This window comes from Anaerobacillus sp. 63XJN7_4_ISO-PGPR-S23-413 (genome assembly GCF_056173725.1).
Window position 1 is genome coordinate 3,797,326 of the sequence record NZ_CM149688.1, and the last position, 115,343, is coordinate 3,912,668.

Genomic DNA, 115,343 nt, shown 5'->3' on the forward strand with positions numbered 1-115,343 from the left:
AAAGATTTATCTTCTGGATGATAAGATGAAGGGATCTTTCGAGAAGTTAAATCGTTCGTGTGAACCATTACTGGTGAAGAAGGAAAGTACTGATCGATATGTAGAATGAGGCGGTTGTCTTCTTCTTCCATGGAGATGACCTGACTTTGGAAGTCAACAACTTCATAACTAACTTTTTCTAGCTCACTTATACTCCCTATATGCAAGGAAAGTTCATTCCGATCCGTAAGATAAGGAATCCAAGAGTGCTGCTCCATTTCAACAATCGGTTTCAAATACCTGTGTGGTCTAGAAGCTATGGGAGCTTGATAGACACCAATTCTCTTTCTATCCATGCTTTTACTTCGACCATTTATTACAAAGAAATCCCATTTACCTGAGTTTAATCCACTTAAATCCTCTTTAAATAACCTGAAATTGATAAAAGAACCTACTCTTTCTTGTTTAAAGTCCGGCCATATATATTCTTCATTTTTACGATTTATTAGACATAGATTGAGAGATTCTAGATCAAGAATTTCTTCATTTTTTATCTGGAAGCTTAACATCTCTCCATCCCATCGCACATCGTTCACTGCAATATTTCTTCTCTCAACTTGATGACGTTTAACAAGCATTTATCTCTTCCTTTGTACCATTAATTTTCCTTTTAATTAGGCAAAACAGCTATTTATTTTCAAAAAAAAAAACGTTTGATTGAAATAACGGTAAAAAACTCTACTCCCCTTAAAAGAGATGTAAAGTCGAATGATTGGATAGTCGTTTTCGGATTCCATTTATACCCATTTAAAACCAATGATAACCAACACATAACGTTAATATTACCACTTATAGATTCGTTTTCAAGCATATCTGACTAAAAACTAGTCAATTAGTCATGCATGTGTCTATTCTCATAGATTGAGATCCGCTTCTTATCACACTAATTTTAACGGAGATATTGATACAAAAAAAACCCATCACCTCAATATGATGGGTTCTTTACGTTCATTGGAATGGATTAATCAAACGTTTAATTAATTCCAAGTTCCTGTTGATTCAGCATCTTTGTTTTAACAACAGGGCCTTTTATCCCCTCGATGTTGATGACAATTAACCTTACTAGCTTACTAATGAAAACCGACGTTCCAAGCACTAGGGTGAAGATAAGTACAATATATTCTTTTTGCCATACCGCATCTGGCAAAATACTTGAATACGCGATAATCATGAATGGAAAGATAAAATAGAGGCCTATTGTGTTTTCCCCAATGGAGTGCAAGAAAATATCCAACAGCACCACTTTTCTAACTGATCGATAAATCCCCACCAAGGTTATCGTTATCACAGGCACCGTTATCATAAGAAACCATTCTGCCTGATAGATAGAGCCATTCATCAAATAGTAGGTAACCTCGAAAAGAATTAATCCAATCAATGGTACAAGTCCGAATCGATTGAATTTCTCTAGAAAGTTCTGTACAGAATCCCAGTGCCGAGCTAAGTAACCTCCAAGAACAAAGAAGAAAAGCCATTTCAAAAGCAAACCGTCTTGGGCCAGAAATGCATTACCTTCCGTTAAGACTGGAGATACGAAATAGTAATGAACCAGTCCAGTAATAACTAATAGAATCGACCAACCAGCTTTAGTTTGAACAAGCTTCAGTAAAGGGAGAAATAGAAGAAATTGTAGAACGACTGAAATAAAAGACAAGTGATAGAATGAATCCCCCATGGCAAAAGTAAGAATAGAATCTTTCCAACCGGTAAACATCTCTACGTTCATGGCTACTTTTGCAAGAACAAGATAGAAAAGGCTCCAGAGAACGAATAGAAGAATAACCTTAGAAACTTCAAAAGCACCTAATCGCTTCTCCTTCTTCGGCGATGGTTTAAATAGATATAAGCTAACGATCACTGCAAACATCGCAATCCCAAATTGACTGAGTTGATAAGTAATAGAGCTAATCTCATTCAATGACTGTCCTTCTCCAAAGAAAAGCATTTCCAAAACATGAACGAGTATTAGAAATAAACAAGTAATCGCACTTAGAAAAATGATTTCGCTTTGACCTTGATTCGTTCTCTGCATGAGCTCACATCCCGTTGTGGTTTGACTTGATACCTCTATTATAAGGATGTGACTCTCGCTGTGGAGGGATAATGGCTATTCTTTACAAAACATTAATAGAGCTGACATGATCCTTACAATGCCTTCATCCGCACTAAATAATATTCTCGAAAGAGCAAGAATAGCCTTCGACAAATAACGGGGAGTGACAGGCACCGCGAGCCGCAACCGCACCACCGACAGCAAAAATAAGACTGCTAAGCTACGCTTAGCAGTCTTACCCCATTCCATCAACTCGCTTCATTCGCAACAAGATACACTTTCTTGTTCCTTTTAACAAGAAAGACATATGCTCCTACAGCAATCAGTTCACATGCTGCAATCACAAGAGCCATTGATAAACCACCTTCCCCTAATCCTACTATTGGGGCAACAATAGCACCGAGAAGAAATGGTAGTAAACCAAGTAACGCAGAAGCACTTCCGGCATGCTCAGCTTGATTTTCAAGTGCTAGTGAAAAGACGGATGTATTCACCACACCTACACTTGAGACGGTGAAAAACAAAAGAATGCAAACATAGATAACAGGTGCATCCATTGCGATCACCATTAGCAATAAAATACTGCTGATCACAGCTTGCGATAAACCGTAAACAAGTAGGCGACTCTCCCCTATTTTTCCGGCAAGCCTTCCTGTAATTTGGGTCGCGATGATTAGTCCAACGCCGTTCAACGCAAAAACAAGACTAAACATTTGAGCAGAAAGTCCATACACTTCTTGAAGCACGAATGTGGAACCTGAAATGTACGCAAACATCGCACTCATCACAAATCCTTGTACGAGCACATAACCAAAAAAGATTTTATCTTTAAAAAGAAGTCCGTACGTCTGAAGAACCTCTTTGAATCCTCCTGTTTTTCGCTTATTAACAGGCAGTGTTTCTTTTAATCCAAATAGAACCGCAAAAAACATAATGGCGCCGATCACAGTTAATACGCCAAAAACACCACGCCATGATAAAAATTGGAGAAGCTGTCCGCCTGCAACTGGCGCAGCTATTGGTGCAATTCCATTCACAAGCATAAGTAGGGCAAAGTACTTCGTCATCTCTGTTCCTGAGAACTTATCACGTAGACTCGCTCTTGAAATCACCATTCCGGCTGCACCTGAAAGTCCCTGAAGTAAACGAAGGGCAATGAATGGCCAGATCGAAGTCACAAAGAGACAAAGTAACGAAGCGATCGTATAAATAGTTAGTGAAATGATGAGAGGCTTACGTCTTCCCTGTATATCACTAAATGGTCCAACCACGATTTGCCCCAGCGCTAAACCAATTAAACAAGCTGTTAAACTTAGTTGTGCCATAGACGCATTGGTTTGCAAATCATCAGCCAACGTAGGAAGTGCCGGTAAATACATATCAATTGTTAAAGGACCAAACGCACTAAGAGCACCAAGTATAAAAATAAAGAAATAGATGGATTTCTTTGAGCCGCTTGAGGTCGCTGTTAATTCTTCTTGTTTCATAATTGCTCTCCCCTCAATATCTTATAACAGAACAATCATAAACCCTCCAGTAACTGGAGGGTCAAGTTTTTTATTATCTTGAAGAAGAATTTAGTGGGAAGAGTAACTGAAAAGAGATAATGAATTTGTGAATTCAGCGTATCCTTAACCTCCATTTATGTAGAACCGACTCACTCCTTTTACCCCTTAGCACTCATATATGAACTAACCTTCTTCATTCTCGCCGATCTTTTATCATACGTTTTAGTTCTTCTGTTTCACTTAGCTGTTGCTCCTGGTAAGTCATGATCTGAGACAGTCCAAGCAGAATAACCCCAAAGAATAAGCTACTCCCAATAACGTTCAAACCACCAAACCAGGATTGAGATACATTCCACACAATGATGCCAGTGATTACTCCAAAAATAAGAATCATCCAACCCACTAAGAAGGCGGCCACTTTAATCCCACTGTCTCTCTTTGTATTCATGATAGCACCTCTTTTATGTTATTATTTTAACACGCACTGGTAAATAACTGGATATTAACAGCAAGCTTCTAACACGAAAGAAGGTACTAAGAACTCGTTTCTATCAAACTAAAAAGCACCCCTGGAAGTGACCCAGAGATGCTTTAATGTACCTTTTCGAATTGTCATTATTTCTTCAACAACCGATTAATAACATCTTTATCAAACGACTTATACCCCTGGGATATAGCCCAGTCCATCATATCCTTACGATCAGAATGATTCACATCATTAACAATTTGGAGGAATTCTTCAAATCCTCCTTCTCCACCTACATCTTCAGGAGGAGCATTCCCTTCCCCATCAAGGCAGACAGAATAATTTAAATCTGAATTTTGAATGATTCGTTCTACCTCAATTTCATGCACCCAGTAATCTCCATAATCGTAGGTATACACCATGCGAGCAGGCAGATAATCCGAAAGTTTCTTTCCTCCCTCTAATGCCATTGGCGTTTCTCCTTGAAAGTCAAATGCATGCTTACTACTGACTAAGTTCATAAGTGGACGATTATTATTTTTATCTGCTTCCAAAGGATAAATCATGAAATCATGAAGATGAGCATTCATCCACCCAAAAGTGGTTTGTAAAATTCTATGGAAACTCGAAAAGGTTGTATTCGTCGGTACTCTTAACCTTCGCCATACATTATAATCCCTGAGTTGCAGCGTTACCTTCAGAACTACCGCCTCTATACTAAAAATCTCCCCACCTGAAAGCTCTTCTAAGTCTTTGTACAATTCCTCATTTGGTACAATGTAGCTATTCTTTCCGTTTCCATACAACGTATTGCTAACCCATTGACTCAATTCTTCTTGGATAATTGTATCAGGGTCAATCATATCTTCACCGAATTCCACGTTTTCACAAGCTTTGTTTAATCTCGCAACCGTTGTGCGATTTTTAGTTTTGGCATAAGTCGTCTGTCCCGCGTTCTGAACGACTTGATCAATAATCTCTTTCTTAATCCCTTCTGCCGCATACACTCGTTCAATTCCTTTAAGTAATAGCTGATCCAATTGCTTAAAGTCTTTCGCTTTTACACCATATAGTACAATTGCATAGCGATTTTGATCATTAACGAAAACTACTACCTTTTTCCGTCCAAGCTTAATGACGTTAGCATGCCAGGAATGTAAAGGTTCCTCATCTACATCTATCGCTACGTCGCCTTTCACTTCATCTAATAGTTTTTTGGTACATTGAATTAGCATGTAAGAGCTCCTTTTTAAAGTTGATTTAGAAAAAGACCCACTCAGTCAGTAAATTTCGCTTCATGTATTCATTCTCTAACTCCAGAAGTGTTTCGTCAAATGGCGAATGACTTATATCGTTATGAATGAAACTAGTATTCCACTCTAACTCCCCCTGCAACTCAAACCAGTCCACTGCTTTACATAAAATAAAACGGCGGGAGTTAAACAAACGTTTGTTTAACTCCCGCACCATTCATTTAATCGTCTTTTGAAACCCTCTTAACCTCTTGAAGCAACGGCTCATACAGGTCTGAACCTTTTTTTACATAATGAAGTTCCTTCACCCCAGGTACCTTCAGGTGTATTGCTCCGCTTTCCTTGTTGTACCACAACCTTAATCCATCAAGAAAAACGGACTTTTCTGTTTCGGAAACTTCTAGTTTCATCATTTATCTCTCAATCCTTTCTTTAGTTTAGTAGTGCTCATCAACAAATACCTGCTCTTCATCAGCAGACAATAACCGACTCGCCTTTCCGACTGACCCGTTATTCAAGCTCCAGAGCTCGTTATGAACGTAGACCGCATTTTCAAAATTTCCGTTTTTCCATTTCATTAACGCTTGCTTATATAAATCGTAATGTTCATATTCTCCCTTACCCTCGACTTGATCCAGAATGGTAAGCATGTCGTCAATACGCTCATCTGTCATTTCAACAAGCGTCCACTTTTCATCAGCATAAACTTTCTGATGTGTCATACCGTGAAGAGTGTTCATAAAATGCTGTTCACTCGGTATATCATCATTCGCTGTTGAATCCGATCCATCATCAATATAGCGTTCCTGATCAATCTCATCTGCCGCATCTGCTGAGCCCTCATCAGATGCTTCAGTTACGCCTTTGTCTTCTAGTAAAGTTGTATTCATATCTGAGATAAACCAATAGCCAAGTCCAAGAGCCAAAAGGACGATTGATACGATTGAAATCAGTATTGTTTTAGTGGATGGCATGTTTTAGACAACTCCTTAGTATGATTGTTCGTTCAATTTATCTTTTCGTGCTAGATCTATGATTCCAGCCAGGTTAACGATGCTTCGCTTAAGGACGACATGTTGTTGCTCTAGTTCTTTCGCTTTTTCAACGCTATCGTCTTCAGGAGATGCGGAGTCGTTTGCTAGAGTGTCAGCTTTTGTATAGATTTTATCTATCTCACTTTTTAATGCCGGAAGTTCATCTGAATAGTTCATCGCTAGTTCCATCCGATCTCTCACTAATGCACTCCGATCATGGATTTCTTTAATACCATCAACGTTCACAACCCATCTAAAATCAACTTCATTATTATAGACTCCCACGACAGGAGGCGATAAAAGTTCGACTTCCATGTCAGCTGCCTTTTCATTGATATATCCCATAACGACGCCCATATATTGATCTTCTGTCGGAAGAGGTTGATCGTCAACTTCAGGGTCTCTTTGCCCCCAATTAATACTCGAAATATATCCAGTATCTTTCGAAAAACTATAACCATTCTCGTATTCAATATTGGACGGAATTTCTGAATCCTCCAATGAAATGCGATTTTCTTCTGGCAACTCCCATTTCAATAAATAGTCATAAATTTTTTGGTAATGCTCATCAGGAAATTTCCTTTCATCAAATTCAGCTTGTTCATTCTCCATTTTTTTCTCTACTTCATCATCACCAACAGATAAATCTGGTTGTTCTTGTTCTTCTTTTTCCAGCCCTTGTTCTGTTCCAAAATAATTAGCAACTCCATTTGACCCAAGAATAAATACCAAAAGTAAACAAGTAACGAAAGATAGGGCTGGGACCAATCGTCTTGGTTTCCGCTTGGAAGAACGACTATGAATTACGGTGTAATAAATCCGCTCCTTCTCCCTCTCACTCACCTCGCCCTTCTTCAATACCGTTCCATCCATATCCTTACGAAGATTTTTCAGCTTGTCTTCCATCTACTCAACCTCCTTATAAAGCTCACGAAGTTGCAATTTAGCACGCCTTAATCTTGTTTTTACCGTCTCTGTTTTAATACCTGTTAATTCTTCTATTTCCTGAAGACTTAAATCCTCATAATAGAACAATATAATCACTTCTCGATATTTCACCGAAAGCGAGAGAACCTTCTGAGAAATCTCTTCTCCTTCACTTTTTTGAACGAGTATTTCATCAAGACCAGCCGCCACCTCCACCTTTTCATCCCCGCGAAAAGGAACCATCGACCTGAACCACTTACTCTTCAAATAATCTTTGCATCGATTGACGGTAATTTTAAACAACCAGGTTTTATAGCTGCTTTCTCCCCTGAAATGTTCTATGTTTTTAAAACAAGAAATAAATACTTCTTGCGTAATATCATCCGCTACCGCCCAATTTTTCACATATGTATAAGCCAGCCGCTTAATCTGCTCGGCAAAGTCATCAATCAACTCCCTAACGATTTCATTTCTCTCAAACTCATTGTCTGTTTTTTTCTCCCCCAACTAGCTCCCCCCTGGATTCACCTGTATGATAGACGACTTACTTTTCGTTATCGGTTCAAAAATATACCATCTTTAGCAGTTTACGACTAGAATTAATATCAAATTTTATCTAGTTAAAGATATGCACCACAAAAAGAACCGCAGGAAGTTAAGAGGTTCCTGCGGTTCTTGAGTTGATATTTCGTTTTCAAGTACTGACATTCTTTCAACCAAATGATCAGCTCTTCAAAGAACGAATGATACAATTTTGAATAGCTCTTTTATTTTCGCACAAGCATATTCTTCTTCACATACGCCAAGTTCTGCGGAAACGAAAAGCGAAGCCTCCAGTAAGTCGTACCCAGCAAACCATAAGCTTGCATTTGTTTGTATTTGGCTGTGACGCTTTGGATATCTTCATACCAAACTGAGTGCGACGTATTTGCAAAGGTGTAGCGGTAGTTTGGCGCCTGTGCGGTTTGGTTGTATTGAATGGGAATCCACGCATTGACTGCTCGATTCTGGGCTATTTGCGCAGAAATCATTTGAGCTGGTTTAGACTGAATCGGCACCGTCCAATCATATCCATACAGGCTCATCGCCATCATCACTTTACGAGCATCGATCTCCCCAGTGGCGTAAGTTAATACCTGTTCGATCCACCACACAGGTGAGATCGGGTCAGCTGGACCAATAGCGTATCCGTAGTCAATCGTCATAATGGAAACTATGTCCACAACCTCACCAACCGCCCTGTAGTCAAGAAAACCGACTAAACGGTTTGTAGGTATGTCGCTGCTTTTGGCATGTGCATTGAGCTGGAGTGTTAGATTACCCAGCCCTTTCTTTAACTCTTTTAAAAAGGAGGTAAAATCATTCCTTCTCTCAGGTGGAACGAATTCGAAATCAATACTAATCCCTGCATAGCCTTTTTCTTTTACTTTCGTAACGAGATTTCGAACGAGCGTTGCTCTTCTTTCCTTATTTTGAAGAACCGTAGCAGCTAACTCCGCACTAAACATTTGCACGTCATAATTACTGATAACAAGTAACGGCTTAATGTTCAACTGTTTCGTTTGCTGTAAGATTAGATCATCATCGATTGTAATCAGCTCGCCTTCAGCCGTGAATGAGTAAGTGAAGATAGCTAAATAGGTTATAGAATCGGCTAATTCATTCAACGTTTCTAAGTAAGGTGAGCCTTCTATTGCATCAAAGAAGACGAGGGATTCCATAGGATATTTCTGCATAGTAGGAATGCGAATTCTTGCTCCGATTGGAATCGTTGTCGGATTAATCGTAGGATTAGCCGCAACGATCGCTTGCACGGATGTTTTATATTTTTGAGAAAGGTTCCAAAACGTATCTCCCTCTTTAATTTGGTAATACCGCTCAGGTAACTCCTGATCTGGGATATACAAATTTAATCCAGGGACAAGCCGATCAGAAACAAGGCCGTTCACCGTCTTTAAAGTGGAGATCGGGACACCGTAGGTCATTGAAATACGCCATAGATTATCCCCCATTATTACTGTGTGAATCGCCATTGAATCTCCTCCCAATTATGCAGCAGACTATACTGTTAGTGTATTTTGAGAAGGAGAAGTTCATGAATCATCCTATATTTCGACATAACTTTTCATACTTCGGGCGGTGACAGGCACCATTCAACCATCAATCCAACGAAAGAATATCATCCTCTACACCAGGTCCAACAGCACTTGTTCCACCTAAAATAATATAATCAGTCGTTTGCTCTTCTTTAAAGAATTTATAAGTAGACTCTGGAAGCTGATTTTTCTTTGTTAGAATTGTTGGTGCACCAAACTTAGCTGCTAAGACAGACCCAGTCAAAGCATCAGCAAATCCTTCACCCGTCGCTACAAAGATGCCGTATGTTGGTAGCTTCATCTTCTTCGTAACAGCTATTGATGTTTCATAACGATCATTTCCTTGTATCCTTGTTGGCGATGGAAGTTGTTTTTTCACTTTCTCACTAATCGCATTCGGGCCGCCAATCACGTACGTTTTCGTATAACTTACCATCGCATCCTTTGTTGCTTTTGATAATTCATTTGTATCCGTTAGAAAGATTGGGTGACCGTACATAGCTGCATATGGAGCCATGGAAAGAGCATCAGGAAAGTTCCCACCATCAACTACGACTGCCGTTCGATTTGGTAGAAGCGTCTCCGCGATCGCAGCTGCTGTTTCGTATCGATTCTCTCCTTGAATTCGATTAACGGTTAACTTCATATCTTTTTTTAATTCATTTTCTACTGCTGACGATATAGCATTCGGTCCACCAAGAATCGTAACCTTCTTCACGCCAAAATCTTTCATTAAATTCCTTACGCGCTTATCAAGCTTGGCTTTTGGAGTTAGAAGGATCGGTGCATCCATTTGGAATGCTAGAGGTGCACCTGCTAGTGCATCTGGAAAAGTAGAACCGGTCGCAAGAACCACATTATCTGCTCCATTTGGCCACCCTGCTCTAGCAATCTCGATCGCCGTTTCATAGCGATCGTCACCTGAGATGCGATCAATATACTCCATATTCATGGCAGATAAAGCATACATGCTATCTGAACCACCGCCATTTAAATCAAGAGCTCCTATATAATAAGTTCCTTCTGGAATCACATATAGTTGAATTTGAACTCCGTCGTAAACCTCATTAACATCTGGAGTTAACCAGTCCCCATGTCCATCAGCAAGAAGGAAACCGAGGTCAATCCCACGCTGTGAAGCGCCTGAAACAACCAATTCTATCGGATTTTTCACTTCAATTTGATAGACGTCAACATCATCCCATTCAAACGTGCCATACACCGTATCATCGAGATTTAATAGATTCGCTCGATCGAAAGTATCATTCGGTTCATTCTCCCAATAATCCGTTAGTGTTTTCACCTTATTAGGATCACTCGTTAGCTTGTCTTTTACCTGTGATTCAATTTTCTCTAAATCTTCTTTCGAAAAAGTAGTTCCTTTGTCCTGTTCCAGCTTCTTAATTTCATTCTTCCACTCATTATGACTATCACTAGCTGCATAACCTTTTCCCGGCAACGTTAATCCGCTTAATACTAGAAGACTAGCAACTAGATAAAATACCACTTTCCTCATTCAACCATCCCCCGTTTTTCCCAAATAGTGTCATAAACACCACTCTATTATATAGGCACTAGGAACCAGAAACCATGAGAGGTTCTGTCGAAGCTTAGGAAATATTAAGGATAAATATAAGTGATTTATGTCTACCTTTGTCAGTAAGATGAGCTACTAAAATATGAAAAAAAGAGCCCGAATCATCAATAACAATGATTCGAACTCTCTTATCATTCATTCCTTACGTTTTTCATTCCATCAATTATTCTGCGCCGCAAACTTCTTCGTTAACTTTGAAAGCAGCTCAGGCGTATCGTCACGATGCATGACAACTTCGATAAAGCAAAGCTTCTCATCTTCTGCATTAGCACTAGCGAGCACCTGATCAAGCTCTTCCTCCGTCTCTGCTTTAAACGTCGTGAAGTGCTCCTCCGCTCCAAACGCATGCGGAAGTTTTTGATAATCCCAAGTCGCAATATCGTTATAAACTTGCTCAGGTCCATGAATCGCGCGTTCAACCGTATAACCATCATTATTAATGAGGAAAATGATTGGCTTTAAACGATGACGCATGATCGTCGATAGTTCCTGTGCTGTTAGCTGGAATGAGCCATCCCCGATAAACAAAAGATTTCGTCGATCAGTATCTGCGAGCTGAGAGCCAAGTAAAGCGGGCAATGTGTAACCAATTGAACCCCAGAGCGGTTGACCGATAAAACGCGCTCCTTCAGGTAAAGGCATCGTCGCTGCACCGAAGAAAGACGTTCCTTGCTCAGCTAGAAGGACATCGTTTTTCTTCAAGAATTGAGCCATTCGCTCATAAAACCACTTCTGCGTGATTTCATTTGAACTTGAAGAAACATCATCCTCTGCAAATCGCGTTGCCTCCGCTTCCCCCTCATATCGATCCAGACGAGCAGCTAATTGATCCATCGCCTGAATCATTGAAATAGGAGCGTATTTTGCTTCCTTCCGCTTCACGCCATACGGATTGATCTCGACAACCTGTTCTTCCGTAAATTGATGAGAGAAACCACCCGTAATCGAGTCACTAAGCTTTACACCAATCTGAAAAATAACATCGGCTTCGTCTATTCGTTTTTGTACCTCCGGAGAGCTCAGTTCACCGTTATAAACCCCGATGAATTGAGGATGAGATTCTGGGAAGACTCCTTTTCCCATGCTTAACGTCGCAACAGGGTAACCTGTTTTTTCTGCAAAACGAAGCAATGCTTCACGTGCTCCGAAACGGTCCACTTCATAATCAGCTAAAATGACTGGCTGAGTCGATTCATTTGCTTCTCTCGTAATCTCACGCACCATTTCATCCAGCACTTCCTCATTTCCTTCAAACGATAAATTCAATGGTGAAGCTGGTCTGTTAACCGGCTTATTGTACACATCAATTGGAAGATTAATATGTACCGGACGCTTTTCCATCCAGCATGTTTGCAGGACGCGGTCGATTTCCTGTGCCGCATTTTCTTCCGTTAACGTCGTTTGCGCCACCGTTACTTCTTCAAACATTCTCGCAAAGCGATCGAACTTCCCATCACCAAGCGTATGGTGAACAAGCGATCCATTTTTCATCACAGCCGTTGTTGGTGTGCCTGTTATTTTTACCACCGGCACGCGTTCAGCGTATGCGCCAGCAATTCCGTTCACTGCACTGAGTTCTCCAACGCCAAACGTTGTGACAAGTGCACCCGCACCATTCATTCTTGCATATCCATCCGCAGCATAAGCTGCATTCAGCTCATTAGCATTTCCAATCCACTCCATTTTTCCATCCTCAAGAATCGTATCAAGAAACGCAAGATTATAATCTCCGGGTACGCCAAACATATGGCGAATCCCTAATTCAGATAAACGATCTAATAAATAATTTCCCACTGTATATGTTTGTTGCATCATTGAACACTCCTTTAATAACGTCAACTATGTTGACTCAATAAAAGGGTATCAAACAGAATGATATAGGTCAAACTTGTTGACTCTTTATTGGTGACGAAATGAGCGCAGTGGTATACTAAGAAATACAACTAATGCGATATGTTCAAAGCTTCAGGGGGTAGTGATGAAGGAAAAAACGAACGAACAAATGAACGAAGTGCTAGCCATGTTTTACTTCGCCTACAAAACGTTCACAGAAGAACCAGATATTATGATTGAAGAGTACGGCATCCAACGCGTGCACCACCGCATTCTTTTTTTCATTGCACGTTTTCCTGGACTTAGTGTGAATGAATTATTATCATTGTTAGAAGTAAGCAAACAGGCGCTTCATCGACCAATGAAAACTTTAATCGAAAAAGAACTTGTCACAACATCAGAAGCGGAACACGACCGCCGTGTTAAACAGCTGTTTCTAACGGATAAAGGCGAACATTTAGAGGAAAAGCTGAGCAACACACAAAAACAGCACCTCACTTCCATTTTCCAAGAACTAAAGCCTGAACAAGTCGATGCCTGGCAAACGATTATGGAGAAATTATCGGTCGAGCGGGATGGGTTTGAAGCGTGGAAGAACAAGTTAAAAAATGAACCAGATAACTCTAAATGATGTTGTTTTGAGTAAATTATTTGAGAGATAAAATAAGCGGCTAGCTTTATGACAAACTCATAAACTAGCCGCTTTTAAGATATTTGTTAAAATATACAATTGATCAATAAAAACACCTTTACCTCTTTATTATATAATTCGGAGCTTTTCTTTCCAGGGTGTTTTCCTTATTATTCTGTCCATTCGTTTTATCAACTGTATTATCATGCAGTAAAAAACTATACTTTCCAATCGGTAGTCCGTCCATATCGGATAAATCACTCACGATTTGATCGAATATTTCCTTGTTTGGTTCAACACCAGGTTCCTCCATATACAGTTGAATAAGAACACTAACCATAGCCGGATTGATTGATTCCCCTTCTAACATATTGACCCATTCATCTTTTGGGAGATCCGAATTTTCAAGATACTCGTTCAAAAGTTTTTCTTGCACAACACCACCGTAAATGACTACTTTATAATAAGGGGTTGTATGATAATTACCCACACCATTTTGGTTAGCTTCTTCAGAGATACCTACTACAGGATACTCTTTCACTTTTCCATCTAAATACTGATCAAGTTTCTGAAATTCATCTTCATAGATCCACGTGTATAATCCACTACTAATAGCAGCTCCAACCTGACCTTCTTGCGACCAAACCCCAGTAGAATCTACTGTCTCTGATTGCTGATCGACAGAGATAATTGCATAGGAGTAGAAATGTGGTTTGCCCACCGATTCGACAAAAACAATTGCACCGTCTACTGCTCCCACGATGCTATGTACCTTTACTTTGGTTTGATAGTTTCTCTTAAAATACTGCTTTACTGCCCGATCAACCTCTTCGCTATGTTCTTCCGCAATCTCACCGTTTCTTTCACCTTTCGCAAGCGTATAACCTTCCCCTGTATATTCTTGAACAGAGAGAAAGTATTTTTCTTCTACTCTATCTTTTATGGTGCTGCTTTCTTTATTGGCACACTCACTTATGAATAACAGACTAAGAATCCTGAAGAGAAAAAGAAAGTTTTTCACTAATTACTCCTCTCGTATAAATAAAATAAAAGTAGGATTAGCACTATTCATTCCAATAAAAGTAAATCTATTGTATCTTTTAATAGAAGAGACATATAACCTTTAACTTGGAGGTATCAATGAAACAACCAATTACTCTAATCATTCTTCTCTCTTTTCTTATAACAGGTTGTCAAATAAGTAATGAGATCAAAACAACTGATCCTGAAAAAGTTGATCCTAAAGAACTACCTAAAGTAAGAGCTTTTAAAGATGAGTTTACGAGAGGTTTCTTACAATCCATTAAAGAGACAAGGGAGGGATACTATCTTTTTCGATCAGATACCAACCACTACACAATGGACTTCCCTTCCGGAGGAGTAATAGGTGAGATGGGATATTCCATACAAAAAGTCTCTGAAAGTTTCCTTGTTGGTGTAGAAGGTAAAAATACTGATTCTGAAATATCTATAAAATACCTTGAATTTATGAAGAAAGAATTGAGAGAATCAAGAATTGAAACGCTAATAAAAAATTCAAAATCCCCACTTAATTTTGAAACAAGGGAATTGGATGATCGTACAATAAGTACAGCTTACTTCGAGACTGATAAGGGTTATTATGGATACGTGGCCCTAGTCCAAAATACTAAAAGATACGGGGCTGTTGAGGTAACTTACACTTCAGAATGTAAAGTGGACCTATCAAATTGTGAAGAAGTGATAAAAAGTAAAAAAAATTCCTTCACTAACTGGATTGAAAGCATTCATTTTATTAATCAAGAAACACACGAAACATCCAATCAACCACAAATCAAAACACCGCGAACGTTAACAGGCATCTCACTATAATAATGGGGAGGTTATCGCCAAACCAACTAACCTCTCTACTCTAAGAGTTCTCTCATTAGTCTAAGCAAATACTCCAGATTGTACAGAAAGCAATAGGAGAAAAAACACTTAACAGAAAAAATCCATTCATCAAAACGACAATAAATCAAACATAGCACAGCTAGTACTAATGTCTCTACTTCGCTGACCAAACAAAAAAATCTCTCAGTTACATTCCAAGAAAAGGATATCTATTGTATCTTTTAATAAGAGCCCTATAACAACCATATGAAGCTGGAGGATCACAATGAGATTAATTATTAGTCTACTCATGGTTTTATCTATATTTTTAGGAGGCTGTCAAATGAGTGAAGAAAATCAAACAACGGATCCAGAGAAAGTAGATACAGAGAAACTGCCGAATGTAAAAGCATTTGAAGATGAATTTACTAAGGGGTTCATTCAATCAATTAACGAAACAGAAGAAGGATTTTATCCTTTTCTTTCTGAAACTGGTGCTTATAGTATGAATTTTCCTCAAGAGGGCGTTATAGATGAAAGAGGATATTATGTACAAGACGGTACTGAAAAATATAGTATTGGTCTAAAAGATAATAATGTCAGTACCAGAATCAATATTAAATACTATCAATTTATGAAAGCTGAATTTATGGAGTCTAGCTTGCAAACGCTTGAAGAAAATTTTGACCTCCCTCTTCAATTTCAAGAAAAAAAACTTGATGGACGCACTATACAAAGAGCTTTTTATGAAGATGAAGATGGTTACTTTGGAGTAGTCGCCATGGTTCAGAACACAGAAAATAATGGAGCTATTGAAGTGACAACACTTTCAGAGTGTAGTAAGGGTAATGCCGACAGTCACTGTAATCAAGTTAAGAAAGATTACAAAACCACTATCTATCATTGGCTAGAATCCATTAAATTCATTACGGAAAGTGAGTAAACTTATGACGATTCAACTATCAAATTCTCGCGAGTTTCGTCTAAGAATAACAGAATTGGAGTATAGCAATCTTTCCGATAAAGAGTTCATTCAAGAAGTACAACAAATTTATCTTGAAGAATTCGGGGAAGTTCTTCCTGCTAACATAGATATCTTCCACTCATCGGAGTCTGTCAGACTTGAAGGAGATACTTCAGGTTATGACGGTACAGCAATTCATTTTAAATCAAAAGAAAATGATATCAATGAAATATATGTTATTTCACAGGGCTCCCAAGGAAATGACGATTGGTCTTATAACATTAAAGCTATGTTTGCTGGTAAAGATTATTCACAAGCGCAGATGACAAATGAATTTGTTAAAGATGTAAAAAATGAATTTCAAATTTCAGAGAAAGACAATACTGTCCCGATAATCGGACTTTCTCATTCACTAGCACATAACAATAATACAACTGCTCTACTTTTATACAACACATTTGATGAAGTCTATAGTGTAAATGGTGCACAAACTAATTACTATCAGTTATTTGAGGCTGATACTAATTTCCAAAGAGAACTTGCAAAAACATTTTCCATTTCGCCTGATAACCGAAATGCTATCTACACTATAGACCCCAAAGCCCTCGAAGCCTTCACCAAAGATTACTACAGCCAAAAAGCAAAAAGGGTTCATCAAACCATCTCCTATGATGATCCGTTATATGGGGCAAGTGGTGTAAGAGGATTTGTTACTCTTGGGGAAGTAGACATGATCGATACAAACCCAACTTATAAAGGCATTCGTGAATTGGTTGATGAAATTCCTGACCATGTTATTGAAGACTTTCAGCAGCTTGCCATTAATTATACGGTTGCCTCTAAAAAAGATGGAAATGATCAAGTGATTAAGGATTTGGTAGGTTTCGATCCTGAACTATTAAACGGCAACCCAATCGCAAATATTTCTGGCACATATCTGCTCGACCAATCAAAATTTAGTGATATGGTCGAAAGCATGAACGAAAAAGTTCCTGACCTTCTCGATAATGTTCAGGTCATTACTCAAAACGCCGACACCATTTTCGGAAAGTTAGTAGAAGCCAACTATATTACAACTGACCAAAAAACCGAGCTTGTGCATGTCTTTGAGAAAGTAAAGAAAGATTTACAAGACATTGAGGATATTATTTGGAAAATGGATCAGATTCGCTTCGATTCAGTGATTCCCCAACCACCGCCTATCGCTGGAGATGCAATTTTGGCTTCCAGACTTTATCATAATTACACGCAGATTCTCTCGCAGCTTGAGACTTTAAATAAAGAAGAATACAAGAAACTTATGGATACGATCGTATCCAGTCATAGCATAGCTGAAATGCTTGAGGCCATTAGGTCTGGTAATAAATCCTATCAGGGTACAGATATGGTTTACTCCACAAGTCAAAATGGTGAGACCATCTTGGTGAATATATCCGCGTCTCTTCGCATGTATCGGGATGGAAAAACTGTTATTCAAAAAAAAGAAGAGGCAATCCGAAGGTTTGAGCTCGCTGTGAATAGAGAGATCGAGGCAGAATACTTAAAACAAAAGCATCAAGTTTTTACGAAAGTAAATGATATTGAGCAAAATCCAGATCATTATAGCATGTATCTTCGAAAGCACATCTATTTCAGTCGACTCAGTAAAACCATTCGTCATATCTCTGTTCACGAATCTATTCCTCCTCTTCAAGGTGTTGATTTCGACTATGAACTGTCTGCTCTTCGTAAGCAAGTAACTAAGGGGTATGACTATATCGAAAAGTATCGAAAAGCTATTGAAGATTTGTTTCACGAAGATGACCGAGTTTCTACGCTTTTTTCACTCATTTAATGAGTTGCCTAAGGAGGTTTTTTCTTGAAAGAACTACATTCATTAACAGTAAGAGAACGAATTCTTGAATCCACAAGTCTATTACATAAGCAAAAACAGCTTCAGGATGCCATTGACGACATTCACTATATCGACGAACAGTTTCTAAATTTGGTACGGACTATTATCATTAGCGAAGATCAGCAAGGCGAAATTGTTAAAGCAATGGTAGAGGAAACCGAGCGTTATACAATGACAAACCGCACTCTGCTAACAGCTTTAGAAAATCAGTCTGAACAGGCTGTCAAATCTTTAGACAGGCAAGCAGATGATCTAAAGGTTCAGAGTCTAACGATTACTTATGAAGATACTCCTTCTGCTTAACTTGTACACAAAAAGCGTCTCACCTCATTCCCCTATGAAGTAAGACGCTTTTCTAATACCGTGTTCACCTTTCGCCTCCCCCACTAATCCTCGCAATGACTTCTTCAATAAAAATAAAAAACACCGTTCTCGTTTTTTCAAAAGGAAGCAGGCTGTTATCCTGATTAAACTTCGATAAATAGAAAATATAGTCCGCCATCGAATTTAACGTGTTCACATACTCTTCTAGAATCAGCATGATATCTGCACCGTTTTGTTTTGTTTCTGTAAATAAATTTTCAAAAGATGAGAATTTCCCTGTAACGGAAAGAACGATCAGAAGCGTATCTTCATCTGCCAGTCGGCTTGCAAAGTCTTCACTTTGCGCTACGGTGATATTTTTATTTGTGACAACTGTCAGTTTATACCCAAAATACTCCGCACTTATAAAGGATGGACCAAGACCGTAGATGATCACCTTCTTATACTTGTGAAAAACAGAAACAAAATCATCAATAAGGGCAGGATCAAAGTTTTCCAAAAACTGCATCAATCGCTCAATTTCGTTTGATTTTTTTTGTTTTTCAAGGTTAATTTGCTGTCCGCTAAAGTATAGCTTGTACTGCTTAAAGTTATCGAAGCCTAATTTCCGAACGAGCTTCGACACTTTTGAGGGAGAGACTTCACATAGCTCAGCGGCATCGATGATTTTCAACTTATCGTTTGTAGCCACGACTTCTGACAGCTTGCCGTGAACTTCTTCTTCTAATTTCGTTAAATTAGCCGTATCTAATTTGATCATTTATTTGCCATTCCCTTCCTTTCTTGCTCCAGTCCCTAGGCCATACCGATAAGACTGGTTGCTAACTACAAATGTTCGTTATATCCTATTAACATTGATGACATAAGTCAGCTAATACGCCTTTCAATCTCTTTCAACTGATAGTTGGAACCTGATTTCATTCCAACTCATTTTTCTTTTCCCTATTAGTCTATCCCCTTGAGCTTTTAATTTCTACCGTCACTAAGTAAACTATATGAATAAAATTACTTTAAAATAAACAATCGTAATTTCCTCATCGAAAATTACGATTGCCTGTCTATTATTGGAATAGATTCCGCTTCCTATACTGTGCTTTGGTGTGACTCTTGCTCAGTATATTTCACGTTTCTATTAACTGTCGTTTTAAAGATTAGCGTAATGATGATACCTAATACACCAGCTACTGCACTAAAGATGAAGTACGCATTGTAACCCCCTGCATCTCCAAAGGTTGAAAGCATCAAGCTCATAACGAGCGGTAATAGAATATCTGGTAAGTAACCAATAAATGAAACTAAACCAATTGATAGACCAAGTACTTCGTCATCAATGTCACAATCGCCTAGTAGCGCCCAATAAAGACCTCGGATCGTATAGACAGATAAACCACTTAAGATAATCAATGCACTAAAGTAAAAATCCGGCAAAGTTGTTGGTAATATTGCAACCGCTGTCAAAAAGAGGGTCGCTAATCCCAAGGCTATTATAAGGATACTGCTTTTCCCAAATTTATCTCCTAAAAACCCTCCGACAACGCCACCAATTGGGCGCATCCAAAGCATTGTCACTGTGATGGTCCCTACAATTGATGCATTCATTCCAACATTCGTTTCTAAAAATCCTCCAAAATAATACACGGTCCACGTCACAATGTAACTCATAAAAATGATGCCACCAAGTAACCAGACAAATTTGTTAGCAAAAACTTTTTTCAAAGTCGCTAAATTTAGGGATGGTCCCTTTTCCACATCTTTTTCTGTTTTCTGAGTAGATTTATCTTCAACATCCACAAAAATCATAATCAGAATCGAAACTGCAATCAGTACGCCTGAATACAGATAGATAACATTCACCAACGCGTCTTGTTTATCCGCTACAGCTGTACTTGTTCCGAGTACTCTTGAAAAGATAAACACTGCGATACTCGCTAGTGTTGCTTCAACAACACCTCGACCGCCATCCAAAATCCCAAAAAAGCGTCCTTCTTCTTCTTTTTTTGAAATGAGCTTCACAAGTTTTAAATGGGCTGCCCAGAAGGTTAAAACAGAGAAGATCCCCCAAATCGCAAAGATGAGAATGACAACTGGATAGCTTGGCACTTGAGCAAACCAAATGCCAGCTAATCCTACAAAAAATAAAGAAACAGAAATGAGTTTCTTAGCGGAAAACCGATCCGAAATCCACCCACTTGGAAAATAACCGATAATAAACGCGACACCTAAAACGGAAAAGATGCTATTTAATTGCGATAAACTCATCCCATACACTTCTAAAATCGTCCCTTGATAATTTGTTCGAAGGTAAATGAGTGGAAAAATAGCACCTGCCGCTAACACAATAAGCATAAATTGAAAATATCGTTTCAGATTACTGGATTTCATAAGAATCATCCATTTCTTATTTAAAAATCGGATAAGAAAGTTTAAAAATTTCATCCGTATGCTTTCTCACATGCTGTACAACCGTTTCGTTTAAGGTCTTATAAAAATCGTGATTCTCCGCATTCGGCTCAAACGTTTTTTCCGTTTTCACCATATGCTCAATCGCTTCAGAGAAATCATCGTAAACACCTAAATACTTCGAAGCGCTAATGGCTGCCCCTAAACAGGCACTACTGCTTCCCTTCCGCCGATGCACGGGTAACCCAAATAAATCAGACAGGATTTGCATGATGACATCACTCTTGGAACCCCCACCGATTACGACTAATTCATTCAGCTCCACATCAATTTCATCTAACATCTCATCAATATTGTTTTTAATATTAAATGCAATCGCTTCCAGGATCGAACGATAAATATGGTACCTAGAATGTCGTTGATCGAAGCCTAGCATTAACCCTTTTCGATACGGCTTATCAGGTGAAGCTAACCAATCTAGGATCGTAACCAACCCTTCACTACCAACAGGAACTTCTTCCGCCTTACGATTCAAGAACTCTTCTTCCGAAACACCTAATTTAGCTGCTTCAGTTACAAGTTCTTCACCGATTAACTTCTTAAACCAGCTAACCGTCCATAACCCACGTCGAATACCGTTAGATTCATAGACGTATTTAAAAGGAATCGATGCAAAGGTTGGAAAAAAGTTTTCCGCGTTCTCATAATAGTTGTCTCTTAATAACATGGAAGAAATAAAGGTTCCCAATGAAATCATGATTGAGCTGTCGTTCTGTATACCTGATCCAAGCACTTCCACTGCTTTATCGTTCGAAGTAGCAACGACTGGAATACCTTCGCTTAAACCAAATTCCTCCGCAAGGGCATTACGAATGGAACCGAGCTTTTCACCTGGTTTCACAAGGTTAAACAGCATATCTCTTCGTAAACCGTTCGCTTCAATTACGGCGTCATCCTTCGACCAATCTAACGTTTCGCGGTCAATCGGCCAAAATACTTCCTGATTACCAGCCGTATCGTTGTATTCTCCCGTCAGCTGTAATCCTAAATAGCCTGAAGTTGTTGTCACATACTGTACGCGATCGTCTTTGTGCTCATACGGTTTTGATAATCTAGCATCCATCCAGCTAATCGCTGGATGGGCTAAATCACCGTCTTCATTAAGTAAAACGCGACAGCATCGGATCGTACATAATCCGATTGCTTCGATTTCTTTCGGATTACCGTCGAAATTCGCTAAACAGTTTTTCACACCGTAATACACACTATCCCATAAGTCATCGTCTGGGTGAATGACGACGCCTGGTTCAGGTGTTAAGGTTTCCCTTAACGCCTGTGATCCATAAGCGACTTCATTTCCTTCTAGGTCAAAGATCACTACTTTTGTGCTTTGTGATCCATTATCAATCCCCATGATGTATCGATTCGCCATGATTTCCCTCCTAGCCTCTAATATACTTTTTCACTTCGCTAGGTTGAGGGAAAATCGTGCCGTGATTCATGATGCCTTTTGGATCAAACGCTTCTTTCAACTTCTCAAGCATATAGTAGGCAGAACCGTGCTCTTCTTTTGTCCATTCAGAACGATACTTCCCAATACCATGGTGGTGACACATAGAGCCGCCAAGCTTCAACGTTTCTTCAATAATGATTTGGTGAATCGGGTGGTGATAAATGCGCATTTCATCTTCTGGTGCACAATTAATTGTGTAGTTGTAAACAAAATACATATTTGTTCCGTTCAAGTAGCTATGAGAAGAGTGACCGCCAAGCATCGTTAGCTCATCTGCACGATCAAACTCATTTTTAATCCGTTCGATAACATTGTTATAAAGTTTCGGGATACTTTCCCAGTCAGCCGACACTTCTGTTGTAAACCCATCATGAGTATTGTGATCAATCATATCTTGGATTTCGCGCTCAATGCGGCTTTCATCCCAGTTCAAGTTATTGAACCAGTTTTCAATTAGCGACGAATCTACTTTTTCAACAATACCCGACTGGAACTTTTCAACCGCTTCTTCAATACCTGTGTTAGTTGCTTCTACGATTCCTTTTGGACCTTCCGCCATGAAAATCAAAACGCACTTATCATTATAAAAATGTTTAAAATGCTGTCTTGCATCTTCTTCAGAATAAACGCGCGCAACAGATGGACGGTAACCATTCACCATGACTTCACGTAGCACTTTGATCCCAGTTTCAACATCTTTAATCAAGTAGCCGTGGAACGCATTATTCTCTGGATTGTGCTTGAAGATTTTCACTGTTACTTCTGTGATATAACAAAGTGCACCTTCGTTCCCAATTGCGATGTGGCGAATATCCGGGCCACCAGAACGTCTAGGAACGTTCTTAATCTTTGAAACTTGTCCTTCTGGGAATACACACTCAAGACCAACAACCATATCCTCAATCGCACCATACAAAGTGGAAAGCTGACCAATACTTCTTGTGGAAACAAGGCCACCATATTGAGCAACTGGCTTGGACTGCGGTGAGTGACCAGTCGTATAGCCCAATTTACGTAGCTCATCTTCAAGCGTTTGAAGCTTCACCCCAGACTGAACCGTAGCCTGCATGTTGTACGTATCCATTTTAATAATTTCATTCATCTTAGAACCGTCAATGACGAGCGTCGTTTCTTTCCAGTTCTCCAGTCCACCCTCAGTGCCTGTTTTCCCACTTCTAGGGATCACGTTAATATTATTTTCATTACAGAACATGAGAAGCGTTTTAACTTCTTCCGTTGAATGAGGGAACACGATCGCCAGTGGTGCCGGAACATCGAGTACATTTTTCGTTTTTGCGTATTTCTTATAGCGATCGGCTGATGCATCGTAGAGCGCCTCTTCATTTGTTACGATTTGATCCTCAGAAAGTAGAGATTTTAATTCTTCTAATAGGTTTTTCATAATTGATTCTCCTTTTTTATTATGATAGTTTAATAGAATTTATCGTACGAGGTAACCACCATCGACATTAAGTAACGTTCCATTTACATAGTTAGAAGCGTCAGATGCCAAGAAAACAACCGCTCCCATGAGATCCTGAATGTTCCCCCAACGATTTGCCGGAATGTGATCCAGTACGCGCTGATTGCTTTCAGGATTTTCTCGCGTGTTCTTTGTCACATCCGTTGCAAAGTACCCAGGCGCAATGCCATTCACTTGAATGTTATATTGAGCGAGTTCATCGCAATACGCTTTTGTAAATCCAGCCAAACCATGCTTTGTGGCTGCATAAGCTGGCGACCATTGTCCACCAAGATAAGAGAACAGTGAGCACGTATTAATAATTTTCCCACTTTGTTGTGGAATCATATGTTTTGCTGCTTCGTGTGACAGTTCAAACGGAGCATTTAAATTGACAGACACCATTTTATCCCACTGAAGTCTGGAGAACTTCGTAACATCTGGTTCATTGATGTTAATCCCGGCATTATTGACGAGAATATCAATCTTTCCAAAAACACTTAAACATTTATCAATAATATGCTTGCAGACGCCTTCTTCAGTTAAGTTTCCAAGCATTAAATGATATTGAACGCCCTCTGCTTCAATTAATTTCTTCGTTCTGTCGTCATCTTCTTCCATACTAACCGCAAAGATATTAGCTCCTGCCTTCGCTAACGCAAGCGCAAATCCTTGCCCTAGTCCTGAATTACCTCCAGTGATAATTGCAACTTTTCCTTTAAGATTAAAAAAATCCATATTAAAATCAGTGATCTTATTCATTTCCGGGTTCATACTCAATCTTGCCACCCTTCAGATTATTTTATCTTTTCTTCAACTAGGTTCATTCTAATCCTCCACAAAATGAAAATCAAGCGTTTTCAGAGAAATTTCTCTTTTTATTATAAATAAATTATAATAAAAGGAAAATTTTCTTTTCGTGCAAGTGGAATTCATTACCCACTCACCCCTTTTTTCATTAAAAACAAGAAAAAAGAGACAAACCTATTAAATCTCTAATAGGTTTATCTCTCACATTTAAACTATCTTTTTCTTATATCGTAGGTTTTTTTACTTACTCCCCATCATAATTACTTTCCGGAAGCGTATCCCAGAAAGTAGTGTCGGCTGAATCAATTGAATCATCTGCCAGGGCATTTAGACTCGCTTTCATTGCCGTAACCGCTTGTTGAATTAAATAACCATTACTCTTCTGCCCGAGAACATAATCATCGCGATAATGATCGGCCATACCACGCATCTCAAAAAGAAGTGTTGCAATGCCATATTCCATCGCTAGTCCGTTTCGACTAATTGTTGGCGCACTTCCTCCCGGATACTTCGACAGTAGGCCATATCCTTTTGCTTCAACCGCGTTATAAACAACGGATCCGAGTTCTTTAGACTGCTCCACCACTTCTGGATCAACGTCTCCGTTTGTAGGATAAAGAATAGAACCAGACACAAGCTCGCCCGTGTCGCCTAACGTTGTTTGTGTCCCCTGATGATGAAGGTCAATCATATAATCCGGCGAATATTTTTGTAGCACATTCTCGTGTAGCGCCTGTGTTTCAGGCTGCTCGCGATCCACATGATCACGGTTAAGATCAACTTCGTTTGCGTTATAGCGTGTATGCGTACCAGAAACATAGTCTTCTAATGAAAAATTCACATCGCCTTCTGCCCCATCGACATTAAGTCGCGGTGCAATCAGCACATTCACGTTCTCAAGGATATTCTGCACGTTGTTTCCATTCGACGATAAATACTTAATCATCTCAAGAGCGCCTTCCGTCGTTAACGTTTCATTGCCGTGCTGCTGTGTTAAGAATAGAATTGTTGGATTATCTGGGTTCATGGTACCAAACTTAGCAAGGTAAAGATCTCTCCCTTTAACCGACTGACCGTACACTTCAAGCTCCAACGCTTCAGAGCGCTTATCGACTTTTTCTAAAAAGCTCACCATTTCTTCATAAGAATGCAGTCGTTCATTTTTTATTGTTTCATTGCCACCATAGTTCGGTCCATTCGGTCCGTTATCTCCCGCTAAAGCCGTATTCCCTGTTAAAAAGGAACCAGACACAAGCATCGTTCCTGCTACTGTTAATGTAAGAATTTGTTTCTTCATATATATCCTCCTATAAATTATAATCGACTCATTTTGTTCCCGTTTACAAAGTTATGTATCAGTTGAAAACAACAAACTCGCTACACAATAAATTCATTTTCTTTCACTCTCATCAGATTCCTCCTCTGGATTAAAAAGTCTATAACTAAGGATTTCTAGTTTTTTCACCTACACTCCTTTGGATTACTTTTAAAACGAAACGTTTGAACTAGTAGATGTTTAGTGTAATAGGTCGTTTTACATAGAGATTAATGAATAATACGGTTTCTGTGAGACTTTACTCATCCATTCTCACCAAATATAAAACAAATTTTAATAATTGAAAGATAACTACTTCTTTTCATTAGGCTCAAAAGTTTACATAGTTCAAACTTCTCACCCACATCCATTGGTTAACTCACTAATATTCGGAATAATAAGAAGGTAATGGCTTGTAAATTTTCCGCTTACTCGAGATTTGATAAAATAAATTTCTTATTATATCGAGGATCTCCTTTTTGAAATGGATTAAAAGTTAGGCAAATTTAAAGCTATGGCATTAGAATCTCAGGTGTTCTTCGAGAAATTAACCAGGCAAACGCTCTTCCATCTTCATAAAGAAAAACTTTTTTTGAAATTCACAATGATTTTCCAGATCTCATTACTAGCATAGAGATCCACTTTGAATTATTGATTCTTATTCAGTCAAACCTTTGATTCAATTGAATAAAATAACCCCTGGACTGTGTTTTCCCACAGCTCAGGGGTTATAGAAGGTTTATAAAACCTCTTAATTCATGTATCCACTAAGTTTATTTATCAAATCTAACCTTCTTTAGGTACATAAAGTTTAATATCATCAATTACCGCAGATCCCTCATAGTAGTTGAGATGAGGAATCCCAAGTATAAAGTAATCAGGATAAGCTGAATCATCCGGCCATTGCTCTACTGAATAACTGCCATATGGACCAGTAAACGTCAATGAAGAATTATACTCACCATCATATTCTTCCGGTGAGTTATTATAGTGCCAAATTGGTCTATCATCTTCAACAAAATCTCTTTCATAGCGCAGTGTTTTGTACCCACTATACTTAAAGTTCCCTGTCATCTCCATTACATATCCAGTTTCATTCCGTTCAATGGCAAATTTATAGGATTCTTCTGGCATTAACTCAGGCTGTATTTCCGCATTCGATACGATCGAATAAGGAGAATCCTTGTCTGAGAAAGAACCACAATCTGTTTCAAACATAAAGGAGTTATAACCAATAGATGGATCACGGAACGTATCTCCAGCAAAGAAAATACTATTGATTGCATTATTGGAGCTCTCTTCACTAGTTTGGCTATATAAATCACCTGTATCTGAATTACAAACGCCATAACTGCTCGCCCATGAGCCACTCACGTTATAGGCATCCATACCGACTTTTCTATGATTATGAATAAACACATTGTTATGTGGAGCCGGGTTTGCATAATCCATGATTGAAAGGAAGTAGTAGCCATTTTCTTTCGTCACTTCTCCAAAATTCTGATTTTGATGAGAAGGTTCACCTGAAAAATCACCGCTACGCTTCCACGGGAAATTCGATTTTCGTTCATCTAATGTATAGCCATTATGCTTACCATCATAATCGAATGATCCGTCTCTTTTCCCTCCAAAATCAATACCTCTAAGGACATACTCAACTCGGTATTCGGATGGAAGCTCTTCAGTCGAACGAATAATTAATCCTGAATCAAAGCTTGTTGATAATTCAGCCGCATGCTTCCCTTTATCTAATTTCACATTTTTAAAGGAAGCTTCTGTATCTGGCGTTCCGTCTTTATTATAATCTCTTGTCGCAACTTCGGCCGTAAGCCAACCATCCTTACCAAAATCCACTCGTTTTCTTAGTAAGTTAAAACTACTAAGTTGCTCCTCGAAATTTTCTCCTCCCTTAATTTGATAAAATTCTCCATCATCGTCCAGATGATCCACGTTCCAAGGGCTTTGGTCACCATAATCATCGATAATCCATGGAGCCTCGTCAATCAACAAACTTCGATTAAAATTCTCGTGGTATTTCAACTTCCAATCTTTATGGAGATTAGCATTATCGCTTTGGGCCAGAGCCAAATCTCCTTGTCCTATAAATACGGCGAAACTTAACATGCATAACATACCAATTTTTATTGTTAAACCCTTCATTATCTTAGAATACCTCCTTGCTTGAATGTAATCACATACTTTCGGTCTTATTAATTGGCTCGACCGCTTTCTTCTTATAAAGTACACTGCAAATAATGAAAGCTAACACAGCCAAACCAAAGCCAACAAGTGGAATGTTTAAGACAAAAAAGAGTTTCATTAGCCCCATTACAATGATCACATCGGGTACTAACAGAGCTAGTCCTTCAACACCATAAACTTGTAATCCAAAGAGTGGATAGAACAAAGCGACTGGAACTGTTAAAATAATGCCATAGACAGCTCCAGAAATCATAGCTCCGCGTCTTCCCCCCAAAGCATTCCCAAATATTCCTGCCATCCCCCCTGTGAAAAAGCCTCCAATAATAGACGGTAATGGCACAATCGTACCGAATAGCGTAGAGAGAAGCATACCAACTACCATTCCAATAATAGAGAAAATAAACCCTAGCATAAGCGCATTAGGCGCGTATGGAAAGAATATCGGAACATCAAGCGCTGGCTTCGCCCCTGGCACAACCTTAAGGGCAATACCACGAAAGGCCGGGACGATTTCGCCTAGAAACATTCGTACCCCTTGAAGAAGAACGAGTACGCCAGCTGCAAATCCAAGAGAGTTCAATGTACTGAACACTAAATAATTTTGACCGTCTGAAAATGGTTCCACCACTTCCGGTCCAGCAAATAGTGCAGTAATAATATAAATTAAAAACATTATTAGTGAAATCGATACCGCTGTATCCTTAAAGAAATTCAACTTCTCGGGCATCTTCATCTCTTCACTATTTTTCTTTTTATCTCCGAATAGTTTACCAATCCAAGCAGAAAGAACTACTCCAGTAGTCGTTAAATGACCATAAGCGACCTTGTCGTTTCCTGTTATTTTTCTAACAACAGGCTGAGCTATTGCAGGTAGCAGTACTAATACCATACCGTGGATGATGGATCCAAAAATGATGCCGTTCGTCTCAGATACTCCTAAGTCGTGAAAAGCCCATGCAAGTGAACCGGCGAGAATCCACATCATATGACCTGTCAAAAAGATGTATTTAAATGGGGAGAGACGAGCTAAAAGAAGGTTGGTTATAAAACCAAACAGTAAGATGAAAGAAGTCATTCTACCAATTGCAGCTACTGAATCTACTAAAGCTGCAATAACGGCCTCATCTACTGGAACAACTCCTGTTAAATTGAAGGCTTCCTCAAACATCGTGGCAAAGGGGACAAGATTCGTGACAATTAAGGAGGAACCAGCACCTAATATTAATATCCCTAATATTGTTTTCGTTGTACCTTTAATAACTTCAGTAAATTCTTTTCTTTGAAGCAAGAGACCTAATAAAGCAACTAAGCCCAACGTAATCGCTGGAACCGTTAGTATCTCAGCAATGGCTTTTAACAATTTGCACACTCCCTTTCGTTGACGGCCTTAAATCATTACAAGTACACCTAGACATACGCCTAGATGCACTTATCATTCACTATTTATTCAAATATTGAAGTAATTTCTCTTTAATTTCGTCCGTATCTGTTAAATTATGAATATATATTTTGGGAACATCGACGCTTTCTAGTGCAGAGTCTAAGTCTGCAGAGGCCATAATTAAGTCTGCTGATCTCCCTTTGGCTGACCCTGCATCCAGCGCACTAACCTCAGCTTTAACCCCTTCTTCTGCTAGAATGTCATCCACCGTCATTTTCAACATTAAACTCGTACCAAATCCCATTCCGCATACAGTTAAAATTTCCATTTGATCTCCTCCATTATAAGCATGTTAGTCTATCACGATATTTTTGGATAAATTCTTTATTAATTTGATCACCTTTATCAAGGTTTGAGCTAACATAAATCGGTGGTTCAACTCCATCTTTTACTAAATCCTCAATCACCTGCACGATAATGGATTGTAAAATCGTAAACCCAATAATCGAAGAAGTTGAACCGAATTTAGATTCTAACCCTTCCGTTTCCATTATGGCGTCTCCGGGTTCACCATGATTGTCTAGAACAACATCTGCTTTATCGAATAATTTTTCTCCGCTATGATGCCTCGATTTCACTTCTTTAGAGAAATCAAGGGAAGTAAGGGCAATAACTTTCATACCTTTCTTTTTTGCTTCGATCGCCATTTCAATTGGAACTGCATTCCTTCCAGAAGTAGAAACAATGAGCATTACGTCCTGAGGATGGACATTTTCTTTGTCCAAAATCACTTTAGCAAGGCCCTCCTGTCGTTCTGAAAATGTACTAATCGGGGCAGATGGTTCAAGTGAGAGAGAAGGAGCTAAGACAGCATTTACTGGTACTAATCCTCCTGCCCGATAAAACAACTCCATCGCATACATTTGGGAATGTCCACATCCAAAGACATGAAGCACGCCATCTTCTTTAATCGATTCCTTAATTATTTGCACCGCTTGAATAATATTCTCTTCTTCTACCTCAGAAACCTGACGTAGCATTTTTTCGATATTGCCAAAAAATTGTTTGTACAACATGGTTATCCCTCCACTTTGGTTTGTATCATTGTTAGAACATGTTCAACATCGTTATCATTCCTAATTGAATCAAGGAGTTCTCCATCTTGCAGAACTTTCATTAATTCAGCCATTAATTGCAAATGAGAGTCATGATCGAGAGCGCCGAATGCAAAGATCAAATCTACAGGATCCTTGTCACCTGCTCCAAATTCAATAGGGTTCTCAAGAGTCATCATACTCAAGCAAATTTCTTTTACGTTTGATTCTGGACGAGCATGAAACAATGCAATCCCTGGTGCAATGACTATGTAGGGACCAAATTCATGAACAGATTGAACCATACTATCAATGTAACCTTTGTTAATAGAATCATTTTCAAGTAATAAATTCCCTGCTTTGTTTGCTGCCTCTTCCCAGTCGGCTACTTGTTCATTTAACCTAATCGTTGAAGTATTTAACATAGTCGTTATCATGATTCTCTTCTCTCCTATCCTTCTCAAATTTACTTAATAAACACCAACTAGTTATGTCGTCATAACCAGTTGATCTTTAAAAAACCCTTAGAAGCAAATATTTCCTCCTTATAGCTAAAAATAGTACCATACAGATTAATGAACCACGTAGTTTTCGTTACGTAATGTCACAGGAATTTTCATCAATTGTCTGATCCTAAGATTGATTGATGCTCACTATCCCGATTCAATTCATTAGATGTATTCTTTACACGAAGCAGCCGTTTCTTTTAAAACATCATTGAGAGCCATTATATTGCGCTTGCCTTCCGTCGCTAACCATTGTTCAGCTGTTTCTTGCCCTGACTGTTTATATTCATACGCAGAACCACTCCATGTTGCTCGTCCACAAAGAACGCCGTGAAACTCTGCACCTGAGTGTTTAGCAAATTTCAACGTTTCTTGAAAAAGTTCTGCACTAACACCTCCGCTTAAGAAAATAAAAGGAAGTGGAGTAGCGTAACTTTGCTCCCTAAAATATTCAGCCGCTTCTTCTTTCGAGTAAACTGCATCTTCTTTTGTATACCCTTCTACATAATTCATATTGACCGGGACCTCGACCTTCAAAACATCTGCACGAAAGCGTTCTTCAGAAAAATGTTTCATCGATGAGATAACTTTCCTAGGTCTTATTTCGGCATATTCTGGGCCCTTCATGTCATCAATTTTTTCGTCATAAGTAAGAATTTCAAGAAAAAATGGAATTTCCTCAGCAACACATTCAGAAGCAATTCTTTCAATAAAAACATCTTTCTTTTCATTAATTTCTGGAGCTCCATCAGCATCGTGGTAGAGCAAAACCTTAATGCCATCCGCACCTTTTTCTACTAGTCTTCTAACAGACCATTCAGGAAGTAAGCTTGGCATACGACCTGGTTCATCAGTATCATAGCCTGTTTTTTCATAAGCAACTAGAAGGCCACATTCTTCATTTTTCTTTTCAACTGCTGGCCATCCATACTCTGGATCTAATAGAATTGCTGATGCGTGTGGAGTCAATTGGTAAGAGACAAGCGATTTGTACGCTTCAATTTCCTCTTTAGCAGTATCTTCTCCCATCATGCGTTTCAAAGCCCCTCTTTGATCAATAGCCAGAGCACTAAAAAACCCATGATCGTTCATTAATCTATTGAGACGATTTTGTTTTACAACACTATTCAATGTCATTCCCCTTTCGATTCTCGAGAGTAAATAACTTTACCATTAACAGCAGTGCACTCTACTTCTAAATTTGAATTAAGTACGACATAGTCAGCTTTTTTTCCTTCCGCAATACTGCCAAACTTACTTTCCAAACCTAAACTTTTCGCCGGAGTTAAAGAAGCTAAATGCCAGATATCTGTTAATTCTTCTTTTGTCCACTCACACAAATTCTTAATGCCATCGATCAGTTCAAGAGTACTACCAGCGAGAGATCCTGTTTCAGTACGCGCGACTCCATCTGTTATTGCAACTGGAAACTCTCCTAATGTATATTCCCCATCAGGCATCCCACCTGCTCGCATGCAATCTGTAATAAGCATGAGACGATCTTGTTTTAATTGATAAGTTAACGCTGCAACTTCTGGGTGGACGTGTAACCCATCACAAATGATTTCAACAAATGAGTTTTTTGATCTTAGCGCAGAACCGACTGTACCTGGTTCTCTATGATGCATCCCTTTCATCCCATTGTATAAATGAACGAAATTATTTGCTCCATTCTCAATGGCCTCTTCACAACAAACGTAACCTGCATCAGTATGAGCAATACTCACTTGAACACCAGAGCGTTTGACGCTTCGGATAAACTCCTGCGTGCCTGTTCTTTCGGGTGCTAACGCAATCTTCCTAATCATTCCATCTGCAAGTTTCTGCCATTCGTTAAATTCTTCTAAAGAAGGGTCTTTGAAGTACTTTTCATTTTGTGCACCTTTATGGGTTTCCGTAAAATACGGTCCTTCTAGAAATATTCCTTCTGATTGAGCACCTGGTAATCCCTGTTGAACCATACTCTTCACTGCCATTATTGCCTTATTCAAATCTTCAGAAGAAGATGTCAGCGTAGTAGGTAGAAAACGGGTGACCCCCCGGGCAGCCAATGATAGAGAAATTTTCTCCAATGCTTCTTCAGTTCCATCCATAATGTCATAACCATCGATTCCATGGATATGGGTATCAAACAAACCTGGAGCAACTGAAAATCCAGACCAATCTACGACATTGTCTTCCGAAGACACCTCATGAACTATGGAAGAAAAGATTCCGTTTTCAATCAGTAAATATCCTTTATCAACTACTTTATTTTCAAGTAAAAAGTGATCTGCTTTAATGAAATAGCGCAATTTCATCACCTCCAATTCCTTACTTACTCATCCTCATACTTGTAAATGGTCACCCCTTGTACCACTCGGTTAATCGCACCTGTTGGACTAGGATTATCCGGAGTAATACCTAACTGAATTGATTTTTTCATCGCAAGCGTTTGAGCAAATAGAATGTACGTGAGAGCAGAAAGAAAATCACTTGCTTCTTTCCCTTCATTTTCTTGAAGGAAGAAAGCTAAATCGGCCAGTTCTTCTATCTCGTTATCAGCTTGAATTGATAAAGCAACAACCATAGAACAGGCTTTCTCCTCTTGAAGCTGGCGGATCATATCAAGATCGTATTTCCTTGTATACTCATCTTGTGAAACAAAAACAATAACTATGGAATTTTTATTCAATACTGATTTCGGCCCATGACGAAAACCTAGAGTAGATTCATGAAGAGCAATCACTCGCCCTCCAGTTAACTCAAGCATTTTTAGGGAGGCCTCCTGAGCCAACTTACCTAGAATACCTGAACCAAGGTATATGACACGTTCAAAGTGATTTCTAAGAATCGTGTTTACGACATTGTCTACTTGTTTAAGGAGCTTATCACCTGCTTCGATCAATCGACCTGTTTCAAGGTCCTTCCCTTGTTCTGGTATAAACAGTTCATAAGCTGCCAGCAGCATAGATGTAAAGCTACTTGTCATCGCTAACGATTTATCATTAGCTTTTTCTGGCATAAGCACAGTGAAACCTTTTTCATCATACTCGACATTTTTCGCAAGCTGACCATCCTGATTGCACGTAATCACTACTTGATAAAAGTCTTTTACTAATTGCTGACCTAATGACACAGCAGCTTTGCTTTCAGGACTATTCCCAGACCGTGCAAAAGAAACCATAACGGTTGTTGTTTCAGGAGATAAGAATTCACTCGGGTTCGAAACTATATCAGTCGTTGGTATGGCATTAAAAACCATATTCTTGTTGCTCCACTTATTGAGTACTGGAGCGACTGTTTCTGCCACATAGGCAGAAGTTCCTGCGCCCGTTAAAATAAAATCAATTCGTTTATGCTCCTTGTTAATTCCTTCCATAAAGTTACTGAAAGCAGGCTGGGTATCTTTCAAAGAAATGATCAGTTCTCTCCATACTTCGGGTTGATGATAAATTTCCGTAGCTGTATGTAAAGCCCCCTTTTCATAAACATCATCTTTAGATAGATTGAACATTTTCCTTACCTCCAAATTTGGTAATGTCGTCATAACCAGTTTGAGTAAAAAGTATAATGAACGTTAGCTCAATTACACCTGTGATGACCAATTACGCAATTTACATTCAATTACTATAATTGGGCATCACACGGGAACCCTTCATTAGCGTAAGGGAAAGAGCTATCAGTGGAGATCGTTTCATGTTAACTCAATCGTATATTCAAATTTGTCTCCTCTAGCAACAGTGACGGTGTACTCTACAATTTCTTCATTGGAATAAGCAAACCTCTTTATCAACATAGCAGTTTGCTGGGTAGTTGTTTGTAGACTTTCTGCCTCATCTTCTCTTATCAAAGTTGGAGAAAAACTTTCAACCGCTTTATTTACTAATACACCATAATCATTGTAGAACACTTCATACATTGGTAAAGTATCCAGGGTTTCTTGAGTTAGCCCAGGGAATTTCGATACCGGCATATACGAAGTTTCATACATCAAGGGTTCTTCATCAGCTAATCGAAGTCGAACAACTTTATAAACTTCTTCATCTTTTTCTAACCCTATCTTATTTCCAATATCGCCTTCTATTTTCATTATCTCAAATGATAGAACCTTGCTTGTTGGGATTTTGCCTATCTTTCTCATTTCTTCTGTAAAACTATATAATTTCACCAAGTTTTGACTATAAGATTTAGGAGCTACAAAAGTACCTTTTCCATGCTGCTTATAAATAAAGCCCTCACTCTCAAGCTCTTGCATCGCTTGTCTCACAGTAATACGACTCATTCCATACATTTCACAAAGTTCCCTTTCAGATGGCAACTTTTCTTGTTCTCGATACTTTTGAAGTTCAATTTTCTTTATAATGTCATCCATTAGCTGTAAATATAAAGGAATTCTCTTTTGCCTATTCACATTTTATCTCCTATTTTGAATTTTAGGTAAGTGGTTATTACCAGTTAAGTTTATTCTAACCTTTTTATACATAAAGGTAAAGGAATAATTTTAAACACCGGTTCGCTATTCTTAAGCAAAACCGTCATATAGCTATGTTGAAAATCAGAATTCAGTAAAATATATGTATGGAAGAAATCATCTTCTATTAGTTTCTATTACCTTAACCCACTGGACTTATTCTAAAGAAAAACATATTCAATGATGATATCGCGCGATTTAACCTTTCCTACTGTTTCATCTCCTCAACCAAACATGTGCAAGCGGTTGCGTAAACGGTGTCATATAGTATATACTATTCAAACGAAACATTATTTGGTATTCTTTCAGATTTTCGAAAGTCTTACATATCTTTTATATAGCACATAAAGGGGCTAGTTTAAGAGTCAACTGTTATTGTTGAACGCTCTAATCGCTTCTTTAATAGAATGCTGATCGCCATGCGGTAACAGCTTTTATTTTCTCATCAATGTGCAAGCGATTGCACATTGATGAGAAAACCTAATCATTAATTTCTGGAGGGAATTATGCTTAAAGAACGAGTTGCCACAACGAATGAAAAACGATATCAAAAAGAATTACCCGCTCTACCTCTCACAACAATCTGGTTAATTAGCTTCGGATTTTTAGGGGTTCAGATGGCCTTTTCATTACAAAGCGCGAATATGGGACGCATTTTCCAAACCTTAGGAGCAGATCCTCATAATCTCGGTTTATTCTTTATCCTACCGCCGCTCGCTGGATTAGTTGTTCAACCTTTAGTTGGATATTTTTCCGATAGGACCTGGATTCCAGGGCTTGGCCGACGAATTCCTTATCTACTCGTTGGAGCTGTAGTTGCTGTCATTGTCATGTGTCTCTTGCCCAATTCGGGTAGTTTCGGGTTTACTGCAGTCACAGCTATGACGTTTGGAGCCATCGCCATTCTATTTATGGATGTTTCATCAAACATGGCGATGCAGCCATTTAAGATGATGGTTGGGGACATGGTGAACAAAGAACAAAAAGGATTTGCGTATTCGATCCAAAGCTTTTTATCAAATAGTGGTGCTGTGTTAGCTAGTATTTTCCCGTTTCTATTAACGATTATCGGCGTTTCAAACAGCGCCCCAAAAGGCGTTGTACCACAATCTGTAGTCCTTTCATTTTATGTTGGTGCAGGAGTTCTCATCATCTGTAGTCTGATAACGGTATGGAAAGTAAAAGAGTATACTCCAGATGAGTACGCAGTTTATCACGGCATTTCGAAAAAATCGACGAAAGAAAAGGTAAACATTTTCAAATTACTTGGAAGCGCTCCAAAAGTGTTTTGGACCGTTACACTCGTTCAATTATTCTGCTGGATGGGTTTTCAATACTTGTGGACGTATGGCACCGGTGCCATTGCGTTAAATGTTTGGAATACGAGCGACCCTTCTAGCGCAGCTTATCAAGATGCCGGGAACTGGTTTGGGATTTTAACAGCCGTTCAGTCGATTGGCGCCGTACTCTGGTCTCTCGCGTTATCCAGAATTCCAAACAACTCACGAAAATCTTATTACTCCATGAGCTTATTGTTAGGTGGAATCGGATTTGGATCTGTCTTCTTCGTGCACAATCAGTGGGCACTCGTTATTTCCTTTACGTTAATCGGAATCGCTTGGGCCGCAATGATGACCTTCCCATTCACGATCTTAACGAACGCGTTGAAAGGGAAGAACATGGGTACATATCTTGGGTTATTTAACGGTAGCATTTGTTTACCGCAAATCATTGCTTCATGCTTAAGCTTTGTGCTGTTCCCGCTGATCGGATCTTCTATGCCGTTTATGATCTTGCTTTCAGGTGTGTTACTTGTGGTTGGGGCGTTGTCTGTACCGGTTATTAAGGAGACTTATGCGGAGTAGATGAATATTGCATAATAAATGAGCCACTTATGCGCAAAATTAAACCACCAATTGCGGAAGATTGAGCCACCGTATGCGTAATATAGAGCCAAAAACATATTTTCACGATAAATACCTCCGGTATACTTAAGTAACATGCTTAAAAAGCATGACACTTGTGTAGAAGGAGGATTTTTTTATGGTTAATTATCGGAAGATTCTGGGGATGGAGTTCGATGGTATAAGCCAGAGGACGATCAGTTCCAGCACCGGCCACTCGCGAAATACTATTGCTGAAGTTATCCAGCGGGCTAAAGAAAGAGGGTTAAGGGAGTTAGAGGATTCCATGAATAATCAGTGGCTTGGGACTTACTTGTTCCCTGAGAAACAAGCTATTGAAAAGGGATACTGCCCCGTTGATTTTGAGTGGGTTCACAAAGAACTTCAAAAGAAAAATGTCACCCTGACGCTTCTGCATAACGAATATGCCAGTACAGCTAGAGAAGATGGAAAAGTCCCTTATGCCTATCGAACATTCGCTAAAAAATATGGGAACTTCGCAAAGAAGCATAAGCTAACCATGCCAATCAGAAGAAAGCCAGGCGAGATCTTAGAGGTGGACTGGGCAGGAACGACGCTTAAGATCATAGATAATTCGACCGGCGAGTTTATACCAGCGTATGTATTCATTGCAACCCTTCCCTATAGTCAGTTGAGTTATGTAGAGGCATTTCTTGATATGAAATCAACTTCCTGGCTGCGTGCACATATTCATGCATTCGAATATTTTGGAGGCGTTACCGAGGCTTTGGTACCTGATAATTTGAAGACGGGCGTGACTAAGCCCCATCGGGGCGATCCAATGATCAATGAAGCTTACCGGGAATTAGCCGATTACTACCGGGCGGTTGTGGTGTCCAGTCGCGTCAGAAAGCCGAAAGACAAAGCGAGTGTAGAAGGAACTGTCGGATACATATCAAGGCAGATCATTGCATCACTACGAAACTATCAGTGTTTTCATCTAGAGGATTTAAATGCACGAATCTTTGAAAAGCTGGAAGAAATCAATACGATGAATTTCCAAAAGCGCGAGGGTTCTAGGTCCAAAGTGTTTGAAGAAGAGGAGAAGAGCCACCTTCATCCTCTACCTCCAACACGGTTCAAGATGACGGAATGGACGACTGCCAAAGTTCAACCGAACTACCACGTTCAAGTGGACTATAAGTTCTATTCCGCCCCCTATGAATACGTCCGCGAGGATGTCTATGTCCGAATCACTGCGGATGTAATTGAATTGTACTTTAAAGATGTGCGGATTGCATCCCATCCACGTAAACAAAAAACAGAAGATTCATATGCCACAAATCCGGATCACATGCCAGACCACCATCGGCTTTATCTCGATCACAATCCAGAAAACAACCGGAAATGGGCAAGGACTGTCGGACCGAATACGGAACGACTAGTTGAAAATATCTTGAAAACAAATGTCGAAAAGAAAGCTTTGAATATATTGAACGGGTTGAGAAGTACAGCCTCTAAAAGAACGGAATCTGAGCTTGAGGAAGCGACCAAGACCTTACTGGAGATATCCTCCCATCCCACTGTTGCCGTTCTTAAAAGTATCTTGGAGAGGCAGAAGAAAAAGCAAGTGAACAAACAGCTAGTTGGAGAACCGCAAACAGAGGACTATGGTTTTACCAGAGGCGCTAACTATTTTGGGAGGGATAAAAAATGATTAACCAAGAAACCTTACGAAAGTTAATGGACATGAAGATGAGTGGAATGGCGGAGTTATATCAACTACAGAATGAAAATAAAGACTTCCAAGGCATGGATTTTGATGATCGTTTTAACTTATTGGTGGATACAGAATATGATCGCAGAAGATCGAATAAGCTGGACCGATTGATTAAACAAGCAACATTTGATGACTCGAGCGCAGCCGTTGAACTGATCGAATATCACGCTGACCGTAAGTTGGATAAGCAGTTAATTTTAGAGCTGGCGTCCGGCACCTATCTTCAGAAGCATCATAATATTATACTTATGGGCGCTTCAGGCAATGGAAAGACATGGATATCAAATGCTTTCGGCATTCAGGCCTGCCGGCAGTTCTACAAGGTGAAATATATCCGATTGCCCGAATTATTGGATGAACTCGCAGTTGCCAAACATGAGGCAGATGGAAGTTTTCGCAAACTGATTAAAAAGTACAGATCGATTGATTTATTGATATTGGATGAATGGCTCCTGAGTGAGCTGTCTCAAGATCAAGTACTCCACGTTTTAGAAATTATCGACGCGAGGCTCAAGCGGACTTCTACCATCTTTTGTTCCCAGTTCTCACCCGAAGGGTGGCATTCCAAACTCGGACAAGCCCAGGTAGCTGATGCGATTCTTGACCGGATTGTCCATGACTCTTATAAAATAATAATCGATGGCCACATACCAATGCGTGAAAGGCATAGTTTAGTCGCTCCTCGTTGACCATATTAAAGAAGAGAGTCACTAGTGAAATTTACCCGGTGGCTCTCTTCTATGCATTCACTGGCTCCATTCTCCGCAATTGATGGCTCAAAACTTCGCACAAGTGGCTTTTTCGTTCCGCAATACTCAGAGTAGGAAAGCTTAAGTTTAAAGTAGTAAGAGTATTATTATCTACCATTTCATAACAAGCAAAAGTCAGGTGAGCTAATTAGTAAAAAGATTAGCTTACCTGGCTTCTTTTTATCAAAAATTTCACTTTGATTTAACTATTTGTTTGGACTACCAACCATCTATGTAGGCTCGGTTTGAAGTGTGTATCTGTATTCGGAATAAAAATATGATTTACTTTCCCATACAAATTACACTTTTAAATAAATACGGTAAAGTAAATATGTAAAAATTGTGTGATTAACCCGTCCGTTCTATAAAAAGAACAAAAAATGGTATATAATTCAATTATAGACATATACAATAAGGAGCTGATATCTCTTTGAAGTTCTTAAAAACAAACAATAAATATTTAGTAGTAATGCTAATTTTATTAATAACCGTTGTCAGTATAATCGCATTTACAAAATTCAATAATACAACAACTACTAACTTCAAAAGCTCGAATTACGTTAAAGTGGAAGAATTTGGAGCAAAGGGAGATGGAAAATCCGATGATACGAAAGCGATTCAAAATGCGATTAATAAAACTGCAAATATGAATGTCTCCGAAGTTATATTACAAGATAACAAATCATACATCATCTCCTCTACGATTTTAATTAAAGAAGGAGTTAAATTTACTCTTGGATATAATACGCGTTTACAGATAAATGGGGATTTTGATGCGATTGAATTAGAAAAGAATGCTTCCATAAGTGGAGGCATTCTTGAGATTATTAGCTCAAATTTTGATTCTAGTGTACTGTCTTTAGATGGAAAACATCAGTTTTATGGAATATGGGAAACGACTGAGATTTACGATCTAAAGATTTTAAACTCTTCTGGTGAAATCAAAGGTACAGCACTCTTTTTGACTGCTAGTGGACCTTCCCATTATATATCATTTGTTAATTTTAAAAATATTACTATATCAGGGTTTACAACAGGGGTAAAGCTCCAAACTAAAGATCCAGGAAATGGCGATTATAGTTGGATTAATGGCAACCGATTTGAAAACTTTACCTTAGAAGAATGTGAAAATTTCATTGTGTTTGAAGGCGGGATAACGGTTCCAAATGAATCAAGTGGGAATATGTTTACGAACCTTCAGATTCAGCTAAGCGGAAAAACGAACGAAGTATTGAATATTGATGGTTCAGAAAACAAATTCGACGGAGTTATATGGGATGTACAAACATTAGCTCACAGCAATCCAATTATAAAACTAACTCCTAAAACAAATCATAATACGATTAACTTTAATATAAATTCACAATTAATTCAGAATGAAGGTAAAGCGAACGAGTTCTCCCTCATAGATTAATAAAAAAGTTAAGAAGGATAATATCCTTCTTAACTTTTTTCATAATTTAGCATGCTTTCGATAAGCATTAATTGAATAATGTGAGAAGTACCACACGGTTTTAATGACGCTGATTTTTTGAGTTCTCCGATAAGTATTCCAAGTTTTCTTAGCTGACTTAAGCTTATTTCCTGAATCAGATTGTTTTGACTTTCTATAATAAGCTAACTCTTCATTAAGACGATGTGCATTATGACCTTTCTTTAAGAGGACGAGCCATAAAGCAAAATCTTCTGTGCAATTAAGATTCCCAACCATTTTTATTGGACCAATCTTTTCTATATTTAACATAACTGTAAGAGTTCCAATTATAGTATTTTTAAGTAGATAATAATAATCTAACGATTTGGGACCGATAACAACTTTATTTGTTCTTTCACCCGTTTCTTTTATAATTCTATAGTTCGTAAAAGAGAACGACAAATCATTTTCTTCCATGAATTTCACTTGCTTATAGAGCTTTTCAGGATGCCATAAATCATCACTATCCAGAAACGCAATATATTTTCCTTTTGCTTTTTCAATCGCCATATTTCTTGCTTCGGCAGCTCCGGAATTTGATTTCATTTTTATTAGTTTTATTCTTGGTTCATGAGCCAGTTCATCTACTATAATATTGGTTGAATTATCTTTAGAGCAATCATCAACAATAATAAGCTCCCAATTTTCATAGGTTTGGGATATCACAGAATCAATCGTTTCTTTTATTGTAAATGCTGAATTATAACATGGTGTGACAATGGAAACTAATGGACTATCATTTTTGTTTTTTTTATCCATATTATTCTTCCTTTCCTCACTTTTTTAACGAGTTTGGGTGATCGCTTCCACGTCTTTCTGATCTAAAACATTTTTAAGTTTATCTTCTAAATCTTTATCTAATTTTTTTATGCCATCAGCCTGATTTCGTTGTAGCATTACAGATAAAGTTTGAATTAAAATTTTCAAATCTAATGGGAGTGAGTAGTTTTTAATATAAAAAACATCATACCTAAGTTTATCTTCTACTGAAGTAGTATAATTTGATAATGTTTGTGCTAGCCCAGTAAGACCAGGCTTTACAGACATCCGATAGGAGTAATTTGGTATATCCCTTCTAAATTGATTAATAAAGAATGCCCTTTCAGGTCTAGGTCCAACTAGACTCATATCACCTTTTATTATATTAAATAGTTGGGGAAGTTCATCCATCCGAGTAGCTCTTATCCACCTACCGACTCTGGTTATTCTCGGGTCATTATCAATAGCTAGCGCTGGCCCTGTTAATCTCTCAGCTTCTTCTACCATGCTCCTGAATTTGTAAATATGATATGGCTTTTCATTTTCACCTAATCGTTCTTGTTTATATAAGGCTGGTCCTTTAGATGATAAAGGAATAATAATAAATAAAACGAGAAATATGGGTGAACAAAGTACTATAATGAAAGAACTGATTAAAAGGTCAAAAGTTCTTTTCAAATGCCTTTGGATGGAAGTGATTTCAACTGGTTTAATCGATAATACAAATGTATCGTCAATTTGCTGAGGACTGGATTCTAATATAAATAAATCTGTTAATTCAGGTATAACCATAACTTCTATTCCTCTACTTGAACATTGAGAAATAATTTCACTTTTTTCAGTATAAGAAAGTGAAGGACATAACAAGACTATATCAGTATCTTGAATGTTCTCTATTAAATTGATCTCATTATACACTGGGATGAAATTTTGTATAATAAACCAACCTTTATTATGGTTAAGAACCTTATAAACTAACTCACCATCATGTTTACTACCAGAGCCTATTATCAACATATTTTTTTGTCCCTTGTAATGCTTTAAGACAGACCAATAAAGAACACGAGAGCTAATGATCAAGATTAGTTGAAAAATCAATGTAAGATAGACTGCTATACTAGGAATGTTTTGTATTGGTAATAAATAAAAAGCAAATAGTGTAAGAGTTGATGAAAGTAATAAAGATAGAATAATATTAATCATAAACTTACTAATACTCCTCCTAATCCAATCAGCATACAAATCTAGAAAATAAAAAAATACAATTGTTACCAACAAAGTAGAAATTGGTACTATGAATGTTATCTCTCCAAGAGATATCCACATAGTTAAAGAATTAAAATAAAGTAAATTAGCTATCATTATGCCTGCTAGTAATAGAAGCACATCAGAAGTTAGAAGAAGTATTTTGTTTAATCTGTCTGAAAGATTGTTCTTCCTCATAGTGCTATTCCTCCTTCTATATGTTTGATCTAAATTAAGTGTTTAACCATTCTTAATTAAGAACAATTAAGGTAAAAAAGATATGTTTATTCAAGTGCTATCCCTTTTCCAGGTTATATTGCTCTAGCGTATTAGCAGACATTATTTCAGATGTAAAGCAATTCTCAACCTTTTTACGGCCATTCATAGAGAGCAAAGTCCTTTTGTTGTCATCCGAACGAATAAGAATTATTTTTTCTGCAAACGCTTTAGCAGAATAATCATTTATGAGATAACCATTTTTGTTATCATCTATTGCTTCACAAATGCCTCCATAATTAATTGATATTACTGGTGTACCTACTGCCATAGCTTCTAATAAAACCATCGGGAAGACTTCTCGAAATGAAGTTAGGATAAGGATATCCATATCTTTAATGAATTGATCCGGCTGATTAACTTGCCCCAGCATAGCGACTGTCTGACTCACTCCATTATCTTTTATCATTTGTGCAATAGCTTGATATCGAGGTCCATCACCTGCAATATGAAATTTTAGTCCATGTTCATTTTTCATTTCCTTAGCTATTTGGATAAATAACTCATGATTTTTCTCTTCTGAAAGTCGACCTAGTATCCCTATATTAAATTCTTCAGAACTCGAACTCTTATTTAAAAATGAAAATTGATTCAAATCAACACCATTATGAATCGTTTCAATTTTTTTCCCCTTCACTCCCAAATCAATTAAGTTCTTTTTTTCAAATTCACTAACTGTAATGACTTTATCGACAAAACCATTAATAATTTTGGGTAGGAGTCTCTTGAACTTCTTCTCTAACAGAGTGACATTATGTTTTGTATAAACTATCTTCATACTTCTGGATACAAATAGCTTTATACATACGGCATAGAACACCATTCTCAAACTATTTGCGTGTAAAATATTAATTTGCTGTTTTTTTACTATGCTCGCTAATATCGATATATTTTTCAAATGGCGATTCTTTGTTAATAGAGTAAAGTTCTTTTTATTCTTTAATTTCTGTATTAGTTCCCCATCACCAGCAGCTGTAAAGAAGTGAATTTTTTCTTCGCTAAGTAAATTTTCTAATTTATAGAAATAAGTTTCTGCACCACCCATTATTAATTTGTCTGTAATGAATAGAATCCTCAAATATATCCACCCCCCGAAGACGTTACTTTCTCATAAGATCTTCTCTCACTACTTTCTAAAGTAGTAAACGATTTTGACTTTATTGAAATTAGCACAGCGACTATAGCCAGGTACAAAAAAAGCATTTCATTAATGATAAGTGTTAAAGACATCATTTGAAAAATAATCGCTAACAAAGATAAAAACAAATACGTATTAGCTTTTATAACCTTTTTCTTCATGATTTCTACACCTAATGTAATGATAAAAACTATAAAAAGGGCAAACCCTATAATGCCAGATTCAGCAAGTATATCTAAAAACATGTTATGAACATGGATGTATTCTCCATAATGAAGTTCATTGTAATCTGGAAAATTAAATGCACCTATTCCGAGCCACACGTTAGATGAGAAATAATCCCAAGCTCTTTCCCACAATACAAAACGTCCACTTCCTCCATCCTGAGAAAAATCATTAATTCTTGATTCAATAATTCTCATCACATCGAACTTCAAATAAAAAATAACAACGTAACCAATTATTGTAAAAGAGGTCAAAAAACCAAAAAATAACTTTATTTGAGTAACAGGATTATTCATAAAGAAGTATAAGACAACAATTAACGTCATTGCTAACAGGCCACCTCTTGAAAAGGTTAAAATGTTTGTTAGGATACATAAAAGCAATCCTGCCTTATTTAATAGACTATTACGTTTACAAAGAAAATAAGTAAAAAACAAAGTATTATAGAAAATATAAAAATTAGGATCAGGTACAGTACCAATTAATCTGGGATAATCACGATCCAGCATCACCCCTAACACTTTTATGCGGTCTCCTTGAAATTGAAAGTTTAAAACACTTAATCCCAATATATATAGGAGAAGACTTACTGAATTGAACAATACTCCAGAAATACCGATAGCTCGTTCAATAACATTGACTGATATACCAGTCATTGCATGCTTCATAATAAAATAACACCCTAGTAGTATCGTAAAGCCAAATAATACTCTTACACTTGATTCAGGGTATTTTGCAAAAACTCCCGTATAACAATAATATAAGTGAAAAACAATGAGCACTATTTCATACCAGTACAACTTTTTAATTTCAAACTTCGATAGGTTCATTAATAAATAAATAAACGAAAAAATCATAAATGGTTTTAGTGAAAATCCAATATCTATGTTGAAATTTGTAAGTGTAACTAGAAAAAACATGCTCACTAACAAGTATTGCTTTTTTACATCTAATTTTTTTTTATAATCCACCCCCGACCTCCTTAGACGTTCTGACATGCTTTTTTTTATATACCTGTTCAACTCTCTTTAACTTTTCTTGCAAGTTTCTATTTAATTCTTTATCAATAAGAAGTAATAACATCAGCAATATGAAATGAATAACTACGGAGATAACTGGATAACTATTCAATAAATAATTAAGTAATAAGATAGATGAACCAAAGTAAAGCATGTAAGGAATCAAAGCTCGCTTTGCTATTTCCCATTTATGTGGATTTAATAGCCAAAATCCTCCTAATGCAATCACTTCAATTAGTACCCCTGAATAACTTGCTCCCATTATGCCAATACGGCTACTAAGGTGAAAATAGAGAATGATGCCACATAATAGAGCCATTGCTTGTACAACTGTTCTATTATTTTGTTTCCCCATAGATGTTAATCCATCTGCAAGGGCTATGCTCATACTTTGAAAAACCAGCATTAAACAAAGTACCTTCAGTAAAGTAGCGGCCATATCCCATTCTTCGCCCAAGATTATTCCTATAATGGTATCTGACATATAATAAAAAGGTATTGCCATCCCCATCCCAATGATACCCATCACTTTTATCTGAAGAATGTTTAAGTCTCTATGCTTGATCACCTGATGGGAATTAAATTGCCGGAATAGCACTGGAATAAAAGCCGCAGCAATAACAAGTGGTAATTGTGTTAAAGCTTGTGGTATACGATAAGCTACTGCAAAGAAACCTACTTCAGATAAAGTTAATGTCTTTTCTAGCACCAGAGGACCAATTTGAGGAAGTGTTACGAAAAGTAAACCACTTAAAAGAAACGACCAGAATTGCGAAAACAATTCTTTATGAAATGGTGATGATAGACTCACTTTAATTTCTTTCAATAAAAGAACGACAGAGAAAAGCCCAGCAAGAAAGTAAGCAAATCCATACATAAAAGCTATCAATAAAGAATTTAAATTTAATAGTATTCCTATTAAAATAATAATGATGAGACAACTAGATGAGCACATTTTTATATATCCTGAATACTGCATTTTTTCAGAAAGTTTAAAATAAGTTGTGCCTATGCTTTGCATAGCCACACCTAAAACCATCGGGATGATTAAATAATAGGCTATGTTGATAAGTTCTGATGATTGAGTCGTAAGATGAATAATAATAAAGCCGATACCAAACGTAGCAACCAATAATATCGTCCTTAACTTGATATAAGAAGAAAGAATAACTTCAATATTAGAATTTCGTTTGGAACCCTCTCGCAAAACAATTTCGCTTAATCCTGAATCTGTAAAATAACTCATGATCATTGCAAATGCCAACGCTACACTTAGGATTCCATAATCTTTTGAATTTAAATAGTTAGCTAAGACAATTAACGCAATTGCATTAAGCACACTTGAGAGCGCAGTGCTATAAAACATGTGTACTACATTAACGCCTATTGAATTTTTTTTGCCCTTCATAAAAAGTCACCTGTCTTTTAACTGACCTGATAAATCATGCCTAAAACCCTTTTCTCTGCTCTAGCTACACTTTTGGATATAAGAGAGATTTCTTCTTTTTTAGTCTTATTTTCAGTTACAACAAGGACTACCCCATCACATATATTCATAAAATCCTGTGAATCCGATACTTCTAATAAAGATGGAGAATCGAATATAACAATATCGTATAGCGTCGCCCAATTCTTTTTTATTATAGAAAGTCTATCGGGTAAGGACATCCTAAAGGTGTTATCCATCGGTAAACCAGCTGGTAGAATTGAAAGGTACGGTATACTCGTTCTTATTGGAACTCTACTATCAATTTTTCCGTTAATAATATTAGAAAACCCTTGTTCATTTGAAATTTGAAATAATTCATTTAGCGTGGGGGATTTGAAATTTGTATCTACAAGAAGAACCTTCTTGCCTTGCTCAGCAAATGAGGCAGCTAACTTAACTGAAATAATTGATTTTCCTTTTGTAGCATTCGCAGAAGTAAGCATTAGAAATATCGTTTTATCTCTAAAGTCAATTGAATATTGAAGGTTGCGTGAAGCAATCCTCATCTGTTCAGTGCTCACATAATGGTCACTTAATAGCTTGTAGATTTTTGTCCTTTTCTTTTTCATGATTTAAATCACCTCGTATTTCTTTTATATTTTTGTCCTTTATCTTCTTCTTTAAAAACCAAGAATGATTCTTTTTCCTTAAGTTCACTTTCGATAAAACTACTAAGCCACTTTGAATTTCTAGTCCTTCTGGATCCTTTATAGTCTCATCAAAGCTTTCTTTTACAATCGCTACTCCAATTGCTAAAAATAGAGCTATCACACACCCAATAGCAATCCCTAGTGTTTGATTGGAACTAGAACTAAGAGTACTTTCAGAACTTAAAACTTTAGCATTCTCGAAATTTAGTATTTCTGACATCTTTTCTACCGATGTAGTAGCGATACTATGATTTAAATCTTTAACTAATTTGGGATCTTCACCAGTAATTGTAATTTTTATTATTTGTGATTCCTTTGTATTTGTAACTACTAACTGGTTTGCAAAGTCATAATTTTTTAAATTATTTTTCCTTAAGACTTCTTTACTGACGATCGGACTATTTATAAAATCGATTGAGGAAGCTACCATTCGGTTTATTTTCTGGTTCTCTTCATAAAAATCTTTAGATTCATTTTGAAGATCACCAATAAAGATATATTCATTTGCTTCATATGTTGTCTTCATTAAATACGTAACTGCGAAAAACGTAGAACCGGAGATAACCACAAATACTGCTATAACAACCAAAAATCTTCGTTGTAAAATCTTTAATAATCGTTTAATTGTAATACCTTCTCCCATAGTGATAACACCCTCCAGACTATTTACAATCGCGATGTTCTTTTTATTAGTGATAAAGCGGTCGTTTAATTCTTTATAAAGAACAAGCCTACATGTTTAACTCTCTTCGATCTTTTTCAATAGAGGTTCCTTAGATTTGATCTTTTTCTTTATCAATGTTTGCTTTAACAATTTCACTTGTAAATATTTAGTCACAGGTTTCTCAATCGTTAAATAAATCATCATGGAAGATACAGTTGATAATACGATTGTTCCAATCATTAATAATAGTAAATTGAACATATCATCTAGGTTCATCCAGAGAAAGATTAACATATATAACTGAATAAGGGGACCATGGCAAATGTATATTGAGTAAGATGCATCTCCTAAAAGTGATACACTAGCGGGAAGTTTATATGTGAAATTTCGTTCCATTCCAATAATCCCAATTAGTATAAACATAGAAAAGACGCTATACATAAACATGATATCAATTTGAGTAAAGTGATAGATGTTGTCACACCAAATAAAAAGGAATCCAGCTAATCCAATTAACAACCATACTTTTTCATATTTAATTAGATTCTGAAATGTCATGTATGCGACAAAACAACCAAATCCAATTTCTATATGATTAAAACTAAGCAAAAACACCTCGTTGTTTTTATAAAAAAATTGAGCTATTAAAATTAACAAAAACCACGGAGGGATGATAAACTTCCAAACACGTGGCACGCATAGGTATAGAAAAAAAATAAAGTAAAAAAATAAAATATAACTCAGAGACCAGGTAACATCCAATAAAGGGGTCTGTGTAGTTAAAAATAAATTAGTAAATAAATCAATGGCAGTAAGTGGCTGCATTTCCCCAACATTGGGGAATATTTGATAAAGGAAAATCGCTGTTAATAACATTAGCCAATATAAAGGAAATATTCTAATTAAGCGTTTTAATAGGAACTCTTTTGATTTTGTAATGTTTCCTGTGTATTTATGATAAACAAAGACAATCATAAAGCCACTCACTACAAAAAAGAAATCAACACCTCCAGTTCTTTCCCATTCGGCTATATGAAACCAATTGTAGTCAAACCTTGCATAAAACAAACTATTTGCATGACCTACTAGGACGAAGAAAATAGCAAAAGCTCTAGACATTTGGACTAATAATAGTTTGCTTGTAGTTCTATTCACGTCCTCCGATCTCCTCGCTATTTATAATGACTGAACTAAGATTGGCAACTTTTATATTTGTTTCTACTATCTTATCATGTTCTTTATAAAGAAGTAAGTGTTTCTTATAAAGTTATAAAACTTCACATCAATGGATGTGAAGTTTTATATATAAATATTAATACAATAAATTTAATACATTTTTTCTACCCTGGTTACTTATTCTATCTTGAGGTATTCCCCTTACATTAAATGAGTTTAGTGAACTTTTGTTCGTTAGTTTAACGAGCGAGGCTGTAGAGTTGATTGTTGAGATATCCCATACTAGCCCATCAAAGAAATTTTGTTGTCCATTAATTTGAAAAAGTTGCTGAGTAGCCGAAGTTGGTTGAACTTGAATATTAATAAAAAAGTTACCACTACACTCAAATGGGATTGTTTCACTACCAATGATTTGTATATTATTTATACAGTCATCTAATGACAAAGCATTGAAGCGATTAGCGTTTACATAACTAAACCCGCTGGAAGCTTTAACAGCCTGTAATTTAACGGCCGTATTCATACCCACAATTTTTATATTCTCAAAATCCATAAAAGAAATGGCGTGGTTCGGACCATTTGAATATAAATGAAGTCCAATACCTTTATGGCTACCACTCCAATTAACAATTGTCAGGTTTTTAACAAGTGATTTCCACCATACGTTATAATACTTGTACTTACCGTCCAAATAAATGACTGATGAATTAAAAGTTGTATCATCTATGGCAATATATGCTTCATCTAATGACGAATTTCTCTCCATCTGGATTACTTTAAAATTCCCATATACTACAAATCTTGATCCATAACTGAATTTTAATTTTATTCCTTCTTTTATCTGAATGCCACTAGTCATAATATAATCACGCTCTGTAAGGTATACTGTTTTTACATTATTTATATGAGCATAATCTATTGCAGCTTGTATTTTCTGAGGATCGTTTGAACCTGCAAAGTCATCTACTACGACTTCCTTATGCATTGATACACCTCTACTCTCCATAATATAATAGTGTAGTATATTAAAACCTTCTTTCACTACTTTATATTTTATGAAGAAGGGAGCAATAAGGACTAGTCATCATCCTATATAAAGTGACTATTTAAATGTATTAACCATAATCAAACAACCTATTTATTCTTGTTTTTCCAGTTAATAAATTCTATTAGTTCTTTATAATAAATTAAGTTCTCTTCCTTAATACCTGCCATTTTTACTTCTTTTATAAAATTGAACCATTCAGAACCTACTTTATCGTGTTCCCTCACAACCTCATACTTATTTTCACTAAATATGTCTTGAACATCTACTTCTAAAACGTTTGCAATCCTTTCAATAATATTAATTGATGGATTTTGTTTAATATCTCTTTCAAGACTGCTCAAATAAGACTTCGAAACATTCGATCGCTTTGCTAATTCAGTTAATGATAGACTTTTCTCACCGCGATATTTTTTTATATTTTCGCTAATCATTCTTAACTTCACCTTCCATGTGACCCCTCCTTTATTAATATCTCTTCTCTTACAAACTTTCTAAAATCGATCTTTTGTTCTTTATAAATATTATAACGTTTCTTATAAAGAACGCAAATGGTTTTTTGTGCGCCATTAAGAAATTAAGTAATCGAAGAAGCAGTTCTTTTTAATCAGTCACATACAGAAACAAGCAAACATATGCTCTAGCTTACCTAATATCTCTATCACATTACATACAAATCCTATTCGGCAATCACCTAGACAAAATCTCAAATTATACTTTTTTACAGAATAAAACCAGATAAGCTACTCACATTAGGTTTCACTCATCTGGATCTTTAGTTTTCACGCCCCTACCCCATCCGCGCCAACCGCTCATAAACCTCACGCAAATTCGTAAATCCCATCTCCTGAATTCTCTTCAAGTAATAACACCAAAGCTCAGCTGTCATTTTGGCATCTCCCAGGGCATGATGGCGATCTTTTACCTCAACTCCGCAATTTGTACAGCACTCTTCTAATTGAAACCCTTTTAGCTCCGGATCAACAATTCGTATTAAAAAAGAAGTATCCACAATACGATGATCGAAACTGGCACGCATCAAACTCCAGGTAGCGTGTTGCATAAAGGCTTGTTCATGCTTCGCATGATGCGCAACTAAAGTGTGCCCTTTCATAAATTCATAAAATCGAGCGAGCACATCTGAGAGGGGCGGTGCGGAATCCAGATCTTCCGCCTTAATGCCCGTTAATTCAGTAACCTCTTCGGATGGGGCGTTACTAGACTGAACTAATGAATAAAAAGTATCTTTTTCGATGGTTTGACCGGTTACTTTCACCGCCCCAATCGACAGGATGGTGTCCCCTTTATTCGGATAAAAACCAGTTGTTTCAAGATCAAACACAACGACTCGTAATTGATTTAAGGGTACTTCTAACGTGTTTTTCATTTTTATTTCTTTTTGCATCTGTCTTAGCATGGAAATATGATGAGGATTTGATTGATCTTGAATTGATGCGTACATGCTCGTATTCACCTTACCGGACAGCTGCTTTAAATATTGAACCATTTGATTCATCTTCATTTAGTAACACCCTTTTCGATGTGCTTTGTGGTGTCATTGTAAAGCTCAATCCCTTTTTTCATAATCTCCTTGAGCTCTTTCTTCTTTTCTTTAGGAAGGGAGCCAATCGTCACATAATGAACGGCTTCATAGTCTTCTTGTTTTCCATAACGAAGCCGAAACTGTAAAAGCTGCCTAAATTTATCTTCATACTGCTTCCATTCTGAACGGCTATTCTCTGATAATGCACCAAGTCTTGCTAAAGTAGACGTCGTCATCACGCCATCCTTCAATGCAAGAAGCCTCACTGCATTAACATAGGGAAATAAAGCCGACTGTTTTAAATTGATTTCTCCAGTATGGGTACCATGCGTTTCGACGAGTATTTGTCCGAATACACCGATCCCTTTTTGAAGCCTCATCGTATTTTTCAGCATTCTTTTTAATAAGTATGGCGATTCCTCTATTTTAGAGTGAATCCCTTGCTTTAAATCTTCAATAAATTCCCCTCTACCAACTAAGACTCTCGCATCAATAAAAATTAATAAGTGACGGATGGCTTCAAAGCTTTCATCATCCATCCAATTTTCAAGCTGGCTTTTCCACTCTTCCACTGATTTACACCAAAGTGGATTAGACGCCATCACATTTCCATCACAGAATTCATATCCAACCGTATTGAGACCAACCGAGATTTCTTTTCCAAGCTTAAGAAAATAGTTGCTCGCCTCTTCGCTCGAAATTTCATAAACGATCCCATGATCCTGATCACTCCATAGCGCTTGCTCAAACCGCCCGCCGCTTCCCATTAAAAAAAATGAAAAAGGAGAGGGAGGTGGCCCCCACTCTTTTTTCACTTTCTCTACTGCTAGATGCACAATTTGACTCATCAGCTGATCATGGAAGTGATTCAGTGCAAAATGATCTGTCGCAACGTTCTTAATTTGTTGTTTTCTCATTTTTCTTAGATCCTCATAATTTTCAACACCATCATCCATACCGACAGCCCCTTTGCATCTCAATTAACCGGATTTTGAGCTTTTTCCACCTTGTTGTACTGGCTGTTCGCTCGTCTGCAAAAATTCTGGATAGCCATAGCTACCGTGCTCACTGAGATCAAGACCAATAATCTCTTCTTCTTCAGTGACTCGTAAACCGTTTAGCACTTTCTTAATGATCACTAAAAGAATAAATGAAACACCAAAGGCATAAGCCCCACTCGCACCAACACCAAGTGCTTGAACCCCTAGCTGCTCGAAGCCGCCCCCGTAGAAAAGTCCTGGTTGACCTACTGTTGCTAGTTCTGGCGTTGCGAACAAACCGTTTGATAACGTACCCCAAACGCCTGCTACCCCGTGAACAGATAAAGCAAAGATCGGGTCATCCACTTTCCGTTTTTCGAAAAATCTCATGCTGTAAAATACGATCATTCCGGCAACTAATCCAATCACAACCGCTGCCCACGTGTCGACAAAAGCACAGGAAGCTGTAATGGCGACTAATCCTGCTAATCCACCGTTTAACATCGTTGGCACATCCGCTTTTCCTGTTACGGCCCACGCCACAACTAAAGCGGCTACAGCTCCAGCACCTGCTGCTAAGTTCGTATTCATGGCGACAAATCCAAAGAATGCAGCGTCAGCAGATAACGTACTACCTGCATTAAATCCGAACCAACCTACCCATAAAACGAGCACACCAAGTGCCGTAAATACCTGGTTGTGTCCGGCAATGTTGTTTGGAGAACCATCTTTATTGTATTTACCAATCCGTGGTTTTAAAAGAATCGTTGCGGCAAAAGCGCCCATTGCACCTGTAAGGTGAACAACCGTTGAACCCGCAAAGTCCTGTTTCCCATGCTCAGCTAACCAGCCGCCGCCCCAAATCCAGTGGGCAATCACAGGATAAACGAGGACCGAAAATAAAACCGCAAACAGAATATAAGCTGTTAGTTTCGCACGTTCAGCAAAGCCACCAAATGCGATCGTTAATGAAATACCTGCGAACGCTAACTGGAATAAGAAGAAAACTGGCGCCGAAAGTCCTAATCCCTCAATTTCATAACCTGAATAGAAAAAGTCCGTTAAACCGAAGAGAGCATTTCCTTCACCGAAAATTAACCCATACCCAACTGCCCAAAAGACTAACGAAGCAATCCCAAATGTGAAGATCGTCTTACCAGCAATATGGCCAGCATTTTTCATTCGTGTTGACCCAGCTTCAAGTAAAATGAAGCCACCTAGCATCAAAATAACGAGTACTGCTGAGAACATCACCCAAAGACTATTCATCAAAAACATCGAATCCATTCCAACTTCCCCTTTCACTTTTCAGAACCATAATCTTATTTTCAGAAAATGTTAATTAATCTGACATTTATTATTATAAGTATTTTTGCATGAACAAAAATTGTCTACAACAATCATGTCACATTATCTCTCTGACTATATGTTGAGGGATGGTCAGATCACGTTGAGGGAGGTTTTCTAGGATTTTGTGAATATGATTAGTAGGGTTAGTTTAAAAAGCATATTAATCAAACGTTTGTTTAATATGCCATTTACCTAGTCTGAATGGGTACGATCATCATTATCCAATTTCGATCGTTTATATTTTTAAATTTAAAAACGGTAGCACAGATCTTATGAACAATAGTTCTACCGATTAACTGAATTTATTATAAAAAAACAGGTAAGCTAAGTAATAGCTTCCTGTTTTTTTATATGGAGATCAGTTTTAGCTTACGAGAGTTCACTAAGAACAGCCCTTTTCCCTACTTATGTAAGAGATTTTAACTCTAAAATGAACCATTAGTATCATTCAAGAACTGTGAAAAACATGGTTTTCCCTCATATTAGTCCACCGCTCTCATTTATAAAAAGTAAGAAACCCAAAGCCAATCGGCATGGGTTCAAAATGGAGGATACTGAGTAGTCTAAGTATCAACACGAATCACATTCATTGCACGTTCGGATAATTGCTGAACATAATCATTATCCAGCTTTTGATCGGAAAGAACGTGATCGATCATATCCAACTCTGCAAAACGAGCGAATGCCTGGAGACCAAACTTGCTATAATACACCATCACAAAATTAATATCCGCACTATCTAACATTTTCCTTTTAATGCGAGCTTGCTGTTCATTTGATTCACTAATGCCTCGGCTTAGATGGATACCTTTACAAGAAATGAAGGTTTTATTAACATGATAATCCTCTAGCCAAGCCTCAGCGAGTGGACCAAGATAAGACATTGATTTAGCATGTAAAGAATCACCGAGACGGTTCTACTGATTCACTCTCTATTCCTAATAGAAAACCAGTTAGCTCATCAATGAGGTGGTGATTTAACTGGTTTTTTGATTAGTATTTGCGAAAATCTGTTTATACTTTCAAGTGCCTCATGAGCACCACCCCCGTGATTTCCAATTTCCTTCATTTCAAGACAAACCTCTATCTACAGTAATTTGATATTCTTTCATTTTTCTCCAGAGTGTTGATCGACTCATACCTAGACTCTTTGCAGTTTTGCTACGGTTATATTGTGTTTTAATTAATGTTTGTAGAATGCGTTCTTTTTCATTGGTTGGATGGTCATCAAGTTTTCCAGGTGAGGTGTTGTGAAGAACTGCTTTTACATCTGACTGAGTAATATTAGGCGTGTATAGCACAGCTAATCGCTCACAAATGTTATAGAGATGTCGCACATTTCCTGGCCATGAATAATGCATTAATAATTGTTTCGCTTCTTCTGTAATTTCAATCTCAGGATAATTTTTATGGTAATAATCTTCGACCAAGAAAGGAATATCACCTTTATGTTGTTCTAAGGTAGGCAATTCAATCCTTAAAACATCCAATCTATAAAACAAATCTTCTCTAAATCGATTCTCTTTCACTAAAGTTCTTAAATCTTTGTTCGTTGCAGCGACAAGACGAATGTCTACTTTAATAACCTCATCACTTCCTACCCGCATAAATTCCCTTTCTTGTAGAACACGTAGGAGTTTGGCCTGAAGGGTTAACGGTATTTCGGCGATCTCATCTAAAAAAATAGTTCCACGATGAGCGATCTCAAAAAGTCCAGCTTTTCCATTTTTATTAGCTCCAGTAAAACTTCCAGACACGTAACCGAATAGTTCACTTTCTAGGAGCTGTTCAGGTATAGCCGCACAGTTAATTGCCACAAACGAATTGGAAAATCTGTTGCTTTCACGATGTATACTTTGAGCAAATACTTCTTTACCAGTACCACTTTCACCTATTAAAAGGATATTCGAATTCGTACGACTATATCTTTTTGCTACTTTTATAATTTGTTTCATTCTTTCTGTTTCTCCAATAATCTTTGAAAAAGTGAAACTCGCTGTATGACCTTTACTATAAATTCGTTTTCTTATACTGCCCTCTAGTAATTGTAGGTCTTGAACCGCTTGAATTGTAAATACAATATCAGATACTACTTCTTTAACTTTAATAAAGCGTTTATTGATATTTAGCATTATTTTGTTGTATTGAAAAACCTCATTTGTATACTCATTTGTATCTTGCATTAATACTTTAAACTCCGGTAAAATAGTTGTGTTTTCTATTTTTTGTTCATTAGTAGTCTTGTCGAGGTCCATTAGTTGGGCTGCTTTAGGATTCAACATTACGATTTCGTTACTCTCATTTATCACAATAACCCCATCGCTAGAACCATCAAGGATCGCCTGTAATCTTTTTGCCTTTTCTTGTTCTCTTAAAGCTGTGATAACCATTATCTTCGCCTGTGTAATTGCTTGCCACAGCGCCTCGGGACTTGATTCAATTACCATATTATCAATTTCTGAATCTTCCGCATATTTACACGTTTTAATTCCACCTAGGATAATTTCACAACCACTAGCATGAGCTTCTTTTACCAAATAACTCCCGTTCCAATTAGTACCCAGTCTATACGTTTCGATAGGTGCATCAAGTAAATCATATATATTATTTAAACCTGCTAACATGTTGCTTGCAGCAATGACACCTATTTTCCTTCTACCAAATTGCTCACTACACTTACGAATGGTACGAAGTATATCAGAAGAAGAAACAGCGATTTCAACAATTGGGATATTCCCAGAAACTCTCCTTAAAATTTCAGCTAGTAGTCCCCGAGTAATAATAATATCTGCATGGATTTTAGCATGCTGATTTTCCTCAGCAATTACAATCTCCTCAAACTCAAATAGATATTTTTGTTGATTTGAATCTAATTCATCATGTTCTTTAAAAATAGTAGCAGCATCTTTGATAAAGTCCTTGCACGGAACAACTAAAGCAATTTTAATCACTTAATTTCCCCCTTCTAGTTCGTATAGTAGCTTTTATTATGGGGCCATGGGATAGTAACTATATTTCACTATTAAAAAACGAATGAACGCAAGAGATAGCGCTTACAAAAATCGCAGAAAACCATATGAAGATGCCCAATTAAAAGTTTTCTCAATAGTAACATAATTACCCTTCCTTTCTCGTTTAATGACACAAATTGTTGAAACGAATATGTCTCATTAAACAATATTATGAACCAATGAAGTACTAAATTTATACTCAATAAACTCACAACCCTTTTAAACGGCGCTTTTTGAATAATATATAAAATCATAAAAGTTGGCATACTTCTTGCTACTTATATAAACGAAAACAATCGAGGAGGGTTTCAAGTGCTAAAGTTAAACAATGTATTTAAAAACCGTGTAAAGGATCAGCTGTTAGGTAATAAAAAAATGTCCGCTGGGTGGCTACAAGCCTCAAGTCCCATAACTGCAGAAATTATGGCGAAATCTGGTTTTGACATTTTAGTAATTGATATGGAGCATGGACCAGGAGATATAATGTCATTGCTTCATCAGCTCCATGCATTATCAGGTTATGAAGTAACACCTTTTGTAAGAGTACCATGGAATGATTTTGTAGTAATTAAAAGAGTTCTCGATGCCGGAGCTCACGGAATATTAGTTCCCTATGTCAACTCCGCAGAAGAAGCCAAACAAGCAGTAAAGGCTTGTAAATACCCTCCCGAAGGCTTTAGAGGGATTGCGCCAAGTCCGAGGGCTGGAGGGTTTGCTATGAATGGTAAAGATTATCTTGAACACGCAAACGCACAAATCAGTTTGTTTGTTGCAATTGAAACGAAGGAAGCAGTTGATAATTTACCAGAAATCTTAAATGTAAGAGGAATTGATGGGATATTTATAGGACCAATGGATTTATCTACATCTATGGGTTACTTTGGGAATCCCCAGGCATACGAATTTAAGGAGACAATTAGTAAAATAGAAAAGTTAGTATTACAATCAGACAAAGCCCTGGCAACGGTTGCCAGTAATTTTCATCAAGCTAAGGATTTATATGAAAAAGGTTATCGTATTGTGGTTATGATGTCTGATACTACGACTCTAGGAGAACTCGCAAAAAACACAGTATCAAAATTCAATGAATTATATCCAAAACATTAAGAAAGTTATGGGGGGATAATAATGATTAACACGGAACCACAGTATAATCCTCAACCGGAAAAAGTTGAATTCAAAAAATTGACGTGGAAACAAACACTGAAGTCTCTAGGACCTGGGGTAATTTTTATGTTAACAGGGCTTGGTGCTGGAGATTTAGTAGATTCCTCGGTTGCAGGTTCACATTACGGATATGCTCTAATGTGGGTTTTAGTAATTGCTTGTATGATTAGATTTATCGTTGTCAATATTCTGACTCGTTTCGAACTTTGTAACATCGAAAAAATATCGTTATTTGAAGCCTATACAAGAATTAGTAAAATCTATCCGTTCCTATTTATGACAATGGCTATTGTATTAGGGCATATGGCTATTTCAAATATGGTGAAGGGATCTGGTGAGGCACTCTATTATATTTTCAACGGTTTTGGAAGCCCTTTCTTTTGGTCAGTTATTGTGATTATCTCTTGTTTTTTCCTATTGAGAACGAACGTTTATTCTCAACTTGAGAACGTCATGAAAGTTTTATTGGCTGTTATGACCATAGCATTTATCTACCTAGCGCTTACGAGTACTCCAGATCCAAATGAATTAGCAAAAGGCGTTTTTACATTTGAAATGCCAGAGGGAACCGGTTTGTTTGGTTCGTTAGCCATAACATTATCAATGATTGGTGCAGTAGCTGGCTCAATAGTTAACTTTCTATATCCACGTTCCATCCGTGCAAAAGGTTGGAATAATTCATCATATAAGAAAATACAAAGAAATGAATTGCTTTTCACCATAATTATAATGGTTGTTATCAATCTATCTATTTGGGTGGTTGGTGCCGAAATTCTTCGTCCGCAAGGTATTGAAGTAACATCATTAAGTGACATCGCAAGGGCATTAGAAGGAGAGTTTGGACGTATAGGTGGACTTGCATTTTACCTAGGAGTTTTCGGTGCATTATATAGTACAATACTTGGCATTATCCACGGCTATAACAATGTTGCCATGGATAACCTATGGATTATAAAACCCGAAAGAAAAGAAAAGTATTCCACAACTGAGAGCGATCCTTTATACAAGTACATTGCTATATTTTTCATGTTTTCAGCATTTATTTGGTTTATACCTGGAATGCCCGGCTTCATTGAATTAACCTTAATGACCACAATTCTACAAGCAGCATGCCTTCCTGCTATAGCAATTGGATTGCTGTTTCTAGCTACAAGAAAAAAATATTTACCGACTCAATTTCTTAATAATTGGTTTGAAAATATTGTATTGATTGGAACTACAGTCCTTGCCTTATGGAGCTCATATAAAATAGTAATTGAATTATTTTGAAATCCAGAAAACAACAAAAGGTGGTAATGAATTTAATGGACAGGAAAATAATTGTCTTAGACGATGATCCAACCGGAGTTCAAACCATTCACAATCTTTCCGTATATACCTGCTGGGATATTAATTCCGTTAGGGAAGGTTTCAATGAATCTAAGGAAATGTTTTTTATTTTAACTAATTCAAGGAGTTTTTCAAAAGAAAAAACGATTAAAACACATCAAGAAATAGCTAAAAATATCGTTAAGGTTTCGAAAGAAAGTGGCAAAGAGTTTGTAATTATTTGTAGAGGAGACTCCACTCTTCGCGGCCATTATATCTTGGAGATGGATATTATCTCTGCGACTATTAGAGAGTTAACAGGACGCGAAATGGATGGACAAATCATTTGTCCAAGCTTTTTTGAGGGCGGACGTATCACGATTGACAATGTTCATTATTTAAAAGAAAAAGATCAACTAGTTCCTATAGCAGAAACTGAATTTTCCAAGGATAAGACCTTTGGTTATTACCATTCGCACCTTGGATTGTATATCGAGGAAAAAACCAACGGACTATATAAAGAGAATGAGTGTATGTATATTGATCATAAAGAATTGAAAAAAGCAAACATATATCCATTAATGAATAAACTAGATTCCATAACAAATGAAAAAAAAGTAATTGTGAATGCCACTGAGTATAGTCAGTTAGAATTTTTTTGTGAATCGTTGCGACTGTCCCTTGCAAACAAGAAAAATTTCATCATCAGATCTGCAGCTTCTTTTGTTAAAGTGTTTGGAAGAATTCCTGACAAACCATTATTAACAGGTAAGGAATTACTGAATACAAACAATCAAAACGGTGGTTTAATCATCGTTGGCTCTCATGTAGACAAAACAACTAAACAACTGAAAGCACTAATGGATTCAAATCTACCAGTAACTTTTTTGGAATTTAATATTCAAAAAGTGATTAAGCAAAATGAAAAAAAGGTTATTCAAACTATATCAAATCAAGCACAGAATTTAATTCAAAAGGGGCAGAATGTAGTTATCTTTACAAGCAGAGAAGTATTTATATCGAAGGATATGGACGATGAGGACCTATTAGAAATTTCCGTTCAAATATCCAATGCCCTTAGTAGTATTGTAATGAAGCTTGAAAGCATACCTTCTTTTATTATTGCCAAGGGAGGAATTACCTCTAGTGACGTAGCCAAAAAGGGCTTAAACGTAAAAAAAGCTCAAGTTCTAGGTCAAATAAAGAAAGGAGTACCAGTTTGGATCACTGGAATTGAAAGCAAATTCCCCAACTTCCCATATATCATCTTCCCTGGCAACATTGGAGAAGATTCCTACCTTAAAGACATTATCGAAGAACTCGGGAAGAGGGAGACACCTACTTCATACTAAACTGTAACCTATAAATTAGACACTATGAATAACGTTCTCTCTTGAATTGCAATCTATAATATAGATAGTTGAAACCTTCAGGAGGGTTCGAGATCACTCATAAAGGCTAAGCGAGATCACCTGGGGGACAAAGGGACAGATACATTGGCCCAGCAATTATCTAATAAAACAACTTTGCAGATTTGATCATAAACATTCTACAATTACTAAAGAATGACTGTATCGCTTCTATACTAACTCCGAGATTCCCGGTGGGACGAGGTACCTGTCCCCATAGCCGTGTAAAACAAGACTGAAGACATCACTAACGGGACTGGGGACCTGTCCCCACGTCCCTTGATGAGTTTAAAGAGAAGTATCGAAAACGAGCTTGTCAGGAATGGAAGAATGGGGAGATGAAGAACTTCCACGGATTAGGTTGTGCCAGGTGGTACAGTCGATTAAGTATGTCTAAACAAGCCAAGTTAACGGCTATAGCCGTTAACTTGAAGAGGATAGGTAAGATCCTATCCTCTAATAAAGCTAAATATGGTATTTTTTACTATTTTATTGGATATGTCCTAAGTCACTGGTTGGGAGGAAAAACCTGTCCCCATGTCCCTCCTAATACCTCGCTTTCCGGTGAGAAGAGGAATCTGTACCTGCTTCCATGTCCCTCCTATATTGGATAGCATAATGTTTAATTAGTTTAGTTGTTTCATCTTTAACGACTTTAATAGTTTGTATATCATTTGGAATAAGTTTGATCGTTTCATTCATTATCTATTCCCCATCAAAATAATATCTTTTTGATAATTTTACCATATAAATAAAAAGGCTTGTCTCAAAATAAAACATTTCATAACAACAAAAAAAGCCCACCAAGCGGATGCATCAGCTAACTCAGCGGGTTTCCTTCATTACTTCTTCAGCGTATAATATTTTGCTTGAACAGATCCAGTGGGACGAGGAACCTGTCCCCATGTCCCCCTAGGTCATTTTTTATTAACTGAACTGTTCATATTAAAGGCTACAATTCAATTTGTCCCACACTTTTTTTATTTTTCTTCAAAGGCCGCCATTCTCTTCATTAAGTCTGTATCAAATTGTTCTTTATTTTGATTTACATATTTAAACTCAAAATACTCAATCCGATCTGTAGGACCGAATTCGCTGTTATGCCAGTTAGTGTAGTCAAAATGCACATTCAATTTACCAGACGCATTTAAAATGAATGCAACTGAAAACCACGGTTCTTGATCATTGTCTATAAACACCTGCTGTACCTTAGTAGTAAGTTCAAACAATTTATGAAGTTCTTGATCATATGATTTCTCACTAACATTATATAAATCTGGTATATCATGTGAGTAAACTACTTCATTTTGACTATCAACAGGGATGAAGAAAAAATATACACCGCCCTCATTTCCCTTTACTTCTCCATTGAAATAAACCTCACTCCATTCAACTGGTATCAATTCGTTAAGATGTTGTGCAATTTGTTCATATAAGTTATTTAATTGAAGTTCAAAACTCATAATTTTAACCTCCTGATTGGTTTGATATCTCTAGCCTAACTTGTCTTTTTCCTTCAAATTTGTATTTTATTATAAATATATCTGGCCGCATAGATTTACTAGAATAAATAGGTTGAATTTTAACAGAAACTTTTTTAGGTGGTACCTCTTTTAAGGCATTGGCCCATTCTGTCTCCATATCATACCAAACTCCACCTCTTCTATTAATTTGACTATTTTGAGGTACGAGGTTATCAATATCTGGAGGACCATTAAACTGTGCTCCTATTAAATGGCCACCATCATCGTCTACTAACCTATCATTACCACCTACATTTGCTTGGGCATATTTGTTTCTATCAGCTCTCTTTAAAACAAGCTCAGAGGCTTCTACATTAACAATACGCCCAAGTTCATCAGTAGTATATTTATAATTATCGCTTGTCACATATTTAGTATTTGGCATTAATTTTTTTCTGCCATTTTCGCCTTTTATTATATGTTTTCCAAAATCTATCTCTTTGACTTCTTTAGTTAAATTACCTCTATTATTTCCCTCTGTCCCTTTATCCTTCTTCACACTACTAAGATTAAACGTTTCCCTAGCATTCTTCCCCATATCTCTCACAGTATTATGAGGAATATCTCCAACTCCCGCCAAAGCATAATCCGTTCGCAACGGAACCTTATAATCAAGGACCTTCCGCACAATCTCTTTCATATCCACTCGCGTATTCATCAGTGGACCCTGCACCACTTTTTGATAAGTCTCTTTCATGACTTTCCTTGTAACGTCCGGATGAACACTATGCTTGATGCTGTTCATCTTAGCCGTGCTGCTTTTAGGAACACTCACCTTCGCCCCAGCAACCATCGATGCCAGCCCAAAACTACTCAACCAATGCTCTTTCGAAAAATCATCTTCAGGATTTAACGCGTCTGTCACCAGATCCGCTCCACCACTCGTCAAGTAATTCACAAAATCATACGGTGAATCCATAGCTTTATCAGATCGTTCGTCCATTGCACTAACAGCACCTCTTACCCCCTCGAATAATCCTGAGGTGAGATAATTCCCAAAGTCGTAGAGAGAATCCATTTTCTTTTCGCCACGCTCTTGAAAGCCAGCCCAAAAATCAGTACCAATCTCTTTAAAACTATTAACCGATTCAATAAAAGGATTTTCATTTTCCTCCACAGCCGATTCAACTTCCTGAGAAGTTTGCTCTTTCTTCACGCTAGCCGCTTCCGCTTGACTCGCAGCAATCGCCGAATAAATATCACTCGAATGAAAAGACTCCGCATCGTAGTAGATCGATGAAACCTGATTCCCTTGACTCGAGGCATTCATTAATTCACTGCACAAAGCGGTTAGAACCTGCTCATTGCTTTCCATCATCGTGTATTTACTCGTTAGTTCTTCATCAAATTGTTCAACGCTTTCGATCGTCTTTTCTCGTTTCATCTTTGCTTCATCAAGTTGTTGATCGACTTCGTTTCGAGAAAAAACTTGCAGTGGTTGAATGTCGCTGATGCGATCGAAAATCCGTTGCAGATCTTCCTGTTGATCTGCAATCATTTCTTTAGCTCTATTCTCGCTGTTCGATAGCTCATCTTCTAAAAAAGGAAGCTCAACGGTTTCGTTTTCAAGATTTCTTGACGCAGCCTTTTCAGGAATCTCACTAAAGAAAGCAATATTTCGATCAACGAGTTGAATCCATAGATTTAACGCATCAAGTTGAGCCTGATAAAAGCCTTTGATTGCCTCGGCACCTTTGCCTTTAAGGGCTTCATCAAGTTTAACGATGCTTTGAAAAGCCTTTTGAAGGGTGATCAATTGTTCTCTTAGCGTCTCGTATTCCCTTCTTCTTGTCGACATCGTATCAAATAAGGTTGAAGCTTCATAGACTTTCACTTATAACGACTACCCCTTCTTTAAGATCTTGTAATAGCTTCATCCTGCTCTTTAAGTGAATCCACATTCGCTTTCGTATCTTCAAGGTTTTTTTGCACAACCGTCATATAATCCTTCAATAAGCTTTGGAGGTTTTGTTCACGATTAATCCAGGCATCTGTATAGTTCATTTTGTTACGCCCCAATTGACCTGCTGAAGGCTCTGGTAACGTGAGATGTTGAACGGCATTCTTTGCTTCTTCTAATTTCGTCATCACTTCTGAATAATTGAGTTTAATCTCCGTAGAAGATCCTCCGCCAGAAACGGCTTTATACATCAGAAAATCCTCCCTTTAATATGATTGATTTTCGCTGATACATCTTCCGCATAATCTTCACCTTTATGTAACAAGAATTCTGCTTCATTTGCGAGACTCCCAAGAAAGCTAAAGTGACTTTGCTGGGCTTCAAGAGTGTGAATACGTGAACCGATAACCCTTTGGTACAAATCGTACTGTTCATTTCCTATCTGAACCATAGATTGATAGGAAGCCTCCCGATCAGCATCATATTCATCAGAAAGTGGTCCTACCCATTGATCTGATAAATCAGGTCGTCGTAAATTCCGAATTTCCCCAAGTAACAAATTTTGCTCACGATTAATTTCAGCTTTAGCCTCTCGCAAACGACGTATTTGATCAGCTATTTCACTCGATTTTCCATTTATCAGTCCTTGAAGACTACTTAACTCTCCATAAATCCCCATGACTTCACCTCAATACCTTCAATATGAAATCCTCATCATAAAAGGATTTATCTCGATATCTATCTTACCATTTACCCAATTCAATTTATTTCCAATCTATTATTTTCATAAAAAATGAGCAAATAGTAGGGGTATCATGTACTGGTTAACCTTAATAATCATTTTTCAGCTCAGTAACTCCTGTAGTATGATAATACAGAAACCATAATTTAACTATGCAGGTGATTTTTTATGTATGACCACATATTAGATGTCATTAAACAAACAGAGATCGATCACGATATTAAAATCCTTTATGCTTGTGAATCGGGGAGTAGAGCGTGGGGTTTTCCTTCTAAGGATTCTGATTACGACGTTCGCTTTATCTATATTCATCGAAAAGAATGGTACTTGTCCATTGATCAAGAAAGAGATGTGATCGAAATTCCAATGAGAGATAAAGTCTCCATTCCCGTGGATGATTTAATGGATATGAGCGGGTGGGAACTGACAAAAGCTCTTAAACTATTTCGGAAGTCCAATCCCCCTCTCCTTGAGTGGCTACATTCAAATATTGTTTACTACGAATCTTTTTCAACAGCCGAGCAAATGAGAAATTTCGGCGAAAAGATCTTTTCACCTACGACTTGTTTGTACCATTACCTAAACATGGCCAAGGGGAATTTCAGAGAGTATCTTCAGGGGGATGCGGTTCGGATTAAGAAATATTTTTACGTTCTTAGACCTGTTCTTGCTGCTAGGTGGATAAAGAAGTATCAGTCGATCCCGCCAATTGGTTTTCAAGAACTATTTGAAGATGCAGCTCTGCCATTAGATCTACATGAAGAGATCACAACATTATTAAAACGTAAAATCGCTGGAGAAGAATTAAATGCTGAGCCGAGAATTGATATCATTAATTCCTTTTCACAGAAAGAGATTGAGGAATTAGAAGCCTATGCAAAAAGTTTAGATTATGAATCAGAGGATCCAACGGAACTGTTAAATGAGCTTTTCAGGAGTACGTTAGAAGAGGTGTGGGGGTAACAGAATATAGAAACAATTTACTTGTTCTACTTAGTGACTTTCTGTGAAATACAGGAAAACTGGTGAACTACTCATTACTAGAACAAATCTTTTTAAATTATATATAGACCTATGATTAACCTTTCAAATGTACCAACGAACTATTCCAGTGATGCGCATGCTAAAATAGCAAAAAGGATTTGATAGAACTGATACATATACTAACTGTTAGTCGCGATATTATAGGATGTTGCTTGATCCTTAATGCGATTTTCTCACTATTATTTTTGCTTAGTAAATCGGCAGGAAATGGACTGGTTAATTGGATTTCCTCCGGTGATTTCCAGTTTTTCAACATCTTGATTGCTCCACTATTTGCTGCAACTCACGTTGTATCAAATGAGTTATACGAAAAATATAATTGGTTTATAGCAAGAGTCATTCTTACTTTCTACATCGTTATCGTGCTTACAATAACCATTGCATGGTTTTTGGGGTTTAATTATCTTATTGAAGCTATCTAAATTTAGTAAACTAGCTAGAACGTTTCGGTAACAGTTAAAAAGAAATGACTCTACTAAAAAGAGCTATTTCCAGAAAGATGAATCGTCGGGACGGTTCTACCGAGTCACGCCCTAAAAATCAACGACTGCGAAACACCCAATATTCTTGCCATCTGCCGTTGCGATACCCCTTTGATTCGTTTTAACTCTCTTATCAACGGATCTCTTCTCTCTTTAGGGAGGCTCTTTACCTGAGCAATTTCCACTACACCAAGACTGCTTCTTATGAGGTCTCTCGCTTCATCATCGGTTAATCTTCTTCTTTCATCGTTTACATCTTCTAAACAACAATCATCAGTGATTCGTTCATTAAACTCCCTAAAATGGCCAATAGCTAAACGGCGGTCATGACCATAGAATTTCAGGATATAATCACAATCTAGCCATTTCGTTTCGGAGTAACCCCGATAATATTCCGCACAACTGCTCCATGGCCAATCATCTACACTCCTAACCATCCGCGCTTTCAGTGGATTTTGGTGGATGTAGCGCACCACGGTAAGAAGGTATTTGACTGACTCCACATTTTCACTTTTAAACCGATCTTCGAAGAGATGTCCAGATGTACGATATTTAAAATGATAGGTGTGGACAAAACTTATGGCGAGGCGTTTTAACGTAAGTGAGATTTCTTCGTTTCCTTCCTTTAATAGAAGATGGATATGATTGTTCATAAGGCACCAGGCATAGCATTTCATTTCGTACAACAGGGCGTACTTTTCAAGCGCGTTAAGAAATCGAATCCGATCATGATCATCATGAAAAATTTCCTGACGATTGGCTCCTCTAAAAATGACGTGATAAATCGATGTCTTGCTTCTTTTTCTTGCTTCTCGTGGCATAAATACTCTCCCTATTCGATTTGTCGAGGCGGAATCTCTGAATTGATTGTCAGAGCATATTGAATTTGTACACTACTCAAATTAACGGAGACGATTGAGATAGAGGTAGGTAATGCGAGGATGAGATGATTGTCAGAAGAGACGTTTGGGATGTAAATCTAGTAGATGAAAAATGAGATCAAAATTTGGAATGAAAATAAGTTAATTAGTGGTAGGTTCATACTTTTGTAAAACGGGGTTAAGAGTTGGAGGAAATGAAGTCATGGTACTTAGATAAGAGTTATTAGGGACTTAGAATTTTAATCCATTTACAAGATCACCTCCTGATTATCTGTAGTTCGTTTACATATTCTTTTTGCTTGTGAAATTCCCTTCATCTGTATGGAAATGTTTTGATAAATCTGTTTAAGCCCAGTTAATCAAACGTTTGTTTAACTAGGCCTTTTTCGCCTCTCTTCCCCCAAAAAGTCGAGTCGCTGCCTAAATACGCAAGACTCACCTTTTGTTCTATCACTCTTATTTCTAGTTTTCATCTTATATTGATTCACACGAACCGTCCCAGCGATGCGCGCTCCCGCCGATGCCACCTATGCCGCACATTCCCAGTGATTCTCATTATCTGGTTGACAATGAGAATCATTCTCTATATGCTAATGATGAAATGATAACGATTACTACATAGGAAATAGGAGGAAACAAAACGTGTTGAAACATAAGATCTTATATTTATTTCTTGCTCTAGGACTTGTTCTAGCTGCTTGCGGGCAAAATGATAATTCTACTAATGAAAGTGCTTCTGATGAAAAATCAGAACAGAATAGCACAGAAAAAGCGGATGAAGGTAATGGTGAAGAAAAAGAAGATGCTGATTTCATTTCTTCTTTTAATGAAGGGAAAGCAGAGCTTGAGAAAGCTTCTGAAGGTGAAGAAGTTAACTATCAGGCTGTGATTGATCTTTATCATAACGATTTACAACCTCTTGTTGAGCAACGAGAAGGCGAAATGGATCAACAGATCTCTTCTGCTTTAGAAGCTGGAAAATCTGGTGACCTAGATGGCGAAGTTGTGAAACAAATTTACGATAAGCTAATGCAAAAAGTTTTCTATTTAACGGTTAAGCATGAGTTTGACGAAGTGAAAGAAAACTGGGGCAATACAGAAGAAGTGAACAAAGAGATTGAAGAAGCGAAGGAATACTATGAAGTGTTAAAAGGAACGGTTGAAAAGCGTGACGCGGCATACGATGCTTCCATGGTTTCTCAAATCGACGGTGGTTTCAGTGACATGGAAGCCGCTGTTGAAAACGATGATAACCTTCAATTTGTACTCGCTACCCAAATGGTCGATAAGACGTTGATGAAGACGTTCTACCTTGCAACCGGCGCTCTACCTGAAGGATATGCAACAAAAGCAGCTAAGGAAGCAAAAGAGGATCCTGAACATGCTCGCGTGGAACAAGCAGAAGGATGGGCATTCTATCAATCAATCTCAAATTACATCATGAACCACGCTGAAGAAGACGCAGCACTGATCGAGAAGAACTTCAGTCTTGAAAACGATGTGGCAGAGATCGCCCCAGAAGCTGTTAACCATGCGTTTATTCGCGGCTTCTCAAAAGTAGCGCTTCATGAATATGAAGAAAGCGAAGAAGAATGGGGAGAAGATAAATCCACGATTACTGCTCTAGAAGGTGCTCTCTTCATCGATATGATTTCAAGCGACATTACGCGCATGGAAGGCGAAGAAGCTTACAACACTCTTTCTGACCATGCCCAGTCTTATCTGGAAGCTGTTAAATCAGATGAAAAAGAAAAGGCAATGGAAGAGCTGAAGGAAATCAAAGAAACGTTGAATATGGTTATTAATAAAGCTGAGTAAGAATCACCGGAATCACCGGGACGGTTCTACTGATTCACTTTCTATCCCTAATAGAAAACCAGTTAACTTATCAACGAGATGATGAGTTAACTGGTTTTTTGATTAGTATTTTCGGAAATCGGTTTATACTTCAAGTGAATCACGAGAACCGTCCCAGCGATGCCCCAGCGATGCCAGCGCTGATCATTTTTCCTCCTGAGTATACAAAGAATTTGCAAGAATGTAATCATAACAATCATCTGGAAGTAAATACCTCGGTGCACCACCCATTGATAGTTCGTCACGGATATAGCTAGAACTAATCTCCATAGCGATTCCTTTGTCTAGTAAGTGAAACGTACCATCGTCATTATTGCGAAGAAGTGGAGAGCTGCTGATCGCTTTTAACATATCTATACCATCACGAGCCATTACGATAAATTTATTCTCCTTAATCAACTTTTCTGATTTACCCCATTTGCCTTCTGCAATATCAACAAGTAAGTCGGCACCCATAATAAAGTAAATTTCATCATCTGGATAAACCTTTTTGAAGTGACTCAATGTTTTATATGTTGTTAGGTGCCAACCTTCTTGATTTATTTCGTAATCACTTAAAACAAATTTGTCATTGTTTTTAGTCGCTAAAGATAAAAGGTTCCAGCGGTCTTCATTGCTCGTTTTTATCGTTTTATCTCGACGTTTATTTGAACAGGGTAAGAAAACAATCTTATCAAGTTTGCACCTGTTTGCAATCGTGTTTGCAGTCCACAAATGGACATTTGTAATTGGATCGAAAGAAGATCCATAGATACCGATTTTCGCCATATAAAAACCTCCTCAGAATATTTTTATATTGCAATTAATGACAAAAATAGAGTTAGCTATTTTAACAGAACCTACCAAGCCTCTTAACAATGCGGACCATGGTGAGTCGTTTTTTATTTAGCAGATTAAAATGACAAACCTTTCACGATTCAGTTAAAGTGAAACAGTTTCTTTAATTTCTTGGATCTTGCTCATTTTGTTGTCCCAACAAGCTTGGCTTAAATCAACTGGGTACTCTTCAGGCATTTTTAGTCGTTTGTATTCATCCCACAAGAGGTTTAAATTGTCCTCAACAAATGCTTGCACATCTTGAAGCGGAGGGCACTGATATACAAGTTCACCATTTTGAAAGATTGTATGGTGGAGATCTCTCGCTTCAAAGTTAGTGACAAATTTACTGATATACGTGTGGACTGGGTGGAACATTTTTAATCGTTCTTCTTCTTGAGGTTTTTCGTGTGCTAACGTAATGTAATCTCCTTCTGACTTTCCGTTGGATTTATTAATGATCCGATAGACGTTTTTCAATCCTGGGGTAGAAACTTTTTCTGGATTAGCACTAATTTTAATCGTATCTTTCATCTCACCATTTTCATCTTCTATTGAAACGAGTTTGTATACTGCGCCGAGAGCTGGTTGATCGAAACCTGTAATAACCTTCGTACCAACTCCCCAAATATCAATTTTAGCTCCTTGGGATTTCAAATCAGTAATCGTATATTCATCCAAATCATTTGAGGCTGCAATTTTCGTATTTTTGTATCCTGCTTGATCCAGTTTCTTTCTTGCCTCTTTTGATAGGAAAGAGAGGTCACCGCTATCAAGGCGAATGGCTTTGAAGTGAATGTTGTCTCCCTCTTGGTCCGCAACTCTAATCGCATTAGGAACACCTGACTTTAATGTGTCATACGTATCAACTAAGAAAGTGCACTCTCTATGACTAGTTGCATACTTCTTAAATGCTGTGTATTCATCGCGATAGGCTTGAACAAGTGAGTGAGCGTGAGTTCCAGCGATCGGTATCCCGAATTTCTTCCCCGCTCTTACGTTGGAAGTAGCGGAGAACCCTGCGATATACGCGGCTCTTGTTCCATATATCCCAGCATCAAATTCCTGGCTTCTTCTAGATCCGAATTCCATGGCTGTACCATCACCAATCACTTGAACGATTCGGGAAGCTTTCGTTGCAATCAATGTGTGATAATTTACGATCGTGAGTAGAGGTGTCTCAATTAGCTGCGCTTCCAATAATGGTGCTTCAATGCGAATGATCGGTTCGTTGCCAAAAACAACTTCGCCTTCTTTCATTGATTGAATGGTTCCTGTAAAACGGACTGTGCTCAAGTAGTTAAGAAAGTCTTCTTTGTAGCCCTGATCCCGTAGATACGCCAAATCACTTTCGGAGAAGCCAAAGTCTTTTAAGTATTCAATTATTCGTTCAAGACCAGCGAAGAGGGCATAGCCACTTCCGAATGGGAGTTTCCGAAAAAATACTTCAAAAACAGCTTTTCTGTTATGGAAGTTATCTCTCCAGTAGGCTTCTGCCATATTGATTTGATAAAGGTCAGTGTGTAAAGCAAAGCTATCGTCAACATACGTCTTTGTCATAATGGATTCCTCCTAGAAATTTAAAAGTGTAAAAAGAGTTATGAACACTTATTTGATTACTCTTTTAGAAGTTTAAAGTCAGGGTACATTCAATAGGCCGTACAGAGCAGTAACTTAAATAACATCCGCTCCTAAACAAGCTTTAAAGTGACCAAGAGACCACTCGTGCCCAACTTGATTGAAGCTAGCCACTGCATCTTTGTAAACGACTATCTTAAACCCCTTATTGTAAGCATCAATTGCTGTATGGAGAACACATATATCTGTACATACCCCAACGAGATGTAATTCTGATATTTCGCGTTCTCGTAGCTTTAATTCAAGATCGGTTCCCGCAAAAGCAGAGTAACGTGTTTTGTCCATCCAATAAACGTTCTGGAGAAGACAGTTATCGTCGTATAGTCGATTCAACTCGCCATATAAGTTTCTGCCATTGCTACCAGATAAGTTGTGAGCTGGAAAGAGATCGGTTTCTGGATGACAGCGATCACCTTTATGGTGGATATCGACTGCAAAAACCACATAATCACCGTTAGCAATGAACTTTTTGGTTACGGCTAAAATATTCTCCTCAATTTGCTGAGCGGGTATACCACACGTCAACGCCCCCTTATCAGAAACAAAGTCATTCGTATAATCAATATTTATCAATGCTTTTTTACTCAAAGTGAAAACCTCCTATTTAATTAACGTTTAACATATTGTTAATTATTGAAAATAAAAAAATTAATATCTCGCTGTATAGATCGGCTTAATGATATCAGCCTCCGTATGAACAAATCGATACAACTGAGTTGGAATTTTTGATGTTCTCTGTGTTTTTTGACCCTCAACAACTTCAATGAAGGGAAGCGACTTAATTTTTCTAGCAAACCCCGCATCGCTTGAAATAGCCGAATCGTCCGTAACAGTCAAAAGGACAGATTGTAATTCAGAATAAGTAAATTGTTCTGGCAAAAATTTTCTTGCAACAGTCGTTAGAAGAAGATCCTGCTTAATAACGGTAAAAGCATCTTTGATAATTCGTCTGTGATCAAAAGCAAGGTTAAGGTTGTATACTTCGTCCATTGAAAATAATTCAACCTCCGCTGCATCGTCATCAGCTCTTCTTTGAGCGAGTTGATGAGAAGAGACAATGGCATAATGGGCATTTGAGATAATCCAACCACGAGGATCTCTACCTGGCTTATCATAAATCCCGAATTGTTTTAGATGTATTTGGGATACACCCGTTTCTTCAAATAGTTCTCGACCTGCAGCTTCAAATCCAGTTTCATCATCTTGAACGAAACCACCCGGTAGAGCCCACTTATCAGCTTCGATATTGACCTGTTTTTCGCTATTGTGTTTCGCTCGTTTAATCAACATTAGTTTCAATGTCATTGATGGTGGCTTGTATTCAGCAGTTTTTTCAGAAACAATTGTAAAAACCGCAATATCAGAAGTGTAACCATCTGGAGTACGGTAATTTTGAATATTATATTGTCTCATAGCATCTTCATTCGACATCGTTAACCTCCTTTTCAACGTTTGATTTCTATTTATTTAGATTCTCTCTTTTTTAATTAACAATTTGTTAATTATTATTATATGACAAAGAAAATTAAAAGCAAGTGTTTAACTAATTTATTTCAAAAAATTTAACTTTTGTATTACTCGTGAATTCATTTGGAGATATAGGGATTTTTCTTTGCGGCATAAATAGTTATTAGAGGTGATGATATGAAACCAAGTTCAATTGAAGATGTTTTATTAGCAAAAGAGGCGATACTTCCATACTGGCAAATAGTCCTGGAGATTATCCCAAAGAATACAGGAGAGTTCTTTTTTTAACATCAAACGATGCAAGCTTACTTTTAGTGATAATTTTATTGACCTCAATAACAGTTTGAACAGTAAAAGCATTTAAACCAGTTAGCTTATTATCAATTCGGTCCAGTATCAAATAAGAATTGCTGTTAACAGAAAGAGTATCGTCAATTTCAAGTTTACGATATGTATGAAATCCAGACAGTTCCACTAACCTTGATCACTCACATCTATGTGTAGAGAAGGCATTTAAATCACTCCAAGAGTAGTACAGTATGTAAGTTTCGCATTTATTCTTTTACAATATAATTAGGTGCACCCTTTTTTAGAGAGTTTTGCTTATTATTTTGAGCGCTTGTTTTATCAATCGTATTATCATGAAGTATAAAGCTATAGTTACCTGCTGGAATGTTATCTTTTTCAGTAATTTTATTAACAATTTCTTCAAAGACTTTTTTATCTGGATCTACATCTGGTTTATCCATATACATCTGTATTGTTATTGATGTCATTGAAGCATCTAACGATTTACTATCCAACAATCGTTGCCAATTGTCTCTACTCCAATTAGGATGTTGAATATAATTGGGAAGTAAATCCTTAAATAATCCCCCATAGACAGTTACTTTATAATAAGGTGTTAAAAAGTAACTTCCCCTTGCATTCTCATTCGCCTCTTCATTCATACCTATTACAGGATATTCTTCAGCAATATTTTCAAGAAACTTATCAAGTTCTTTAAACTCTTCTTCATAAATCCAAGCATATAAACCACTAACGATCGCCGTCTCAGCCTGTCCTTCCTGCGACCAAACACCTTCAGAATCTACCACTTTTTTATCTTTATCTATTGGAATAATCGCATACGAATAAAAATGTGGTTTACCAACTGATTCAACAAATACAGTAGCCCCATTGATTGCCCCGACAATGTTATGTACTTTAACCTCTGTTTTGTACTCATCCTTGAAGTACTTCTTTATAGCTCTCTCCACTTCATCTCGGTTTTCTTCAGCTATTTTATCTGTCTCCTCACCGTTATCAAGCGTATATTCTTCCCCTGTGTAATCTTGAACTGACACAAAATATTTATCCTCTATTCGTTCTTCTTCAGTCTTTTTGTCTGTTTTTTGTTCCTTCTCTTTTCCAGTCTCATCATTTGAATTAGGTAAAGCAGAACAACCTCCTAATAATAATGCACTACAAAGGATGCCAGTGAGTAAGAATCTTTTTTTCGTCATAAGTAGCTCCTTTTTCAGTTCTTCCTATTTCGTATTTGTAATTGTTCCTTCCCTTAATTGATTATAAATGAGATTAATGAGAGAGAGTGAGTGACCTTGTTCCCAATTAATTGAAAATATTCCATTAGAACTAATCAACATCTCTGTTAAATGATTCTATTCCATTAGGTGTAGCTAAGGTCAACCTCTCCATAGAATATTAAGACATTATTCCTTAATAATATAATTAGGTGCTTTTCTTTCTAGAGTGTTTTCTTTATTATTCTGTGCATTCGTTTTATCAATTGTATTATCGTGTAACAAAAAACTATATTTCGCCACAGGTAGCCCATCCATATCAGACAGATCACTTATCATTTCGTCGAATATCTTTTTATCTGGCTCTACATCAGTTTTTTCCATATACAACTGTATAAGGACGCTCACCATAGCCGGATTAATTGATTCCCCTTCTAGCATACTCACCCACTCTTCCTTAGAGCGATCGGGATTATTCAAATACTCATCTAAGAGTTTTTCTTGCACAATACCACCATATATGACCAATTTATAATATGGGGTTGTATGATAATTTCCAGCACCATTCTGATTGGCTTCTTCAGAAATACTGACTATAGGATACTCTTTCACCTTTTCTTCTAAATAATGATCAAGCTTCTTAAATTTATCTTCATAAATCCATGCATATAAGCCACTTAGGATTGCAGCATCAATTTGTCCCTCTTGCGACCAAACACCTTCTGAATCAACCTCTTTTTTGTCTTTATCAATTGGAATAATCGCATAAGAATAAAAATGTGGCTTACCAATCGATTCAACAAATACAGTGGCACCATCTATTGCTCCTACGATGTTATGTACCTTAACCTCTGTTTTGTACTCTTCCTTAAAATACTTCTTTATTGCTCTCTCCACTTCATCTCGATTATCTTCAGCGATTTTATCTGTCTCTTCACCATTATCAAGCGAATATTCTTCCCCTGTATAATCTTGAACTGATACAAAATATTTGTCCTCAATCATTTCTTCTTCAGTCTTTTTGTCAGCTTTTTGTTTATTTTCTTTTCCAGTCTCATCATTTGAATTAGTCAACGCAGAACAACCTCCTAATAATAATGCACTACAAAGGATGCCAGTTAGTAAGAATCGTTTTTTCGTCATAAGTAGCTCCTATTTCAGTTCTTCCAAGTTCGTATTTGTAATTGTTTCTTCCCTTAATTGATTATAAATGAGATTAATAAGGCAGAGTGACCTGATTGACAATTAATTGAAAATAGTCTATTGGAACTAATTAACCTCTCTGTTAAGCGATTCTATCTCACCAGAAAAAAGGTTCTTCTGACCTTTTTCATATATCTAGCACTCAATTTACAAATAATTACATAACATTAAGTTAAATACCCTATTTCTCAAATACAAACCCACAATATCCACATGTCATAAAAAAAGCTAGGAAACTGATCAATCCTTCTCGATCAGTCTCCTAGCTTTCTATTTAATCTTATAATTGTAATCTATTATTTACACTACACAAAAAAACTAATCACAAACACAACCCCAAATCCAATAAATCCAATCAGCGTTTCCATCACTGTCCATGTCTGGAGGGTTTGTTTCTCTGTTAAGCCAAAGAACCGATTGACTAACCAGAAACCGGAGTCGTTTACGTGAGAAAAGACCGTAGCACCACTCGCGATGGAGATAACCAATAAACCTAGCATTGGTTGAGAGACGTCCATCATGCTGATGATTGGTGACATTAAACCGGCTGCCGTAATCATGGCGACGGTTGCTGATCCTTGCGCAACACGAACGAAAGTGGAGATAAGGAAGGCTAATAGCACAATCGGTAAACTGGATGTTGCCATCATTTCGCCTAGAATATCTCCAACGCCGCTGTTAATGAGCGTTTGCTTGAAGACACCACCAGCACCTGTTACTAAAATAATGATTCCGGCTGGTTCTAGTGATTTTGTTGCAATGTTTTGCACTTCTTCCTTCGTGTACCCTCGTTTTGTTCCTAAGAAATAAAACGTGAGGAGGGTAGAAAGCGTTAAGGCAATAAAGGGATGTCCGATAAAGGTTAATAATGACCTTGTAAAACTATCTTCCGGTAAAATCTGACCAGAAACGGTATTCACTAAGATAAGAACAAGTGGAATAAGAATTAAAATAACGATAGATAAAAAGCTTGGAAGCTCTTTTTCGTTTTTAGCCTGTTCCATTTCGTTTTGTGTTACGAAGTCAGGAACTTTAACGTGAATTTTGTTCCCTATGTACTTACCAAATATAGGGCCTGCAATAATCATAGCAGGTAGACCTGCCAGTGCACCGAATAGAATGACCCATCCTAAATCTGCACCTAAAATAGAAGCAACCGAGATTGGGCCAGGCGTCGGCGGAACAAAGCTATGTGTAACAGCTAATCCTGCTAGCAACGGTATACCAAAGTAAAGCGTAGACTTTTTTGTTTTTTGAGCAAGGCTATATACGATTGGAATAAGAATCACCAGTGCGACATCCAAAAACACTGGAATGGCGACGATAAAACCGGTTAATCCAAGAGCCCACTGGACGCGGCTTTCGCCAAATTTGTTGACGAGCGTAATCGCTAGCCGTTCGGCACCACCCGAGACGCGGAGCATTTCCCCGAACATGGCACCAAGTCCAACGACAATGGCGATAAATCCAAGCGTCCCGCCCATTCCTTCTTCAATGGCCGTGATCACTTCATCTAAGTTTAGTCCTGACGCAATCCCAATGAACAAACTAGAGATTAATAATGCGACAAAGGCTTGCAGCTTGGATTTCATAACTAAAAAGAGCAATAACGCAATACCTAATACCGTCATTAAAATAAGATACGTATCTGAACCCATTTAGTTGCCTCCTTCTTTTCCGATGACTGAACGTCTACCATTCTGCAATGGACCCATCCTTGTGACGCCATACCGGATTGTGCCAATTGTGACCTTCTTTCGCCATTTTCTCGACGACTTCTTCATTGACGTCAATTCCTAAGCCAGGTCCCTGCGGAATGCTGACATAGCCGTCTTCATATTTAAAGACTTCTTTATCCGTAATATAGTCTAGTAGATCACTGCCGACGTTATAGTGAATGCCAAGGCTTTGCTCCTGAATGAAGGCATTGTGTGACGTTGCATCCACTTGCAAGCATGCCGCAAGTGCAATTGGGCCAAGCGGGCAATGAGGTGCAACCGCCACATCAAAAGCTTCTGCCATAGAAATAATTTTCTTGCATTCGGTAATGCCTCCTGCATGAGACAAGTCAGGTTGAATAATGTCTGCGTAGCCATCTGTTAGAAGCGGTTTGAAATCCCATCTTGAATACATCCGTTCACCTGTTGCGATTGGGATGTTCACATGGTTCGCGATGTCGCGTAGTGCTTCATTGTTTTCAGGTAAAACAGGCTCTTCAATAAACATCGGGCGGAACGTTTCTAATTCTTTTGCTAGGATCTTGGCCATTGGTTTATGAACGCGACCGTGAAAATCAATGCCGATTCCGATATAAGGACCGACTGTTTCTCGAATCGTGCTCACTCGTTCAAGCACTTGATCGATCTTTTCATGAGAATCAATATACTGAAGTTCTTCTGTTGCGTTCATCTTGATCGCTTTAAACCCTTTTTCAACAACGTCCTTTGCAGCTTGTCCCACGTCTGCCGGCCGATCGCCGCCAATCCATGAATATACTTTTATGGAATCTCGACAAGCTCCGCCTAGCAGATTATGTATGGAGGTGTTATGAAATTTCCCTTTTATATCCCAGAGCGCCTGGTCGATTCCAGCAATCGCACTCATCAAAATTGGTCCACCTCGGTAAAATCCAGAGCGGTACATCATGTTCCAGTGATCTTCAATTCTTTCAGGGTTTTTTCCGATCAAGTTTTCCATAAGTTCGTCAACGGCCGCTTTCACTGTTGATGCGCGCCCTTCAATGACGGGCTCTCCCCAGCCGACAATCCCTTCATCTGTTTCAATTTTTAAAAACAACCATCTTGGTGGTACTTGATAGAGTTTATAGCCAGTAATCTTCATGATAAATGCCCTCCTGTAGCTTCCTTTACGAAACTCGTAAATTGACGTGCTTTATCCGTAATCTCTTCAAGGTATTCTCCTGTTACTTCCTTTGTTTTATGGACTAGTGAACTTCCAAGTCCTACTCCAAAAGCACCAACTGATAAATAACTTTCCACGTTATCTAACGATACGCCACCGGTCGGTAGTAACCTGAGCTGTGGAAGCGGTCCATTCAAATCTTTAATATAAGATGGACCAAGCGTCGTGGCTGGGAACACTTTTACAACATCAGCTCCCGCTTCATATGCCGTCAGAATTTCTGTTGGTGTATAGGCTCCTGGTATACTGACCGCGCCATAACGGTTTGTTAGTTTAATTGTTTCGGTATTTAAAGAAGGAGAAAGAATAAACTTTGCACCAGCCATTAGTGCCGCTTGCGCTGACTCCGGATCTAAAACGGTTCCTGCGCCAACGAGCATTTCGCCACCTAATTCTTTTGAGATCTTTTCAATCGTTCGAAGTGCATGAGGTGAATTTAGTGTTACCTCAACTAAGCGAATTCCCCCATCGTACAGAGCTTTTGCAATTGCATAAGCATCTTCTTCCTCGTAGCCACGTATTATTGCAACAATTTTATGTTGTTCGATTTCATTAAGCGCTTTCATTTTTTCCTAGACCTCCACTTCATTATCGTTCTATATCCTCTCGTTGATCGGAAGACATAAACTGCTCTAACCTTGCCCGATCTGGCAACCCTTCAAAGTCACCTGGAATGGTCGTAACCATCGCTCCTACAGCACAGGCACGCTCAACCGCTTTTTCAACGGATAAGTGATCGAGAAGCCCTGATAAAAATCCTGCTGCAAATCCATCTCCGGCACCTACAGGATCCATGACATTCTTAACATGAAAACCGTCAACTTCTCCAGCCCCTTCAATCGTGTTGTAATAGGCTCCTTTCTCACCTCGTTTTACCACCACACACGAGACGTCATCCAAATTCAAAAAGGACTGGGCAATTTCTTTGTCATCAGTGGTGCCAAAAAGAAAAGCGCCTTCTGCAAGCCCGGGCAGGATGATATCGGCCCGTTTGCTAATGGTTAATAAGGTCTCCCTCGCTTCCTCTTCACTCCAGAGCTTCTTTCTCACATTTGGATCAAAGACAACTTTCGTATCGTGTTCTTTCGCGATTGATATCGCTTTCATAATAACGGTTTTACAAGACTCACTTAACGCAGGGGTAATCCCTGATATGTATAAAAATCTTGCATTCGCAATATAGTCTTCATCCAAATCATCTGCTTCAAGGTGACTGGCAGCAGAACCTTTCCTATAGTAGTGCACTCTCACTTCTCCGCCATGAATCATTTCTTTAAAAAACATACCCGTTTGGTGCTGACGGTCGAGCGTGACGTTCGATGTATCGACCCGTTCGCCTCTTACCGTTGTTAAGATCTTAGCCCCTAGTTCATCATCGCCAAGTCGACTAATCCAACCCGTCTCATGACCTAAGCGACTTAAACCAATTAACGTATTCGTTTCCGCTCCGGCCACTTTTGGACGAAATGAGTCCGCATGCCTCATGAACCCATTTGCACTTGGTGTAAGAGAGACAAGCGTCTCTCCAATTGCTACAACATCCATTTTCCCAACCTCTTTTCTTAACCTCGATAGCCTACTTTGCTTGAGATAATTCGCGCTGTTTTCTTCAACTCATTAGTCGTCGTTTCCATTCTCGCCATCATCCGCTCTTTCGGACCAGCCACGCTGATCGCCGCGATCTGCTTGTTACTACTATCAAAAACAGGTGCCGCTACGCAGAATAAGCCTTCTTCATTTTCTTCATCATCAATGCTATACCCTTGCTGCTGGTAATCCTCTAGCTGCTTCATTAGTTCATCTTTATCAGTAACCGTTTTGTCAGTAATCGGTTCCAACGTCATTCCCTCCAACAGGGAATCTCTTTCTTCTTTCGGAAGAAAGGTTAAAAACGCTTTTCCTAATCCCGTACAATATAACGGCTTTTTAAACCCTAACTGAGCTGACGTTTTGATCGAACGATTGCTATCGATCTTCGCTACATAAACCAACTCTCCACCAGATAAAACCGCCATGAACACCGTCTCTTGGACATTATTCATGAGAGAACTTAAATAAGGTAATCCAATGCTATGAATATCCAACGATTCCATAGCCGTTGTCCCTAAATGAATCAGCTTCGCTCCCAATCGATATTTCTTTAATTCATCCTGATAAAGATACCCTTCCTGATGAAGCGTCTTCATTAAATTAAACGTACTACTTTGAGGAAACGCTAACTCATCACTCACTTCCTTGACCGTTAAGCCAGATGGATAATGAGAAATAACCTCTAAGATTTCCAATACGCGTTTCGCAGATTTGACTGACATTCCAATTCCTCAATTCACATATGTGATTTTAAATCTCTATTGTGATTTATTATGAATTTAACTTATCACATGAAAGCGTTATCGTCAACTAGAATCGTAGGGACGGTTCTGCTGATTCAGCTCCACACACAAAAAGACAAGCTAACCACGTTATAGTTAGTTTATCGGGTTTCTTTTAACTAATATTTGTAGAAATCATATCAGGTAATGAATCACGAGAATCGTACTTGTGCACGCAAATCGATTCAAGGTAAAAAATCACTCTTCCAGGGTTCTATTAACTTAGCACTCAAAATAAGATGCGTTGTAGGGACAAAAATTCATATAGGAGGTTTGTGAATGGAATCAGGTACAAATGTAGAAGCTCTCCGTACGTTTGGTTGGATATCATTTTTCGGAGGGTTCATTCTAGCAATTACGTTAATCATTGCCTTGGATCCTCACGGTTGGCTACTAGGTGTAGCTTCAATAGTTGGGGGGATTTTTCTTTCTGCTCTAATAATGGGTTTCGCTGTATTGATAGAAAATATTAGTAGAATACAGAAAACGATTGAAGAATCAAATGGAAACAACTCAATTAACTAGTCATTCTAAAACCTAGAATCAACTGGTACAGCCGAGACCAGTGATTCTACGTGTTGATTCTTAATTGTCGGAAACTGTTAGAACCTATTTACTGAAAACTGTTGATTTTTAGTTGACGTTTACAACAGTTCTACTGATTCACTTTCTTGTATAAAAACCAGTTGAGCTACTTAGCGAATATGTTAGCACAACTGCTCTTTCACAATTGGGCTTCTTGCTTTAAAACAAAAATGAATCACGGGGGATCGCTCCCGTGATTCATTTTTGTAATTATGCTTCCATATTAGTTTGTGAACTTTCAGTCTGAACTGCATTAGAATCACGATCTATTTCTTTTAATCTTTTGATCATTTTTGATAAGTAAAACGGCGCTACAAAACCACCGATTGCCCAGGAAGCAAATAATTTTACGAAAGGATAAATTAACCAACCTCTAATTCCCATAAATAAAATCCACCCATTCATAATACGAGATATGAAAGACCATCCAAACGGAATAGATGCAAAAAAATAGGTGGAAATCATAATAATACCGAATGAGTTGTATCCAAGGCTAGATAAAAAACCAACAATTAGCATAATACTACTTAAAGTTAAGCACTTAGTAATATTTTGTCTTTCAGTACTTTGTACAGTTGTAAAGCATCCTTCACACATTATAGGTGTAAAACGGTCTGTACAACTGTTACATAATGTTCTTCCACATTCGTGACAAGACGCTGAACCTGCTGTATCGGGATGATAATAACAATTCATTTGAAACCTCCTTGTCATATTAATAGAGCCAACTGCAATCTTAGAATTGTAGAATACATTAAATATGCATAAAACCTTATTCAACCCTTTGCCATATACTCCACCGTAAGATCAGCTTGATCCTCATAATGAGTTTTAATCGTTTCTGGTAAAGTTTCTGCATCACCCTCAACGTTCGTATAATAAATTAGAGAAGAACCATCTAAGTATGCTGCCCATATCTCTCCAGTTTCCTTGTACATTACTACTCCATTTAGACTCGTGGCTACTCCTCTTACAAAACCGTAGTATACAGTAGCGCCGAACCCGTCTAAGTCTTCTTCATTAGTGTAGGTACCGAACCGTTCTACAAAGCGATCATAATCTTCACCTGTGAGAGTTTTCATCGTGCTATCAATATTTTCAGGAAGCATTCCTATACTAGTAAACGTTACTGTGTTAGTTACACCACCTTTTGGATATTTTCCATTAAATGAACCGACCCCTGCTCCTTTATAACCAGAACAAGCATCGTTCTCCGTTACTTCGATATAATCATCTTTATGAACAAACGTTATTTCACAACCAACCTCATCCGGCGGATATACTGCCTTGTTCTCTGATGTATAGCTTGCAGTACCTTCAAGCATACCCGTATTACCACCATTAGTGACATTTAAGACAAAGTCAAAACCGCCCGTAACTTGCTTCATTATTTCAAGGAACTGACCACTATGAGCATCATTTTCTGACCACTCTCCGCTCCAGTCTTTTGAAGAAGTTTCAGATGTTTGATTTCCTTCTGTTGGCTTTTGATTGAGGTATTCTTCAGTCAATACCACCGGAGCCCCGTCCTTATTTTTTGTGATGGTATATTCTGCATATGGTGCCGGGGGATTATAATCTAATGCTACCCAGAAGGCTAAAGTAAACTTACTCGCTTCATTTTCCCACTCCTGATTGTGATACAAATTGTTTGGATCATTCTTATGTGTAGGGTCATATTCGCTGATTACTTGATCATACAATTCCTGGTATCCTTTTTTCACTAGATCCTTCACTTTAGGATCATCCAGGGGACGGAGGGACAGGTACATCGTCCCGCCAAACATCTCTATAAATAAATCAATTATGGACTTACGACAAATTTCCTTGCCCCTCCTTCACTTCAACCCTTTCCTCACTCTCAATCGATGTCCATTCTCCTCCCCTCTCTTCTGTAACTTCACCGCCTCCCAAATATGACCATCAGAAATCGTCTTAACCTGTTGCAGGTCAGCAATAGTACGGGCTAGTCTTAAAATTTTAATCTGTGCTCTATTGCTTAAGTTGTTCTTTAAGGATAGCTGGCGAATCATATGCTGCTGACTGTTTGATAGAAAATTGCTTTTTGTTAATTGGTCGTATGAGACTCTGCCATTGCAAAGTTGTTCTCCATAGCGATCGTACTGCCTTTCCCTTGCTGCAGTTACTCGTTTTCGAAATTCATCTGAACTTTCCTTTTCTTTTTCCTGATCTGCTTGCAAATCTACTGGTTTTAGGGAAAGGTGAATGTCAAACCGGTCACGAATCGGACCTGAGAGTCGATTATGGTAGGCGATGATTTGTTTTGGAGTACAAGTGCAATAATGGGTCGGCGAATGAAGGTAGCCACAGGGACATGGATTCATCGCCCCTATCAGAATAAATTGAGCGGGGTAACTAACGGTTGAATGCGCACGGCTAATCGTCACCTTTCCGCTTTCAAGAGGTTGCCTTAACATATCGAGCGTCTTTTTTGTGAATTCAGCTATTTCATCTAAAAAGAGGACTCCTTTATGAGCAAGGGAAACCTCACCTGGCTTGGGATTTTGTCCTCCTCCAATAATGGAAACACCAGATGCAGAATGATGGGGATTTCGGAAGGGTGGCTCGCGGGATGATGCGGGGCTGCAGGTATTTAGCTGATACAAGCTCATGACTTCAAGTCGTGCTTCTTCTGTTAAAGGGGGAAGGATAGATGGAAAGGCTTCGGCAAGCATACTTTTTCCACACCCCGGGGGGCCTGACATGAATACATGATGCTCGCCCGCTGCTGCAATTTCTAATGCTCGCTTTGCGTACGAGTGGCCAACGACTTTTGAGAAATCAACTGTGCTCTCGATGATCGATTCTTCTTGTGTAATTGGTGGACGAAATGAAAGGATTGTCTGGCCGTAAAGGTGCTGAAGGACATCACTTAATGTAGAAACATAAATCAAATCTAACCCATTAAATTCCAAGTGGGGTAACGCCTCATCAAAAGGCAGATATAACCTCTTAAGACCAAGCCTCTTCGCCGCCAATATGGCAGGCAACATCCCCTCTACCGGCCGAATTCCACCATCCAGGGAAAGAGCACCAATAAATGCAAAGTCTTCTGAGAGATTCACTTGAATTTCCTTCAAGCTGAGGAGTACGCCTATTGCCATAGGCAGATCAAACAATGGCCCATTTTTCTTCTGCTCCGCGGGAGACAGATTAATAATGATTTTTTGGTCGGTAAGGGAGTGATTCATAGAGTGAAGAGCTCGAGCTACTCTCTCCTTCGATTCTTTCACAGAAGCATCGGGTAGCCCCACAATCACGATGGTTTCCATCCCATCCACTGCCTGAACCTCCACTCTCACTCGATACCCTTCCAAACCTCTTAGTCCGATACTGGTAACGTTCGAAGACAAGCCAATTCCTCCTTATGCTTATCATAGCGAATGATTTTTTGAAAAAGTGTTCTGAATAAGGATTTATAATATCATTACAAACCCATATCCATCTTTCACTTTATGCGATCAATCACGCTTTTTGAGATCCCGGTTACTCTAGAGATCTGACGGATGGAAACTCCATTGATTCTTTTCATCTTTGCTAAAACAACATTTCGCTCTTCTCGATCCATTTGCTGTAGCATGCTGTTGCTAAGAATGCCTATTGTACGAAGATAGCCCCTAACCTGGTCATCTGAAAGTTTTATAGTCTCTTTGATATCTAGGCATTGATCTTGATTTGTCTCTTGCATATAAAGGATAAAACGTCGTCGAGCCATTTTCCGATCTTCAGAGAATAAACGTAACCCCCTGTCAATATCAACAAGCTTTATGATACGTACATACTCATGGATACTCGTCCACTTACTGTCCCATACACTTCTGACCAACTTTGCCTTAAGGGGATTCTGATGAATATATCTCAACACGGTCACAAAGTAGGCATCACTCTCCACGTTCTCACTATTAAATCTTTCCTGAAATAGATGGCCACATCTTTCATACTTTAAATTGTACCAATACACATAACTCGAGCTTAGCCTCTTCATAAAAATTGCGAGGCTCTCCTCTGTCTCCTTTACCAACAGGTGGACATGATTATCCATGAAGCAGTAGGCGTATAGTTCAATGCCACTTTTTATTTTGTATCGAGCAAGGACTTCTAAAAATTTCTCCTTGTCTTCCTCATCTTCAAAAATCGTCTGACGGTTAATCCCTCTGAAGACTACATGATAGACTCCAGAGCTACTTTTCTTTCTAGCTTTTCTTGGCAGATGAACATCACCTCTTTTTCGGCTGTTATTAAGAACGAAATTAGATACAAGTTGGGAATTCTAAGAAAGGAATTAGTGAAAAGGAAAAAAGAGTTAAACAAAAATGTGGTGGATAGATACTGGGGGGTACTTCTAAAAAAGGGGAAAAGAGGTGTCTTTTGTAATCACTAAACGGAAGCACTTTTATTTATTAGACACCAATACCAAGAATCCTTCAACAAAATCAATTTTAAATTGCGATAACAATGAAAAGAAGGATGACAGCGGGAGTATGCCTGTGTCCCGCCAACACTTTTGGAAAAGGATAAGACTCTGTACATCTGTTATGAACCTACTCCATATCGTCTGTCTTATCAAAGAATTTCATTTGAATTTGAAATCCTTCAAAGCTTTTAACCATCTCACCTAATCGTTCCCATGTATAAGGTTGTCCATCTATTACAATCATAGGTAGCGATGGGCTCATCTCATCGTGATCAATATGTCCAACTACCTCGTCATCAATGATGGATTGATATGTTTGACCGTTAGGAAATACCCCTACCTTTGTAAACCGTTTTGATACACCATGCTTCACTTTATCTACTAATCTCTCATATAATTCAGTTTGATTACATTCTAGCTCACCATGCACCGCAAACTCGTAGCCATATTCTATATTCTCAGTAGCCTCCAAGAATAGACCGTCTGGATGAAGCCGCTGTTGAACTGTAAACATCCTACTAGTCCCAGAGTGATCGGTCACTTCTAAATCTTCAGGTATAGGCTCTAACCTAACTCCTACTTCATCGGCAACCACATCGTTAAAACAACAATCGCATAGCCGCTCCTGCCAAACATCAGTTAAAATAATGGTAGCTTCTCTATTCCCACAACGATCACACTTTTTCATAACGATCTCCCTTAATTAGATCATGCTGTTCTTAAGTTTTGTATTTTCTTTATTATGACATAATTTAAATGGGAGAAGTAAATTCAATTCAACACACACTTACAATTCTATTCTAGCGTTTATAGCTGGGGGACAAGGAGTCTGTCTCTCCAACTTCAATACCTGCAAAATGAAGATTAAAGCCACTATCATTTTTGATAGTGGCTCTCTTATGGCACGACTGGATCATTTTCTTGACCTAAGTGGATCAAATAGATGGCAGAGGTGGATTCTTCTTTACGGGTTGGGACGAGGAACCTGTCCCCATGTCCCTCCAACCACACTCCGTGCACAATGAAGTTTAAAACCACTATCATTTGTAATAGTGGTTCACTTATGGCACGAGTGAATCATTTTCTTGTCCTAAGTGGATCAAATAGATGGCAGAGGTCAGTTTAAACTATCATCACTGGTTGGGACAAGGTACCTGTCCCCATGTCCCACTTCAATTGACTGCGCAATATGAAGATCACGTTTGTTTCCACTTGTATCCGTTCGATCATAATCGTATACCCGATACGTCGTATCAGAGCTTTGCTGCGTTTCAAGAATCATCGTACCTTTTCCAATCGCATGTATCGTACCACTTGGCACATAGTAGAATTCACCTGGCTTAATTTGAATGCTTCTTAACAAGCTATCCCATTTGCCTTCTTCAATCAATTGCTGGAATTCTTCTCTTGACTCTGCATGGTGACCAAAAATGATCTCAGAATCCTCTTCACAATCTAGGATGTACCAGCATTCTGTTTTTCCATAAGCCTCATTCTCTACTTCTCTTGCATAGGAATCATCGGGGTGAACTTGTACGGAAAGGTCATTGTTCGCATCAAGAATTTTAATTAATAGTGGGAAGTGTTCTCCACCTTCATTCCGAAAAAGATCTTGATTTTCTTTCCATACGATATCTAAAGTTTTTCCTTTAAGCGGACCATTCAGAATTTCAGAAGGTCCATTTGAATGAGCTGATATTCCCCAGCATTCGCCAGTCGTTTCGGTTGGGATGTCATAATCAAATTTCTCACGTAGATTCGTTCCACCCCAGATACGATCTTTAAAGTTTGGTTTTAAAAAGATTGGTTGACGTTCGTACATATACTCCTCCAACTTATCTACTTTCACGAATTATGTCTGTTGCAATCGTGACAAATGTATTCATTGTTTCACCCGGTTTGACGAATTGAAGATCTTCTTTTTCATTAAAATCATTCATTTTGGCCATCCATGGCTCAATGCAAATGAACTCCTTATTGTGCTCAGTCCAAAGCACCGCATATTTAAACTCACTGCCATAAGACATTGTTATCCGCTGATTCATTTGCTTTAAATCGAATTTAATTTGATGTTTGTGTGCATGTTTCAAAGCAACTGCTTCACGCTTCTCTGTTAAATCAACTTCACCATAGAACAGTTTTATTTCTCCATCATTGTAGTCAAAATAGTCCTTTGCATCGGCTTGATAATCTAAATTCTTATCCTTTGAATGAAAGTACGGATGGAACCCTGCATAAAATGGCATGATTTCACTAGAAAGATTGCTGTAGCTTTGCTTAATGATCAATTCATTGTTTTTTAATATGTACGTAAAACGCAATTCAAAATCAAATGGAAAGGATTCTTTTGTTTCACGATTACTTTTAAGTTTTAACGTTATTTGTGCGCCATCTTCTGTACTTGTCTCAATAACATCCCATGGCAAGTTCCTTGCAAATCCATGATTCTTCATGGGGTATGTTAGGCCGTATAAACGGTACTGCTTTTCTTCTAATTGGCCACAGATTGGAAAGAGGACCGGTATACCACCTCGGACATTGGCTTCCGTATCACTAAATGTTTCTTCATTTAGGTATAAAAGTTCTTGGCCGTCTGATTTATACCCTATCACCATACCGCCACGTTCAGGAGCGATTCGAACCTCTGAATTGGTTTCACAGTTGATCAAATGATAAATTGTGTATCCATCCATAACTGACTGTTTGATTTCATACATAACTGGTAACCCCCGAAACTTATCGTTGCTATTAGCCCTCCTTCTAAAGAGGGCTACATTCTTTAAACTCTAATAGTAAGAATCTGATCAACTAGGTCCATCACTTCATTCTTTACTTGATTAAGCATTCGTTGACTTGCTTCTAACGAATCTTCTTTCACTCCAAAGTAAAGTTTCATCTTTGGTTCAGTTCCTGAAGGGCGCAAGCAAAACCATGTCCCATTGTCAAGCTTGTATTTAATGACATTCGATTTTGGTAACACGATTTCTTCTTTTGCGTTTTCAAGTACACTTGTCGCTTCGCTCAGTTGATAGTCTTCAATCCTTACAACTTTTTGATCAGCTATACGTTTAGGAGGATTCTGTCTGAATTTATCCATAATGGAAGTAATTTGCTCTGCACCTGATTTGCCTTTTAGGGTAAGAGACTCGAGTGCCTCCTGGTAATAGCCATACTTTACAAAGACATCTAGAAGTCCTTCATATAGCGTTTTTCCTTTTGCTTTATAATAGGCTGCCATCTCTGCAGCAAAAAGACATGATTGAACAGCATCTTTATCCCGCACAAAATCTCCAATCAAATAGCCATAGCTTTCCTCATATCCAAAAAGGAATGTGTGCTCACCGGTTTCTTCAAACTCTTTGATCTTCTCCCCAATGAACTTAAAGCCAGTTAAGGTATCTATACTCGTTAACCCGTAACTTTCAGCGATATCTCTCCCGATCTCAGATGTAACAATTGTTTTAAGAATCGCGCCATTTTCCGGAAGAGTCCCATTCTTACTTCTAGTAGAAAGAAGATAGTCTACCATTAAAGCACCAAGCTGGTTTCCACTTAACACTTCATAATTCCCTTCTAGATTGCGAACCGCTACACCGACACGGTCAGCATCTGGATCCGTACCCATAAGAATGTCGGCATCTAGTTCCTCACCATACTGAATTGCAAGTTTAAAAGCCGCGTGCTCTTCAGGGTTAGGACTAGCAACCGTTGAAAATTCAGGATCAGGCTTTTCCTGTTCTTTGACAACTGAAACATTATTAAATCCTAACGCTTCTAAACCAGCACGCACTGGAAGGTTCCCCGTCCCATGAAGTGGAGTGAATACTATTTTGAGGTCCTTATTGGTTTGACTACTCTTTTCCTGATTAAGTGAGATCGATTTCAACTGGTTGATATAAGCGTTATCCATTTTTTCACTCAATATTGTTAGGAGTCCATTATTTTTTAACTCATCAGGATTTGCTACTTCAACTGCCAGTTCATCCTCCACTGCATTCACATGATGAATAATTTCATCCGCAACACTCGGGGTGATTTGTCCACCATCAGAACCATAGATCTTGTAGCCATTGTATTCTGGTGGATTATGACTAGCTGTAATGACAATTCCAGCATAGGCATATAGATATCTAACGGTAAATGAAAGTTGTGGCGTTGGACGAAGGGCATCAAATAAGTATGTTTGAATTCCATGGAACCCAAGCGTTTTTGCGGTTTCTAAAGCAAATTCAGGAGATTGGTGTCTTGAATCGTATGCGATAACGACTCCACGTAACTTTGCTTCTTGTCCTTGTTCATCTATGTATTTTGCTAACCCCTCTGATGCTTTGCGGACAGTATAGATGTTCATTCGGTTTGTGCCTGGGCCGATTTCCCCGCGCATACCGCCGGTGCCGAATTCTAGGTTTTTGTAAAATGAATCTTCTAATAATGTTTTGTTATCTTGATTCTTCAGTAAATCTTTATGAGAATCCTCCAAATTTTCATTATTCAACCACCGCTTAAGCTCTATTTTCCAATTCATGTTTTCCCCCTATTTTTCTTCAAACCAGAAATTATTCTCTACTAGGTTTTCATTGATGTTTCTAATAATTTAGTACTTGTTTTAAAATATCAAACATTTTTTTATACCCCAACATATTTACTATATCTCTTTCGACTAAGTAGGAGGTAATTGAAATTATATAGTATGCGTCATTCTTAAAAGTCAAACCACGAAAGATCAATACAACTAAAAGAAATTAAATGATATCTATTTAATCTGACTTTTTAAATATAAAGAGAAATAATCATTAAAGCGTTCCCCAATAATATTAATTTAAGTATTGTACTAATCAATGTGTCCATCTTACCGGCGATTTAATTAAATATTCTTAAATGACTCATTATAACAACATATCCCCAACTTCTTAGAAGTTGGGGATATGTTGAAGAAAGGCTATATAAATAAGCAATTAAAAAAATTAAAATACATACAAATAAATACTAAATTAATAGTATAGAGATATTAAATCGGTCTATACAGCACCAACATTATTATATTTATAATTACTCAAATTCACCTATTTGCATAGCAACTATCAATAATTTCATTCCAATCCATAAAAATACGTATTATATCTTCTTCTATTAATTCAGAACCAGTTTGCACTTCAATAAATTCCAATTCAGTAACTGCATTAATCGCATGCCTAGCTCCAACTGGAATTTTTATTACATCTCCCTCACTAACTTCTTTTATTTCTTCGTTTAATACAAACTCACCTTTACCTTTGACCACTGTCCATACTTCGCTTCGTTTATTATGAGTTTGATAGCTAAGATTTCTCCCTTTTTTAACGCATATACGCTTAGTTAATACTTCTTTATTTTTTTCTATTTTTGTATGATCTAGTACTTTGTACCATCCCCAACGTCTTTCTTCATACATCGGTCGTTGTTCAATTTTATTCACTAATTCTTTTACCCTTGGACTAGATTCTTTATCCGTGATTAATATGCCATCTGGACTAGCAGCTACTACCACATTCGATAGTCCAAGTATCGAAACAGGTATATCAAGTTCATTAATTACATAAGTGTTTTTGGAATCATTACTTAATAAAGCATTTCCAGTAATATTTGAACCCATCTCTTCCGTTAATGTATTCCAAGTACCCAGATCTTTCCAATAACCTTGATAGGGGAGGGCAATAATTTTTTCTGCATTTTCTACAACTTCATAATCAAAACTGATTTTTGGCAACTGATTATATTGTTTAGACAGTTCGTCATATTGGATTGGCCATCCCTTTTCAATAAGTAAGTTAATGATATACTCTAATTTAAATGCAAACACTCCACAGTTCCACAATGAATTCTTTTTCAATAACTCTTTTGCTTGATCTTCCGTTGGTTTTTCCCTAAAATGGCTAACATCAATATAAGGCTTACAACTATCTGTACTATTAGGAACTATATACCCATACTTTTCTGATGGATAAGTAGGTTCAACCCCAATCAAAGCTAAATCTGCTGCCGAATCTCTTAACGCATTCTCTAGTTCTATTACCTTATTAAAAAATTGATTCTCTACATAGGGATCTACTGGTAATACGCTAATGACCTCATTTAAGTTCGTACCTTTGATAGAGTAAAGATACGTAGCAGCCAGTGCAATAGCTGGGAAAGTATCCCTTCTATCTGGTTCGATTACTATTGGAACATTACCTAATTGATTATGAATCATATCTACTTGTGATCTACCGGTTGCAATTACTGAAGAATCACCTAAATTAGCAGACTCTAATTGATTCCATACTCTTTGCACCATTGACTGAAGATTCCCTTGACTATCATTTAATACTTTCAAAAACTGCTTAGATCTAGAATCATTTGAAAGTGGCCAGAGCCTCTTACCTGAACCTCCAGAAAGTAAAACTAATTTCATTAATAAAACCCCCAATTAACTAATATATATTATTTAATGATCTTAACAATCCAGCTTTGGTGAAGTTTTCAGTGTGTTCAATACACTTCTCTTGTAACATTAACCTCTCATCACATGTTAATGAATGGTATTTAAATATGCCATTTCTTAATGAGGCTATATTGTTTGGATCAATTAAATAATTCTTCGGATCATATACCACTTCAGGTATTCCTCCTCTATTAGAAGCAAATACTGGTGTACCCATTAGGTATGACTCAATTATTACTCTTCCAAAAGGTTCATCCCATTTGGAAGGCATTACTGTCAAATCAACTTCCATCATTTTTTCTTGAACCATTTCTTTAGTAAGATGACCAAAAAAATGAAACCTCTCATCGTTATTAGTAAGTTGTTTCAACTCATCAAGCATTGGTCCACTTCCGCATATGTAGATAGATTTCACTATGGAAGTGGGGATATCTTTAACTACATTGATTAGATAGTCAACTCCTTTTTCTGGCACCAATCTTCCGAAATATCCAACTATTAAGGATGCACTATTTTCTTTTTTTAATTGACCTAATGAAATAGATTCTCCTTCAACTACATTTGGAATAACTTCTTTTTTTGCGGTAGGAAAATAGCCAATCTCTTTATGAAAATTAAGAATATAATTGGAAATACCTATTACTCCGGTTACTTTCTTTGTCATTTTTCTCGCTATAACTTGATAAACCGAGGAGAACAATTTTGAGTTAATTGGATTAATCAATGAGTAGTCTCTTAAAGTATGATAAATTGGAATTTGTAAATCAGCAGCTGCCTTCCAAACACCTAAACTTAACCCAGTAATTTTTTGAGTATGAATGAATGCAGGATTTATATCCTTGAATACTTTTTTGAAATTTTTATATAATTTGTAATTAAAAACATCTTCAATAGTCCATAAAGCTTTCATTATTTTTTTTTCAGAGCTATTACCAAACCAGTATAAATTTGAATATGGTAGTCGAATTACATTCACTTTATTAATAACTTCTTTTATTATCCCCCTCTTTTGAGAACCAATTGTTACAACGAATACATTATACTTCTCTAATAAAGATTCAGCTTGAATTTGAGTAGAAATCTCCGCACCACCAATTATATGAGGATAATATAATGAATGGCATATTATTATATTCTCTTTCACTTAAAATCCCTTTCCTATTCCTAATATTTATTTTACATTTCTAAATTCATGAATTAATAACTTAAAAAACCTCATGTCATCAATAAAATATCTTTTAAATAGTCTTTTCGGCTCTTGGCAAAACCTCCAAAACCATTCCATACCTATTCTTTGTAAAAATAAAGGAGCTCTTGTAATAGTTTCAGCTTCAAAGTCAAAAGAAGCGCCTATTCCAATCGAAACCGGGACATTAAGTTTTTGTTTATGTTTATAAATCCATTTTTCTTGTTTAGGTGCTCCAACTCCAACAAATAAGATATCTGGTTTTGCTTCATTTATTAAACCAAATATTTTATTGTTTTCCTTAGTGTCATTTTCAAAACCAAAAGTAGGGGAGTACGTCCCAACAACCTTTAACCCACTAAATTTCCTCTCCAAATTTCTTTTGGCTTTATCTGCAACCCCTGGAAGACCCCCCAGAAAAAAAACTTTATAACCTTTTTGGGCTGACATTTCACAAATATCTGGAAAGATATCAGATCCAGATATCTTTTCCTTCAAAGGTTTTTTTAGCAGATGGGACGCCCATATTAAGGGCATCCCATCTGCTAAAACAAGATCCGCGTTCCAATAAACTTCTTTAAAATATTCATCGTTTTGTAACTTTACAATATGATCTATATTTGGTGTAACTACAAAACTTTTTTTTCCATCATGTATCAAGTTTTCAATCTGAATAACAGCTTCAGTTTTAGTTATATTGTTAATTCTAACGTTCATTAAACTTATGGTTTTAGACATTAATACCTCCATTTAAGTTTTATATTCCTTTATCATTAATTTTGCTATTTTATCCCAGGATAAAACATTTATATTAGGCTCCATCTTCAATCGGAATATCTCATTCGGTGAATCTATCCATTCAATAGCCTTAGCCACCATATCTTGTTTTTTTTCCCCCATAAAAACCGAAGATTGTTCATTAAATAGTCTGAAACACTCTTCATCACCCATACTTGTTATAACTGGAATTTTATGATTTATAAAAGTTAAAAAACTACCTCTCCTTAAAGTTAGACCATCTTCAAATGGTAGAAGAGCAAAATCAACTGAATTAATATGATTTGAGACATCTTCTTTATCTTCAACATAACCTGTGAAAATTATTTTCTCCTCTAGTTTTAATTCCTTAATTACGTTTTCCAACTTTAGATGATAGCTATTTTCCTGGTCAAGACTTCCGATTACCAGTACAGTAAAATTATCTCTTACTTTATTTATTTGATTTACTATGTCTAGAAACATTTCAAATCCTTTGTTTTTATAAATAAACCCGAAATATCCAATAGTTATCTTTCCTGTATGATTTTCTTCAATAACATTATTTTTTAAAGGAATTATATTACTATTGATGTAAGTTTTATATACTTTGGATTTGAAGATCTTATTTAATTTCTTGTAATCTATAAATGAAGGGATAAATATTTTTTGGCTAAACAATAGTAACGGTATATCTACTATTTTTCGCAGTAACCTTGAATTAGTAAATTCATGATATCTTAAAAAAACTTTTGGTCCTTTAAATGAAAAGAGTAGTTTTATTATAATTGGTAATAAATTAATTAGGAGATTAAATCCATAACCTTTTCCTGGATATTCTATATGAATACAATCAATTTTATTTTCTCTTATTATTTTATTTATGAAGTTTATATTTTTTATTGAAACATTCCATTTTTCCATTTGGTATGTGTATTGTTGATATTTTTTTTTATTAATATATTTTACTATTTCCTCATCATTAGAAGTTAATAAGTAAATATTGTTGTTTTGTTTAATAAACTCCTGTAAAAGTAATTCTGCACTATCCCCTATTCCGTCTTTCATATTAGGAAAACTACCTGTTATGAACAATATATTCATAAATTCACCTACTTGTTTATAATTGCATTTTTAGTCTTATTGATAACAAAATTACCCAGTGCAAAATTCAGCCAAAAAAACAAAAAGTAAAATCCATTACTAAAGTTGTTGGCAAATAGCATCATAATAAGGGAAATAATATTATATTTAATAAAATCATCCTTTGTATGAGCGAAATACCTTAACTTCTTTAAAATATTTTTCATAGTAAATAGCAAAAATAAAGTTAAACCAATGATTCCTAATTCAAAGTAAATATTTAAATACATATTCCAGGCTCCTGTGGTAAGTCCATAATTCAAATTACTATATTCGATAATGTATCTACCAAAGTTATCTAAACCTATTCCAAATAAATAATTAAAATCAAATTGCTGAGCTATTTGAAAAATATGCAATCTATAAGTAGTAGTCTCATGATCACTACTAACAATATGTGTAGCCCTGTCCACAAATTGACTTAAAATAATATTTTCCGGAAATATAAAGAAAGAAAAGAAGAGACAAGTTACACTAAAAAAGGCAAACAACACTATCTTTTTATAATAAGTTTTGTTTTTAGAGAAAGTAAGATATATTAAAAAAACTAACAAAAAGCTTACCCATGCAGCACGTGTTTGCGATAAAAGTAAACCAATAATATTTAAAAATACTAAGCTATACTTTTGTTTTTTTTCAACATAATACAAGGTATATGGAATTGAAAAGAGAAAAAAGTATCCATACCAATCTGGCTCGGAGAAAAATCCCTGTGCCCTACCTTCCATATATAAATTTATTCCTGGAATATTTAGCATATATTTCAATGATAGCTGTAGGATCCCAATGACTGTTAAAAGCCCACCAGTGTAAGATATTATTTGAATTAACTTTTCGCCTCTTAAATGCAAGCTAGAAAAGTATGTATAAACAATAATAAAGTATCCAATAATAATATATTTGCTAAATGAGATTGCAAAAAAATCCGAAACAAAAAAAACATTAATAGTAATATAGATATAAAACAGAATTAATAACTTATCTACATTAATAGAAATTGTTTGTCTTTTCAGTCCTATCAAAATTGAAAAATAAATTATTAACAACAAGTATAAGTGGTATATTTTTAAATTATAACCGCCTATTTGTATATAAATAGTGTCAACTATTAAGGTTATAAAAAGAATATAGAAAAAAGGATATATGGATGTATTCATATTATTGACTTGTTGCATAAGTATCTCCTCTCAAAGATCCTTAAAAAAAGCATTTTTTTCGATACTCTTAAAACTGCCTTTTTCGAGTAGTTTACGAATATCTTGCGAATCACTATCTACCAATTGAACGATATCTTTATTTATTAAATCTTCCATATACTCTATTCCTGGCAAATTAACCAATACAGTTTTACACTGCAAGGATAATCCTTCAAATATTGCAGTAGAATACACTCCAATTTGATACTCAGAAGACGCTAGTAGAGAGTATAGATTTTCTGAATTATCATCGCACACTTCGAAATTATCTAACGTTTCAGCCAAAACTAAACTTGGATAAATTTGTTTCCATCTATCATATTCACCTGGGTGTAATTTATAAATAAAATAATAATCCTTTAAATTTTTCGCTAAATTATACGAAAATACAGATAAATCCTTCCCGATTGTTCCTTGAGATAAGATTATTACTTGCTTATTTATTTTACTAATATTCATGAGAGACTTAAGATTTTCCTCCATGTGCCTAAATCCTCGTGGGATTAAATTCTCTTTTCTTATAGGATAATCAGCCGCCTCTATCCAATATTCTCCAAACAAATAAATTTTATCAGGAAAGTAATCATTTTCTTCGCAATCTTTAGGATAGTTATACCCTAAATGGTATGGGGTGATTACTCCATGTTGTATTTCGATTACTTCAATATTATTATCTTTTGCGGCAGCTATTAATGCATGATGGCCATAAGATACTACTAAATAAATTTTTTTAGGTTTACGTTTATTTAATAGTTTATCGAAATACATATATTGTAACTTGAAATGCCTTATCTCATTATAGAATATATGGGAAATATCGATAGAAATATCGAATTTTTGAAGAATGTTATTTTGCAAATCATTGATACGTTCTTCTTCAAATTCTGTAAATTTAAATTTATAGAACATTTTTTTGAATGCAGTAGATAAGTGTAAGCTATCTAAATATAATATATTTTTATCCTTAAATTCAGACCAATGTTTTCTGAGGTAAGGAAGCTCAATAATTTTATAGTCTTTTCTATCTAAGTTTTGAATTAGGTCATTGGTATAAATATCTATTTTCTTACCGTTATGTGGAATTTTTCTTTGATGATCGAAAACTAAATATTTCACTTCGTATTTTCCAAATAAAGGGTTTTTTACCAAAAAATAAAGGAGATATCGTGGAGCTGACAAGATTTTATCGGAAATTGTATTTTTAGATGTATGAGGCTCTCCAAAACCACCTAATAACTTCAATATATCATTGAATATTTGATACCTTACGACTTGCCATATTTTAACACCTTGAAACTCGATATTAATCAGATTTGTCTGTTTTTCATATGAGGAGATAAATTTAAAAACATTTTTAACCTTCCCCTCATTATTTCTATTTCTCAATTAAACTCCTCCTAGTGGAAGGCTTTTTCTGCTTTTAAATTTTGATAATGATCTATATTCCTATACTTGATTAATTTTGCTGGATGCCCTCCATAGATTGAATACTTTGGAACATCACTAACTACTACGCTACCAGCTTGAATAATTGCGCCTTCTCCTATAGTCACTCCTCCAAGAATAATTACTCTTGAACCAATCCATACATTTTCATCAATTTTTATATCTTTCAAAAGGTATGTATCGTCATAAGGAATAGCAACACCATTATCATAGTTATGAATTTCGGAAATCATTAAACAGTCCTGTCCAGAATGAAAGTTGTCACCTATCTCTACTTTACCTTTCCCACCAATTTCCATTCCATTAAAATTTACGTTATTACCAAGAAATGTGTTAGGTGTTACTATTGATTTACCATTCACTTTCAATTCACGTCCAAAAGAGCCAACTTTTTTTTTAACTTGAAATAGATAATATTTTTTTAAAAGAACTTTGATATTTTTTTTTATTGAACTTAACATTTACTTTATTACCCCCTCATTTTTCCTGTTTTTCAAAAACCATGGCATTTGATATAATCTAGAAGCCACAATCCAAGTAACAATAAAGGTAATAAAAAAGGATATACAAGTTGCTTGGGCTGCACCGACTGCACCATTTATTTTTATTAATATATAGTTAAGAGCTAAATTTAAACATGCTGTCAAAAAAGTTGTATACATTAAAATAACTGTTTTCTGCATATAAAATATATAGTTAGTAACCATCTTATACATCCCGTTAAAGGCAAATCCTATTGCAATCCAAATTACAAATTGACTTGAATCTCCAAAATTTTCCCCTACAAAAAAGCTTAAAAACCATGGCGACACTAACCCTAACAGTAATGCAACAAAAATGATTAGAAAAAAATAAACATAAGTTATTTTTATTATCTTTAACTTTTCACCATATTTATCTTCTTTTAATTTTTTATAGAACCATGGCACCCATGCTTTATTAAAAGAATCTTGTAAAATCCCAATAATCATACCTATTTGGTAACCAACCAAATACAGTCCAGTTGCTTCAATCCCAACCATGTTAGTAACAAAAACTCGATCTACCATAGTTATTATTAATGCTCCCACTGTATGAGGTATAAGTGGAAGACCAAAAGAAAATAAGTGCTTTAAATACTCAATATTAAAGGAAAGCTTAATCCAATTATTTTTCCATAATATAAATAAACCTATTAAACCAAAGAGAACACCAGCAAAAAGCTGACCCTCGATTCTACCTTGCCAACTTTGTCCATATCCTACTACTAGGATAAGTGTAATTCCTACGTTTATGCTTGTTTGTAATACCTGAAATAAGCCATATGATATCGGTTTAACTTGCACTTGCCATAGTACAAGATTTATTTGTATTACAACCTGAAAAATGACTACAAGCATCACTGCCCATAACCACTTTTCAGGAAAAGATACTAGTTTGCTTAATTTATCAGATAAAAGCCAAACTATTCCAGAAATAAAAATTGAATTTATGCCCAGCACAATTAATCCATTTGTAATATATATAGAAATATCAATCTTATCTTCTTCAAAGTATTGCCTATTTATAGCTCCGTGCATATTAATTCCAATAAAAGGATTTAAAAAACCTATTAATACTGTAAACATGGCTACTATTCCATAATCAACCGGCGTCATATACCGCGTTAAAACAGGCATCATTATAAAAGGAATTGCGGCATTTAGCATATTCGTTATTGTATAAATACCTGAAGACCTAAATAATGAAGAACTTAACAATTTTTTTATCATTTGATCCATTCCAGACAGCTTAATTTGTTTTATTCACAATTTGATATGCTTCTTCAAGCTTACTAAGAGCAATCCAGAAACCTTCTCCATTGTTTTTATGACCTTGCCATATTTCTGGGATAAAGGATGCTTCACTAGCGTATTTCTTTAGACCTTCAACTAAAGCAGGAAAATCAATTTCTCCTTCTCCAATCTGCAATCCTTCTCCATCAACGCCTTCAGCATCTACAATATGAAGATATGCAGTATAAGGTCCAATTTGTTTTATAAATTCTGCAAAAGACCATTTGTGATAATTGCAAGCGAGTTTTGAGTGAGAAGTATCAAAACATACTCTCATATTATTTTTCTTACAGAAGTCAACAGTGTCTACTGGGTCCATAAATAAATTTTGATACCTTTGACCTCCAAAGTGCCAAGGAAATGGGGGCATAGTCTGAGGAATTATCTCTACACCCTCCATATCCAACTCTGAAAGACTTTTCTCAATAAGATCATAATATTTTCCTCGATCAGAAGGTGACAATGGAGAATCCTGAGTAAAACCACCCATATTTGTTACTATAAGAGGTTTTACTGATTTGGCAAAGTATTTTTTAAGTTTTCTAGTAATATCAATAACTCGTTGAGCTTCTTTGATAGAATGTTTTCTATACTCTTCATCAAATGAACAAAGATCTAACAAGTGATCCCCTGCAAATAATTCTGGCATATGAACTACAAAATCCATATCATATACTTCGTTAAAATAACTATCAATATTTTCTTCTAAATCTTTGTAACTGAGATGAAACTCCAGAAGATCAGGAGATGTTTTTTCAAGTATTGATTTATAATCGTGGTACCTTACGGGAACTCCCCATTTATGCGCAAAATCATATTTTTCTTTTGGTTTAACTGTTTCAACATTTAGGTCAGAATCATAAAAGAAGTCGCCAATTTCAAAATCTCGCTTTGCTTTCAAACCAATTAGCTCCGATCTTCTGTTTGGCTGAATTCCCTTTCCTGGACTCTTTACTTCGATCATACTTTCTTTTATAATTTCCCCTTTTTTAAGTTGACAGTTAATAACTAGACTTTTAGCAAGGTTTTCTCTATTTATTAACTCACCTTGAGACATATTTCTCTCTTGAGAAGTACCAAGAGCAAGTTCAACCTCACGAATTGCTTGCACCATGCTTTTAAACTCATTCTTAAGAAGGCTTACTTTATGATCATTTCCTTCCATACTTCTATCTATAGTGAAATGTTTCTCAATTACTTTTGCACCTTTGGTTACGGCAGCTATTGCTATATTGATACCTCGTTCATGTCCTGAGTAACCTACTAAGCATTCACCAATTTCCTTTAAGCGGTCCATATAATTTAACTGAACATCTTTAAATGGGGCGGGATAGGTAGAATTACAATGTAAAAGAATATAAGGTGAACCCTCACTCTTTAAAATTCTTACAGCCTCTTTTATCTCATTTTCTTTTGACATACCTGTTGAGCAAATAAGTGGTTTACCTGTTTTTGCCATTTCTAATAACAATTCGTGGTTAGTTAAATCTGCAGAAGCTAACTTATATGCAGGCATTCCGTATTCTTCCAAAAAGGATAAGCTTTCCGAATCCCATGGTGTACAAAGTGGCATTATTCCTCTTGCTTTACAATAATCAAATGCTTCTATCATTTCATTATTAGAGAGTTGAAATCTCGAAAGAAGGTCAAGCGTGTATTGAGAACCTAAATCTTCACTTGCATCATTTGCATTCCCAGAATTTTTATATAAACTATTTAAATTTCTTAGTTGAAATTTCGCACAATCAGCCCCTGATTCTAAAGCATCGTCGATTAAAGTCTTAGCTAGATCTATACTTCCATTATGGTTGTTACCAATTTCTGCAATAATAAAAGATGGAGAAGCTTCATCCAATACATAATTTCCTATTTCAATTTTATTAGAATCTTTTCGTGCGATAGATACTAAGTGGTGCTGTTCATCAACTATAGGAATAAACTCATAATTTTCAACAAATATTTTTTCGACATTCTCCTTAGCTTCGTTCTTGTTCGCATATGTATAGTTTTTGTTTGCGATTAATTCAACTGGTTGGCTTAAATCAATATCTTTTTGATTAACTATCCAACGACGAAAATCTCCATCAGTTAAAATACCTTCTAATACTCCAAATTCATTAACTGAGAAAATTATTCTTTCCTTATTCTCACTTATTTTTTTTAGAGCATTTACAATACTATCTTGAGAATACACACTATATTTCTTTATATTTTTATCAAATATCATTTATTTTTCAAACTCCTTTAGAAACACTTCTACTATTTTAAAGTCCGTTCTCGAATCGATTTCCCAACTTTCTTCTTCATCCATCTTAAACATGGAGATCTTTCCGCCCAAACGATTATTATTATCCATAAGTAATTTGCTATTCGTTATATATATAGAACCATTTTCTCTATACCATCTATCTTCAGGGTCAATATCTTGTCTTCTAGGACGGTTTTTATAATTATAAAGTGCCTCTGGATTTTCTTTGTTCATCCAGAAAAAATGATGATTTTCACAAACACTTAGCAGTGAATCTGTTTTTTCTTTTTCAAACTGTTTGATTGCTTGTGTAAGTCTTCCTTGTTTTCTAAATGGAGAGGTCGGCTGTAATAATACAATTGCATCTGCATGATAATCTTCGTTTTTATCTAACCATTCTACTACATGTGTTAGAACTGGTTCAGTTGCAGAAGAATCGAGAGCTAAATCATCGGGTCTTATAAAAGGAACTTCTGCATTATATTGCTTAGCCACCCTTGCAATATCCTCACTATCAGTAGAAACTATTACTCTTTCAATTTTATCGGAATTTAGTGCATGTTCAATACTCCATGCAATTAGTGGCTTCCCATTTATTTCTAGGATATTTTTGTTTGGTAAACCCTTTGATCCTCCACGTGCTGGGATCACTGCAACATAATTCATTTTTAAACACCTACTTTATTTAATATGCATCTTTTGAACCAAGCATAGTCAAAACTGTTTTTAATATTAACCTAATATCAAACCAGATACTTCTGCGCCTTATGTAGAAAAGATCTAATTCTATCATTTCAGCAAACCCTATATTACTTCTTCCACTAACCTGCCATAAACCTGTACATCCTGGAACAACGAAAAGTCTTTGTCTGTCATATCCAGAATATTGATCGACTTCTCTTGGAAGAGCCGGTCTTGGTCCAACAAGACTCATTTCACCTTTCAACACATTCCAAAGTTGGGGAAGCTCATCGATACTTGTTTTTCGAATGAATCTTCCAACTTTCGTTACTCTTGGATCGTTTTTAAGTTTGAAAATAGGGCCTGTAGTTTCATTCAATTCTAATAAGTTATGTAGAAGGTCTTCTGCATTTGATACCATTGATCTAAATTTATACATATAAAAGACTTTCCCGTCGAGACCAACTCGTTTTTGTTTAAAAAACACGGGGCCTTTAGGATCTTCAATCTTTATTGCTAATGAAATAATAATTAGTAATGGAGATAAAAGAATGATTCCGATCAACGACCCTAAAATATCAATAAATCTTTTTGTTATTAGATATGAATTCCCAGTGTTATTTACTGAGTGTTTAATCATATCTTTTCCTGCGTTTTCTTTTAATCTATCATTTGACGGTATATCAGAAACTGCCAATCTAGTACCTCCTTTGTAGTATTATTTTAAAACTCATCCTAATTCCCTATTTTTTATCACTATTATCATATTAATTATAGATAACTTCAGTAGTTACTTGTGGGCGCCCAATTGAGTAGTATTCTAAATTATGATTTTCTACCTCTTCAATCGAATAACAGTTTCTTCCGTCAAAAACCACTGGAGAATTCATCAGTTTGGAATACACATTTAGTTTTAACTGTTTAATTTGCTCCCATTCCGTTACAATCAGGGCGCAATCTGCTAATTCTATAGCCTCTTCAATTGAGTCTACATATGTCACTTCATCGGGTAGCCACTTTTTAGCATTTTCAATAGCAATTGGGTCATAACCAACAACATTCGCACCTAATCCTACTAAATCTTCTGCGATGCGAATGGATGCAGCCTCACGCATATCATCCGTTTCCGGTTTGAAAGCGAGGCCAAGCAAAGCTACTTTTTTGCCTTGCAAACTACCAAAGCGTTCAATTGCCTTATTTACTAACAATCTCTGCTGATTGTTATTTACTTTTATAACCGATTTCAAAAGTTCAAAATCATGCTCGAAGTTACCGGCGATTTGTACGAGTGCATTGGTATCCTTCGGAAAGCATGATCCCCCATAACCAATACCAGCATTTAAGAAGTTTCGTCCAATTCTTTTATCCATTCCCATACCCGCAGCCACATCTTCTACATTGGCCCCAGTTTTTTCGCAGATATTAGAGATTTCATTTATGAAGCTAATTTTTGTAGCAAGAAAGGCATTTGAAGCATATTTGATCATTTCAGCACTTTTAATATCTGTATGATAAACCGGAATACCAAAAGGCATATTAATTTCTTCTAAAAGGTTAGCTGCATCTAGATCATCAGAACCTACAACAATTCGATCTCCATAAAAAGCATCCTTAACGGCAGATCCTTCTCTTAAAAACTCGGGATTAGATACGACATGTACTTGTACGATATGCAACAAATTATCCAGAATAAGTTGTTTAATGTACTCATTCGTTCCTACTGGTACTGTACTTTTTGTCACAACAACTGTATCTCTTGTCACATGAGTAGCAATATCTTTGGCTACTTGCTCAATATAGGAGAGGTCAGCTGATCCATCGCTTTTTTGAGGAGTTCCTACCGCTATATAAATCGCACTAGCTCCCTCGAACCCTTCATTGTGATTTGTAGTGAAGAATAAGCGACTAGCTTGTACATTTTTAACCATCAGTTCTTCTAATCCCGGCTCATAAATAGGGGATTTTCCCTGTCTCATACTCCGAACTTTACTTTCATCGATATCAATACAAGTGACTGTATGCCCTATATCAGAAAGGCAAACACCTGTAACCAACCCCACATAACCTGTTCCTACTACCGATATTTTCATGTTTCCCTCCTGAATCATTCGTTTTTACTTACAAATTATAATACTCAAAAAGCAATAATCTTTATCCTCAAAAAGAGAAGTATGGTTATACTTTCTCTTATTCAACTAAAGATCAATCTATTGTTTTAATATGTAATAGGGCATTCAACCCATCCTCACACCATGCCCCTGACAATAAATGTCTAAGGTGAAAAGATTCCCCACCCACAGCATAGCCGAGTGCCTCCAGAGGTAATGGCAAGGAGACATCGCCAGAACATGACTTTGGAACCATAATTAAACCAAATTATCACATTTATTATGATGTTACGATCTTAACACACTACTTACGGCCTAAAAACAGGTGATTTTCGTCTGTTTCTGTCGAAAATCACCATTTAGTATAAAAGCACCACTATTTCTGAGCGTAATAATAGTAGTAACTACCATCTTTCATTTTCTTTCGATTAAGTACAACTCCAAGTAGCTTACTATTTACACTTTCAAGTCTTTCCTTTGCCTTAACCGCAGCTTCTTTATCCGTTGTCCCACTACTCACGACCAGCACAGTCCCCTGCACCTTATTCGCAACAATTTGCGAATCGGCCACCGCAAGAATCGGAGGGCAGTCGAATAGTATGACGTCATAATGACGGAGTGCTTCTTCGATAAGGTTATCCATCCCCTTAGAACCAAGAAGCTCTGATGGATTCGGTGGAACAGGTCCACTCGTCAATACATTAAGATTCGGTACTTCCGTTTCTTGCGTCACCTCTACTAACTCAGCCTGACGGGTGAGGATGTTGGTGATCCCTCTTGTGTTCATTGTTCTGAACGTATAATGAACGGTTGGCTTACGTAAATCTGCATCCACGATTAAAACGCTTTTTCCCTGTTGAGCCAAAACCACTCCAAGGTTAGCGATCGTCGTCGACTTTCCTTCCATCGGTCCAGAAGAAGTAACCATAATCGTACGAATTTCTTCTTCAACTGAAGCAAACTGAATGTTCGTTCTGATTGTTCGATATTGCTCAGCAATGGGTGATTTCGGGTTTTGATGTGTTAAGAGACTTCTTTCTTTATCAACGTGTACAGACTTTCGATTTTTACGACTCAACCGTTTCACCCCTCACTGACTTTTTTGCATGTCCTTTCGATGAACCAACTTCTTTATCTTCAATCACTGCAATTGTTCCAAGTACAGGCAAGCCAAGAATCTTTTCAATGTCATTTTCATCTTTAATTGTGTTATCAAGGTATTCGAGTAAGAAGGCAAGACCGACGCCAACCATTAATCCAACTACTAGAGCAATTGCCATATTTAGAACAGGTTTAGGATTAACTGGACTTGGCGTTCCTTCAAAGTTTGCTTCTGAAAGAACACTTACATTGTCTACATTCATAATATTTGTGATTTCATTTTCAAAAATTTCTGCTGTAGTGTTCGCAATTTTAACAGCTAGGGCGGGATCCTGATCTTTTACATCAATTGAAACCACCTGAGAATTTTGTTCATTGCTAACCGTGATTTTTTCTTTCAGTGCATTTGTTGAAAGATCAAGGTTTAGATCTTTTCCAACTTCTTCAAGGATTTTGGGGCTTTTAATAATCACGCTATATGTATTGATCAGTTCCACATTGGTTTTTACCTGGTTATAATCAAAAGCATTCTCTGAATCTGCTTTTTGGTTTACAAGAATTTGGGTTGAAGTTTGATAAATTGGGGTAAGTAGGAAATAAGAGACAACTCCGCTTGTTGCTGTAGCGAGAAGTGTAATAAGTAGAATAAGAGCGAGACGTTTTTTGAGAACTGCGAAAATTTCCTTTAAACTAATAGTTTCTTCCATAGATGCCTCCAACGCGATCAAAATTATTTTTAATACGTAACTATTTTCAGTACAGAATTTACTATAACACAGAAATTAAGTAAAATTTAGCCTTTTTTCTCATCAATACCCACATGAAATTTGTCATAGTACGAATATACTATGATTCTATGTCGAATTTTGTAGAAGAAAATGCTTACATATGGGTTTTTATACAATTTTTGACGAAAACTTTTTTTATAAAGATTATGTTAAGAGGTCACATGAGAAATTGTGACCTCTTTCTCATACACTTAGAACAATCCTAGTATTTTCTTCTTACGGATTTGTTGTGGTACCTCTTTTGCTACCATTCTTCCAACCACCATTTCCTCTGCATTTTCCTGCAGCATGTATCGTGTCGAAATGCCAAACTCCTTTTCAACCATTTCAAAAGCTTCTAGTAGGTCAAACGGTCTGGAATTTATATTATGAGCATCGGAAGCCACAAAGTGGGACAGATTATGCTGGATTAAATCAAAAGAAAATTTTTGGATTTTCTTGCCCATCTTCCCGGTGACGCTCGTCCCCGTAAGTTGAGTTAATGCTCCTTCTTTAACCAAATTATACAACCGCTCTGGATTCTCTATAATTTCCCTGTTTCGCTCAGGGTGCACGATAATCGGAACAACCCCTTTTACTTGGAGGTCAAATAAAAGCTTATTGGCATAGCGAGGTAAATGACTTGATGGAAACTCAATTAACATATAAACGCCATTGTCATTCACGGTTAGCAAGTCACTTCCTTCTAGCTCTTCTACTAACTCTCCGTAAATGCGGTTTTCTTGACCTGGTAAAATTTCAAGATCTATGCCTTCTCGCTGTAGTTCTTTATTCAAGATTGCTACGTCTTGAACAATGGATGGTTTGATATTGTCAAATGTGCCATTTTTGTTGTGAGGTGATGCCACTACTTTTGTGATCCCTTGATTAATGGCCTGACGAGCCATCGCAAGACTATCATCGATGCTTTTCGCTCCATCATCGATTCCCGGTAAAATATGTGAATGAATATCGATCATGTTTTCTTTCCCCTTTCCATTTCTTAACTGATTCTATTAGATTAGCATAATTTGTTTCGTTCATTGTAACTTCTTTCCCTATTGTATCGTCTAAATGACGTGTAATCTTAAGCATCCTTTGAAAATTCAAGGGCAATCTCTAATGTTTGGAAGGTATTTACTTTACGAAATAGTTCGACTTATAATAGGGGATAGGATTTCACAAGATGCATAAGTCTATTATTCTACGGAAAGATGGAATGTTAAAATGAAAAAAGTATTAATCGTTTTAGGAGTAATTGCCGGAGTTATTCTGTTAGCCGGTGGGGGATATGCTTACTACCTCTTTGATTCTGTTAAAGATACAGCAGGTGAAATGCATGAGCCCATTAGTCGAGATACTTCAGAAAAGCGTACCGAAAAAGTAAACATGAATGAAAAAGATCCCGTTTCGATTCTTCTGATGGGAGTCGACGAACGAGAAAATGATCAGGGTCGCTCGGATACGATGATCATGATTACATTAAACCCTCATAATGATTCGATGTACATGTTTAATATTCCACGTGATACGCGCACTGAAATCATTGGGCGTGGCACGACTGAAAAGATGAATCACGCTTATGCTTATGGTGGTATCGAAATGACAATGGACACAGTCGAGAACTTCCTGGATGTGCCGATTGATTATTACTTCAAAGTTAACATGGAGGCGTTCGAAGATGTTGTTTCTGCGCTTAATGGTGTAACGGTGGATAATCCATTTGCATTTGATTATCAAGGTTATTCGTTTCCAGCTGGTGAAATTGATTTAAATGCAGAGGAAGCTCTAGCCTTCTCAAGAATGCGCTATGAAGATCCAAAGGGTGATCTTGGGCGTAATGACCGTCAACGTGAAATCATTAAGTCGATTATTGATGAAGGTGCTAGTGTTGGAAGCATTAATAAAATTGATGACTTGCTACAAGCCGTTGGTAGTAACGTAAAGACGAATATGACATTTGAAGAAATGAACGATATTTTCAAAAATTATCGAGGCGCTCGCAACAATATGACGACTTTTGAAATTCAAGGAAGTGGCGAAATGATTGATGGCCTCTGGTACTATATCGTTTCTGATGAAGAGAAACAAAGTATTACCCAAAAACTTAAAGATCATCTAGAAATTAGTTAACTCTTAGTACGAGGCAGCCTAGTAGTTTAAAGGCTGCCTCGTATTTTTAAAATATACCTAGTCTTTTCTTTTTATGAATGCGCTGTGGCATTTCCTTATCTACCATTTTAGCGTTCGCCATAAGCGCTGCATTTTCTTGTAACTGATATCGAATGGACATCCCGAATTTTTCTTCCACTGTATCAAACGCTTTTCTTAGATTAAAAGGGCGTGTGGTTGTATTATGTGCATCTGAAACAATAACGTGCGCGAGATTATGAGAAATTAGTTCATGCGAGAACTTTTTCATCTTCTTTCCCATTTCACCTGATACTGCAGAAGCCGTTACTTGTGATAAAGCACCTTCCTTCACTAACTGGTAAAGTTTCTTCGGATTTTCGATGATTTCTTGATTTAGCTCAGGATGAACTATAACTGGAATTAATCCTTTCATTTGAAGGTCGAAGAATAGCTTATTTGTATAAGCCGGAAGATGACTAGCTGGCAATTCCACAAACAAATAGATCTCCTCATCGTTCACTGTTAAAAGGTTACTTTTCTCATAGTCTTCTAACATTTCACCAAACAATGCTATTTCCTGGCCTGGAAGAACTTCAATATCAATTCCTTCTCTTGATAGCTCTTTGTTTAAAATCGTCACCTCTTGCATGATCACTCTCCGATCATTTTCATAGCGACCATTTCGATGATGAGGTGTCGCCACAACCTTAGTAATCCCCTCACTCACAGCCTTCCTCGCCATCTCGATACTTTCATCAATTGACTTCGGCCCATCGTCCATCCCCGGTAGAATATGACAGTGTACATCGATCATAACCCACTTCCCCTTTCCCTCACGTTACTCTCTTATCAAGTCATTACATCGAGGTGCAACGGTTTTCAGTTCATCATAAAAACCCACTTGTTCTATTTTGAGAACGGTTATATGTTTTATATTACCATATTTTAAAATACTTTCATATTGTAATTATCTATTAGACATATATCACTAAAAATTAAAAAAAGAACTGACGCGATATATCACCGTCAGTTCTTCTATTAGTCTACTTGTCCATTATATTTTAAGAGAATAGCTTTAATCTGCTCAATGTAATCCTTTGTTGAACTAGCTTCACGTTGATCCTCTTCTACACTTTTAACAAATTGTTCAATATCTCCCCACATTCCCACGTTGGAACGTTCCATCTAAACTACCTTCCTTTTTATATATTTCTAATAATAGTACCCAATCACTATGAAGTTGTAACCATATTTGTGTAATTTTTTCGTTAATTTACCAGTATCTTTGACGGTCATAGTAAAATAAACACACTCGACTTATTTAAAGAGTAATAAAAACTGAGGGATATGGGTAAACTAGAGTTAAGTTATTAACTACTATCAAGACTCGTGAAAATATTTTTCGTGAAACGACAACGTTTGATAGCGGTATCATTTATAATAGAAGGAAGTCACCCTGCTTTAACCGGATGAACTTTCTTTTGAAGGGGATGAGCATATGCATTACCAGGAAGAAGGCAATTTTGCTAAAGGAATGGTATGGGGCGTCTCATTAAGTATTCCTCTCTGGATCGCATTGTTTGGGTGGGCGAAGATTATGTTAAGCGTTGTAAGTTGATATAAAATGAAAGAAGGACAGTGCCCAGGCACTGTCCTTCTTTCATTTCACTTATATTTTGTTTCTACTCTCCTATTCTACAAACATCTCATAGATCTCATCATCAACTGCAAAGTCTACGGCAGCTGGTCCACCAAAGATCGTGAATGTGTTCGTACCATAGTCTTCGAAGAGCTTTTTCGCCGGAGTAGACAATTTGTTGGGTCTCGTTAAAATCACCGGTTCTTCATTAACCGCTGCATGCACGGATCCTGTTAGCGCATCGGCGAAGCCAAGGCCTGTTGCTAGATTCACAGATTGCAAGCGAACGTCTAGCTCTTTTGCAACATTCACAGATGTTTCATAACGATCTGATCCTGCAATACGCTCTCCGTCTGGAAGTTGATTAACGACACTGTCTGAGATCACAGCCGGTCCACCGATGGCGTAGGAATCGCTGTAGTTTTGAAGCGCGTCGCTCGTGGCTTCCGGAATGTCGTTTGATTTCGTTAAGAGAATCGGACTTCCTTCCATCGCGGCAATTGAAGCAATGGATAGTGCGTCGGGATAGTTACCACCATAAGTAACATAAGCCGTTTCGCTTGTAGCACCCAGCTCATCGGCAATTTTTGCAGCCGTATCATAGCGGTCATCACCTGAGATACGATTTACCTTCATCGAAAGATCGTTTTTTAATTTACTCTCTACCTTTTTGGATACTGCATTTTCCCCGCCGATAATCGTTACTTCTTCTACGCCAAAGTAGTCAAATGCATTGAGAACATCATCTGGGATTCGATCTGTTTTCGTTAAAAGAATTGGCGCATCTTTTGCATAGGCTAGTGGTGCACCTGCAAGAGCGTCTGGAAAATCTGATCCGGTTGCAAGGACCACGTGTGGCGCTTCATTTTCTCGAAACGTTTCTTTGGCGATTTCAACAGCTGTATCGTAGCGGTTAAAACCGTAAATGCGATCAGAGAAAAGCATCCCTTCCCCGAACGTCTGGAAATAATATGTCTCACCGTTATCTACGTTGTTAAGGTCTTTAATAACAAAATAGTACGTTCCTGGCTTCAGGTGATCAAAACTTCCTTTGTACAGTTCAATGTTCTCTTCACTATCTGGCGTCATTTTCTCGAAGTTCTGATCATAGACATCCACTTGAAACTGAAGAGGTGAATCCAATGTATCTGTTCCAGCGAAAAAATCAAGTCGCTGTTCCTCCCTGATTTCTAGTTTATAAATATCTTGATCATGATCTGTTAAAGTTCCAGCCGCTATGTAATCGATGCCTGTTTCACGTGCATCCTTAAACTCATTATTTGGCTCCATTTCCCCGATAAAGCCTTTAATGTCAAAGGGTGCTTTAGCGCTCGGCTGAGGCTGTTCTGCGCTACCTGTTTCTGCAGAAGCTGACTGACCGATTAAGCTTCCTGCGAGTAAAAGTGATGTTAGGATCCCGAATGCTCTCTTCATTAGTATGTATTCCCCCGGTATTCTCTGATTTATGCCTGTGTTGTCTCTCTCCACCTCCTGTTATGTTCATTGCACGTGTTTGAGTATAACAAGAAAGTGGGAGAATAATCCAGAGGGTGTAGGTATAAAGTCGTGTGGGGTCAGGCACGTGCCTGACCCCACACAAAGACAAAAAAGACGGTTAGCTCATGCTAACCGTCCATTTTTTACTCAAACATCTCCCAAATCTCATCCTCCACATCTTCACTAATCGCATTCGGTCCACCGAAGATCGTGAAGAAGAATGTGTCTTTATCCATAAATAGTTTTTTAACTTCCTTAGGTAGCTCGTCCTTTCTCGTTAGGAGAACAGGCTCGTAGAAGTTTGCGGCAAGAACAGAGCCGGAAAGAGCATCTGCGAAGTTTTCACCCGTAGCGAGGTTAACTGCATACCCCGACGTATCTAGTTGCTTTGCCACCTGAACAGACGTATCATAGCGGTTTTCTCCTGAGATCCGCTTTGGGTGTGGGAGCTTATTGAAGACCGTATTGCTGACAACGGCCGTTCCGCCAATAACGTATGTGTCATTGTAATTTTTTAATGCTTTTGCTGTTACAGCTGGAATTTCTTTTGTTTTTGTTAATAAAATCGGGCTTCCCTGAAAAGCTGCAATGGAGGCGACAGATAACGCATCTGGGAAGTTACCTCCGTAGGTGACAAACGCTGTATCACTGAAATAAGGATCGATTTCTTTAGCAATTTTGGCAGCTGTTTCGTAGCGATCTTTTCCTTCAATACGATCGAACGTGATGCCCATTTTTGTGAGGGACTTTTCCACATTTTTTGAAACAGCTGTTTGCCCACCAAGGATCGTGACGTGCTCCGTTCCAAAATAGTTTAGTGCTTCTTTCACAGAAGCAGGTAGCTCTTTCGTTTGGGTCAGAAGAATTGGCGCGCTATATTGATAAGCAAGTGGCGCTCCGGCAAGGGCATCAGGGAAGTTTTGTCCTGTCGCAAGAACAACGTGTCGCGTGTAGCCTTCTTCAAATCCTGTCTTGGCGATTTCAACCGCTGTCTCGTAGCGATCTTCCCCTGCGATCCTCATAACGATTGGATCATTGGAGTACGTGAAGGCGGAAAAATAGTAGTCTACGTTATTATTTTTATTAGCGGAATCCGTGACTCTGAAATAGTAGGTTCCAGGCTCAAGCTCCTCGATACCTCCGTAATAACCGTATTCGCCTTCTTCGTAATCAGGTGTGATTTTCTTCTGATTCTCATCATAAAGATCAACCCAAAGCTCCATTGTTGGCTCTTCTTCATCCGTACCTGCACCGAAAGATAAGGAGACTGGCTCGTCTGCTTCGACTTCGAATTTATAGAAATCTTGATCCTGATCGGTTAATTTACCGGTCATGACGTCATCATTTATATAGGAATTTGCTTCTTTGAAACTATTATTTGGTTCGACTTCAGAGATGTATTCCCAGTCATCATAACCGTCGTTCATCGTCATTTTCTGCGCTTTTTTCATAAGCGCATCGTGGGTGGAGGCAGAGGCAACAGGCCCACCAATGAGACTTCCTGCCAGGAGTGCGGTTGATACTAGTCCAAGTACTTTTTTCATTCGGATCTTTTCCCCTATCATTCTCATTTATGAAGCAAAACGAGCATGTCCCCTGCTCCTTCATCACCCTTCCATTTCTTTACACTAAGAGGATTATATAGGAGAAACGAGGGTTGCGCTATAGGATGTTTTTGTCGAATAGGAAGTTTTTTTAGAAAGAACGACTTGTTATGACACCCTACTATTTCATTATCAAGACTACTAACATTTCGGTTATTTATTTTCAGATAATTCAACCGATATAAAAAGGATGTGAGCGAAATATGGCGAAAGAAGTATCCAATCACTACCAAAAAGGAGGGCTAC

102 protein-coding genes and 4 pseudogenes (1 of these 106 running past the window's edge) are annotated in these 115,343 nt (G+C 37.2%); 18 read left to right on the forward strand and 88 right to left on the reverse strand.

Going from position 1 to position 115,343, the window contains the following annotated elements:
* From AC0VYO_RS19675 to AC0VYO_RS19730, 12 genes are all read right to left on the reverse strand, one after another.
* A protein-coding gene (locus AC0VYO_RS19675) for a CDP-glycerol glycerophosphotransferase family protein (RefSeq protein WP_475368066.1) crosses the window boundary here: on the reverse strand, window positions 1-617 show its beginning. The gene continues 2,332 nt to the left of window position 1, outside the view; only the first 617 of its 2,949 coding nucleotides appear in the window; its start codon is at window positions 615-617; its stop codon lies beyond the left edge, outside the window.
* Between the two features lie 395 nt (window positions 618-1,012).
* The gene (locus AC0VYO_RS19680) at window positions 1,013-2,071 is read right to left on the reverse strand and encodes an acyltransferase family protein (RefSeq protein ID WP_475368067.1); all 1,059 of its coding nucleotides are present in this window, start codon (window positions 2,069-2,071) and stop codon (window positions 1,013-1,015) included.
* A 269-nt stretch (window positions 2,072-2,340) separates the two neighbouring features.
* On the reverse strand, window positions 2,341-3,579 hold the full coding sequence (locus tag AC0VYO_RS19685) for a multidrug effflux MFS transporter (protein WP_475368068.1): 1,239 nt from the start codon (window positions 3,577-3,579) through the stop codon (window positions 2,341-2,343).
* Between the two features lie 214 nt (window positions 3,580-3,793).
* The gene (locus AC0VYO_RS19690) at window positions 3,794-4,048 is read right to left on the reverse strand and encodes a hypothetical protein (RefSeq protein WP_430243234.1); all 255 of its coding nucleotides are present in this window, start codon (window positions 4,046-4,048) and stop codon (window positions 3,794-3,796) included.
* A gap of 167 nt (window positions 4,049-4,215) precedes the next feature.
* Window positions 4,216-5,301 (reverse strand): plasmid pRiA4b ORF-3 family protein, encoded by a 1,086-nt coding sequence (locus tag AC0VYO_RS19695; protein ID WP_475368069.1) that lies wholly within the window; start codon window positions 5,299-5,301, stop codon window positions 4,216-4,218.
* 239 nt (window positions 5,302-5,540) lie between these two features.
* The gene (locus AC0VYO_RS19700) at window positions 5,541-5,732 is read right to left on the reverse strand and encodes a hypothetical protein (protein ID WP_475365995.1); all 192 of its coding nucleotides are present in this window, start codon (window positions 5,730-5,732) and stop codon (window positions 5,541-5,543) included.
* A 24-nt stretch (window positions 5,733-5,756) separates the two neighbouring features.
* On the reverse strand, window positions 5,757-6,293 hold the full coding sequence (locus AC0VYO_RS19705; protein ID WP_475368070.1) for a DUF6241 domain-containing protein: 537 nt from the start codon (window positions 6,291-6,293) through the stop codon (window positions 5,757-5,759).
* 15 nt (window positions 6,294-6,308) lie between these two features.
* Window positions 6,309-7,259, reverse strand: a complete 951-nt coding sequence (locus tag AC0VYO_RS19710; RefSeq protein WP_475368071.1) for a hypothetical protein — start codon at window positions 7,257-7,259, stop codon at window positions 6,309-6,311.
* The gene (locus tag AC0VYO_RS19715; RefSeq protein ID WP_475368072.1) at window positions 7,260-7,787 is read right to left on the reverse strand and encodes a sigma-70 family RNA polymerase sigma factor; all 528 of its coding nucleotides are present in this window, start codon (window positions 7,785-7,787) and stop codon (window positions 7,260-7,262) included. It lies immediately after the preceding gene.
* Window positions 7,788-8,047: 260 nt separating this feature from the next.
* The gene (locus AC0VYO_RS19720) at window positions 8,048-9,313 is read right to left on the reverse strand and encodes a LysM peptidoglycan-binding domain-containing protein (protein WP_475368073.1); all 1,266 of its coding nucleotides are present in this window, start codon (window positions 9,311-9,313) and stop codon (window positions 8,048-8,050) included.
* Window positions 9,314-9,440: 127 nt separating this feature from the next.
* Window positions 9,441-10,892, reverse strand: coding sequence for a cell wall-binding repeat-containing protein (locus tag AC0VYO_RS19725; protein WP_475368074.1), 1,452 nt, complete (start codon window positions 10,890-10,892; stop codon window positions 9,441-9,443).
* A 240-nt stretch (window positions 10,893-11,132) separates the two neighbouring features.
* Complete coding sequence (locus tag AC0VYO_RS19730; RefSeq protein ID WP_475369078.1) at window positions 11,133-12,785, reverse strand: alpha-keto acid decarboxylase family protein; 1,653 nt, start codon at window positions 12,783-12,785, stop codon at window positions 11,133-11,135.
* Between the two features lie 166 nt (window positions 12,786-12,951).
* On the opposite strand from AC0VYO_RS19730, the gene AC0VYO_RS19735 reads away from it, so the two are divergent.
* Window positions 12,952-13,437: a MarR family winged helix-turn-helix transcriptional regulator gene (locus AC0VYO_RS19735; protein WP_475366001.1), complete on the forward strand. Its 486-nt coding sequence runs from the start codon at window positions 12,952-12,954 to the stop codon at window positions 13,435-13,437.
* 118 nt (window positions 13,438-13,555) lie between these two features.
* Here the strand turns inward: AC0VYO_RS19735 and AC0VYO_RS19740 are convergent, their stop codons facing one another.
* Complete coding sequence (locus AC0VYO_RS19740; RefSeq protein ID WP_371017714.1) at window positions 13,556-14,458, reverse strand: DUF1672 family protein; 903 nt, start codon at window positions 14,456-14,458, stop codon at window positions 13,556-13,558.
* Window positions 14,459-14,577: 119 nt separating this feature from the next.
* Between AC0VYO_RS19740 and AC0VYO_RS19745 the strand changes: the two genes are divergently transcribed.
* The 4 genes from AC0VYO_RS19745 (at window position 14,578) to AC0VYO_RS19760 (ending at window position 18,449) form a co-directional block, all read left to right on the forward strand.
* On the forward strand, window positions 14,578-15,288 hold the full coding sequence (locus AC0VYO_RS19745) for a hypothetical protein (RefSeq protein ID WP_475368075.1): 711 nt from the start codon (window positions 14,578-14,580) through the stop codon (window positions 15,286-15,288).
* Window positions 15,289-15,631: 343 nt separating this feature from the next.
* Entirely contained in the window at window positions 15,632-16,231 is a 600-nt protein-coding gene (locus AC0VYO_RS19750) for a hypothetical protein (protein WP_194218544.1), read from the forward strand.
* Window positions 16,232-16,235: 4 nt separating this feature from the next.
* Window positions 16,236-18,086: a DUF6792 domain-containing protein gene (locus tag AC0VYO_RS19755; RefSeq protein WP_475368076.1), complete on the forward strand. Its 1,851-nt coding sequence runs from the start codon at window positions 16,236-16,238 to the stop codon at window positions 18,084-18,086.
* 24 nt (window positions 18,087-18,110) lie between these two features.
* Window positions 18,111-18,449, forward strand: a complete 339-nt coding sequence (locus tag AC0VYO_RS19760) for a hypothetical protein (protein WP_475368077.1) — start codon at window positions 18,111-18,113, stop codon at window positions 18,447-18,449.
* 64 nt (window positions 18,450-18,513) lie between these two features.
* On the opposite strand, the gene AC0VYO_RS19765 is transcribed toward AC0VYO_RS19760, so the two are convergent.
* From AC0VYO_RS19765 to AC0VYO_RS19835, 15 genes are all read right to left on the reverse strand, one after another.
* Window positions 18,514-19,230, reverse strand: coding sequence for a MurR/RpiR family transcriptional regulator (locus tag AC0VYO_RS19765; protein ID WP_475368078.1), 717 nt, complete (start codon window positions 19,228-19,230; stop codon window positions 18,514-18,516).
* Between the two features lie 323 nt (window positions 19,231-19,553).
* Window positions 19,554-20,852, reverse strand: coding sequence for an MFS transporter (locus AC0VYO_RS19770; RefSeq protein ID WP_475368079.1), 1,299 nt, complete (start codon window positions 20,850-20,852; stop codon window positions 19,554-19,556).
* Window positions 20,853-20,868: 16 nt separating this feature from the next.
* Window positions 20,869-22,302, reverse strand: coding sequence for an FGGY-family carbohydrate kinase (locus tag AC0VYO_RS19775; RefSeq protein WP_475368080.1), 1,434 nt, complete (start codon window positions 22,300-22,302; stop codon window positions 20,869-20,871).
* A gap of 10 nt (window positions 22,303-22,312) precedes the next feature.
* Window positions 22,313-23,785, reverse strand: a complete 1,473-nt coding sequence (locus tag AC0VYO_RS19780; protein WP_475368081.1) for an FAD-binding oxidoreductase — start codon at window positions 23,783-23,785, stop codon at window positions 22,313-22,315.
* Window positions 23,786-23,824: 39 nt separating this feature from the next.
* Window positions 23,825-24,607: an SDR family oxidoreductase gene (locus AC0VYO_RS19785; RefSeq protein WP_475368082.1), complete on the reverse strand. Its 783-nt coding sequence runs from the start codon at window positions 24,605-24,607 to the stop codon at window positions 23,825-23,827.
* Between the two features lie 292 nt (window positions 24,608-24,899).
* The gene (locus AC0VYO_RS19790) at window positions 24,900-25,952 is read right to left on the reverse strand and encodes a M14 family metallopeptidase (RefSeq protein ID WP_475368083.1); all 1,053 of its coding nucleotides are present in this window, start codon (window positions 25,950-25,952) and stop codon (window positions 24,900-24,902) included.
* An 804-nt stretch (window positions 25,953-26,756) separates the two neighbouring features.
* Window positions 26,757-28,130 carry a hypothetical protein gene (locus AC0VYO_RS19795; RefSeq protein WP_475368084.1) on the reverse strand — a complete coding sequence of 458 codons (1,374 nt, stop codon included), beginning with the start codon at window positions 28,128-28,130 and terminating at the stop codon, window positions 26,757-26,759.
* A gap of 31 nt (window positions 28,131-28,161) precedes the next feature.
* A complete protein-coding gene (locus tag AC0VYO_RS19800) occupies window positions 28,162-29,532 on the reverse strand; it encodes a PTS ascorbate transporter subunit IIC (RefSeq protein ID WP_475368085.1) in 1,371 nt (456 codons plus the stop codon).
* Window positions 29,533-29,611: 79 nt separating this feature from the next.
* Window positions 29,612-29,881 (reverse strand): PTS sugar transporter subunit IIB, encoded by a 270-nt coding sequence (locus AC0VYO_RS19805; protein WP_303535063.1) that lies wholly within the window; start codon window positions 29,879-29,881, stop codon window positions 29,612-29,614.
* 13 nt (window positions 29,882-29,894) lie between these two features.
* Complete coding sequence (locus tag AC0VYO_RS19810) at window positions 29,895-30,629, reverse strand: SIS domain-containing protein (RefSeq protein WP_371017723.1); 735 nt, start codon at window positions 30,627-30,629, stop codon at window positions 29,895-29,897.
* Between the two features lie 2 nt (window positions 30,630-30,631).
* A complete protein-coding gene (locus AC0VYO_RS19815; RefSeq protein WP_371017724.1) occupies window positions 30,632-31,084 on the reverse strand; it encodes a PTS sugar transporter subunit IIA in 453 nt (150 codons plus the stop codon).
* A 234-nt stretch (window positions 31,085-31,318) separates the two neighbouring features.
* Window positions 31,319-32,290, reverse strand: a complete 972-nt coding sequence (locus AC0VYO_RS19820) for a tagatose 1,6-diphosphate aldolase (RefSeq protein ID WP_475368086.1) — start codon at window positions 32,288-32,290, stop codon at window positions 31,319-31,321.
* A complete protein-coding gene (nagA, locus tag AC0VYO_RS19825) occupies window positions 32,287-33,453 on the reverse strand; it encodes an N-acetylglucosamine-6-phosphate deacetylase (RefSeq protein ID WP_475369079.1) in 1,167 nt (388 codons plus the stop codon). The genes AC0VYO_RS19820 and nagA overlap by 4 nt, the downstream gene beginning before the upstream one ends.
* Before the next feature lie 17 nt (window positions 33,454-33,470).
* Complete coding sequence (locus AC0VYO_RS19830) at window positions 33,471-34,649, reverse strand: SIS domain-containing protein (RefSeq protein ID WP_475368087.1); 1,179 nt, start codon at window positions 34,647-34,649, stop codon at window positions 33,471-33,473.
* 180 nt (window positions 34,650-34,829) lie between these two features.
* A complete protein-coding gene (locus AC0VYO_RS19835) occupies window positions 34,830-35,546 on the reverse strand; it encodes a GntR family transcriptional regulator (protein WP_371017728.1) in 717 nt (238 codons plus the stop codon).
* Between the two features lie 566 nt (window positions 35,547-36,112).
* On the opposite strand from AC0VYO_RS19835, the gene AC0VYO_RS19840 reads away from it, so the two are divergent.
* The 4 genes from AC0VYO_RS19840 to AC0VYO_RS19855 all read left to right on the forward strand — a co-directional run bounded on the left by AC0VYO_RS19840 (window position 36,113) and on the right by AC0VYO_RS19855 (window position 41,414).
* Entirely contained in the window at window positions 36,113-37,471 is a 1,359-nt protein-coding gene (locus AC0VYO_RS19840) for an SLC45 family MFS transporter (RefSeq protein WP_475368088.1), read from the forward strand.
* Between the two features lie 178 nt (window positions 37,472-37,649).
* Entirely contained in the window at window positions 37,650-39,188 is a 1,539-nt protein-coding gene (gene istA, locus AC0VYO_RS19845; RefSeq protein ID WP_475368089.1) for an IS21 family transposase, read from the forward strand.
* The gene (gene istB / locus AC0VYO_RS19850; RefSeq protein ID WP_475368090.1) at window positions 39,185-39,940 is read left to right on the forward strand and encodes an IS21-like element helper ATPase IstB; all 756 of its coding nucleotides are present in this window, start codon (window positions 39,185-39,187) and stop codon (window positions 39,938-39,940) included. The genes istA and istB overlap by 4 nt, the downstream gene beginning before the upstream one ends.
* 490 nt (window positions 39,941-40,430) lie before the next feature.
* Window positions 40,431-41,414: a glycosyl hydrolase family 28-related protein gene (locus AC0VYO_RS19855; RefSeq protein ID WP_475368091.1), complete on the forward strand. Its 984-nt coding sequence runs from the start codon at window positions 40,431-40,433 to the stop codon at window positions 41,412-41,414.
* Window positions 41,415-41,453: 39 nt separating this feature from the next.
* Here AC0VYO_RS19855 and AC0VYO_RS19860 read toward each other — a convergent pair whose 3' ends face one another.
* The 15 genes and pseudogenes from AC0VYO_RS19860 to AC0VYO_RS19930 form a co-directional block, all read right to left on the reverse strand.
* Window positions 41,454-42,233, reverse strand: coding sequence for a glycosyltransferase family 2 protein (locus tag AC0VYO_RS19860; RefSeq protein WP_475368092.1), 780 nt, complete (start codon window positions 42,231-42,233; stop codon window positions 41,454-41,456).
* A 24-nt stretch (window positions 42,234-42,257) separates the two neighbouring features.
* The gene (locus AC0VYO_RS19865) at window positions 42,258-43,676 is read right to left on the reverse strand and encodes a sugar transferase (protein WP_475368093.1); all 1,419 of its coding nucleotides are present in this window, start codon (window positions 43,674-43,676) and stop codon (window positions 42,258-42,260) included.
* Window positions 43,677-43,773: 97 nt separating this feature from the next.
* A complete protein-coding gene (locus tag AC0VYO_RS19870) occupies window positions 43,774-44,799 on the reverse strand; it encodes a glycosyltransferase family 4 protein (protein WP_475368094.1) in 1,026 nt (341 codons plus the stop codon).
* 29 nt (window positions 44,800-44,828) lie between these two features.
* On the reverse strand, window positions 44,829-46,088 hold the full coding sequence (locus AC0VYO_RS19875) for an O-antigen ligase family protein (protein WP_475368095.1): 1,260 nt from the start codon (window positions 46,086-46,088) through the stop codon (window positions 44,829-44,831).
* Window positions 46,078-47,544: an oligosaccharide flippase family protein gene (locus tag AC0VYO_RS19880; RefSeq protein WP_475368096.1), complete on the reverse strand. Its 1,467-nt coding sequence runs from the start codon at window positions 47,542-47,544 to the stop codon at window positions 46,078-46,080. The genes AC0VYO_RS19875 and AC0VYO_RS19880 overlap by 11 nt, the downstream gene beginning before the upstream one ends.
* Window positions 47,545-47,561: 17 nt before the next feature.
* Complete coding sequence (locus AC0VYO_RS19885; RefSeq protein WP_475368097.1) at window positions 47,562-48,194, reverse strand: CpsD/CapB family tyrosine-protein kinase; 633 nt, start codon at window positions 48,192-48,194, stop codon at window positions 47,562-47,564.
* Window positions 48,154-48,918 (reverse strand): YveK family protein, encoded by a 765-nt coding sequence (locus tag AC0VYO_RS19890; RefSeq protein WP_475368098.1) that lies wholly within the window; start codon window positions 48,916-48,918, stop codon window positions 48,154-48,156. The genes AC0VYO_RS19885 and AC0VYO_RS19890 overlap by 41 nt, the downstream gene beginning before the upstream one ends.
* 96 nt (window positions 48,919-49,014) lie before the next feature.
* Entirely contained in the window at window positions 49,015-50,094 is a 1,080-nt protein-coding gene (locus tag AC0VYO_RS19895) for an acyltransferase family protein (protein WP_475368099.1), read from the reverse strand.
* A 157-nt stretch (window positions 50,095-50,251) separates the two neighbouring features.
* Entirely contained in the window at window positions 50,252-51,100 is an 849-nt protein-coding gene (locus AC0VYO_RS19900; protein ID WP_475368100.1) for a hypothetical protein, read from the reverse strand.
* Window positions 51,101-51,249: 149 nt separating this feature from the next.
* Complete coding sequence (locus tag AC0VYO_RS19905) at window positions 51,250-51,594, reverse strand: helix-turn-helix domain-containing protein (RefSeq protein WP_475368101.1); 345 nt, start codon at window positions 51,592-51,594, stop codon at window positions 51,250-51,252.
* Between the two features lie 356 nt (window positions 51,595-51,950).
* On the reverse strand, window positions 51,951-52,682 hold the full coding sequence (locus tag AC0VYO_RS19910) for an exonuclease domain-containing protein (protein ID WP_475368102.1): 732 nt from the start codon (window positions 52,680-52,682) through the stop codon (window positions 51,951-51,953).
* Entirely contained in the window at window positions 52,679-53,620 is a 942-nt protein-coding gene (locus AC0VYO_RS19915) for a DUF294 nucleotidyltransferase-like domain-containing protein (RefSeq protein WP_475368103.1), read from the reverse strand. Before AC0VYO_RS19915 ends, AC0VYO_RS19910 begins: the two co-directional genes overlap by 4 nt.
* 63 nt (window positions 53,621-53,683) lie before the next feature.
* The gene (locus AC0VYO_RS19920) at window positions 53,684-54,970 is read right to left on the reverse strand and encodes an ammonium transporter (RefSeq protein ID WP_194218524.1); all 1,287 of its coding nucleotides are present in this window, start codon (window positions 54,968-54,970) and stop codon (window positions 53,684-53,686) included.
* Between the two features lie 626 nt (window positions 54,971-55,596).
* A pseudogene (locus AC0VYO_RS19925) lies at window positions 55,597-55,932 on the reverse strand (DeoR/GlpR family DNA-binding transcription regulator); the annotation flags it as partial.
* A gap of 171 nt (window positions 55,933-56,103) precedes the next feature.
* Window positions 56,104-57,984 (reverse strand): sigma 54-interacting transcriptional regulator, encoded by a 1,881-nt coding sequence (locus AC0VYO_RS19930; RefSeq protein WP_475368104.1) that lies wholly within the window; start codon window positions 57,982-57,984, stop codon window positions 56,104-56,106.
* A 372-nt stretch (window positions 57,985-58,356) separates the two neighbouring features.
* Here AC0VYO_RS19930 and AC0VYO_RS19935 point away from each other — a divergent pair, with 372 nt between their 5' ends.
* The 4 genes and pseudogenes from AC0VYO_RS19935 to AC0VYO_RS19950 all read left to right on the forward strand — a co-directional run.
* Window positions 58,357-59,151 carry an HpcH/HpaI aldolase family protein gene (locus tag AC0VYO_RS19935; RefSeq protein ID WP_475368105.1) on the forward strand — a complete coding sequence of 265 codons (795 nt, stop codon included), beginning with the start codon at window positions 58,357-58,359 and terminating at the stop codon, window positions 59,149-59,151.
* 21 nt (window positions 59,152-59,172) lie between these two features.
* Window positions 59,173-60,480 (forward strand): Nramp family divalent metal transporter, encoded by a 1,308-nt coding sequence (locus tag AC0VYO_RS19940; RefSeq protein ID WP_475366044.1) that lies wholly within the window; start codon window positions 59,173-59,175, stop codon window positions 60,478-60,480.
* A gap of 35 nt (window positions 60,481-60,515) precedes the next feature.
* Window positions 60,516-61,871 carry a four-carbon acid sugar kinase family protein gene (locus tag AC0VYO_RS19945; RefSeq protein ID WP_475368106.1) on the forward strand — a complete coding sequence of 452 codons (1,356 nt, stop codon included), beginning with the start codon at window positions 60,516-60,518 and terminating at the stop codon, window positions 61,869-61,871.
* Between the two features lie 338 nt (window positions 61,872-62,209).
* Window positions 62,210-62,386, forward strand: a pseudogene (locus AC0VYO_RS19950) (IS5/IS1182 family transposase); the annotation flags it as partial.
* 88 nt (window positions 62,387-62,474) lie between these two features.
* On the opposite strand, the gene AC0VYO_RS19955 reads toward AC0VYO_RS19950, so the two are convergent.
* The 5 genes from AC0VYO_RS19955 to AC0VYO_RS19975 form a co-directional block, all read right to left on the reverse strand.
* The gene (locus AC0VYO_RS19955; protein ID WP_475366046.1) at window positions 62,475-62,630 is read right to left on the reverse strand and encodes a hypothetical protein; all 156 of its coding nucleotides are present in this window, start codon (window positions 62,628-62,630) and stop codon (window positions 62,475-62,477) included.
* 278 nt (window positions 62,631-62,908) lie between these two features.
* Complete coding sequence (locus AC0VYO_RS19960) at window positions 62,909-63,391, reverse strand: immunity protein YezG family protein (protein ID WP_475366047.1); 483 nt, start codon at window positions 63,389-63,391, stop codon at window positions 62,909-62,911.
* A 4-nt stretch (window positions 63,392-63,395) separates the two neighbouring features.
* On the reverse strand, window positions 63,396-65,285 hold the full coding sequence (locus tag AC0VYO_RS19965) for a T7SS effector LXG polymorphic toxin (RefSeq protein ID WP_475366048.1): 1,890 nt from the start codon (window positions 65,283-65,285) through the stop codon (window positions 63,396-63,398).
* A 20-nt stretch (window positions 65,286-65,305) separates the two neighbouring features.
* The gene (locus AC0VYO_RS19970; protein ID WP_475366049.1) at window positions 65,306-65,602 is read right to left on the reverse strand and encodes a YwqI/YxiC family protein; all 297 of its coding nucleotides are present in this window, start codon (window positions 65,600-65,602) and stop codon (window positions 65,306-65,308) included.
* Window positions 65,602-66,030, reverse strand: coding sequence for a hypothetical protein (locus AC0VYO_RS19975; protein WP_475366050.1), 429 nt, complete (start codon window positions 66,028-66,030; stop codon window positions 65,602-65,604). The genes AC0VYO_RS19970 and AC0VYO_RS19975 overlap by 1 nt, the downstream gene beginning before the upstream one ends.
* A gap of 231 nt (window positions 66,031-66,261) precedes the next feature.
* On the opposite strand from AC0VYO_RS19975, the gene AC0VYO_RS19980 reads away from it, so the two are divergent.
* The gene (locus AC0VYO_RS19980; RefSeq protein WP_475366051.1) at window positions 66,262-67,056 is read left to right on the forward strand and encodes a nucleotidyltransferase domain-containing protein; all 795 of its coding nucleotides are present in this window, start codon (window positions 66,262-66,264) and stop codon (window positions 67,054-67,056) included.
* A 179-nt stretch (window positions 67,057-67,235) separates the two neighbouring features.
* Window positions 67,236-67,559 carry a hypothetical protein gene (locus AC0VYO_RS19985; protein WP_475368107.1) on the forward strand — a complete coding sequence of 108 codons (324 nt, stop codon included), beginning with the start codon at window positions 67,236-67,238 and terminating at the stop codon, window positions 67,557-67,559.
* Between the two features lie 104 nt (window positions 67,560-67,663).
* Here AC0VYO_RS19985 and AC0VYO_RS19990 read toward each other — a convergent pair whose 3' ends face one another.
* Window positions 67,664-68,440 (reverse strand): transposase, encoded by a 777-nt coding sequence (locus AC0VYO_RS19990; RefSeq protein ID WP_475366053.1) that lies wholly within the window; start codon window positions 68,438-68,440, stop codon window positions 67,664-67,666.
* 702 nt (window positions 68,441-69,142) lie between these two features.
* Between AC0VYO_RS19990 and AC0VYO_RS19995 the strand changes: the two genes are divergently transcribed.
* A complete protein-coding gene (locus AC0VYO_RS19995) occupies window positions 69,143-70,318 on the forward strand; it encodes a hypothetical protein (RefSeq protein ID WP_475366054.1) in 1,176 nt (391 codons plus the stop codon).
* A gap of 183 nt (window positions 70,319-70,501) precedes the next feature.
* On the opposite strand, the gene nadD is transcribed toward AC0VYO_RS19995, so the two are convergent.
* The 11 genes from nadD to AC0VYO_RS20050 form a co-directional block, all read right to left on the reverse strand.
* Complete coding sequence (gene nadD, locus AC0VYO_RS20000; protein WP_475368108.1) at window positions 70,502-71,125, reverse strand: nicotinate (nicotinamide) nucleotide adenylyltransferase; 624 nt, start codon at window positions 71,123-71,125, stop codon at window positions 70,502-70,504.
* 153 nt (window positions 71,126-71,278) lie between these two features.
* Window positions 71,279-72,733: a nicotinate phosphoribosyltransferase gene (locus AC0VYO_RS20005; RefSeq protein ID WP_475368109.1), complete on the reverse strand. Its 1,455-nt coding sequence runs from the start codon at window positions 72,731-72,733 to the stop codon at window positions 71,279-71,281.
* Between the two features lie 114 nt (window positions 72,734-72,847).
* Complete coding sequence (locus tag AC0VYO_RS20010) at window positions 72,848-73,399, reverse strand: cysteine hydrolase family protein (protein WP_475366057.1); 552 nt, start codon at window positions 73,397-73,399, stop codon at window positions 72,848-72,850.
* 60 nt (window positions 73,400-73,459) lie between these two features.
* Window positions 73,460-74,242 (reverse strand): NUDIX domain-containing protein, encoded by a 783-nt coding sequence (locus AC0VYO_RS20015; protein WP_475366058.1) that lies wholly within the window; start codon window positions 74,240-74,242, stop codon window positions 73,460-73,462.
* 590 nt (window positions 74,243-74,832) lie between these two features.
* A complete protein-coding gene (locus AC0VYO_RS20020; RefSeq protein ID WP_475366059.1) occupies window positions 74,833-75,783 on the reverse strand; it encodes a DUF1672 family protein in 951 nt (316 codons plus the stop codon).
* 207 nt (window positions 75,784-75,990) lie between these two features.
* Window positions 75,991-76,944: a DUF1672 family protein gene (locus AC0VYO_RS20025; RefSeq protein WP_475368110.1), complete on the reverse strand. Its 954-nt coding sequence runs from the start codon at window positions 76,942-76,944 to the stop codon at window positions 75,991-75,993.
* Window positions 76,945-77,309: 365 nt separating this feature from the next.
* Entirely contained in the window at window positions 77,310-78,662 is a 1,353-nt protein-coding gene (locus tag AC0VYO_RS20030; RefSeq protein WP_226615631.1) for a GntP family permease, read from the reverse strand.
* A gap of 34 nt (window positions 78,663-78,696) precedes the next feature.
* Window positions 78,697-79,845: a galactonate dehydratase gene (dgoD, locus tag AC0VYO_RS20035; RefSeq protein WP_226615632.1), complete on the reverse strand. Its 1,149-nt coding sequence runs from the start codon at window positions 79,843-79,845 to the stop codon at window positions 78,697-78,699.
* On the reverse strand, window positions 79,842-80,492 hold the full coding sequence (locus tag AC0VYO_RS20040; RefSeq protein ID WP_475366061.1) for a bifunctional 4-hydroxy-2-oxoglutarate aldolase/2-dehydro-3-deoxy-phosphogluconate aldolase: 651 nt from the start codon (window positions 80,490-80,492) through the stop codon (window positions 79,842-79,844). The genes dgoD and AC0VYO_RS20040 overlap by 4 nt, the downstream gene beginning before the upstream one ends.
* A gap of 22 nt (window positions 80,493-80,514) precedes the next feature.
* Entirely contained in the window at window positions 80,515-81,471 is a 957-nt protein-coding gene (locus AC0VYO_RS20045; RefSeq protein ID WP_475366062.1) for a sugar kinase, read from the reverse strand.
* A 17-nt stretch (window positions 81,472-81,488) separates the two neighbouring features.
* On the reverse strand, window positions 81,489-82,238 hold the full coding sequence (locus AC0VYO_RS20050; RefSeq protein WP_475366063.1) for an IclR family transcriptional regulator: 750 nt from the start codon (window positions 82,236-82,238) through the stop codon (window positions 81,489-81,491).
* A 339-nt stretch (window positions 82,239-82,577) separates the two neighbouring features.
* On the opposite strand from AC0VYO_RS20050, the gene AC0VYO_RS20055 reads away from it, so the two are divergent.
* The gene (locus AC0VYO_RS20055; RefSeq protein ID WP_475366064.1) at window positions 82,578-82,823 is read left to right on the forward strand and encodes a hypothetical protein; all 246 of its coding nucleotides are present in this window, start codon (window positions 82,578-82,580) and stop codon (window positions 82,821-82,823) included.
* A 270-nt stretch (window positions 82,824-83,093) separates the two neighbouring features.
* Here the strand turns inward: AC0VYO_RS20055 and AC0VYO_RS20060 are convergent, their stop codons facing one another.
* The 24 genes and pseudogenes from AC0VYO_RS20060 to AC0VYO_RS20175 all read right to left on the reverse strand — a co-directional run bounded on the left by AC0VYO_RS20060 (window position 83,094) and on the right by AC0VYO_RS20175 (window position 109,204).
* Window positions 83,094-83,579 (reverse strand): hypothetical protein, encoded by a 486-nt coding sequence (locus AC0VYO_RS20060; RefSeq protein WP_475366065.1) that lies wholly within the window; start codon window positions 83,577-83,579, stop codon window positions 83,094-83,096.
* Between the two features lie 80 nt (window positions 83,580-83,659).
* Window positions 83,660-84,607 carry a hypothetical protein gene (locus AC0VYO_RS20065; RefSeq protein ID WP_475368111.1) on the reverse strand — a complete coding sequence of 316 codons (948 nt, stop codon included), beginning with the start codon at window positions 84,605-84,607 and terminating at the stop codon, window positions 83,660-83,662.
* Between the two features lie 114 nt (window positions 84,608-84,721).
* Window positions 84,722-86,257: a YifB family Mg chelatase-like AAA ATPase gene (locus AC0VYO_RS20070; protein WP_475368112.1), complete on the reverse strand. Its 1,536-nt coding sequence runs from the start codon at window positions 86,255-86,257 to the stop codon at window positions 84,722-84,724.
* 95 nt (window positions 86,258-86,352) lie between these two features.
* Window positions 86,353-86,619 carry a hypothetical protein gene (locus AC0VYO_RS20075; protein ID WP_475366068.1) on the reverse strand — a complete coding sequence of 89 codons (267 nt, stop codon included), beginning with the start codon at window positions 86,617-86,619 and terminating at the stop codon, window positions 86,353-86,355.
* 138 nt (window positions 86,620-86,757) lie between these two features.
* Window positions 86,758-87,114 (reverse strand): annotated as a pseudogene (locus AC0VYO_RS20080) (transposase); the annotation flags it as partial.
* Window positions 87,115-87,445: 331 nt separating this feature from the next.
* Window positions 87,446-88,006 (reverse strand): DUF7686 domain-containing protein, encoded by a 561-nt coding sequence (locus AC0VYO_RS20085; protein ID WP_475368113.1) that lies wholly within the window; start codon window positions 88,004-88,006, stop codon window positions 87,446-87,448.
* 480 nt (window positions 88,007-88,486) lie between these two features.
* Window positions 88,487-89,140, reverse strand: a pseudogene (locus AC0VYO_RS20090) (type I phosphomannose isomerase catalytic subunit); the annotation flags it as partial.
* A gap of 13 nt (window positions 89,141-89,153) precedes the next feature.
* The gene (locus tag AC0VYO_RS20095; protein ID WP_475368114.1) at window positions 89,154-90,035 is read right to left on the reverse strand and encodes an aldose epimerase family protein; all 882 of its coding nucleotides are present in this window, start codon (window positions 90,033-90,035) and stop codon (window positions 89,154-89,156) included.
* A 62-nt stretch (window positions 90,036-90,097) separates the two neighbouring features.
* Complete coding sequence (locus AC0VYO_RS20100) at window positions 90,098-91,843, reverse strand: phospho-sugar mutase (RefSeq protein WP_475368115.1); 1,746 nt, start codon at window positions 91,841-91,843, stop codon at window positions 90,098-90,100.
* 534 nt (window positions 91,844-92,377) lie between these two features.
* Window positions 92,378-93,748: a sugar phosphate nucleotidyltransferase gene (locus AC0VYO_RS20105; RefSeq protein ID WP_475368116.1), complete on the reverse strand. Its 1,371-nt coding sequence runs from the start codon at window positions 93,746-93,748 to the stop codon at window positions 92,378-92,380.
* 19 nt (window positions 93,749-93,767) lie between these two features.
* The gene (locus AC0VYO_RS20110; protein WP_475368117.1) at window positions 93,768-94,922 is read right to left on the reverse strand and encodes a glycosyltransferase family 4 protein; all 1,155 of its coding nucleotides are present in this window, start codon (window positions 94,920-94,922) and stop codon (window positions 93,768-93,770) included.
* A gap of 27 nt (window positions 94,923-94,949) precedes the next feature.
* Window positions 94,950-95,702 carry a WecB/TagA/CpsF family glycosyltransferase gene (locus AC0VYO_RS20115; protein ID WP_475368118.1) on the reverse strand — a complete coding sequence of 251 codons (753 nt, stop codon included), beginning with the start codon at window positions 95,700-95,702 and terminating at the stop codon, window positions 94,950-94,952.
* A 12-nt stretch (window positions 95,703-95,714) separates the two neighbouring features.
* A complete protein-coding gene (locus AC0VYO_RS20120; RefSeq protein WP_475368119.1) occupies window positions 95,715-96,788 on the reverse strand; it encodes a glycosyltransferase in 1,074 nt (357 codons plus the stop codon).
* A gap of 44 nt (window positions 96,789-96,832) precedes the next feature.
* Complete coding sequence (locus AC0VYO_RS20125; protein ID WP_475368120.1) at window positions 96,833-98,038, reverse strand: O-antigen ligase family protein; 1,206 nt, start codon at window positions 98,036-98,038, stop codon at window positions 96,833-96,835.
* A gap of 12 nt (window positions 98,039-98,050) precedes the next feature.
* Entirely contained in the window at window positions 98,051-99,445 is a 1,395-nt protein-coding gene (locus tag AC0VYO_RS20130; RefSeq protein WP_475368121.1) for a hypothetical protein, read from the reverse strand.
* A gap of 11 nt (window positions 99,446-99,456) precedes the next feature.
* The gene (locus tag AC0VYO_RS20135) at window positions 99,457-99,966 is read right to left on the reverse strand and encodes an acyltransferase (protein ID WP_475368122.1); all 510 of its coding nucleotides are present in this window, start codon (window positions 99,964-99,966) and stop codon (window positions 99,457-99,459) included.
* Window positions 99,967-101,265 (reverse strand): lipopolysaccharide biosynthesis protein, encoded by a 1,299-nt coding sequence (locus AC0VYO_RS20140; protein WP_475368123.1) that lies wholly within the window; start codon window positions 101,263-101,265, stop codon window positions 99,967-99,969.
* Between the two features lie 10 nt (window positions 101,266-101,275).
* Window positions 101,276-103,546: an N-acetylneuraminate synthase family protein gene (locus AC0VYO_RS20145; protein WP_475368124.1), complete on the reverse strand. Its 2,271-nt coding sequence runs from the start codon at window positions 103,544-103,546 to the stop codon at window positions 101,276-101,278.
* Window positions 103,547-104,233: an acylneuraminate cytidylyltransferase family protein gene (locus tag AC0VYO_RS20150; RefSeq protein ID WP_475368125.1), complete on the reverse strand. Its 687-nt coding sequence runs from the start codon at window positions 104,231-104,233 to the stop codon at window positions 103,547-103,549.
* A 19-nt stretch (window positions 104,234-104,252) separates the two neighbouring features.
* Window positions 104,253-104,945: a sugar transferase gene (locus AC0VYO_RS20155; protein ID WP_475368126.1), complete on the reverse strand. Its 693-nt coding sequence runs from the start codon at window positions 104,943-104,945 to the stop codon at window positions 104,253-104,255.
* Between the two features lie 70 nt (window positions 104,946-105,015).
* Window positions 105,016-106,338 (reverse strand): UDP-glucose dehydrogenase family protein, encoded by a 1,323-nt coding sequence (locus AC0VYO_RS20160; RefSeq protein ID WP_475368127.1) that lies wholly within the window; start codon window positions 106,336-106,338, stop codon window positions 105,016-105,018.
* 394 nt (window positions 106,339-106,732) lie between these two features.
* The gene (locus AC0VYO_RS20165; RefSeq protein WP_371017776.1) at window positions 106,733-107,434 is read right to left on the reverse strand and encodes a CpsD/CapB family tyrosine-protein kinase; all 702 of its coding nucleotides are present in this window, start codon (window positions 107,432-107,434) and stop codon (window positions 106,733-106,735) included.
* On the reverse strand, window positions 107,424-108,164 hold the full coding sequence (locus AC0VYO_RS20170) for a YveK family protein (RefSeq protein WP_475368128.1): 741 nt from the start codon (window positions 108,162-108,164) through the stop codon (window positions 107,424-107,426). Before AC0VYO_RS20170 ends, AC0VYO_RS20165 begins: the two co-directional genes overlap by 11 nt.
* A 272-nt stretch (window positions 108,165-108,436) precedes the next feature.
* Window positions 108,437-109,204, reverse strand: coding sequence for a tyrosine-protein phosphatase (locus tag AC0VYO_RS20175; RefSeq protein ID WP_475368129.1), 768 nt, complete (start codon window positions 109,202-109,204; stop codon window positions 108,437-108,439).
* 247 nt (window positions 109,205-109,451) lie between these two features.
* On the opposite strand from AC0VYO_RS20175, the gene AC0VYO_RS20180 reads away from it, so the two are divergent.
* Complete coding sequence (locus AC0VYO_RS20180) at window positions 109,452-110,357, forward strand: LCP family glycopolymer transferase (protein ID WP_475368130.1); 906 nt, start codon at window positions 109,452-109,454, stop codon at window positions 110,355-110,357.
* A gap of 46 nt (window positions 110,358-110,403) precedes the next feature.
* Here the strand turns inward: AC0VYO_RS20180 and AC0VYO_RS20185 are convergent, their stop codons facing one another.
* The 4 genes from AC0VYO_RS20185 to AC0VYO_RS20200 all read right to left on the reverse strand — a co-directional run bounded on the left by AC0VYO_RS20185 (window position 110,404) and on the right by AC0VYO_RS20200 (window position 115,037).
* A complete protein-coding gene (locus tag AC0VYO_RS20185) occupies window positions 110,404-111,171 on the reverse strand; it encodes a tyrosine-protein phosphatase (protein ID WP_475368131.1) in 768 nt (255 codons plus the stop codon).
* A gap of 224 nt (window positions 111,172-111,395) precedes the next feature.
* The gene (locus tag AC0VYO_RS20190) at window positions 111,396-111,542 is read right to left on the reverse strand and encodes a hypothetical protein (RefSeq protein ID WP_475368132.1); all 147 of its coding nucleotides are present in this window, start codon (window positions 111,540-111,542) and stop codon (window positions 111,396-111,398) included.
* 505 nt (window positions 111,543-112,047) lie between these two features.
* A complete protein-coding gene (locus AC0VYO_RS20195) occupies window positions 112,048-113,430 on the reverse strand; it encodes a cell wall-binding repeat-containing protein (RefSeq protein ID WP_475368133.1) in 1,383 nt (460 codons plus the stop codon).
* A gap of 206 nt (window positions 113,431-113,636) precedes the next feature.
* The gene (locus AC0VYO_RS20200) at window positions 113,637-115,037 is read right to left on the reverse strand and encodes a cell wall-binding repeat-containing protein (protein WP_475368134.1); all 1,401 of its coding nucleotides are present in this window, start codon (window positions 115,035-115,037) and stop codon (window positions 113,637-113,639) included.
* Between the last annotated feature and the right edge of the window lie 306 nt (window positions 115,038-115,343).

Excerpts from the sequence above, each read along its gene's own strand:
- AC0VYO_RS20190 (WP_475368132.1), bottom strand. The coding sequence starts at position 111,542 with ATGGAACGTTCCAACGTGGGAATGTGGGGAGATATTGAACAATTTGTT.
- AC0VYO_RS19725 (WP_475368074.1), bottom strand. The coding sequence starts at position 10,892 with ATGAGGAAAGTGGTATTTTATCTAGTTGCTAGTCTTCTAGTATTAAGC.
- AC0VYO_RS20175 (WP_475368129.1), bottom strand. The coding sequence starts at position 109,204 with ATGATCGATATTCATTCACATATTTTACCGGGAATCGATGATGGAGCG.
- AC0VYO_RS19960 (WP_475366047.1), bottom strand. The coding sequence starts at position 63,391 with ATGAGTTTTGAACTTCAATTAAATAACTTATATGAACAAATTGCACAA.
- AC0VYO_RS19750 (WP_194218544.1), top strand. The coding sequence starts at position 15,632 with ATGAGTGAAGAAAATCAAACAACGGATCCAGAGAAAGTAGATACAGAG.
- AC0VYO_RS19785 (WP_475368082.1), bottom strand. The coding sequence starts at position 24,607 with ATGAATAAGATCACTGATTTTAATATGGATTTTTTTAATCTTAAAGGA.
- AC0VYO_RS19870 (WP_475368094.1), bottom strand. The coding sequence starts at position 44,799 with ATGGGTGGTGCAGAAACTTATTTCTATAAATTAGAAAATTTACTTAGC.
- AC0VYO_RS20115 (WP_475368118.1), bottom strand. The coding sequence starts at position 95,702 with ATGTCTAAAACCATAAGTTTAATGAACGTTAGAATTAACAATATAACT.
- AC0VYO_RS20125 (WP_475368120.1), bottom strand. The coding sequence starts at position 98,038 with ATGCAACAAGTCAATAATATGAATACATCCATATATCCTTTTTTCTAT.
- AC0VYO_RS20200 (WP_475368134.1), bottom strand. The coding sequence starts at position 115,037 with ATGAAAAAAGTACTTGGACTAGTATCAACCGCACTCCTGGCAGGAAGT.
- AC0VYO_RS20055 (WP_475366064.1), top strand. The coding sequence starts at position 82,578 with ATGGAATCAGGTACAAATGTAGAAGCTCTCCGTACGTTTGGTTGGATA.
- AC0VYO_RS19860 (WP_475368092.1), bottom strand. The coding sequence starts at position 42,233 with ATGGATAAAAAAAACAAAAATGATAGTCCATTAGTTTCCATTGTCACA.
- AC0VYO_RS19755 (WP_475368076.1), top strand. The coding sequence starts at position 16,236 with ATGACGATTCAACTATCAAATTCTCGCGAGTTTCGTCTAAGAATAACA.
- AC0VYO_RS20135 (WP_475368122.1), bottom strand. The coding sequence starts at position 99,966 with ATGTTAAGTTCAATAAAAAAAAATATCAAAGTTCTTTTAAAAAAATAT.
- AC0VYO_RS20045 (WP_475366062.1), bottom strand. The coding sequence starts at position 81,471 with ATGGATGTTGTAGCAATTGGAGAGACGCTTGTCTCTCTTACACCAAGT.
- AC0VYO_RS19710 (WP_475368071.1), bottom strand. The coding sequence starts at position 7,259 with ATGGAAGACAAGCTGAAAAATCTTCGTAAGGATATGGATGGAACGGTA.
- AC0VYO_RS20005 (WP_475368109.1), bottom strand. The coding sequence starts at position 72,733 with ATGACAAAGACGTATGTTGACGATAGCTTTGCTTTACACACTGACCTT.
- dgoD (WP_226615632.1), bottom strand. The coding sequence starts at position 79,845 with ATGAAGATTACTGGCTATAAACTCTATCAAGTACCACCAAGATGGTTG.
- AC0VYO_RS20185 (WP_475368131.1), bottom strand. The coding sequence starts at position 111,171 with ATGATCGATGTACACTGTCATATTCTACCGGGGATGGACGATGGGCCG.
- AC0VYO_RS19810 (WP_371017723.1), bottom strand. The coding sequence starts at position 30,629 with ATGTTGTACAAACAATTTTTTGGCAATATCGAAAAAATGCTACGTCAG.
- AC0VYO_RS19680 (WP_475368067.1), bottom strand. The coding sequence starts at position 2,071 with ATGCAGAGAACGAATCAAGGTCAAAGCGAAATCATTTTTCTAAGTGCG.
- AC0VYO_RS19790 (WP_475368083.1), bottom strand. The coding sequence starts at position 25,952 with ATGAAGAAACAAATTCTTACATTAACAGTAGCAGGAACGATGCTTGTG.
- AC0VYO_RS19780 (WP_475368081.1), bottom strand. The coding sequence starts at position 23,785 with ATGAAAAACCTATTAGAAGAATTAAAATCTCTACTTTCTGAGGATCAA.
- AC0VYO_RS19900 (WP_475368100.1), bottom strand. The coding sequence starts at position 51,100 with ATGCATAAGGAAGTCGTAGTAGATGACTTTGCAGGTTCAAACGATCCT.
- AC0VYO_RS20140 (WP_475368123.1), bottom strand. The coding sequence starts at position 101,265 with ATGGATCAAATGATAAAAAAATTGTTAAGTTCTTCATTATTTAGGTCT.
- AC0VYO_RS19945 (WP_475368106.1), top strand. The coding sequence starts at position 60,516 with ATGGACAGGAAAATAATTGTCTTAGACGATGATCCAACCGGAGTTCAA.
- AC0VYO_RS20150 (WP_475368125.1), bottom strand. The coding sequence starts at position 104,233 with ATGAATTATGTTGCAGTGATCCCAGCACGTGGAGGATCAAAGGGTTTA.
- AC0VYO_RS19820 (WP_475368086.1), bottom strand. The coding sequence starts at position 32,290 with ATGACATTGAATAGTGTTGTAAAACAAAATCGTCTCAATAGATTAATG.
- AC0VYO_RS20180 (WP_475368130.1), top strand. The coding sequence starts at position 109,452 with ATGAAAAAAGTATTAATCGTTTTAGGAGTAATTGCCGGAGTTATTCTG.
- AC0VYO_RS19690 (WP_430243234.1), bottom strand. The coding sequence starts at position 4,048 with ATGAATACAAAGAGAGACAGTGGGATTAAAGTGGCCGCCTTCTTAGTG.
- AC0VYO_RS19720 (WP_475368073.1), bottom strand. The coding sequence starts at position 9,313 with ATGGCGATTCACACAGTAATAATGGGGGATAATCTATGGCGTATTTCA.
- AC0VYO_RS19975 (WP_475366050.1), bottom strand. The coding sequence starts at position 66,030 with ATGGGGATTTATGGAGAGTTAAGTAGTCTTCAAGGACTGATAAATGGA.
- AC0VYO_RS19940 (WP_475366044.1), top strand. The coding sequence starts at position 59,173 with ATGATTAACACGGAACCACAGTATAATCCTCAACCGGAAAAAGTTGAA.
- AC0VYO_RS20060 (WP_475366065.1), bottom strand. The coding sequence starts at position 83,579 with ATGAATTGTTATTATCATCCCGATACAGCAGGTTCAGCGTCTTGTCAC.
- AC0VYO_RS19830 (WP_475368087.1), bottom strand. The coding sequence starts at position 34,649 with ATGTTCAATCTATCTAAAGATGATGTTTATGAAAAGGGGGCTTTACAT.
- AC0VYO_RS19915 (WP_475368103.1), bottom strand. The coding sequence starts at position 53,620 with ATGAGAAAACAACAAATTAAGAACGTTGCGACAGATCATTTTGCACTG.
- nadD (WP_475368108.1), bottom strand. The coding sequence starts at position 71,125 with ATGGCGAAAATCGGTATCTATGGATCTTCTTTCGATCCAATTACAAAT.
- AC0VYO_RS20050 (WP_475366063.1), bottom strand. The coding sequence starts at position 82,238 with ATGTCAGTCAAATCTGCGAAACGCGTATTGGAAATCTTAGAGGTTATT.
- AC0VYO_RS20100 (WP_475368115.1), bottom strand. The coding sequence starts at position 91,843 with ATGAATTGGAAAATAGAGCTTAAGCGGTGGTTGAATAATGAAAATTTG.
- AC0VYO_RS19865 (WP_475368093.1), bottom strand. The coding sequence starts at position 43,676 with ATGAGGAAGAACAATCTTTCAGACAGATTAAACAAAATACTTCTTCTA.
- AC0VYO_RS20020 (WP_475366059.1), bottom strand. The coding sequence starts at position 75,783 with ATGACGAAAAAAAGATTCTTACTCACTGGCATCCTTTGTAGTGCATTA.
- AC0VYO_RS20145 (WP_475368124.1), bottom strand. The coding sequence starts at position 103,546 with ATGATATTTGATAAAAATATAAAGAAATATAGTGTGTATTCTCAAGAT.
- AC0VYO_RS19805 (WP_303535063.1), bottom strand. The coding sequence starts at position 29,881 with ATGGAAATTTTAACTGTATGCGGAATGGGATTTGGTACGAGTTTAATG.
- AC0VYO_RS19775 (WP_475368080.1), bottom strand. The coding sequence starts at position 22,302 with ATGGCGAATCGATACATCATGGGGATTGATAATGGATCACAAAGCACA.
- AC0VYO_RS20085 (WP_475368113.1), bottom strand. The coding sequence starts at position 88,006 with ATGAAAAAGTGTGATCGTTGTGGGAATAGAGAAGCTACCATTATTTTA.
- AC0VYO_RS19920 (WP_194218524.1), bottom strand. The coding sequence starts at position 54,970 with ATGGATTCGATGTTTTTGATGAATAGTCTTTGGGTGATGTTCTCAGCA.
- AC0VYO_RS20120 (WP_475368119.1), bottom strand. The coding sequence starts at position 96,788 with ATGAAAGACGGAATAGGGGATAGTGCAGAATTACTTTTACAGGAGTTT.
- AC0VYO_RS19890 (WP_475368098.1), bottom strand. The coding sequence starts at position 48,918 with ATGGGAGAAGGTATTACAATTAAACGATTATTAAAGATTTTACAACGA.
- AC0VYO_RS20015 (WP_475366058.1), bottom strand. The coding sequence starts at position 74,242 with ATGTCGAATGAAGATGCTATGAGACAATATAATATTCAAAATTACCGT.
- AC0VYO_RS19955 (WP_475366046.1), bottom strand. The coding sequence starts at position 62,630 with ATGAATGAAACGATCAAACTTATTCCAAATGATATACAAACTATTAAA.
- AC0VYO_RS19905 (WP_475368101.1), bottom strand. The coding sequence starts at position 51,594 with ATGATTAGCGAAAATATAAAAAAATATCGCGGTGAGAAAAGTCTATCA.
- AC0VYO_RS20095 (WP_475368114.1), bottom strand. The coding sequence starts at position 90,035 with ATGTATGAAATCAAACAGTCAGTTATGGATGGATACACAATTTATCAT.
- AC0VYO_RS19980 (WP_475366051.1), top strand. The coding sequence starts at position 66,262 with ATGTATGACCACATATTAGATGTCATTAAACAAACAGAGATCGATCAC.
- AC0VYO_RS19770 (WP_475368079.1), bottom strand. The coding sequence starts at position 20,852 with ATGAAATCCAGTAATCTGAAACGATATTTTCAATTTATGCTTATTGTG.
- AC0VYO_RS19885 (WP_475368097.1), bottom strand. The coding sequence starts at position 48,194 with ATGAAAAAGAAAAGGACAAAAATCTACAAGCTATTAAGTGACCATTAT.
- AC0VYO_RS19840 (WP_475368088.1), top strand. The coding sequence starts at position 36,113 with ATGCTTAAAGAACGAGTTGCCACAACGAATGAAAAACGATATCAAAAA.
- istB (WP_475368090.1), top strand. The coding sequence starts at position 39,185 with ATGATTAACCAAGAAACCTTACGAAAGTTAATGGACATGAAGATGAGT.
- AC0VYO_RS19815 (WP_371017724.1), bottom strand. The coding sequence starts at position 31,084 with ATGATAACGACTATGTTAAATACTTCAACGATTAGGTTAAATGAACAA.
- AC0VYO_RS20105 (WP_475368116.1), bottom strand. The coding sequence starts at position 93,748 with ATGAAATTAGTTTTACTTTCTGGAGGTTCAGGTAAGAGGCTCTGGCCA.
- AC0VYO_RS20075 (WP_475366068.1), bottom strand. The coding sequence starts at position 86,619 with ATGGCTCGACGACGTTTTATCCTTTATATGCAAGAGACAAATCAAGAT.
- AC0VYO_RS20170 (WP_475368128.1), bottom strand. The coding sequence starts at position 108,164 with ATGGAAGAAACTATTAGTTTAAAGGAAATTTTCGCAGTTCTCAAAAAA.
- AC0VYO_RS20160 (WP_475368127.1), bottom strand. The coding sequence starts at position 106,338 with ATGAAAATATCGGTAGTAGGAACAGGTTATGTGGGGTTGGTTACAGGT.
- AC0VYO_RS19795 (WP_475368084.1), bottom strand. The coding sequence starts at position 28,130 with ATGAAGGGTTTAACAATAAAAATTGGTATGTTATGCATGTTAAGTTTC.
- AC0VYO_RS20025 (WP_475368110.1), bottom strand. The coding sequence starts at position 76,944 with ATGACGAAAAAACGATTCTTACTAACTGGCATCCTTTGTAGTGCATTA.
- AC0VYO_RS19990 (WP_475366053.1), bottom strand. The coding sequence starts at position 68,440 with ATGCCACGAGAAGCAAGAAAAAGAAGCAAGACATCGATTTATCACGTC.
- AC0VYO_RS19765 (WP_475368078.1), bottom strand. The coding sequence starts at position 19,230 with ATGATCAAATTAGATACGGCTAATTTAACGAAATTAGAAGAAGAAGTT.
- AC0VYO_RS19970 (WP_475366049.1), bottom strand. The coding sequence starts at position 65,602 with ATGTATAAAGCCGTTTCTGGCGGAGGATCTTCTACGGAGATTAAACTC.
- AC0VYO_RS19745 (WP_475368075.1), top strand. The coding sequence starts at position 14,578 with ATGAAACAACCAATTACTCTAATCATTCTTCTCTCTTTTCTTATAACA.
- AC0VYO_RS19880 (WP_475368096.1), bottom strand. The coding sequence starts at position 47,544 with ATGAAGGGCAAAAAAAATTCAATAGGCGTTAATGTAGTACACATGTTT.
- AC0VYO_RS20040 (WP_475366061.1), bottom strand. The coding sequence starts at position 80,492 with ATGAAAGCGCTTAATGAAATCGAACAACATAAAATTGTTGCAATAATA.
- AC0VYO_RS19910 (WP_475368102.1), bottom strand. The coding sequence starts at position 52,682 with ATGAAGATGAATCAAATGGTTCAATATTTAAAGCAGCTGTCCGGTAAG.
- AC0VYO_RS19685 (WP_475368068.1), bottom strand. The coding sequence starts at position 3,579 with ATGAAACAAGAAGAATTAACAGCGACCTCAAGCGGCTCAAAGAAATCC.
- AC0VYO_RS19695 (WP_475368069.1), bottom strand. The coding sequence starts at position 5,301 with ATGCTAATTCAATGTACCAAAAAACTATTAGATGAAGTGAAAGGCGAC.
- AC0VYO_RS19700 (WP_475365995.1), bottom strand. The coding sequence starts at position 5,732 with ATGATGAAACTAGAAGTTTCCGAAACAGAAAAGTCCGTTTTTCTTGAT.
- AC0VYO_RS19705 (WP_475368070.1), bottom strand. The coding sequence starts at position 6,293 with ATGCCATCCACTAAAACAATACTGATTTCAATCGTATCAATCGTCCTT.
- AC0VYO_RS20195 (WP_475368133.1), bottom strand. The coding sequence starts at position 113,430 with ATGAAGAGAGCATTCGGGATCCTAACATCACTTTTACTCGCAGGAAGC.
- istA (WP_475368089.1), top strand. The coding sequence starts at position 37,650 with ATGGTTAATTATCGGAAGATTCTGGGGATGGAGTTCGATGGTATAAGC.
- AC0VYO_RS20030 (WP_226615631.1), bottom strand. The coding sequence starts at position 78,662 with ATGGGTTCAGATACGTATCTTATTTTAATGACGGTATTAGGTATTGCG.
- AC0VYO_RS19730 (WP_475369078.1), bottom strand. The coding sequence starts at position 12,785 with ATGCAACAAACATATACAGTGGGAAATTATTTATTAGATCGTTTATCT.
- AC0VYO_RS19735 (WP_475366001.1), top strand. The coding sequence starts at position 12,952 with ATGAAGGAAAAAACGAACGAACAAATGAACGAAGTGCTAGCCATGTTT.
- nagA (WP_475369079.1), bottom strand. The coding sequence starts at position 33,453 with ATGAAATTGCGCTATTTCATTAAAGCAGATCACTTTTTACTTGAAAAT.